The 113325-nt window shown below is 64.9% G+C and carries 104 protein-coding genes, 1 other RNA gene and 1 pseudogene (1 of these 106 only partly in view); 58 read left to right on the top strand and 48 right to left on the bottom strand.

From position 1 onward, the window contains the following. Positions 1 to 96: 96 nt before the first annotated feature. From XH79_RS13800 to XH79_RS13820, 5 genes are all read right to left on the bottom strand, one after another. Entirely contained in the window at positions 97 to 1224 is a 1128-nt protein-coding gene (locus XH79_RS13800) for a muconate cycloisomerase family protein (protein WP_271582020.1), read from the bottom strand. Then, positions 1221 to 1976: an SDR family NAD(P)-dependent oxidoreductase gene (locus XH79_RS13805; protein ID WP_271582021.1), complete on the bottom strand. Its 756-nt coding sequence runs from the start codon at positions 1974 to 1976 to the stop codon at positions 1221 to 1223. Before XH79_RS13805 ends, XH79_RS13800 begins: the two co-directional genes overlap by 4 nt. After that, positions 1976 to 2782, bottom strand: coding sequence for an amino acid ABC transporter ATP-binding protein (locus XH79_RS13810; RefSeq protein ID WP_271582022.1), 807 nt, complete (start codon positions 2780 to 2782; stop codon positions 1976 to 1978). The genes XH79_RS13805 and XH79_RS13810 overlap by 1 nt, the downstream gene beginning before the upstream one ends. After that, positions 2779 to 3441, bottom strand: a complete 663-nt coding sequence (locus XH79_RS13815; protein ID WP_271582023.1) for an amino acid ABC transporter permease — start codon at positions 3439 to 3441, stop codon at positions 2779 to 2781. The genes XH79_RS13810 and XH79_RS13815 overlap by 4 nt, the downstream gene beginning before the upstream one ends. Positions 3442 to 3560: 119 nt before the next feature. Next, on the bottom strand, positions 3561 to 4406 hold the full coding sequence (locus XH79_RS13820) for a transporter substrate-binding domain-containing protein (RefSeq protein WP_271582024.1): 846 nt from the start codon (positions 4404 to 4406) through the stop codon (positions 3561 to 3563). Positions 4407 to 4589: 183 nt separating this feature from the next. On the opposite strand from XH79_RS13820, the gene ffs reads away from it, so the two are divergent. From ffs to XH79_RS13845, 5 genes are all read left to right on the top strand, one after another. Beyond that, positions 4590 to 4686: signal recognition particle sRNA small type (gene ffs / locus XH79_RS13825), an RNA gene on the top strand. A gap of 94 nt (positions 4687 to 4780) precedes the next feature. Continuing rightward, positions 4781 to 6625 carry a DNA polymerase III subunit gamma/tau gene (locus XH79_RS13830; RefSeq protein ID WP_271582025.1) on the top strand — a complete coding sequence of 615 codons (1845 nt, stop codon included), beginning with the start codon at positions 4781 to 4783 and terminating at the stop codon, positions 6623 to 6625. Positions 6626 to 6651: 26 nt separating this feature from the next. Next, the gene (locus XH79_RS13835) at positions 6652 to 6972 is read left to right on the top strand and encodes a YbaB/EbfC family nucleoid-associated protein (protein ID WP_211412300.1); all 321 of its coding nucleotides are present in this window, start codon (positions 6652 to 6654) and stop codon (positions 6970 to 6972) included. Between the two features lies 1 nt (position 6973). Continuing rightward, positions 6974 to 7576 carry a recombination mediator RecR gene (gene recR, locus XH79_RS13840; RefSeq protein ID WP_018643446.1) on the top strand — a complete coding sequence of 201 codons (603 nt, stop codon included), beginning with the start codon at positions 6974 to 6976 and terminating at the stop codon, positions 7574 to 7576. A gap of 27 nt (positions 7577 to 7603) precedes the next feature. After that, positions 7604 to 8041, top strand: a complete 438-nt coding sequence (locus XH79_RS13845; protein WP_212342414.1) for a hypothetical protein — start codon at positions 7604 to 7606, stop codon at positions 8039 to 8041. 58 nt (positions 8042 to 8099) lie between these two features. On the opposite strand, the gene XH79_RS13850 is transcribed toward XH79_RS13845, so the two are convergent. From XH79_RS13850 to XH79_RS13860, 3 genes are all read right to left on the bottom strand, one after another. Further along, positions 8100 to 9464, bottom strand: coding sequence for an AmpG family muropeptide MFS transporter (locus XH79_RS13850; RefSeq protein WP_271582026.1), 1365 nt, complete (start codon positions 9462 to 9464; stop codon positions 8100 to 8102). Between the two features lie 85 nt (positions 9465 to 9549). After that, positions 9550 to 9852, bottom strand: a complete 303-nt coding sequence (locus XH79_RS13855; protein WP_271582027.1) for a GIY-YIG nuclease family protein — start codon at positions 9850 to 9852, stop codon at positions 9550 to 9552. An 88-nt stretch (positions 9853 to 9940) separates the two neighbouring features. Continuing rightward, positions 9941 to 11140, bottom strand: a complete 1200-nt coding sequence (locus XH79_RS13860; protein WP_271582028.1) for a DNA recombination protein RmuC — start codon at positions 11138 to 11140, stop codon at positions 9941 to 9943. A gap of 171 nt (positions 11141 to 11311) precedes the next feature. Between XH79_RS13860 and def the strand changes: the two genes are divergently transcribed. From def to truA, 3 genes are read left to right on the top strand one after another with little or no spacing between them, the layout of a single operon-like run. Continuing rightward, positions 11312 to 11839, top strand: a complete 528-nt coding sequence (gene def / locus XH79_RS13865) for a peptide deformylase (protein WP_080133421.1) — start codon at positions 11312 to 11314, stop codon at positions 11837 to 11839. A 12-nt stretch (positions 11840 to 11851) separates the two neighbouring features. Beyond that, positions 11852 to 12775, top strand: a complete 924-nt coding sequence (gene fmt / locus XH79_RS13870; RefSeq protein WP_271582029.1) for a methionyl-tRNA formyltransferase — start codon at positions 11852 to 11854, stop codon at positions 12773 to 12775. Beyond that, on the top strand, positions 12775 to 13515 hold the full coding sequence (gene truA, locus XH79_RS13875; protein WP_212342407.1) for a tRNA pseudouridine(38-40) synthase TruA: 741 nt from the start codon (positions 12775 to 12777) through the stop codon (positions 13513 to 13515). The genes fmt and truA overlap by 1 nt, the downstream gene beginning before the upstream one ends. Before the next feature lie 81 nt (positions 13516 to 13596). Here truA and gspM read toward each other — a convergent pair whose 3' ends face one another. From gspM to XH79_RS13900, 5 genes are all read right to left on the bottom strand, one after another. After that, complete coding sequence (gene gspM, locus XH79_RS13880; RefSeq protein ID WP_212342405.1) at positions 13597 to 14082, bottom strand: type II secretion system protein GspM; 486 nt, start codon at positions 14080 to 14082, stop codon at positions 13597 to 13599. Between the two features lie 5 nt (positions 14083 to 14087). Then, on the bottom strand, positions 14088 to 14654 hold the full coding sequence (locus XH79_RS13885) for a F0F1 ATP synthase subunit B family protein (protein ID WP_212342404.1): 567 nt from the start codon (positions 14652 to 14654) through the stop codon (positions 14088 to 14090). A 61-nt stretch (positions 14655 to 14715) separates the two neighbouring features. After that, positions 14716 to 14943: a F0F1 ATP synthase subunit C gene (locus XH79_RS13890; RefSeq protein ID WP_018643436.1), complete on the bottom strand. Its 228-nt coding sequence runs from the start codon at positions 14941 to 14943 to the stop codon at positions 14716 to 14718. Positions 14944 to 14996: 53 nt separating this feature from the next. Beyond that, entirely contained in the window at positions 14997 to 15746 is a 750-nt protein-coding gene (locus tag XH79_RS13895) for a F0F1 ATP synthase subunit A (RefSeq protein WP_212342403.1), read from the bottom strand. A gap of 112 nt (positions 15747 to 15858) precedes the next feature. After that, on the bottom strand, positions 15859 to 16233 hold the full coding sequence (locus XH79_RS13900) for an AtpZ/AtpI family protein (RefSeq protein WP_212342402.1): 375 nt from the start codon (positions 16231 to 16233) through the stop codon (positions 15859 to 15861). 75 nt (positions 16234 to 16308) lie between these two features. Here XH79_RS13900 and XH79_RS13905 point away from each other — a divergent pair, with 75 nt between their 5' ends. The 3 genes from XH79_RS13905 (at position 16309) to XH79_RS13915 (ending at position 17744) form a co-directional block, all read left to right on the top strand. Continuing rightward, positions 16309 to 16551 (top strand): hypothetical protein, encoded by a 243-nt coding sequence (locus XH79_RS13905; RefSeq protein ID WP_271582030.1) that lies wholly within the window; start codon positions 16309 to 16311, stop codon positions 16549 to 16551. A 41-nt stretch (positions 16552 to 16592) separates the two neighbouring features. After that, the gene (locus tag XH79_RS13910; RefSeq protein WP_271582031.1) at positions 16593 to 17111 is read left to right on the top strand and encodes a hypothetical protein; all 519 of its coding nucleotides are present in this window, start codon (positions 16593 to 16595) and stop codon (positions 17109 to 17111) included. A 159-nt stretch (positions 17112 to 17270) separates the two neighbouring features. Beyond that, the gene (locus XH79_RS13915) at positions 17271 to 17744 is read left to right on the top strand and encodes a secondary thiamine-phosphate synthase enzyme YjbQ (protein WP_271582032.1); all 474 of its coding nucleotides are present in this window, start codon (positions 17271 to 17273) and stop codon (positions 17742 to 17744) included. Positions 17745 to 17810: 66 nt separating this feature from the next. On the opposite strand, the gene XH79_RS13920 is transcribed toward XH79_RS13915, so the two are convergent. Next, entirely contained in the window at positions 17811 to 19436 is a 1626-nt protein-coding gene (locus XH79_RS13920) for an MFS transporter (protein ID WP_271582033.1), read from the bottom strand. 341 nt (positions 19437 to 19777) lie between these two features. Between XH79_RS13920 and XH79_RS13925 the strand changes: the two genes are divergently transcribed. After that, the gene (locus tag XH79_RS13925; RefSeq protein WP_018643430.1) at positions 19778 to 20449 is read left to right on the top strand and encodes a response regulator; all 672 of its coding nucleotides are present in this window, start codon (positions 19778 to 19780) and stop codon (positions 20447 to 20449) included. Between the two features lie 60 nt (positions 20450 to 20509). Here the strand turns inward: XH79_RS13925 and XH79_RS13930 are convergent, their stop codons facing one another. Continuing rightward, the gene (locus XH79_RS13930; protein WP_271582034.1) at positions 20510 to 23365 is read right to left on the bottom strand and encodes an ATP-binding protein; all 2856 of its coding nucleotides are present in this window, start codon (positions 23363 to 23365) and stop codon (positions 20510 to 20512) included. 197 nt (positions 23366 to 23562) lie between these two features. Here XH79_RS13930 and XH79_RS13935 point away from each other — a divergent pair, with 197 nt between their 5' ends. The 4 genes from XH79_RS13935 to XH79_RS13950 all read left to right on the top strand — a co-directional run bounded on the left by XH79_RS13935 (position 23563) and on the right by XH79_RS13950 (position 26512). Continuing rightward, entirely contained in the window at positions 23563 to 23982 is a 420-nt protein-coding gene (locus tag XH79_RS13935) for an organic hydroperoxide resistance protein (protein ID WP_271582035.1), read from the top strand. 33 nt (positions 23983 to 24015) lie between these two features. Then, positions 24016 to 25044 (top strand): alpha/beta fold hydrolase, encoded by a 1029-nt coding sequence (locus XH79_RS13940; RefSeq protein WP_271582036.1) that lies wholly within the window; start codon positions 24016 to 24018, stop codon positions 25042 to 25044. A gap of 73 nt (positions 25045 to 25117) precedes the next feature. After that, a complete protein-coding gene (locus tag XH79_RS13945) occupies positions 25118 to 25672 on the top strand; it encodes a cytochrome P460 family protein (RefSeq protein WP_271582037.1) in 555 nt (184 codons plus the stop codon). Between the two features lie 18 nt (positions 25673 to 25690). Then, complete coding sequence (locus XH79_RS13950) at positions 25691 to 26512, top strand: SDR family NAD(P)-dependent oxidoreductase (RefSeq protein ID WP_212342382.1); 822 nt, start codon at positions 25691 to 25693, stop codon at positions 26510 to 26512. Positions 26513 to 26525: 13 nt separating this feature from the next. Here XH79_RS13950 and XH79_RS13955 read toward each other — a convergent pair whose 3' ends face one another. The 3 genes from XH79_RS13955 to XH79_RS13965 all read right to left on the bottom strand — a co-directional run bounded on the left by XH79_RS13955 (position 26526) and on the right by XH79_RS13965 (position 32514). After that, positions 26526 to 30035, bottom strand: a complete 3510-nt coding sequence (locus XH79_RS13955; RefSeq protein WP_271582038.1) for a PAS domain-containing hybrid sensor histidine kinase/response regulator — start codon at positions 30033 to 30035, stop codon at positions 26526 to 26528. A 319-nt stretch (positions 30036 to 30354) separates the two neighbouring features. Next, positions 30355 to 31584 (bottom strand): 5-aminolevulinate synthase, encoded by a 1230-nt coding sequence (hemA, locus tag XH79_RS13960; RefSeq protein WP_271582039.1) that lies wholly within the window; start codon positions 31582 to 31584, stop codon positions 30355 to 30357. 198 nt (positions 31585 to 31782) lie between these two features. Further along, positions 31783 to 32514 carry a GntR family transcriptional regulator gene (locus XH79_RS13965; RefSeq protein WP_212342376.1) on the bottom strand — a complete coding sequence of 244 codons (732 nt, stop codon included), beginning with the start codon at positions 32512 to 32514 and terminating at the stop codon, positions 31783 to 31785. Positions 32515 to 32672: 158 nt separating this feature from the next. On the opposite strand from XH79_RS13965, the gene XH79_RS13970 reads away from it, so the two are divergent. The 4 genes and pseudogenes from XH79_RS13970 to aroQ all read left to right on the top strand — a co-directional run bounded on the left by XH79_RS13970 (position 32673) and on the right by aroQ (position 35995). Continuing rightward, positions 32673 to 33701, top strand: a complete 1029-nt coding sequence (locus tag XH79_RS13970; RefSeq protein ID WP_271582040.1) for a TRAP transporter substrate-binding protein — start codon at positions 32673 to 32675, stop codon at positions 33699 to 33701. Positions 33702 to 33720: 19 nt separating this feature from the next. Next, positions 33721 to 34269 (top strand): TRAP transporter small permease, encoded by a 549-nt coding sequence (locus XH79_RS13975; protein WP_442869952.1) that lies wholly within the window; start codon positions 33721 to 33723, stop codon positions 34267 to 34269. Continuing rightward, positions 34266 to 35545: pseudogene (locus XH79_RS13980) on the top strand (TRAP transporter large permease). The gene XH79_RS13975 and the pseudogene XH79_RS13980 overlap by 4 nt, the downstream one beginning before the upstream one ends. Before the next feature lie 18 nt (positions 35546 to 35563). Then, positions 35564 to 35995: a type II 3-dehydroquinate dehydratase gene (aroQ, locus tag XH79_RS13985; RefSeq protein WP_271582042.1), complete on the top strand. Its 432-nt coding sequence runs from the start codon at positions 35564 to 35566 to the stop codon at positions 35993 to 35995. 61 nt (positions 35996 to 36056) lie between these two features. Here the strand turns inward: aroQ and XH79_RS13990 are convergent, their stop codons facing one another. The 4 genes from XH79_RS13990 to XH79_RS14005 form a co-directional block, all read right to left on the bottom strand. Continuing rightward, complete coding sequence (locus tag XH79_RS13990; RefSeq protein ID WP_271582043.1) at positions 36057 to 37118, bottom strand: MBL fold metallo-hydrolase; 1062 nt, start codon at positions 37116 to 37118, stop codon at positions 36057 to 36059. 215 nt (positions 37119 to 37333) lie between these two features. After that, the gene (locus XH79_RS13995) at positions 37334 to 39487 is read right to left on the bottom strand and encodes a methyl-accepting chemotaxis protein (protein WP_271582044.1); all 2154 of its coding nucleotides are present in this window, start codon (positions 39485 to 39487) and stop codon (positions 37334 to 37336) included. 172 nt (positions 39488 to 39659) lie between these two features. Beyond that, complete coding sequence (locus XH79_RS14000; protein ID WP_212342364.1) at positions 39660 to 40385, bottom strand: outer membrane protein; 726 nt, start codon at positions 40383 to 40385, stop codon at positions 39660 to 39662. A gap of 223 nt (positions 40386 to 40608) precedes the next feature. After that, a complete protein-coding gene (locus tag XH79_RS14005; RefSeq protein ID WP_212342362.1) occupies positions 40609 to 40929 on the bottom strand; it encodes a hypothetical protein in 321 nt (106 codons plus the stop codon). Between the two features lie 183 nt (positions 40930 to 41112). Here XH79_RS14005 and XH79_RS14010 point away from each other — a divergent pair, with 183 nt between their 5' ends. Then, the gene (locus XH79_RS14010) at positions 41113 to 41397 is read left to right on the top strand and encodes a hypothetical protein (protein WP_271582045.1); all 285 of its coding nucleotides are present in this window, start codon (positions 41113 to 41115) and stop codon (positions 41395 to 41397) included. A gap of 15 nt (positions 41398 to 41412) precedes the next feature. Here the strand turns inward: XH79_RS14010 and XH79_RS14015 are convergent, their stop codons facing one another. The 7 genes from XH79_RS14015 to XH79_RS14045 form a co-directional block, all read right to left on the bottom strand. Next, the gene (locus XH79_RS14015; protein WP_271582046.1) at positions 41413 to 42351 is read right to left on the bottom strand and encodes an AEC family transporter; all 939 of its coding nucleotides are present in this window, start codon (positions 42349 to 42351) and stop codon (positions 41413 to 41415) included. A gap of 120 nt (positions 42352 to 42471) precedes the next feature. After that, positions 42472 to 42681: a hypothetical protein gene (locus XH79_RS14020; RefSeq protein WP_212342356.1), complete on the bottom strand. Its 210-nt coding sequence runs from the start codon at positions 42679 to 42681 to the stop codon at positions 42472 to 42474. Beyond that, complete coding sequence (locus XH79_RS14025; RefSeq protein WP_212342355.1) at positions 42678 to 42851, bottom strand: hypothetical protein; 174 nt, start codon at positions 42849 to 42851, stop codon at positions 42678 to 42680. The genes XH79_RS14020 and XH79_RS14025 overlap by 4 nt, the downstream gene beginning before the upstream one ends. A 172-nt stretch (positions 42852 to 43023) precedes the next feature. After that, positions 43024 to 44643 (bottom strand): ABC transporter ATP-binding protein, encoded by a 1620-nt coding sequence (locus XH79_RS14030; RefSeq protein ID WP_271582117.1) that lies wholly within the window; start codon positions 44641 to 44643, stop codon positions 43024 to 43026. 2 nt (positions 44644 to 44645) lie between these two features. Continuing rightward, complete coding sequence (locus XH79_RS14035; RefSeq protein ID WP_271582047.1) at positions 44646 to 45485, bottom strand: ABC transporter permease; 840 nt, start codon at positions 45483 to 45485, stop codon at positions 44646 to 44648. After that, positions 45482 to 46453 carry an ABC transporter permease gene (locus XH79_RS14040; RefSeq protein WP_271582048.1) on the bottom strand — a complete coding sequence of 324 codons (972 nt, stop codon included), beginning with the start codon at positions 46451 to 46453 and terminating at the stop codon, positions 45482 to 45484. The genes XH79_RS14035 and XH79_RS14040 overlap by 4 nt, the downstream gene beginning before the upstream one ends. A gap of 173 nt (positions 46454 to 46626) precedes the next feature. Further along, complete coding sequence (locus XH79_RS14045; protein ID WP_271582049.1) at positions 46627 to 48177, bottom strand: ABC transporter substrate-binding protein; 1551 nt, start codon at positions 48175 to 48177, stop codon at positions 46627 to 46629. 216 nt (positions 48178 to 48393) lie between these two features. Here XH79_RS14045 and XH79_RS14050 point away from each other — a divergent pair, with 216 nt between their 5' ends. From XH79_RS14050 to XH79_RS14060, 3 genes are all read left to right on the top strand, one after another. Then, positions 48394 to 49032 carry a TetR/AcrR family transcriptional regulator gene (locus XH79_RS14050; RefSeq protein ID WP_271582050.1) on the top strand — a complete coding sequence of 213 codons (639 nt, stop codon included), beginning with the start codon at positions 48394 to 48396 and terminating at the stop codon, positions 49030 to 49032. 269 nt (positions 49033 to 49301) lie between these two features. Continuing rightward, a complete protein-coding gene (locus XH79_RS14055) occupies positions 49302 to 49964 on the top strand; it encodes a DUF3313 domain-containing protein (protein ID WP_271582051.1) in 663 nt (220 codons plus the stop codon). Between the two features lie 31 nt (positions 49965 to 49995). Further along, on the top strand, positions 49996 to 50565 hold the full coding sequence (locus XH79_RS14060; RefSeq protein WP_271582052.1) for a DUF2147 domain-containing protein: 570 nt from the start codon (positions 49996 to 49998) through the stop codon (positions 50563 to 50565). A 3-nt stretch (positions 50566 to 50568) separates the two neighbouring features. Here the strand turns inward: XH79_RS14060 and XH79_RS14065 are convergent, their stop codons facing one another. Continuing rightward, positions 50569 to 50880: a hypothetical protein gene (locus tag XH79_RS14065; protein WP_212342346.1), complete on the bottom strand. Its 312-nt coding sequence runs from the start codon at positions 50878 to 50880 to the stop codon at positions 50569 to 50571. A gap of 275 nt (positions 50881 to 51155) precedes the next feature. Between XH79_RS14065 and irr the strand changes: the two genes are divergently transcribed. After that, positions 51156 to 51638 carry a Fur family transcriptional regulator Irr gene (gene irr / locus XH79_RS14070; RefSeq protein ID WP_245003740.1) on the top strand — a complete coding sequence of 161 codons (483 nt, stop codon included), beginning with the start codon at positions 51156 to 51158 and terminating at the stop codon, positions 51636 to 51638. Between the two features lie 50 nt (positions 51639 to 51688). On the opposite strand, the gene XH79_RS14075 is transcribed toward irr, so the two are convergent. After that, on the bottom strand, positions 51689 to 53233 hold the full coding sequence (locus XH79_RS14075) for a winged helix-turn-helix domain-containing tetratricopeptide repeat protein (RefSeq protein WP_271582053.1): 1545 nt from the start codon (positions 53231 to 53233) through the stop codon (positions 51689 to 51691). Positions 53234 to 53366: 133 nt separating this feature from the next. Between XH79_RS14075 and mddA the strand changes: the two genes are divergently transcribed. Together mddA and XH79_RS14085 are read left to right on the top strand one after the other, a co-directional pair. Then, positions 53367 to 54155, top strand: a complete 789-nt coding sequence (gene mddA / locus XH79_RS14080) for a methanethiol S-methyltransferase (protein WP_271582054.1) — start codon at positions 53367 to 53369, stop codon at positions 54153 to 54155. Between the two features lie 89 nt (positions 54156 to 54244). Beyond that, on the top strand, positions 54245 to 54667 hold the full coding sequence (locus XH79_RS14085) for a GFA family protein (protein WP_271582055.1): 423 nt from the start codon (positions 54245 to 54247) through the stop codon (positions 54665 to 54667). 177 nt (positions 54668 to 54844) lie between these two features. Here XH79_RS14085 and XH79_RS14090 read toward each other — a convergent pair whose 3' ends face one another. Beyond that, positions 54845 to 56404 (bottom strand): winged helix-turn-helix domain-containing tetratricopeptide repeat protein, encoded by a 1560-nt coding sequence (locus XH79_RS14090; protein ID WP_271582056.1) that lies wholly within the window; start codon positions 56402 to 56404, stop codon positions 54845 to 54847. Between the two features lie 211 nt (positions 56405 to 56615). Beyond that, entirely contained in the window at positions 56616 to 57023 is a 408-nt protein-coding gene (locus tag XH79_RS14095) for a BA14K family protein (RefSeq protein WP_271582057.1), read from the bottom strand. Positions 57024 to 57368: 345 nt separating this feature from the next. Between XH79_RS14095 and pcaB the strand changes: the two genes are divergently transcribed. After that, positions 57369 to 58730 (top strand): 3-carboxy-cis,cis-muconate cycloisomerase, encoded by a 1362-nt coding sequence (gene pcaB, locus XH79_RS14100; protein WP_271582058.1) that lies wholly within the window; start codon positions 57369 to 57371, stop codon positions 58728 to 58730. Positions 58731 to 58843: 113 nt separating this feature from the next. Beyond that, positions 58844 to 60100, top strand: a complete 1257-nt coding sequence (locus XH79_RS14105; RefSeq protein ID WP_212342335.1) for an aminopeptidase — start codon at positions 58844 to 58846, stop codon at positions 60098 to 60100. Positions 60101 to 60314: 214 nt separating this feature from the next. On the opposite strand, the gene XH79_RS14110 is transcribed toward XH79_RS14105, so the two are convergent. Next, positions 60315 to 60869, bottom strand: coding sequence for a hypothetical protein (locus tag XH79_RS14110; protein WP_271582059.1), 555 nt, complete (start codon positions 60867 to 60869; stop codon positions 60315 to 60317). A 237-nt stretch (positions 60870 to 61106) separates the two neighbouring features. On the opposite strand from XH79_RS14110, the gene XH79_RS14115 reads away from it, so the two are divergent. Continuing rightward, on the top strand, positions 61107 to 61562 hold the full coding sequence (locus XH79_RS14115) for a cupin domain-containing protein (RefSeq protein WP_212342333.1): 456 nt from the start codon (positions 61107 to 61109) through the stop codon (positions 61560 to 61562). 100 nt (positions 61563 to 61662) lie between these two features. Here the strand turns inward: XH79_RS14115 and XH79_RS14120 are convergent, their stop codons facing one another. The 5 genes from XH79_RS14120 to XH79_RS14140 form a co-directional block, all read right to left on the bottom strand. Continuing rightward, positions 61663 to 62715, bottom strand: coding sequence for an amidohydrolase family protein (locus XH79_RS14120; RefSeq protein WP_271582060.1), 1053 nt, complete (start codon positions 62713 to 62715; stop codon positions 61663 to 61665). A gap of 111 nt (positions 62716 to 62826) precedes the next feature. Continuing rightward, complete coding sequence (locus XH79_RS14125) at positions 62827 to 63348, bottom strand: hypothetical protein (protein WP_271582061.1); 522 nt, start codon at positions 63346 to 63348, stop codon at positions 62827 to 62829. Positions 63349 to 63412: 64 nt separating this feature from the next. Continuing rightward, positions 63413 to 64225, bottom strand: coding sequence for an MBL fold metallo-hydrolase (locus XH79_RS14130; RefSeq protein WP_271582062.1), 813 nt, complete (start codon positions 64223 to 64225; stop codon positions 63413 to 63415). 107 nt (positions 64226 to 64332) lie between these two features. Then, a complete protein-coding gene (locus tag XH79_RS14135) occupies positions 64333 to 65859 on the bottom strand; it encodes a permease (protein ID WP_271582063.1) in 1527 nt (508 codons plus the stop codon). After that, a complete protein-coding gene (locus tag XH79_RS14140; RefSeq protein WP_271582064.1) occupies positions 65856 to 66605 on the bottom strand; it encodes an ABC transporter ATP-binding protein in 750 nt (249 codons plus the stop codon). Before XH79_RS14140 ends, XH79_RS14135 begins: the two co-directional genes overlap by 4 nt. A gap of 262 nt (positions 66606 to 66867) precedes the next feature. On the opposite strand from XH79_RS14140, the gene XH79_RS14145 reads away from it, so the two are divergent. From XH79_RS14145 to XH79_RS14170, 6 genes are all read left to right on the top strand, one after another. Then, positions 66868 to 67743, top strand: a complete 876-nt coding sequence (locus XH79_RS14145; protein ID WP_260387773.1) for a branched-chain amino acid ABC transporter permease — start codon at positions 66868 to 66870, stop codon at positions 67741 to 67743. Positions 67744 to 67747: 4 nt separating this feature from the next. Further along, positions 67748 to 68899 (top strand): branched-chain amino acid ABC transporter permease, encoded by a 1152-nt coding sequence (locus XH79_RS14150; RefSeq protein WP_271582065.1) that lies wholly within the window; start codon positions 67748 to 67750, stop codon positions 68897 to 68899. Further along, positions 68896 to 69654, top strand: coding sequence for an ABC transporter ATP-binding protein (locus XH79_RS14155; protein ID WP_018643391.1), 759 nt, complete (start codon positions 68896 to 68898; stop codon positions 69652 to 69654). The genes XH79_RS14150 and XH79_RS14155 overlap by 4 nt, the downstream gene beginning before the upstream one ends. Before the next feature lie 4 nt (positions 69655 to 69658). Beyond that, complete coding sequence (locus XH79_RS14160) at positions 69659 to 70447, top strand: ABC transporter ATP-binding protein (protein WP_271582066.1); 789 nt, start codon at positions 69659 to 69661, stop codon at positions 70445 to 70447. Between the two features lie 76 nt (positions 70448 to 70523). After that, positions 70524 to 72362 carry an AMP-dependent synthetase/ligase gene (locus tag XH79_RS14165; RefSeq protein ID WP_271582067.1) on the top strand — a complete coding sequence of 613 codons (1839 nt, stop codon included), beginning with the start codon at positions 70524 to 70526 and terminating at the stop codon, positions 72360 to 72362. 81 nt (positions 72363 to 72443) lie between these two features. After that, positions 72444 to 73643, top strand: a complete 1200-nt coding sequence (locus XH79_RS14170; RefSeq protein WP_271582068.1) for an ABC transporter substrate-binding protein — start codon at positions 72444 to 72446, stop codon at positions 73641 to 73643. 199 nt (positions 73644 to 73842) lie between these two features. Here the strand turns inward: XH79_RS14170 and XH79_RS14175 are convergent, their stop codons facing one another. Continuing rightward, positions 73843 to 74958, bottom strand: a complete 1116-nt coding sequence (locus tag XH79_RS14175; RefSeq protein ID WP_271582069.1) for a hypothetical protein — start codon at positions 74956 to 74958, stop codon at positions 73843 to 73845. Between the two features lie 222 nt (positions 74959 to 75180). Then, positions 75181 to 75912 carry a transglutaminase-like cysteine peptidase gene (locus XH79_RS14180; protein WP_212342322.1) on the bottom strand — a complete coding sequence of 244 codons (732 nt, stop codon included), beginning with the start codon at positions 75910 to 75912 and terminating at the stop codon, positions 75181 to 75183. Positions 75913 to 76531: 619 nt separating this feature from the next. On the opposite strand from XH79_RS14180, the gene XH79_RS14185 reads away from it, so the two are divergent. Continuing rightward, the gene (locus XH79_RS14185) at positions 76532 to 84169 is read left to right on the top strand and encodes a FecR domain-containing protein (protein ID WP_271582070.1); all 7638 of its coding nucleotides are present in this window, start codon (positions 76532 to 76534) and stop codon (positions 84167 to 84169) included. 124 nt (positions 84170 to 84293) lie between these two features. Then, a complete protein-coding gene (locus XH79_RS14190) occupies positions 84294 to 86525 on the top strand; it encodes a CHASE2 domain-containing protein (protein ID WP_271582071.1) in 2232 nt (743 codons plus the stop codon). Between the two features lie 270 nt (positions 86526 to 86795). Here XH79_RS14190 and XH79_RS14195 read toward each other — a convergent pair whose 3' ends face one another. After that, entirely contained in the window at positions 86796 to 88391 is a 1596-nt protein-coding gene (locus XH79_RS14195; protein WP_212342319.1) for an ABC transporter substrate-binding protein, read from the bottom strand. A 199-nt stretch (positions 88392 to 88590) separates the two neighbouring features. Between XH79_RS14195 and XH79_RS14200 the strand changes: the two genes are divergently transcribed. The 14 genes from XH79_RS14200 (at position 88591) to XH79_RS14265 (ending at position 103783) form a co-directional block, all read left to right on the top strand. Further along, positions 88591 to 90252, top strand: coding sequence for an ABC transporter substrate-binding protein (locus tag XH79_RS14200; protein WP_271582072.1), 1662 nt, complete (start codon positions 88591 to 88593; stop codon positions 90250 to 90252). 190 nt (positions 90253 to 90442) lie between these two features. After that, positions 90443 to 91396 carry an ABC transporter permease gene (locus XH79_RS14205; protein WP_122405859.1) on the top strand — a complete coding sequence of 318 codons (954 nt, stop codon included), beginning with the start codon at positions 90443 to 90445 and terminating at the stop codon, positions 91394 to 91396. 2 nt (positions 91397 to 91398) lie between these two features. After that, complete coding sequence (locus tag XH79_RS14210; protein ID WP_212342317.1) at positions 91399 to 92301, top strand: ABC transporter permease; 903 nt, start codon at positions 91399 to 91401, stop codon at positions 92299 to 92301. Between the two features lie 3 nt (positions 92302 to 92304). Then, positions 92305 to 93366, top strand: a complete 1062-nt coding sequence (locus XH79_RS14215) for an ABC transporter ATP-binding protein (protein ID WP_271582073.1) — start codon at positions 92305 to 92307, stop codon at positions 93364 to 93366. Continuing rightward, the gene (locus XH79_RS14220; protein ID WP_212342315.1) at positions 93363 to 93560 is read left to right on the top strand and encodes a hypothetical protein; all 198 of its coding nucleotides are present in this window, start codon (positions 93363 to 93365) and stop codon (positions 93558 to 93560) included. Before XH79_RS14215 ends, XH79_RS14220 begins: the two co-directional genes overlap by 4 nt. Next, positions 93557 to 94972, top strand: a complete 1416-nt coding sequence (locus tag XH79_RS14225; RefSeq protein WP_271582074.1) for an amidase — start codon at positions 93557 to 93559, stop codon at positions 94970 to 94972. Before XH79_RS14220 ends, XH79_RS14225 begins: the two co-directional genes overlap by 4 nt. Beyond that, positions 94969 to 95943 (top strand): ABC transporter ATP-binding protein, encoded by a 975-nt coding sequence (locus XH79_RS14230; RefSeq protein WP_271582075.1) that lies wholly within the window; start codon positions 94969 to 94971, stop codon positions 95941 to 95943. The genes XH79_RS14225 and XH79_RS14230 overlap by 4 nt, the downstream gene beginning before the upstream one ends. Before the next feature lie 414 nt (positions 95944 to 96357). Continuing rightward, positions 96358 to 96627, top strand: coding sequence for a GlsB/YeaQ/YmgE family stress response membrane protein (locus tag XH79_RS14235; RefSeq protein WP_271582118.1), 270 nt, complete (start codon positions 96358 to 96360; stop codon positions 96625 to 96627). A 249-nt stretch (positions 96628 to 96876) separates the two neighbouring features. Further along, positions 96877 to 98625 carry a type I secretion system permease/ATPase gene (locus XH79_RS14240; RefSeq protein ID WP_271582076.1) on the top strand — a complete coding sequence of 583 codons (1749 nt, stop codon included), beginning with the start codon at positions 96877 to 96879 and terminating at the stop codon, positions 98623 to 98625. A gap of 10 nt (positions 98626 to 98635) precedes the next feature. Beyond that, entirely contained in the window at positions 98636 to 99970 is a 1335-nt protein-coding gene (locus tag XH79_RS14245; protein ID WP_271582077.1) for an HlyD family type I secretion periplasmic adaptor subunit, read from the top strand. A 213-nt stretch (positions 99971 to 100183) separates the two neighbouring features. Beyond that, complete coding sequence (locus XH79_RS14250) at positions 100184 to 101653, top strand: AMP nucleosidase (RefSeq protein WP_212342306.1); 1470 nt, start codon at positions 100184 to 100186, stop codon at positions 101651 to 101653. Between the two features lie 121 nt (positions 101654 to 101774). Next, the gene (locus tag XH79_RS14255) at positions 101775 to 102383 is read left to right on the top strand and encodes a tetratricopeptide repeat protein (protein ID WP_271582078.1); all 609 of its coding nucleotides are present in this window, start codon (positions 101775 to 101777) and stop codon (positions 102381 to 102383) included. Between the two features lie 233 nt (positions 102384 to 102616). Continuing rightward, positions 102617 to 102892 (top strand): DUF1488 family protein, encoded by a 276-nt coding sequence (locus XH79_RS14260; RefSeq protein WP_020607898.1) that lies wholly within the window; start codon positions 102617 to 102619, stop codon positions 102890 to 102892. A 144-nt stretch (positions 102893 to 103036) separates the two neighbouring features. After that, positions 103037 to 103783, top strand: a complete 747-nt coding sequence (locus XH79_RS14265) for a hypothetical protein (protein ID WP_271582079.1) — start codon at positions 103037 to 103039, stop codon at positions 103781 to 103783. Positions 103784 to 103860: 77 nt separating this feature from the next. Here XH79_RS14265 and XH79_RS14270 read toward each other — a convergent pair whose 3' ends face one another. Beyond that, the gene (locus tag XH79_RS14270) at positions 103861 to 104343 is read right to left on the bottom strand and encodes a CinA family protein (RefSeq protein WP_271582080.1); all 483 of its coding nucleotides are present in this window, start codon (positions 104341 to 104343) and stop codon (positions 103861 to 103863) included. 144 nt (positions 104344 to 104487) lie between these two features. Here XH79_RS14270 and XH79_RS14275 point away from each other — a divergent pair, with 144 nt between their 5' ends. From XH79_RS14275 to XH79_RS14285, 3 genes are read left to right on the top strand one after another with little or no spacing between them, the layout of a single operon-like run. Continuing rightward, on the top strand, positions 104488 to 105546 hold the full coding sequence (locus XH79_RS14275) for an amidohydrolase family protein (RefSeq protein WP_271582081.1): 1059 nt from the start codon (positions 104488 to 104490) through the stop codon (positions 105544 to 105546). A 25-nt stretch (positions 105547 to 105571) separates the two neighbouring features. Then, positions 105572 to 106681, top strand: coding sequence for an amidohydrolase family protein (locus XH79_RS14280; protein ID WP_271582082.1), 1110 nt, complete (start codon positions 105572 to 105574; stop codon positions 106679 to 106681). Further along, positions 106681 to 107094 carry a Rieske (2Fe-2S) protein gene (locus XH79_RS14285; protein WP_271582083.1) on the top strand — a complete coding sequence of 138 codons (414 nt, stop codon included), beginning with the start codon at positions 106681 to 106683 and terminating at the stop codon, positions 107092 to 107094. The genes XH79_RS14280 and XH79_RS14285 overlap by 1 nt, the downstream gene beginning before the upstream one ends. Before the next feature lie 198 nt (positions 107095 to 107292). Here XH79_RS14285 and XH79_RS14290 read toward each other — a convergent pair whose 3' ends face one another. Together XH79_RS14290 and XH79_RS14295 are read right to left on the bottom strand one after the other, a co-directional pair. Next, positions 107293 to 108624 carry an MFS transporter gene (locus tag XH79_RS14290; protein ID WP_271582084.1) on the bottom strand — a complete coding sequence of 444 codons (1332 nt, stop codon included), beginning with the start codon at positions 108622 to 108624 and terminating at the stop codon, positions 107293 to 107295. 144 nt (positions 108625 to 108768) lie between these two features. Continuing rightward, the gene (locus XH79_RS14295) at positions 108769 to 109662 is read right to left on the bottom strand and encodes a transcriptional regulator GcvA (protein WP_271582085.1); all 894 of its coding nucleotides are present in this window, start codon (positions 109660 to 109662) and stop codon (positions 108769 to 108771) included. 110 nt (positions 109663 to 109772) lie between these two features. On the opposite strand from XH79_RS14295, the gene XH79_RS14300 reads away from it, so the two are divergent. Together XH79_RS14300 and XH79_RS14305 are read left to right on the top strand one after the other, a co-directional pair. Next, complete coding sequence (locus tag XH79_RS14300; RefSeq protein WP_018643363.1) at positions 109773 to 109976, top strand: DUF1127 domain-containing protein; 204 nt, start codon at positions 109773 to 109775, stop codon at positions 109974 to 109976. A gap of 84 nt (positions 109977 to 110060) precedes the next feature. Then, a complete protein-coding gene (locus tag XH79_RS14305) occupies positions 110061 to 110684 on the top strand; it encodes a GNAT family N-acetyltransferase (protein WP_271582086.1) in 624 nt (207 codons plus the stop codon). 50 nt (positions 110685 to 110734) lie between these two features. Here the strand turns inward: XH79_RS14305 and XH79_RS14310 are convergent, their stop codons facing one another. Beyond that, the gene (locus XH79_RS14310) at positions 110735 to 111577 is read right to left on the bottom strand and encodes an oxidoreductase (protein WP_271582087.1); all 843 of its coding nucleotides are present in this window, start codon (positions 111575 to 111577) and stop codon (positions 110735 to 110737) included. 120 nt (positions 111578 to 111697) lie between these two features. Here XH79_RS14310 and XH79_RS14315 point away from each other — a divergent pair, with 120 nt between their 5' ends. Beyond that, complete coding sequence (locus XH79_RS14315) at positions 111698 to 112588, top strand: LysR family transcriptional regulator (RefSeq protein WP_271582088.1); 891 nt, start codon at positions 111698 to 111700, stop codon at positions 112586 to 112588. 50 nt (positions 112589 to 112638) lie between these two features. Here XH79_RS14315 and XH79_RS14320 read toward each other — a convergent pair whose 3' ends face one another. Both XH79_RS14320 and XH79_RS14325 read right to left on the bottom strand, forming a co-directional pair. Then, on the bottom strand, positions 112639 to 112809 hold the full coding sequence (locus tag XH79_RS14320) for an RNA polymerase sigma factor region1.1 domain-containing protein (RefSeq protein WP_271582089.1): 171 nt from the start codon (positions 112807 to 112809) through the stop codon (positions 112639 to 112641). A 308-nt stretch (positions 112810 to 113117) separates the two neighbouring features. Next, on the bottom strand, positions 113118 to 113325 hold the 3' portion of the coding sequence (locus XH79_RS14325; RefSeq protein WP_271582090.1) for an enoyl-CoA hydratase. It continues 623 nt past the right edge of the window; only the last 208 of its 831 coding nucleotides appear in the window; the start codon falls outside the window, past its right edge — the gene reads right to left on this strand; the stop codon is at positions 113118 to 113120.

Here is a 113325-nt window from a genome sequence, read left to right on the forward strand (position 1 = left end):
AGGACCCCGGCAGAGGCCTTCTCCCAAGTGTTGCACTTCGAGTGTGAATCCACCTCCCGGCCTTCGCCGGGACGACAGCGAATTTGCAGCGTCCTCTTACGCCTCCGCCAGCACCCGCGCATTGGCGCGGACGGAGGCTTCGCTCACGCGAATGCCGAGGCCGGGGCCATCGGGGACCACGACATGGCCCGCGCGGTTGGCGACGCGCTCTTCCAGGACGTCCTCGGTCAGCACATGATGCGGCATGTAGAATTCGCAGCCGAGCGAGATGCCCGGCGTGGCCGCGATCAGCTGCGTGCCGGCGGCAAGGCCAATGCCGCCCTCCCACAGCGTGCCGCCATAGCCGGGCAGGCCGGCGATGTCGGCGATCGCCATGATCGCCTGCGCTTCGAACAGGCCACCGGCTTTCATCAGCTTGATCGAGACCGCATCGGCCGCCTCGCGGCGCACCACCTCCATCATGTCGCGGCGGTCGAAGCAGCTTTCGTCGGCGAGCACGGGGGTCTCCAGCGCCGCGGTGAGCTGCGCCATCACGTCGAGATATTTCCGCGGCACCGGCTGCTCGATGAAGGTCGGCGCGAACTCTTCGACGTCGCGCAGGATCTTGATGGCGCCGAACGGCGCCAGCGCCTGGTTGTAGTCGACGCGCAGATCGACCTTGTCGCCGAATTCCTTTCGGATCGCCTCGAGATGGTCGAGGTCCTCGCGATGCGGTTTTACGCCGGTCTTGACCTTGTAGATGACGTTCCCTTCGGGAACCATCTTGCGCATGCGCTCGAGGTCGGCGGCGAAATCGGGATCGGCGATCGAGAAGGACAGCGGGATCGTGTCGCGCACGCGGCCGCCGAGCAGGTCGGCGACCGACAGTCCTGACGATTTGCCGACGATGTCGAGCAGCGCCATCTCGATGCCAACCTTAGCCTCGGCATGTCCGACCAGCGCGCGGTCGAGCTCGGCCATCAGCGCTCGGATGCGGCGCACGGATTTGCCGAGCACGATGGGACGCAGATAGATATCGAGCGCCGAGAACGCAGCTTCAGGCGTTCCCGTAAAGACCTCCCACGGAGCCGCCTCGCCCCAGCCAACCATGCCATCGCTGGAGGTGAGCTCGATCAGCACGCGCTTCACGGTACCCTTGACGTTGCCGACGCCCTGCAGGCGCGCCATCTTGATCGGGCTTTCGATCAGGAACAGCCTGATGCGCTCGACGGTTGCTTCGGTCATGTCAGGCCTCCATTGACGTGCCAGACCTGGCCGGTGACGTAGGACGCCTTCGGTGACGCCAGGAAGGCGATGATTTCGGCGACTTCCTCCGGCCGCCCGCGACGGCGCATCGGGATCAGTGCTTCGGTTGCGGCGATCTGCTCGGGCGAGAGCCGACTTTCGCTCGGCTTGTCCTTGACGATCAGGCCGGGTGAAACCGCGTTGACGGTGATGCCGTCTTTCGCAAGCTCCATCGCGGTGAGGCGTACCAGCGCTTCGAGCGCGGAGCGGCTCGCGGCGGTCGCTGCGAAGGGCGCGAATTCGGGCCGGATCGCATGCGCGACAAAGGACGACACTGCGACGATCCGGGCATCTTGCCCGGTCCGCAACAGTGGCAGCGCGGCGTTGACGAGGCGCGCAAAAGCCAGCGCGGATTCGTCCATCGCTTGTCGGAATTGATCGGCGGGCGTGCCGATGGCGCTACCGCGGCGGGCATGCCCGCCGACGAGGACCAGTCCATCGAGTCGGCCGAATGCGGCTTGCGTCGCGGCGATGGCGTCGGTGACCGCCGCTTCCTCGGCGAGATCGCCGAGACACTTTGCCACCACAGCGCCTTTTGCCTGGACTTCAGCGGCGGTGGCGTCGAGACCTTCGGCGTTGGAGCGGGTGTGCAGCAGCAGTGCGACGCCGGGGGCGGCGAGCAATTTTGCGGTGGCGCGGCCGATGCCGCTGGCGGCGCCGGTGACGAGATAGGCGCGATCGATATTGGACATCAGGGTGTTGCGTTGGCCGGCGGCAAGGCGCCGGTGCGGTGGAAATGGCTGAGGAAGGCGCGTGTGGCGGCTTCCTGGGGATTATCGATCACCTGCCGCGCCGGGCCTTCCTCGACCACCACGCCGTCGCGCATGAAGATCAGGCGATCGGCGACCTCGCGGGCAAAGGCGATCTCATGGGTCACGATCACCATGGTCATGCCTTCGGAGGCGAGGCGCTGCATCACGTTCAGCACCTCGCCGACGAGCTCCGGATCGAGCGCGGAGGTGGCCTCGTCGAACAGCATGACGTCAGGCTCCATGGCGAGCGCGCGCGCGATCGCGACGCGCTGCTTCTGGCCGCCGGAGAGCGTTGCCGGATACTGGTCGGCCTTCTCGGCAAGGCCCACTTTTGCAAGCTGTGCCCGCGCGAGTTTCTCGGCGTCGGCCTTGGCCATGCGCCGCACCGTGACCGGTCCCTCCATGACGTTCTGAAGCGTCGTCATGTGCGGGAACAGATTGAAATGCTGGAACACCATGCCGGTGGTCGCACGGAACTTTGCCAGCGTCTTCACATCGGGAAGCTTTGCGCCCTCGCCGAACACAAAGCTTGTGTCGCCGACGCGGACGCTGCCGCCGTCGGGCACGACCAGGAGATTGATGCAGCGGAGCAGCGTCGATTTGCCGGAGCCCGACGGCCCGATCAGCGCGACGACGCCGCCCTTGGCGACGTCGAGATTGATGTTCTTCAGGACCTCGTTGCTGCCAAAACTCTTGCGCAGGCCACGGATCTCGATCTTCGAGGTATTCTTTGACGTGTCGCTCATTCGCTCACCGCCAGTCGCTTCTCGCCGCGGCGGACGATGATGGTGAGCGGGATCAGGATCGCCGCATAGGCGAGGGCAACCGCAGTGTAGGTCTCCAGCGGCCGGTAGCTGTCATGGGCCGCGACCTGGCTCTGATAGACCAGGTCGGGCACGGCGAGCACCGAGACCAGCGAGGTGTTCTTGAACTGGATGATCGACTGATTCATCAGCGCCGGGATCATGCGCTTGATCGCCTGCGGCAGCACGATGCGCCGCATGGCCTGGCTCGGCGTCATGCCGAGCGCGGCGCCGGCTTCCGACTGGCCGCTGTCGATCGAGACGATGCCGCCGCGGATGATCTCGGAATAGAACGAGCCGCCATAGAGCGAGAGCGCCAGCGCGGATGCCGTGATCGGCGTCATCTCGACGCCGGCCAGGATCGGCAGGGCGTAATAGAACCAGATCAGCTGCACCAGGATCGGCGTGCAGCGGAACGCCTCGATGAAGGCCAGCGCGGTCAGCCGCAGCGCCCGCAAGCGCGACAGGCTGCCGAATGCGCCGAGCAGGCCGAACAGCAGCCCGCAAACGACGATGATCACGGTGAAGCCGACGGTGACGCCGAGCCCGTTGAGAAAGAGCCAGCGATAGCTCCAGAGGATGCCGAAGTCCCACTGATACATGCGCGTCTAAACTCGTCGTACGCCTCGTACTGTCATTCCGGGGCGCCCGAAGGGCGAACCCGGAATCTCGAGATTCCGGGTTCGATGCTGCGCATCGCCCCGGAATGACGGCGTTGCTCTTACAGCGACACACCCGGCGGAATGTCCGCCTCGGTCACGCCCACCAGCTCCATATTCGTGATGATGGCGTTGCGGATGAAGCCGAGGCCCTTGTTGAAGTCGATCCAGGTGTTGACGTAGTCGCGCCAGGTCTTGTCGGCCTCGCGGCGGAAGCCGGCGTTCGACGTCGTCGCGAAGATCGGCGTCGGCAGCACGAACTGGCCGAGCGACGGGTTCTTCTTCAGCACGGTGAGCGAAAGCATGGTGATGAGGCACTGCGCATCGACGCGGCCGGTCTGCAGCGCGGCGGTGGCATCGTCTGCGGTCTTCAGGCGCGTGATCTGCGCCTTCGGCGTCAGGCGGCTGACGACCTGGTCGTGCGAGGAGCCCTGGTCGACCGCGATCTTGATGTCGGGCGAGTTCAGTTCGGCCCAGCTCTTCGGCTTGAAGTCCTTCTTGCAGAGGATACCGAAGGCGTTGTTGAAGACCGGCACCGAGAAGTCGATCACCAGCGCGCGCTTCGGCGTCGGGTTGAGACCGAAGAAGATGTCGATCTTGTTGGACTGTAGGTCGAGCACCGAATTGCCCCAGGTGGTCTCGGTGATCTCGAGCTCGGCCTCCATGTCGTCGGCAAGCCCCTTGGCAATGTCGATGTAGAAGCCCTTCCACTGGCCGGTGGCGAGATCCTTCATGTAGTAGGGCGCGCCGCCGCCGACCGCGCCGATCCGCATCTTCTTGGTCCGACGGATGCGGGCGAAGGTCGATTCGTTCGGATCGGCGGTCTGGGCCACGGCCGGCGCGGCCAGCGAGGCCGCGGTCACAGCGCCAAGTCCGACAATCGATGCAACATCACGACGTGTAACCATTGGGATCAATCGCTTTTCTGGTTGGATGGAGTTCCGGCCGCGTTCTTACCAAGGCGGCGCCAGCAGTGAAAGCACAGCCTAACGGCTGGGCAGGCCCGGGATTGCCCGGATGCTGGGCAAACTCGATCCGTTCGCGCCGATACCCGCTTGCTTTCCGCTCCCTTTGGCCCCAAATAGGGACCGGGAGATTGGCGGTGGACGAGCCACTCGCCAACCGGGTCAGGTCCGGAAGGAAGCAGCCCTAACGAGGTCCGGATCGGGTCGCTCGTCAGTCTCCTACCTGTTTTTCCGAGCGAATTGCGCCGGCGGGCCCCCCGCCAGCGCGCTCCTTTCCGCAAAAGCCGGCCGAGAGAGATTTCATTGCGGATCGACCGATGACCGACGCTGGCGCCCCTCCCAATCCTGATAGCGCCGGCCCGGCCGGCAATGCGCCTTACCGGGTCCTGGCGCGGAAATACCGTCCCTCCAGCTTCGACGACCTGATCGGCCAGGAGGCCGTGGTCCGCACCGTCTCCAATGCGTTCGAGACCGGCCGCATTCCGCAGGCCTGGATCCTCACCGGCGTCCGCGGCGTCGGCAAGACCACCACTGCGCGCATCCTTGCCCGGGCGCTCAACTATGAGATGCCGGACGGCTCGGTGAAGGGGCCGACCATCCACATGCCGACCTTGGGCGTGCATTGCCAGGCGATCATGGAAAGCCGGCACATGGACGTGCTGGAGATGGACGCGGCCTCGCACACCGGCGTCGACGACGTCCGCCAGATCAATGACAGCGTGCGCTATGCGCCGGCCAGCGCCCGCTACAAGGTCTACATCATCGACGAAGTCCACATGCTGTCGACGGCGGCGTTCAACGCCTTCCTGAAGACGCTGGAGGAGCCGCCGGAGCACGCCAAGTTCGTGTTCGCGACGACCGAGATCCGCAAGGTTCCGGTCACCGTGCTGTCGCGCTGCCAGCGTTTTGATCTCCGCCGCGTCGAGGCCGATGTGCTGATGAAGCATCTCGCCAATATCGCGACCAAGGAAAGCGTCGAGATCGAGCCCGAAGCACTCGGCATCATCGCGCGCGCCGCGGAGGGCTCGGTGCGCGACTCTCTGTCGCTGCTCGACCAGGCGATCGCGCATGCGGCGGGGCAGGTGAAGGCGGACGCCGTCAGGCAGATGCTGGGCCTTGCCGACCGCACCCGCGTCATCGACCTCTTCGATTCGCTGGCGCGCGGCGATATCGCGAGCGCCTTCAAGGAGTTCCGCGACCAGTACGATGTCGGCGCCGATCCGATCGTCGTGCTCTCCGACCTCGCCGAATTCGTCAATTTCGTCACCCGCGTGAAGATCGTGCCGGCGACCGCCGACAATGTCGCCTATGGCGAGACCGAGCGTGTGCGCGCGAAGGACTTCGCCTCGAAGATCTCGATGCGCGTGCTGTCGCGGATGTGGCAGATGCTGCTCAAGGGCATCACCGAGGTGCAGGCCGCGACGCGCCCCGCCGCGGCCGCCGAGATGGTGCTGGTGCGCATCGCCTATGTCGCCGACCTGCCGACGCCGGACGAAGCGATCAGGATGCTGGAGCAGAACGGCGGCGGCGGCTCGCCGGTGGTGAACGGCGGCGGTGCTGCGCGCAGCAATGCGCCGGCCTCACCGATGGCCTCCGCGGCGCCGGTCGCGTCAGCCGCGCCCGTTCGTATGCCGACATCGTCGCCGACCGGGTTCGGCGGCGCTGCCCGTCCGCAGATGGCGGCGCCCGCGCCGGATCCGCAAGGCGCCGCGCCCCAGCTGCGCATCACGAGCTTCACCCAGCTCGTCGCGCTCGCCGGGCAGAAGCGCGACATCATGACCAAGAGCGCGCTCGAGGGCGACATGCGCCTCGTCCGTTTCGAGGAGGGCCGGCTCGAGGTCGCGCTCGAGCCGAACGCCTCCAAGACCATGATCTCGGAGCTTGCGAAAAAATTCGAGCTATGGACCGGCCGGCGCTGGACCGTGATCGTCTCGAACGAAGCGGGCCAGCCGACGCTGCGCTCGGTGAACCAGGCCGCCAAGCAGGAGCATGCGCGTACCGCCGAGGCCGATCCGCGCGTGCAGGAGGTGCTGTCGCGCTTCCCCGGATCGAAGGTCGTCGAGGTCCGCAGGCTTGCCCCCGAGGCGCCGGAATCCAATATTAATGCGGACTACGGCAGTGACGATCCGCCCGACGGTTCCGACGGCGACGACGATCTCTGAGCCGACCTTTCCAAGGATACACACCGATGGCTGATTTTCTCGGCATGATGAAGCAGGCGGCGCAACTGCAATCCAAGATGCAGGAGATGCAGGAGCAACTCGCCAATGTGGAGGTTGAAGGCATCTCCGGCGGTGGTCTCGTCGCCGTGCGCATGACCGCCAAGATGGACGTCAAGGGCATCAAGATCGATCCCTCGCTGATGAAGCCGGAGGAGCGCGAGGTGCTGGAAGACCTGCTCGTCACCGCGCTCGGCGATGCCCGCCGCAAGGCGGAGACGGCGGTGCAGGACAAGATGCAGTCGCTCACCGGCGGGCTTGGCCTGCCGCCGGGGCTGTTCGGCCAGTAACATGGGCGCGGTTGCAGGTCCCGAGATCGAGCGGCTGGTCCAGCTTCTCGCGCGGCTGCCGGGCCTCGGTCCGCGCTCCGCGCGGCGCGCGGCGCTGCACTTGATCAAGAAGCGCGAAGCGCTGATGATGCCGCTGTCGTCCGCGTTGCAGGTCGCACTGGACAAGGTCCAGGTCTGCAAGACCTGCGGCAACATCGACACGCAAAATCCCTGCACGGTCTGCACCGATCCGAAGCGTGATCCCGCCATCATCGTCGTTGTCGCCGACGTCGCAGATCTCTGGGCGCTGGAGCGGGCCAATGCGACGCAAGGCCGCTATCATGTGTTGGGCGCGACATTGTCGCCGCTCGACGGCGTGGGCCCGCAGGACCTCACCATCGACGCACTGGTGGCGCGTGCGCATGCACCGGAAGTGCACGAAATCATCCTGGCGCTGAATGCCACCGTCGACGGCCAGACCACGGCGCATTACATCACCGACCTGCTTCAGGACGCCAACGTAAAAGTAACCCGGTTAGCGCATGGTGTGCCGGTCGGTGGCGAGCTTGATTATCTCGACGAGGGGACGCTATCGGCCGCTATGCGGCAGCGGACTCTGTTCTAGCTATCCAGAACTTACGGAACGGACGATATGACGAAACTTTTCGCCACACGCTTGGCCTTGGCCGCGACGATGATGCTGCTGGTGACCCCGGCCATCTCCGCGCAGCAGGACGATACGGCGCCGCCGCCGTCCAAGCCCGGCAAGCCGATCAACACCGGCGACGTGCTCTCGGGCGAGCTGAACGCAATGAAGGTGCGCGACGTCAAGAACGCCGGGAAGCGGATCGCGACCTACCAGATCACCTCCGAGCCGCGTCGCCTGCCGCCGCCGAGCGGGCTGTGCAATCTCGAGACCGGCCCCGAGACGTTCCAGCTCGTCACCTCCAGCGACGCGCAGGCCGCGCAGCTGAAGTCGTTCGTCGGCAAGGAGATCTCGGTCAAGGTCGACGAGGTCGCCTGCGCCAGCGATCCCGGCCAGATGAGCGAGGCCGTGATCACGAAGTGGAGCCTGATCAAGAAGCAGTAAGGGCGCCCGAGGTGAGTAGGGTGGGTTAGCCGAAGGCGTAACCCACCCTACGGCAGCGTCACACCCTCACCGGCCCCAGCGCCTCAAAGTGCCCGCGCCTCTGCAGCCAGGCCAGCAGCACCAGGCTCGGGATCGCCACCAGCACGCAGATCACGAAGAACAGCGCCCAGCCCGTCGTTTCCGCGACGTATCCGGCGCCTGACGAGAGATACGTCCGCCCCACCGCCGCAAGCGCGGTGAGCAGCGCGTATTGCGTCGCCGTGTGCAGCGGATTCTGGCACAGCGCCGAGAGATAGGCGACGAAGATCACGGTGCCGATGGCGCTGGTGAAGTTCTCGGCGCAGATGGCGAGCGCCAGCGCCCATTGATTGGTGCCGACCACGGCGAGCCAGGAGAAGGACAGATTGGCGAGCGCCTGCACCACGCCGCCGATCCAGAGCGATGTCGCCAGCGAATAGCGCCGCGCGACGAACCCGCCGGCAAAGCCGCCGATCAGCGTTGCGGCAAGGCCCACGCCCTTCACGATCGCCGCATAGTCGTTGCGGGTGAAGCCGAGGTCGATCACGAACGGCGCCGTCATCGTGCCCGAGAAGGCGTCGGTGAACTTGAACAGCACCACGAAGGAAAGTGCGGCGAGTGCGTCCTTGCGCGACAGAAATTCCGAGAACGCGCCGATCGCCGCATGCAGCACGCGCGTGAACGCGCTCTCTTCTTGCGTCGCGGCCTCGGCCCGCATCGATTGTTCGGGCTCGGTCGCGACCAGCGCCGTGATCGTCCCGATCAGCACCATCGCCGCCATCACCACATAGCCCCACATCCAGGCTGATTGGCGCGGAATGCCGGTGCCCTCGAAACCGGAGACGATGAACAGCGCACCCGCGGTCGAGACCAGCATGCCGATGCGATAGGCTGCGACGTAGGCCGCCATGCCGGCGGCCTGCTCGCTCTCGGCCAGGCTCTCAACGCGGAAGGCATCGACCACGATGTCCTGCGTCGACGACGTCGTCGCCACCAGCAGCGCGCCGAGCGCAACGTAGAACGGCGAGCGTGCGGGGTCGGTCAGCGCCAGCAGCACGATCGAGACGATCAGCAGCAATTGCGAGAACACCAGCCAGCCGCGCCGCCGCCCGAAGGCGCGGGTGAACAGCGGCACATGCAGCGCATCCACCAGCGGCGCCCACAGGAACTTCAGCGTGTAGGGCGTGCCGACCAGCGCGAACAGACCGATGGTCTTGAGATCAACCCCGGCCTCGCGCATCCACACCAGCAGCGTCGAACCCGACAGCGCCAGCGGCAGCCCCGAGGAGAAGCCGAGGAACAGCACGATCAGCACCCGCGGCTGCAGGTAGACGGCAAGGCTCTCGCGCCAGGAGGTCGCGGGGGCGGCGGTCACGGCGGAGGAGGTCGCGTCGGGAGCGGTCATGGGGTGGTGTTAGCAGATTCTGGCACTACAAGTGAGCTGTCGTCGCCCGGCTTGACCGGGCGACCCAGTATTCCAGAGGCCGGAGTTATGGGGGGCCCGCGATCCCTGGATAGAGGTCGTTCCAATCAGGATTATCCTTCTCGATCAGCGCGATCTTCCAGCCGCGCTTCCATTTCTTGAGCCGCTTCTCCCGCTTGATTGCATTCTCGGGATCGTCGAACTGTTCGAAATAGACCAGCTTCACGACGCCGTATTCTTTCGTGAAGCTTTCGACCAACTGTAATTTGTGCTGTGCCACGCGGCGGATGAGATCGCTCGTCACCCCAACGTAGAGCGTGCCACCGATTTTGCTGGCGAGAATGTAGACGTAGTAGCTGCGTCCACCCATCTGCCGCCTCTGGGATACTGGGTCGCCCGGTCAAGCCGGGCGACGACAGCGAAATTGGGGCGGCAGCGTATCCGATCTGGGACGAGAATCACTCCCCCGCCTGGAGCTTCCGCGGAAACAGTTCCGGCGCGGCCGTCGCCACCAGCCTCGGCCCTTCCGGCGCGTCGGTCTTGCTGAAATCGAGCTCCTCGATCCGGCCTGCGCGCTTCTCGATCTTGTCGGCGGAGATCAGGATCTGGCGGACGTCCTCGTTCGCGTCCGAAAAATGCTTCTGCAGTTTGACCACGCGGTCGCGCAGGCGGCCGAGATCGTCGCCGAGCTTGATCACCTCGGTCTGGATCTGGTCGGCGGCATCGCGCATGCGCGCGTCCTTCATGATCTGCTGCATCACCTGGATCGCGAGCATCAAGAGCGAGGGCGACACCAGCACGACGCGGGCGCGATAGGCTTTCTGGATCACATCGTCGAAGCCGTCATGGATCTCCGCGTAGACCGATTCCGACGGCACGAACATCAGCGCCATCTCCTGGGTCTCGCCGGTGACGAGGTATTTTTCGGCGATGTCGCTGACATGCTTCATCACGTCGCCGCGCAGCCGCTGCGTGGCAATGCGCCGCTCCTCGTCGGTGTGGGCGTCGTGCAGCGCCGTCATCGCCTCCAGCGGGAATTTGGCATCGATGCAGAGCGGGCGTTGGTCGGGCAGGAACACGACGCAGTCGGGCCTTTTGCCCGTCGATAGCGTGAATTGGAACTCGTAGGAGCCTTTGGGAAGACCGTCCTGGACGATCGCCTCCATCCGCGCCTGGCCGAAGGCGCCGCGCGACTGCTTGTTGGCGAGCACGTCGCGCAGGGTCGTCACCTGCGTTGTGAGGTCGGTGAGGTTCTTGTGCGCGCTGTCGATGATGCCGAGCCGCTCGTGCAGGGCGCGCAGGCTCTCCATGGTGTTGCGGGTCGAATGTTCCATGGACTGGCCGACGCGGTGGGTGACCGAGTCCAGCCGCTCGTTGACGGCCCGGGCCATCTCGGCCTGCCGGCCGGCCAGCGCCTGGGTCATGGCGTCGACCCGCCCCGAGGCCTCGCTCTGGGCGCGCAGCACTTGGGCGAGGCGTTCCTCGAGCTCGTCGGCCCGGATCGCGTGCGCCATGGCGAGTTCCGCGCCGCGCTGCCCCGAGCGGGCGATGACGACGGCGATCACAACCAACAGGATGAGGACAACCGCGCCGAAGCCGATCAGCGCGTCGATGGTGCGCACCGGCCAGTCGCCGAGCATGAAAATGATCTCGTTCATGCAAGCCCTTCTAACCGATTCGCAGTCTGACGCGAACGAAGAGGGAACGTTGGCGGTTAACCGCCCCCTAATTTTTATGGTTAACAAAACCTGAAGTTTTATGGTTAGCGGAGGGTTAACGGGGTTCCTCACCGCATTGACCGCATCCGGCATGGGGCTTAAATCGCGGCCATGGCCCTACGAGAAATCATCATCCTGCCCGACAAGCAGCTGCGCCTGGTCTCCAAGCCGATCGAGAAGGTCACCTCGGAGATCCGCAAGCTTGCCGACGACATGTTCGAGACCATGTACGACGCGCCTGGCATTGGCCTCGCCGCGATCCAGGTCGCGCAGCCACTGCGGCTGATCACCATGGACCTCGCCAAGCGCGACGAGAGCGGCGAGACCAAGCACGAGCCGCGCGTGTTCATCAATCCCGAGATCCTGGCTTCCTCCGAAGAGCTCTCGGTCTACGAGGAAGGCTGCCTCTCGATCCCCGAATATTACGAGGAGGTCGAACGTCCCGCGAAGGTGCGCGTGCGCTTCACCGATCTCGACGGCAAGGTGCACGAAGAGGACGCCGAAGGCCTCTATGCCACCTGCATCCAGCATGAGATCGACCATCTCAATGGCGTGCTGTTCGTCGACTATCTGTCGAAGCTCAAGCGCGACCGCGTGATGAAGAAGTTCGAGAAAGCCGCCAAGCGCGCGGGCGAGTAGGGTTCTCCGTCGATGCCCCTCCGCCTCATCTTCATGGGCACGCCCGATTTCTCCGTGCCGACGCTCCTGGAGCTGGTCTCGCACGGCCACGAGATCGTGGCCGTCTACACCCGCGCGCCGAAGCCGGGCGGGCGGCGCGGCCTGCAGTTGCAGCCGACGCCGGTCGAGGAAGCCGCGCGAAAACTCGGCGTTCCCGTGCTGACACCAAAAACGCTGAAGACGCCGGAAGCGCTGGAAGAGTTTCGCGCATTCGATGCGGATGCAGCCGTGGTCGTCGCCTACGGCATGATCCTGCCGCAGGCGATCCTCGATGCGCCAAAACTCGGCTGCTACAATCTGCACGCTTCGCTGCTGCCGCGCTGGCGCGGCGCCGCGCCCATCAATCGCGCGATCATGGCGGGCGACGCCGAGAGCGGCGTCATGGTGATGAAGGTGGATGTCGGCCTCGACACCGGCGACGTCGCCATGGCCGAGCGCCTTCCGATCACGGACAATATGACCGCGGTCGATCTGCACGATCGCCTCTCGCGCCTTGGCGCGGATCTGATGGTGCGCGCCATGGCTGCGCTCGATCGCGGCGGGCTCCAGCTCAAAAAGCAGAGCGAGGACGGCGTCACCTATGCCGCCAAGATCGACAAGGCCGAGGCCCGGATCGACTGGAGCAAGCCCGCGCGCGCGGTGCTGCGCCACATTCACGGCCTGTCGCCGTTTCCCGGCGCCTGGGCCGAGCTTGAGAATGCGCGCGTCAAGATCCTGCGCTGCGAGCTGGCGAAAGGATCGGGCGAGCCCGGCGCGGTGCTGGATGAGCAGCTCACGATCGCCTGCGGCGAGGATGCCATTCGCATCATCGAGCTTCAGCGCGAGGGCAAGGGCCGGATGCAGGCCGCGGACTTCCTGCGCGGCGTGCCTGTGAAGCCGCCGATGCGGCTGGCCTGATGCCCCGCTACAAGCTCACCATCGAATATGACGGCGCGCCGTTCTTCGGCTGGCAGGTGCAGGACACGCTGCCGTCGGTGCAGGGTGCGCTGGAAGCGGCGGTGAAGGCGATGACCGGCGCGGATTTGCGGGTGCATGGCGCCGGCCGCACCGATGCCGGCGTGCATGCCCGCGGCCAGGTCGCGCATGTCGACGTCGAGAAGCAGTTTCCGCCCGGCCGCTTTCGCGACGGGCTCAATGCGCATCTGCGCCCGCATCCGATCGCGGTGCTCGAGGCCGAGATCGTGCCTGATACGTTCGAGGCGCGCTTCTCGGCGCTCAAGCGCCACTACCGCTACCGCGTCGTCAACACCCGCGCCAATCTCGCGCTCGACGTCGGCCATGCCTGGCGCGTGCCGCGCCGGCTCGATGCCGAGGCGATGCACGCGGCGGCGCAGCGCCTGCTCGGCAAGCACGATTTCACCACCTTCCGCGACACCGAGTGCCAGGCCAAATCGCCGGAGAAGACGCTCGACCAGCTCGACGTCATCCGCGACGGCCGCGAGATCACCGTCATCACCTCGGCGCGCTCGTTCCTGCACAGCCAGGTGCGCTCGATGGTGGGATCGCTGGTCTGGGTCGGCGAGGGCCGCTGGACCGCGGACGATCTCTCCGCAGCGCTTGCCGCTCGCAACCGCACCGCCTGCGGCATCGTCGCTCCGCCGGACGGGTTGTATCTGATGAAGGTGGACTACGAGTGAGGCGCGTTGCGGAAACGCTCTCGGACCAACAAAAAAGCCGGCGCTCGCGCGCCGGCTTTTTGATTGATGAAGGCAAGGCCCTCAGTTCAGCTTCTGCCGAACCTCGTTGATGCCCTTGGCGAGCAGGTCGTCGGCGACCTGGCCCTTGACCGACTGCGACAGGATCGTGGAGGCGGCCTGGACGGCGGCTTCCGCGGCTGCGGCGCGGACATCGGCCAGCGCCTGGGCCTCGGCGAGCGCGATCTTGCTCTCCGCGGTCTTGGTGCGGCGGGCGACGAAGTCTTCCATCTTCGCCTTGGCGTCGGCCGCGATGCGCTCGGCTTCGGCCTTGGCGTTGGCGATGATGTCGGCAGCCTCGCGCTCGGCGGTGGCACTGCGCGCTTTGTAGTCGGCGAGCACCTTGGCCGCCTCCTGCTTGAGGCGCGCGGCGTCGTCGAGCTCGGCCTTGATGCGCTCGGCGCGATGATCGAGCGCGGTCATCGCCGACTTGAAGACCCCGAGATAGCCGAACACGACCATCAGGATCACGAAGGCGACGGCGACCCAGGTTTCAGGATCGAAGAACATCTCGACTAACCCTTCAAGGACGCATCAACGGCGGCATTGACCGACGCCGCATCCGGAACGACGCCGGTGAGCTGCTGCACGATCTGGCCTGCTGCATCGGCCGCGATGCCGCGGACGTTGGTCATGGCGGTCGTGCGGGTCGAGGCGATGGTCTTCTCCGCCTCGGCGAGCTTGGCCGCCAGCTGCTCTTCCAGCGTCTTGCGCTCGGCTTCCGCCTGCGCATTCGCCTTGTCGCGGGATTCGTTGCCGATCGCCTGCGCGCGCGAACGCGCCGAAGCGAGCTCGCCTTCATAGGCCTTCAGCGCCGCCTCGGACTGGTCCTTCAGCGCCTGCGCCTCGGTGAGGTCGCCCTCGATCTTGTTCTGGCGCGCCTCGATCGCACCGCCGACCTTCGGCAGAGCGAGCTTGGACACGATCACATAAAGCAGGACGAAGAAGATCGCGAGCGACACCAGCTGTGAAGCGAAGGTGCTGCTCTCGAACGGCGGAAACCCGCCGCTGTGATGACCGCCATCGGCTTCGGTGTGGGCGCCCGCCGCCGGTCCTTTTGCCCCGCCATGACTCTCGGCCATGGAGTACTCCTGTTGCTGTCACGCGCCGCTTCGGATGAAGCGGCGCGAAAGAAGTCGTTCTTTAGAAAACGAACAGCAGAAGCAGCGCGATCAGCAGCGAGAAGATGCCGAGCGCTTCGGTCACGGCGAAGCCGAAGATCAGGTTGCCGAACTGGCCCTGAGCGGCCGACGGATTGCGGACGGCTGCGGCGAGGTAGTTGCCGAAGATCACGCCCACGCCGACGCCCGCACCGCCCATGCCGATGCACGCGATGCCCGCGCCGATAAGTTTTGCTGCTGCCGGATCCATTTTAGACTCCTTGGAAGAAAGATTGGGTTGTGGGTGGAAATTCCCCGGACCGCTCAGTGTCCCGGATGAATGGCGTCGTTGAGGTAGATGCAGGTCAGGATCGCAAACACATAGGCTTGCAGGAACGCGACCAGAATCTCGAGGGCGTACAGCGCGACCGTGAGCGCCAGCGGCAGCACGCCGCCGACCCAGCCGATGGCGCCGAGCGAGAAGCCGAGCATGGCGACGAAGCCCGCGAACACCTTCAGCGCGATGTGGCCGGCCAGCATGTTGGCGAACAGACGAATGCTGTGCGAGACCGGCCGCAGGAAGAACGACAGGATCTCGATGAACATGACCAGCGGCAGGATGTAGCCCGGGACGCCGTGAGGAACGAAAATCGAGAAGAATTTCAGGCCGTTCTTGGCGACGCCGTAGATCAGCACGGTGAAGAAGACCAGCAGCGCCAGTCCTACGGTGACGATCAGGTGGCTCGAGACCGTAAAGGTGTAGGGGATGATGCCGACCAGGTTCGAGACGCAGATGAACATGAACAGCGAGAAGATCAGCGGGAAGAACTTCATGCCTTCCGCACCGGCCGTCGAACGGATGGTCGAGGCAACGAACTCGTAGGAGATCTCGGCGACCGACTGCAGACGCCCGGGAATCAGCTGCGTGCCGCTGGCGAGCATCAGGAGCGAGATGATCGCAACTGCCACCAGCATGTAGAGCGATGAATTGGTGAAGGCGATCGTGTGATTGCCGATATGGCCGATCGTGAAGAGAGGCTCGATGTTGAACTGGTGGATCGGATCGATTTTCATCGGCGCGGCATCTCTTGGTCTGCCGGGCAATGCCGGCGGGTCTCGGTCTGCCGGCCGGGCCGGCCCGTACCGGCAAGGCCGGCACGATCATTCCTCTCCTGTGTGGATCGCCTTACGAACCACCGCGCCTGTTTTGACCCGCGCCCGCCGATCTCACCACATTCACCACGCCGGCCACGAAGCCCAGCAGCAGGAACACGATAAACCCGAAAGGCGACGTCGACAGCAAGCGGTCGAACCCCCAGCCAATCCCCGCCCCGACAGCGACACCGGCGACCAACTCGGAGGATAACCGAAAACCAAGCGCCATCGCCGAGGCTCTGGCCGCTCTGTCCTCACCGTTACCTGCGGGTTGCTCGGTCTTGGTGCGGCGGTCGCGAAGTTCGGACAACCGCTGATCAAGATTTCCGAGCCGATCGGAAAGCGCAGCTTCCTCGGGCGATCTATCGCGATCTCCATTCTCGCCGTGTCCCGTGCCCTGTGTCATGCAACGAAGACCCGAAACGCACCGGCTGAATGGAAATTACGCCCGCCACCCTCAAAAGCCGCGCGGACCATACTGATGGCCCATAATCAAGTCAAGCCAAGTCACGATTGCGTCGCTTTCTATTATGTATTTGATTTTCCTTATGATATTGCCGCGCGCGGCAGCGCTGCACACAGCGTGACGCCGCACCGCAGCAGCTGTCCTCAGGATCGGTGGATGCGGTCGCCATTTCGCCGCGCTGTCGGGATCAAACGGACTGGCGGGATCGTTGATTCCGAGCGGGTGTTTTTGGCGGCAGATCGCCGCGCCGCGGTGTAGAATTGCGGACGTGCCACCTGCCCGTGGTGGCGGAGAGCGCGATGAGACCAGTGACGTCATCCACAGCATCATGGCTCGCGGCGTCGTTCGTCGCTGCGATGGTCGTCAGTGGCAACCTGGTGGCCGCGCAATCGGCGCCGGACAGCGAAAACGGCCGCTACACCATGACGCCGATCCCCGAGGGGGTGCTGCGGCTCGACACCCGCACAGGAACGATGTCGACCTGCACCAGGAACGGCACCGGCTGGGCCTGCTATGCGGTGCCCGACGAGCGCGCCGCGTTCGACGCCGAGATCGGCCGGCTCCAGGCCGAGGTCGAGAAGCTGAAGGGACAGCTCGCGGCCGGGCCGACCGTGTCGGGCAAGATCGAGGAAGCGCTGCCGAAATCCGACCCGCTGAAGAAGGCGGAGCCGAAGGTCGCCGAAGGCGATCGCAAGATCGAGATCCCGCTGCCGAGCGATCAGGACCTCGATCGCGTGATGTCGTTCCTGGAAAAGGCCTGGCGGAGGCTGATCGACATGGCCAACCGGGTGCAAAAGGACGTGTCGGGCAAGATTTGAGGCCCTTCGCGCGATCCATGCGTTGAGGTGCCGTAGGGTGGGCAAAGGCGTTCTTACGCCGTGCCCACCATGTTTCTACAACGATGAAAAGAAGACGTGGGCACGGCGCTTTGCGCCTTTGCCTCCCTTACGGCAGTGTTCGATTAGTCGAGACCCTCTATGACATCAGCCAAATCCGTAACCCGCTCGGCGCCGTCGACGGTGCAAGCCGCCACCATCTCCTCGTCGCTGCTGACCGTGCAGACGCCGGGTCGCGGCTTCACCGACCTCACCAGCGAAGCCGCAAAATTCATCGCCGAGGCGCGCGCAGGCGAGGGCGCATTGACGCTGTTCGTTCGCCACACCTCGGCGTCGCTGACGATCCAGGAGAACGCCGATCCTTCCGTGCTCGTCGATCTCACCACCGCGCTGTCCCGGCTCGCGCCGGAGAATGCGGGGTGGACGCATGATACCGAGGGACCGGACGACATGCCCGCGCACGTCAAGACCATGCTGACGCAGACCTCGCTGCAGGTCCCGGTCCTGAACGGCAGGCTTGCGCTCGGCACCTGGCAGGCGATCTACCTGATCGAGCACCGCGCCCGCCCGCACCGGCGCGAGGTGGTGCTGCAATTCATCGGCAGCCATCAGTAGGGACAAAACAAAACCGGCCGCGGAGACCGCGGCCGATTCGTGTCGTTTGGGTTCGCTGGCTTCCGATCAGGTCGCCTTGATGTCGACGTCCTTGGTCTCGGGCAGGAAGAAGAAGCCGATCACAACGGTGATAGCCGCGAACGTAACCGGGTACCAAAGGCCCGCATAGATATCGCCCGTCGAAGCCACGATGGCGAAGGCGGTCGCCGGCAGCAGGCCGCCGAACCAGCCGTTGCCGATGTGGTAGGGCAGCGACATCGAGGTGTAGCGGATGCGGGTCGGGAACAGTTCGACCAGCATCGCGGCGATCGGGCCGTAGACCATGGTGACGAAGATCACCAGGATGAACAGCAGCCCGATGGTCGCGGCCACCTGCGGACGGAAGATGTCGAACGGATGGGCCATCTTCACGATGCCCGCATCGCCGACCTTGGGATAGCCGGCTGCCTGCACCGCGGCGAGGACGGCCGGGTTGCTGTCCTTGGCGTTCGCGTACGGAACTTCCTTGCCGTTGACGACCACCTTCACGCCGGAGCCGGCCGGGGCCGACGTGGTCGAGTACTTGACCGACGACTGCGACAGGTAGGCGCGCGCGGTGTCGCAAGGCGCGGTGAAGACGCGGGTGCCGACCGGGTTGAACAGGTCGCCGCAGCCCGCGGGATCCGCCACCACCTCGACCTTGGTCTGCTCGATGGCCTTTTCCAGCGCCGGGTTGGCGTTGGTGGTGATCATCTTGAAGATCGGGAAGAAGGTCAGTGCCGCGATCAGGCAGCCGCCGAGGATGATCGGCTTGCGGCCGATCTTGTCGGACAGCACACCGAACACGATGAAGAAGCCGGTGCCGAGCAGCAGCGACCAGGCGATCAGCAGGTTGGCGGTGTAGCCGTCGACCTTCAGGATCGATTGCAGGAAGAACAGCGCATAGAACTGGCCGGTGTACCAGACCACGCCCTGGCCCATCACGCCGCCGAGCAGCGCGAGCAGCACGAGCTTGCCGTTCTGCCAGTTGCCGAAGGCTTCCGTCAGCGGCGCCTTCGAGCTCTTTCCTTCGTCCTTCATCTTCTGGAAGATCGGCGATTCATTGAGGCGCAGCCGGATCCAGACCGAGATGCCGAGCAGCAGCACCGACACCAGGAACGGGATGCGCCAGCCCCACTTCGCGAAATCGGCTTCGCCGGTCGCGGTGCGGGTGAACAGGATCACCAGCAGCGACAGGAACAGGCCGAGCGTCGCCGTGGTCTGGATGAAGGAGGTGTAGTAGCCGCGCTTGCCGTTCGGCGCGTGCTCCGCGACATAGGTCGCCGCACCGCCATACTCGCCGCCGAGCGCCAGGCCCTGGGCGAGGCGCAGCGCGATCAGGATGATTGGGGCCGCGATACCGATGGTGGCCGCGTTGGGCAGCAGGCCGACGATGAAGGTCGACAGACCCATGATCAGGATGGTGACGAGGAAGGTGTACTTGCGGCCGACGATGTCGCCGATGCGGCCGAACACGATCGCGCCGAACGGACGCACCAGGAAGCCGGCGGCGAATGCCAGCAGCGCGAAGATGTCGCGTGTGGCCGGCGGATAATCCGAGAAGAACTGCACGCCGATGATCGAGGCGAGCGAACCGTAGAGGTAAAAATCGTACCACTCGAAGACGGTACCGAGCGAGGAGGCGAGAATGACGAAACGTTCGTCCTTCGTCATCCCTCCCGCGCCTGCTTGAGACACAGCCATTGTCGACATATTGGGTCGCTCCCCGAAATGCGTTTCCTCGCGCCCCGGGTGTCCGGATGTGCCGGATCGACCCAGGTCTTGCCCGCAAGGTAACATCGGCGTGAAACCCGCCCCAATACGACTTTCGGCCTTGCGCACTGACGCGCACCTGACTGCCCGGTATCGGGCGCCGGCACGGCAGCGAAGGCTTGTGGATTAACCCCTTTGCAGCAAAGGGATAATGGGCACTTGCATGCCACGGCCGGGCAGGGAAGAATTGACCTGCCGCGGCATCGACTCGCCGGCCGGTTGCGAACGATAGCAAGAGAACGATGAACGCTCCCTCGACCCATCTCGTCATTGCCGATGACCATCCCCTGTTCCGCGACGCGCTGCGGCAGGCTGTGGCGAGCGTCCTGACCTCGGCCAGGATCGACGAGGCCGGATCGTTCGAGGATCTGACCAAGCTCCTCGAACAGACCTCCGACGTCGACCTGATCCTGCTCGACCTCTCGATGCCCGGGATCTCCGGCTTCTCCGGCCTGATCTATCTGCGCGCGCAATATCCGGCGGTCCCGGTGGTGATCGTCTCGGCCTCTGACGACAGCGCCACGATCCGCCGCTCGCTTGATTTCGGCGCCTCCGGGTTCATCCCCAAGCGGTTCGGCGTCGAGACGCTGCGCGATGCCATTCTCAAGGTGATGGAAGGCGACGTCTGGGTTCCCGCCGACACCGACCTGTCCGCCGCCGCCGACCCCGACATGACGCGCCTGCGCGACCGCCTAGTGACGCTGACCCCGCAGCAGGTCCGGGTCCTGATGATGCTGTCCGAGGGCCTCCTCAACAAGCAGATCGCCTACGAGCTCGGCGTCTCCGAAGCCACCATCAAGGCGCATGTCTCGGCGATCCTGCAAAAGCTCGGGGTCGAGAGCCGTACCCAGGCGGTGATTGCGGCCGCGAAGATCGCCGGCGGCCAGTGGAAGCAGGGCACGCCGACGGGGTAGCCTCGCTCCGTCATCCTTCGAGGCTCTCGGCGCAATGCTTTGCATCGCGCCACTCGCACCTCAGGATAACGGAGTTGACAATGTCCGTAGCAGTTCGTTGGCGACCCTAAGATCCGCCGTATCGGAACCTTCAGCAAAGCCATCAAGAGCCGCTTGAAGCAATCGTGTCGCTTCCTCGCACCGATCGCGCTCCGCGAGAAATTCGGCAAGATCGATCGCGGCCCGCAGTTCCCAGGCTTTTGCGCTCTTGCGGCGGCTCAAATCCAGTGACTGCATGAAGTGGGCTTCTGCTTGCTCAGCCTTGGACTCCGGCAGCGACAACAGAACTCTGGCCTTCATCCGCAGCAACTCGGGCATGTAGAGATGATCGCCGCTTTGTTCGACGAGGCGGATCGCGTCGTCGATCAGGTGCGCGCTCTGCTCGATCTGCCCGAGCGCCAGAAGCCCCTGCACCAGCGCGATGTTGAACGTCGTGGTGAGCAGCTCGTAACCGGCATCGTGGAGCTCGCGCAGGCTGGCCATTATCGTCTCGACGCCGCCGGCGTCGTCGCCGCGCCGGATCGCCAGCTCGCCTTTGACGCCCCGGCCGACCGCGAGATAGGGCCCCATCGAGCGCGACTCGGCATGCGCGATGAAGCGGTCGATGTTCTCTTCCGCATCGTCGAGCTCTCCGCTCCAGAGATCGATCGAAACCGCCCAGATCAGCGCAATGCAGAGCGTGATCGGATGGTCCATCTGCGCGGCTTCGGTGACCGTCTGCCGCGCCAACTGCCGCGCATCCGCAGGCTGGCCCTGCAACCAGAGCTCCCGGGCCAGCGAGATGCCGGCCCGGTTGCGATGATCGAAACCGTTGACCGTGCTGATCCGCTCCGTGCCAGGCCCCTGCCAGGCAGCCTGCAGCATGTTCAGCGCGTCACGATGCTCACCGGCCAGATGCAGCGAGACGCCCAGGAGGGAATGGGCGAGGGCGATGGATGCGGCGTCGCCCAGCGTCTCGGCAACCGTGAGGCTCTGCCGCGCGTAACCAAGCGCGGCGTCGAACTGTCCCATCCGCTCGTGGAAGATGTGCATCCGGCCGAGCAGCTGAAGCTGGTTCGGCGCATCGCCGCGCGCCTCTGCGATCGCGAGGCCCCGGCTCAAGGCCGTGCGCGCTGCCTCACTGCCGCCGCGCGTGAACATCAAGGTCAGGCCGAGGGCGGCCTGGATGTGCATCTCCTCTGCGCTGCCGCGCGAGGATGCATCGATTGCAAGCAACGCCCGTTCCGACCAGCGCCGGCATTCGATCAGCAGCGACATCGCGAGAAAGATCGGAGCTGCCGCCGCGGCGAGTGCAATGCCGATGCCCGCATCGCCGTTTGCGCCGAAGCACCAATCCAGCGCGGCGCGCACATTGTGCAGCGCTGAAAAATGGATGGCACGTTCGTCGGCGCTCGGCACCGTCTCCCATATCGTGCCGGCCTGCTCCAGCCATCGCCGGTAGTAGGTCGCGTGGCGGGCCGAGAGCGCCGCGTCGCATGGCTCGCTCTCGAACAGATAGGCGCGCGTCGTGTCGAGCAGACGATAACGCATCATGGCGCCGACCGGTCGCGGCGCGACCATCGATTTGGCGACGAGGCTGTCGATGGCGTCGAACAGCCGGGCGCGGTCGACGTGTTCGTCCGGTACGACCTCGAGCGCGGCGTCGATGGTGAAATGCCCGGCGAAGACCGCGAGCCTGCGCAGCACGAGGCGCTCGATGCCGGACAGGAGCCCGTAGCTCCAGTCCAGCGTGGCCTGCAACGTCTTCTGCCGCGGCGGCGCGGTGCGCTGACCCTGCCAGAGCAGATTGAGGCGCTCGTCGAGCAGCGCCGCCGTCTGCTCCAGCCCGTAGGCCTCGACCCGGCCTGCGGCGAGCTCGATCGCCAGGGCCATGCCGTCGAGCTTGCGGCAGATACCGGCGACGATCGCGGCATTGCCGTCGTCGAGCGCGATCTGCGCGCCGCCGGCGGTCGCCCGTTCGATGAAGAGCTGAAGCGCGGGATAGGTCTGCGCGGCCGCCGCAGTCAACCCGGCACTGTCCGGCGGAACGGCGAGCGGCGCCAGTCGATAGACCTGCTCGCCCTCGACGCGCAGGGCTTCGCGGCTGGTTGCGAGGATATGGACATGTGGCGCGGCGTGGAAGATTTCCGCGGCCAGCGGCGCCGCCGCGGCGATGACGTGCTCGCAATTGTCGAGGATCAGCAGCATCCGCTTGTCCCTGAGGTGCGCGAGCAGCGCGGGCAGGGGATCGTCGGCCTCGGCCGGTAGACCCAGCATCAGCAGGATCGACGTGATCACGAGATCGGGATCGCTCAGCGCGGCAAGATCGACAAAGTGTGCGGCGTCGGAGAACGTCTCAAGCAGGTCGTGAGCGATCGCCACGGCAACGGCGGTCTTGCCGACGCCGCCCGGGCCGGCGATCGTGACGAAGCGGGCGGTGGTGAGCTTGTCCGAGATGGCGGCGACCGCATCGTCGCGTCCGACCATGCGTTGCAGCCGGTTCGGCAGCTTTACCGGCGGCAGCCCCATCCGTGGTACGGAACGCGGCTTCGCTGCAATCTCCGTTTGCGAGATCGGCGCCACGAAGCAATAGCCGCGGCCCGAGAGCGTGGTGATGTAGCGGGCGCCGTCCTTGCCGTCGCCGAGGACCTTGCGAAGCGCCGCGATGTGAAAGCGTAAGTTGGCCTCCTCGACGGCCATGCCGGGCCAGACCCGCGCCATCAGCTCCCACTTGCTGACGACCTCGTTCGGCCGCGCCATCAGTGCGATCAGCGTATCGAAGCTCTTGGCGCCCATCGGCAGCGCGATGCCGTCGCGCATCACGAGCCTCTCATGCGGCCTCACGGTGAATGGCCCGAACGACAGTGTCGTTGCCGCGGCCGCGTCCGGTTCAGTCATCGCGAAATCTTGCTCATTTGGAAGACCGGATAGCCAGCGGGCGCCGATCCGGCAAGACCGGCCTTGCATCGGCATCAGACCGCGTTTGCAGGCCTCCTGACCGGGTTCCCTGCCGGCCTCACAACATCTCACAAGTCCCAACGGGTATCCTGCCGAGGCGGCTGGTAGTCAGTTGCGCGACGGCAAGGAGACCTTTCATGACCCAAGCGGCAAAGTTGCTGTACACGGCCAGGACCCGCACCAGCGGCGGGCGACAGGACGGCATGTCCCGCAGCTCCGATGGTCGCCTGGATGTCAAATTGTCGTCGCCGGGCAGTGTCGGCATCGGCACCAATCCCGAGCAATTGTTCGCGGCCGGTTGGTCGGCCTGCTTCGAAGGCGCGATGGAGATCGCGGCGCGCAAGCGCAAGATCGTGCTTCCGAGAAAAAGCGCGATCGATGCGGAAATCGATCTTCTTCTCGATGAAGGCGCTTACGCCCTCCGGGCGCGACTCAATGTCAGCCTGCCGGGCCTCGATCGCGAGGTCGCGCGCGACATCGTCGATGAGGCGCACCAGACCTGCCCCTACTCCAAGGCCGTCCGCGGCAACATCGACGTCGCGGTCGCGCTGATCTGACGCCATTACCAACCATCAACGAGATAGCAACACATGAAGCAGCTCATCGACAAGCATCGCCGCACGTTTCTTGGCGCCGCCGCGGGAACCGTCGCCGTCGGTCTCGGCGTGATCGATCTCGCCCGCGCCGAGACGGAAGCGCCGCGCGCCTCCGCATCGAATGCGTCCTTCGGCGCGATCAAGCAGATCGAGGCCGGTGTCCTCAATGTCGGCTATGCGGAGGCAGGCCCATCGAATGGTCCGGTGGCGATCCTGCTGCACGGCTGGCCCTACGACATCCACGCTTTCGTCGATGTCGCACCGATCCTCGCCAAGGCCGGCTATCGCGTGATCATTCCTTATTTGCGCGGCTACGGCACGACGCAGTTCCTCTCCAGCGAAACGCCGCGCAACGGCGAGCCCGCCGCATTGGCGGTCGACATCATCGCGCTGATGGACAAGCTCGACATCAAGAAGGCGGTCATCGCCGGCTTCGATTGGGGCGCGCGCACCGCCGACATCATCGCGGCGCTGTGGCCGGATCGCTGCCGCGCACTGGTGTCGGTCAGCGGCTATCTGATCTCCAGCCAGGCCGCCGGCGGCGCCCCGTTGCCGCCATCGGCCGAGTTGCAATGGTGGTACCAGTTCTATTTCGCGACCGAGCGCGGCCGCGCCGGCTACGAGAAGTACACGCACGATTTCGCAAAACTGATCTGGAAGCTGGCCTCGCCGCAATGGAGATTCGACGACGCCACCTTCGCCCGTAGCGCGTCGGCGCTGGACAACAAGGATCACGTCGCGATCACGATCCACAATTACCGCTGGCGGCTCGGGCTTGCCCAGGGCGAGCCGAAGTATGAGGAGCTCGAAAAGAAGCTCGCGGCAGCTCCCGTCATCAGCGTGCCGACGATCACGATGGAAGGCGACGCCAACGGCGCGCCGCATCCCGAGCCCAGCGCCTATGCCAAGAAGTTCTCCGGCCGCTACGACTTTCGCCTGATCACCGGCGGCATCGGCCACAACTTGCCGCAGGAAGCCCCGCAGGCCTTCGCCAAGGCCGTCATCGACGCTGACGGCGCCTGAAGATTTCGTCAGCACCTCGGCCCGGTCAGGCTGGGCCGAGGTGCATAATTTGATTCCAGCTTGATGAAGCCTCATGACGCCGACCGAACCTGAAAAGAAGAAACTCTCATTCTCCACTGCCCTCGTGCTCGCCGTGGTCCTGCTGGTCGTTTTGCTGACTTGCGTGCCGTACCTGGTCACGATTGCGCTCGCTGAAGGTCCTGCGCCGGCCAATGCCTCGCCGATCTTCGGCGTCACGATTCCGCCGGGCTACAAGCAGTGGGAGCTGATCGCACCGGCCGAAGAGGCGGCGCCGCTCGACGAGCTTCGCGCTGTCCTCGGCAACCAGACGGCCGTCGACGCCTATCAGGCCGGCAAGCTTCCGTTTCCGGACGGCACCATTCTGGTCAAGCGCGCCTGGAAGCGGAAACAGTCACCGGAGTTTGCATCAGCGACGATTCCCGGCGCCGCCACCACGGTCCAGGTGATGGTCAAGGATTCCAAGAAATATGCCTCAACCGGCGGCTGGGGTTTTGGCCGGTTCATCGACGGCAAGCCGGTCGACGAGGCCCAGCACCGCACCTGCTGGGGCTGTCACGAAGCCCGCGCCAGGAGCCGCGATTATGTCTTCACGCGGCTGGCGCCGTGAGACCATGCGGAGGATAGTTTGAAGACCTGGTTCATCAGCGGCAGCTCTCGCGGGCTTGGGCGTGCTATCACGGAAGCGGCACTCGCCGCGGGCGACCAGGTGGTTGCCACTGCGCGGACGCTCGGACCGCTCGAATCGTTGCGGGAACGTTTCGGCGAAAGACTGCGGCTCGCAACGCTCGACGTCACGGATGAAGCTGCCGCGCAAGCAGCCATCGCGCTCGCTGTGACGACGTTCGGTGGCCTCGATGTGGTCGTGAACAACGCCGGCTATGGTGACCTCGGATCGGTCGAGGACACGAGCCTCGTTTCGTTCCGACGGCAGATCGAGGCCAACTTGATGGGTACCATCATCGTCACCAAGGCGGCGATTCCCGTACTGCGCCGGCAACGTCGCGGGCATATTGTGCAGGTCTCGTCCGTCGGCGGCCGGATCGGCGCTCCGGCGCGCGCAGCCTATTCGGCCGCGAAATGGGGAATCGAGGGCTTTTCGGAATCGCTTGCGCGCGAGATGGCCCTGATCGGCGTGCATGTGACGATTGTCGAGCCCGGCGGCTTCCGGACGGGCTTCGCCCAGGCCGCACATGAAACTGATGAAGGTCGTCCGGAGTATGACGCGGTCGTCGGCGCCGCCGTCAGGATGCAGCGTGATTACGATGGCCGCCAGCCGGGCGACCCGGGCAAGGCGGCTGACGTCGTGTTGAAGCTTGCGAATATGGATCGACCGCCTCTGCGCATCGCGCTCGGGAGCGACGCGGTCAACGCTATCGCAACGACGGACCGGCAACGTCTCGAAGAGTTGGAGAGGTGGCGCGCACTCAGCGTCTCCACGGACTTTTGAACGTCGGTGCGCTTCACTCCGCCGCCACCATCTGCTGCGTGCGCCACTGGCCGAGCAGGGCGCGGAGCGAGGCCGGCTTCACCGGCTTGTTGAGCACCGCGATCTTTTCCTCGCGCGCGGCCTGTTGCACGGCGGGGCTGCGGTCGGCGGTGATCAGGATCGCTGGAATGGCGTCGCCGAAGCGGCGGCGGACGTCGCGGATCGCGGCGATGCCGTTGCCGCGGTCGAGGTGATAGTCAACGAGCAGGCCGGTGACGCGCTTGCCGGCAGCCTCGATCGCCGCGATCGCGGCTTCGGGATCGGCGACCGCAATCACCTCGGCGTCCCAGGCCTTCAGGAGCGTGCGCATGCCGTCGAGGATCGCGGCATCGTTCTCGATGCAGACGATCAGCGCGCCCGCGATCGGCGTGCGCGCCAGCGGCGTGGCGCTGGTGACGGCGGCGGTGAGGGTGATCGCTTTCGCCGTCGGCACCGTCACCGAGAAGACCGAGCCGCCGCCGGTATTGGAGCCGATGGCGATGCTGTGGTTGAGCACGCGCGCCAGCCGTTCGACGATCGACAGCCCGAGGCCGAGGCCGCGCGCGATCCGCGCGCCCTGCTCCAGGCGGTGGAATTCCTTGAAGATCTCGCCGCGCTTGACCGGCGGGATGCCGACGCCGGTGTCGTAGACGCAGATCTTGAGCGAGGCGCCCTGGCGGCGACAGCCGACCAGCACGCGGCCGCGCGGGGTGTATTTGATCGCGTTGGAGATCAGGTTCTGGAGCAGGCGCCGCAGCAGCAGCCGATCCGACTGCACCGGCAGCGAGCAGGGCACGAAGGCGAGATCGAGGCCCTTGGCGCGCGCGATCGGCGCGAACTCGATCTCCAGCGAGCGCATCAGATCGGCCATCTTGAAGCTCGAGATCGAGGTCGCCATCGCGCCGGCATCCAGCCGGGAGATGTCGAGCAGTGCGCCGAGGATCTCCTCGATGGCCTGGAGCGACTCGTCGATGTTCTCGACCAGCCGGGTCTCCTCGCCGCTGTGCTGGCGCTCGACCAGGCTCGTGACATAGAGCCGGGCCGCGTTCAGCGGCTGGAGAATGTCGTGGCTGGCGGCGGCGAGGAAGCGCGTCTTGGAGATGCTGGCATCTTCCGCCGTGCTCTTGGCCAGCGCGAGTTCCGAGTTCAGCCGGGTCAATTCCTCGGTGCGGTCGCGCACGCGCTTTTCCAGCGTCGCGTTGGCGCGCTCCAGCGCTTCTGCCGCCTCGAAGGTCGGCGTGACGTCGGTGAAGGTGATGACGAAGCCGCCGCCGGGCATGCGGTTGGTGAGCACCTCGATCACCATGTGGCGTTCCGGCAGGCGCTCGAGATAGGGCTCGCTGTCGGTGGTGTAGGCCACGAGCCGCTGCTCGATCATCGCCTCGCGGTCGGCCTGGTTGTCCGGATCGCTCACGCCCATGAATTCCAGGATTTCGCGCAAGGGCGTGCCGAACTGGATGAAATGCGGGGGGACGTTGAGGAGATCGCCGAACTGGCGGTTGGAGCAGATCAGCTGCAGGTCGGCATCGAACACCGCGATGCCCTGGCGGACATGATTGAGCGCGGTCTGGAGGATCTCGCGGTTGAAATGCAGCGCCGCATGGGAATCGTCGAGCAGCTTCAGCGCGGCTTTCGCGGAGACGGTCCGTTTGCGCAGCAGCAGCGACATCACGAGGCGCGAGGAGGCCGCGCCGATCGACGAGGCGATCAGGTGCTCGGCGTGCTGCAACAGCTCGAAATCGGCGGGTGCCCCGGGCTCGAGCCGCACATTGCGCCGCGCCGAGAAGGCATCGAAGGAATGCCGGGCGCGGTCGGGCCCGAGATATTGCGCCACCGTGCTCTGGATGTCCTGCACCGTGACGGTGGTGCGCCAGCGGCGGAAACTCGGGGAGATCGGGGCGAGCGTGTTGGGCACGAACAGATCGGCCTGCACCAGCTCGATCGACGACGGCCGTCGCGCCAGCGAGAGCAGCACATAGGTGAGGATGTTGAGCGACAGCGACCAGATCACGCCGTGCATCAGCGGCGGCAGGTCGGCGCCGAACAGCGCCTGCGGCCGCAGCGCCTCGATGCCGAACGGACCGTGCTGGAGCCACAGGATGCCGGTCGTGGAGGAATCCATGAAGCTCGGCATGAACAGCGTGTAGAGCCACACCGCAAAGCCGACCAGCATGCCGCCGATCGCGCCGCGCGCGGTCGCGCGCCGCCACAACAGCCCGCCGAAGAAGCTCGGCGCGAGCTGGGCGATGGCGGCAAAGGACAGCAGGCCGATCGCGGCGAGCTGGGTGTTGCCGAGCGCGCGATAGTAGAAATAGGCCATCACCATGATGGTGAAGATCGCGAGCCGGCGCGAGCGCAGCAGGAAGTCGCTGAAATCAGCGCCGCCGGTGCGTCCCTCCGGCCGCCGCTGCAGCACCAGGGGCACCACGAGGTCGTTCGACACCATGATCGACAGCGCGACGCATTCGACGATGACCATCGCGGTCGCCGCCGACAGGCCGCCGACGAAGACGGCGACGCTGAGCAGATCCGCGCCGCCCTCCATCGGCAACGCCAGCACGTACATGTCAGGCTCGGCCGCGCCGAACGGGAAGGTGACGAGGCCGGCGAGCGCGATCGGGATCACGAACAGATTGATGGCGACGAGGTAGAGCGGGAACAGCCAGCGCGCGCGGCCGACCTCCGCATCGCTGGAATTCTCCACCACGCTGACGTGGAACTGGCGCGGCAGCAGCATGACCGCGCACAGCGACAGCAGCGTCATGGTCAGGAAGTTGCCGATCGACGGTGAATAGTTGATCGCGCGCACCGCCTCCGGCGTCTTCATCGCCCGTTCGATCAATTCATGCGGCGAGAACATCCAGAAGGTGACGAAGATGCCGGCGGCGAGGAAGGCGACCAGCTTCACGATGGATTCGGTCGCTACCGCCAGCATCAATCCGTGCTGGTGCTCGGTCGCATCGGTCTGCCGCGTGCCGAACAGCACGGCGAAGGCCGCCATCGCCAGCGTCACCATCAGCGCCATGTCGCCGAGGATCGGGATGTGGGAGAAGGCCTGGTCCTCGCTCAGGATCGTCTCCAGCGAGGAGGCGACCGCCTTGAGCTGGAGCGCGATGTAGGGCACCGAGCCGATGATCGCGATCAGCGCCACGGTCGCCGCCACCGCCTGGCTCTTGCCGTAGCGCGCGCCGATGAAGTCGGCGATCGAGGTGATGTTGTGGGCTTTCGCAAGCTGGATCACGCGGCGGAGCACGCCGGCGCCGAGCCCGATCATCAGGATCGGGCCGACATAGATCGCAAGGAAATCGGTCGAGGTGCGGGTGGCGAAGCCGACCGAGCCGAAGAAGGTCCAGGAGGTGCAGTAGATCGCCAGCGACAGCGGATAGATCAGCCCTGACGCACGGCCGGGTCCGGCGAGCGAGCGGCGGTCGCCATGGCTCGCCACCAGGAACAGGAAGCCGATATAGCCGAAGGCGGCGGCGATCACGCCCCAGTCGTGCAGCATGGCGAGCGCGCTTCTCCCTGGGCGCGGGTGCGCCCGGTCTCATTTTCCCTTTAAATCTAGCGCGTTGCAGGGACGCAAGCGACAGCGAAATGCCGTGCGGGGGGAGGAACTGGGGTTGTCGTTAAGGTGCCAGCGTTCTGCGCGGGCACTTACCCTCCCCTGGAGGGGGAGGGTCGATCGCGCGAAGCGCGAGCGGGGTGGGGTGATCCTTCAACACGGGCAGCGTTCGAGGTGGAGGGACCGTCACCCCACCCCGTCTCACATTTCGCTGCGCTCAATGTGAGTCGACCCTCCCCCTCCAGGGGAGGGTAAGAAAAGCCTACTCCGCGGCCAGCGACTTCTGCTGCAGCGGCAGGCCGAGGCGGTCCCACACCTGCAACAGGGCCTCGGCGAGCTGATCGATCAGGCCGTCATCGTGATAGGGCGAGGGCGTGATGCGCAAGCGTTCGGTGCCCTTGGGCACGGTCGGGTAGTTGATCGGCTGGATGTAGATGCCGTGCTCTTCGAGCAGGAGGTCGGAGGCCTGCTTGCACTTCTCGGGATCGCCGACGAACAGCGGCACGATGTGGGTGTCGGTCGACATCACCGGCAGGCCGGCGGCGCTGAGGATCGCCTTGACGCGGGCGGCGCGGTCCTGGTGGCGCTCGCGCTCCCAGTTCGAGGTCTTCAGATGCTTGATTGCGGCGGTCGCGGCCGAGCAGATTGCCGGCGGCAGCGCGGTGGTGAAGATGAAGCCCGGCGCGTAGGAGCGCACGGCGTCGATGATCTGGCCGTTGGCGGCGATGTAGCCGCCGAGGCAGCCGAATGCCTTGGCGAGCGTGCCTTCGAGGATGTCGATGCGATGCATGACGCCGTCACGCTCGGCGATACCGCCGCCGCGCGGGCCGTACATGCCGACCGCGTGAACCTCGTCGACATAGGTCATCGCGCCGTATTTCTCGGCGAGATCGCAGATCTTGGCGAGCGGCGCGACGTCGCCGTCCATGGAATAGAGGCTCTCGCAGGCGATCAGCTTCGGCCGGGTCGGGCCCGCAGCCTTCAACTGCGCTTCGAGGTCGGCGAGGTCGTTGTGGCGGAACACGACGCGCTCGCAGCCGGACTGGCGGATGCCCTCGATCATCGAATTGTGGTTGAGCTCGTCCGACAGGATCAGGCAGTTCGGAATGAGCTTGGCGATGGTCGCGATGCCGGTCTGGTTCGAGACATAGCCCGAGGTGAACAGCAGCGCGGCTTCCTTGCCGTGGAGGTCGGCGAGTTCGGCCTCGAGCTGCACCAGCGGATGATGCGTACCGGCGATGTTGCGGGTGCCGCCGGCGCCGGTGCCGACGCGGGTCGCGGTCTCGACCATGGCGCCGACCACCTTCGGGTGCTGGCCCATGCCGAGATAGTCGTTGGAGCACCAGATCACGACGTCGCGCTTGCCCTTCGGCGAATGCCAGACCGCGTGCGGGAACCGGCCCGCCGTGCGCTCCAGATCGGCAAACACGCGATAGCGCCGCTCGGAGTGGAGACGATCGAGGGCGGAATTGAAGAACTGGCTGTAATCCATCGGCAAAACCTGAGACGGAACTGACCAAAAGGGCCGCATCTTCTTAGAGCTTTTCCAGCTCCAATGTCTATGCGCTATCCCACATTTGGCCGTGTGGGGCATTTGGGCAAAATGCCCTATCGTGCGATTTCAAACTTGATCCCGATCAAGCTCGCGCGAGAGGTAATGTTGCTTTGCACCATGCGCCGAGGCGCCGGTCTATCCGGCCTTGGCCTTCTTGCGCGGCTCGCTGCGCACGTCCTTGGCCGTAACGGGCTTCAACCAATCCGAATTGCGCAAGGCGTGCGTCACGCAATCGTGGATGTGGGTGTGCAGCACCTTGTTCGCGCCCATGGCATCGCGCTTCAGCGCCAGCTCCTTGAGCTCGCGATGTTCGGCGGCCGCCATCTCACCGCGAAACACCACGGCGATCATCTGGTAGCGCAGATAGCGGTCGTAGACCGCGGCGTGCGCATCGAGCAGCACCCTGGAGCCGCAGGCCGCGACGAGCGCGCGGTGAAACTGGAAATCGCACTGTTTCCAGCTCTCGGCGTCGGACCGCTCGCCTGACAGCAGCATCCGCTCCATCGCGGCAAGCTTGTGATGCGCCGAGACGATGTGCGCCTCCCAATCGAGATCGCCGGCCGCAAATGACTTCTCGATCATGTGGCCTTCGAGCAGCTCGCGCAGCTCGGCGATCTCCTGGAATTCCGCCGCCGAGATCGGCGCCACCTCGAAGCCGCGCTGGCCTTCGGCGACGACGAATCCTTCCGAGCACAGCCGGTTCAGTGTCTCGCGCAGCGTCGAGATGCTGGTGCCGTAGGCGCTGCTCATCCGCTCGAGCTTGAGCTTCTGACCCGGCGTCAGCTTGCCGAAGATCAGGTCGGTGCGGATCCGGCGATAGGCGCTGTCGCCCACGGTCTCGGCGGTCGTGTCGGGAAGGGTGTCCATGCCTCATCCTAGCGCTTTGGTCCCGCGTTCTGACAAATTTCCAAGCTTTATCAAGCGTTTCTTTTAATATCATACAAAATAAGAAATATCGGTTGATTTATATTTCGTCATATAACAATTTCCCACTCCTAAGAACGAGATCAAACAGGGAGGGGGCGATGCCCGTTCGGTTCAAAGGTCTGGCTTTCGTGGCGGCGATCGGTGCGGTCGCCCTGGGCGTAAAGGCGCCGGCGTCTGGGCAGGCCATTCAGGAGCGCACCATCCGCTGGGGGCACCTCAACAACACCGACCATCCCGTCAGCAAAGGCGTGCAGAAATTCGCCGAGATCGTCGCGGCCAGGAGCGGCGGCAAGATCAAGGTGCGCGAATATCCCGCCAACCAGCTCGGCAGCGAGATGCAGCAGCAATCGGCGCTGCGCGCCGGCACCCAGGAGATGCAGTCGCCGGCGACGACTTCGCTGGTCGGCATCGTCAAGGATTACGGGCTGATCGATTTCCCCTTCATCGTCTCGACCCCGCAGCAGGCCGATGCGCTGCTCGACGGTCCGCTCGGTGCGGCGCTGCTGGCAAAACTGCCGGAGAAGGGGCTGGTCGGTCTCGCCTATTGGGATCTCGGTTTCCGCAACGTCACCAACAGCCGGCGTCCGATCGCCAAGGGCGAGGACCTCGACGGCATCAAGATCCGCGTGATCCCGAACCCGGTCTATCTGGAGACCTTCAAGGCGTTCAACGCCAACCCGGTGCCGATGAGCTTTTCCGAGCTCTACAGCGCGCTGGAGACCCGCACCGTCGACGGCCAGGAGAATCCATTCTCGGTGATCCTGTCGAACAAGTTCTACGAGGTGCAGAAGTATCTCAGCGTCACCAACCACACCTATTCGACCAACATCATCCTGATCTCCAAGAAGTTCTGGGACGGGCTCTCGCCCGACGAGCAGAAGATCCTGCAGGACGCCGCGATCGAGGCCCGTGATTACCAGCGCAAGGTCAGCCGCGAGCAGGCCAAGGCTGCGATCGACGAGCTCAAGGCCAAGGGCATGGAGATCAACGAGATCGCGCCGGCCGAGCTCGAGCGCATGCGCGTGAAGACGAAGCCGATCGCCGAGAAATTCTCCGCCGACTACGATCCCGCGCTCGTCAAGCTGTTCAACAGCGAGCTCGACCGCGTGCATGCGCTCAAACATTGAACGCAGCGGGCCGGGCGTGATGAAGACGATCGTCGATGCCTATTTCTGGCTGCTCCGTGCCGTCATTGCCGTACTGCTCGCCATCATGGTCGTGCTGGTGTTCGGCAACGTGGTGCTGCGCTACGGCTTCAACTCCGGCATCGCCGTCTCGGAGGAGCTGTCGCGCTGGCTGTTCGTCTGGATGGTGTTCCTGGGCGCGATCATCGGCATGAAGGAGCATGCCCATCTCGGGGTCGACAGCCTCGTCAAGGTGCTGCCGCCCATCGGCCGCAAGCTCTGCTATGGCCTCAGCCATGCGCTGATGCTCTACGCTTCCATCCTGCTGACGGAGGGCTCGTGGAAGCAGACGGTGCTGAACTGGGACACGGTGGCGCCGGCCTCGGGTCTCTCGGTCGGCCTGTTCTATGCCGCGGGCATCGTGTTCGGCGCCTCCTCCTGCGTGATCATCGTGTACGAGCTGTACCGGCTCCTGACCGGGCAGATCGCCGATGCCGATCTCATCGCCATCAGCGAGTCCGAGGAGCTCGCGCATTCTCCCGACGCCGCCGGCGGAAAGCTCCAGGGATGACCGTCGCCGTCTTCACCTTCTCGCTGCTCGGCGCCATGGCGATCGGCATGCCGATCGCGTTCGCGCTGATCGTCTGCGGTATCGCGCTGATGACGTATCTGGCGATGTTCGATTCCCAGATCATCGCGCAGAACGTCGTCAACGGCGTCGATTCCTTCCCGCTGATGGCGGTGCCGTTCTTCATCCTCGCCGGCGAGGTGATGAACACTGGCGGTCTCGCGCGCCGGATCCTCAATTTCGCCATCGCGCTGGTCGGGCATTTCCGCGGCGGCCTCGGCTATGTCGCGATCCTCACCTCCTGCATCCTGGCCTCGCTGTCGGGGTCGGCGGTCGCGGACGCCGCGGCGCTCGGCGCGCTGCTGGTGCCGATGATGGCCGCGGCCGGCCACAACCGCGCCAGTGCGGCCGGGCTCGTCGCGGCTGGCGGGATCATCGCTCCCGTGATTCCGCCCTCGATCGGCTTCGTCATCTTCGGCGTCGCCGCCAACGTCTCGATCTCGAAACTGTTTCTGGCCGGCATCGTGCCCGGCCTGCTGCTAGGCGTCGGCCTGTGCGTCGCCTGGTGGTGGGTGGTGCGCAAGGAGAACCCGGTGCGCCTGCCACGCAAGAGCGTCGCCGAGGTCTGGCGCACGCTGATCGACGGCTTCTGGGCCTTGATGCTGCCAATGATCATCATCTTCGGCCTGCGTTTCGGCATCTTCACGCCGACGGAAGCCGCCGTCGTCGTTGCCGTCTATTCGCTCGTCGTGGCGATGGGCGTCTATCGCGAGCTCAAGCCGTCGCAGCTCCCGGCGCTGCTGGTCTCGACCGCGCAGACCACGGCAGTGGTGATGTTCCTGGTCGCGGCCGCGCTGGTATCGTCCTGGCTGATCACGGTGGCCGAAATCTCCGACCAGATCGTTACGCTGGTCAAGCCGTTCGCGGGCAACCAGACGCTCCTCACCATCGTCCTGATGATCATCGTGGTCATCGTCGGCACCGCGCTCGACATGACGCCGACGATTCTGATCCTGACGCCGATTTTGATGCCGATCGTCAAGCAGGCCGGTATCGACCCGTCTATTTCGGCGTGCTCTTCATCATCAACAACGCAATCGGCCTGATCACGCCGCCGGTCGGCGTCGTGCTCAACGTGGTCGCCGGTGTCTCCCGCGTCTCGATGGACGATCTGATTCGCGGCGTCTGGCCCTTCATGATCGCGCAGCTGGCTGTGCTAGCCTTGCTGACGCTGTTTCCCGTTCTCGTCACCGGCCCGGCCAAGTGGTTCGGCGGCTAACCCTCAAAAGGACCTTCCATGAAGCGCGTGATGATCCTCAACGGTCCCAACCTCAACATGCTCGGCATCCGCGAGCCGCACATCTACGGCACGACGACGCTCGCAGAGATCAACGCGAGTTGCGAAGAGGCTGCCGGCAAGCTCGGGCTCAAGCTCGCCTTCCACCAGTCGAACCACGAAGGCGTGCTCGTCGATCTGATCCAGTCGGCGCGGCAGGATGCCGATGCGATCGTCATCAATCCGGCCGGCCTGTCCTTCACCTCGGTCTCGATCATGGACGCGATCAAGATATTCGAGGGGCCGGTGCTGGAAGTGCACATCTCCAACATCCACGCGCGCGACGAATATCATCGCCACTCGAAGATTTCGTTCGTGGCAACGGGCGTGATCTGCGGGCTCGGGCCGTTCGGCTACATCGCGGCGCTGCACGCGATTGCGAATATGAAGTGAGGTGCCTGCCCCGAAGACGGTGTGCCCCCTCGCCCCGTTCTTACGGGGAGAGGCGAAGAGCTCACGTCGTCCGGAACTGCAGCACGCCGTCCTTCGTCTCGGCCGTCAGCCGGCCCTCGACGATCATGTAGTTGACATGGGCGACCAGCTCGCCGGCGGCAAAACCCATCTGGTGTTCGTCAAGCACGTGCTTGTTGAACACGACGGGCACCAGCTCTCGCGAGGTCTTCGGCACCTCGCGGCAGGCATCCGCGATCAGGCGGCAGCGCTCCTCGTGGTGGTCGGCGAGCTGCTTGATGCGGGTCTTGAGGCCGTAAAACGGTACGCCATGGCCGGGCAGCACTAGCAGATCATAGGGCAGGGTGGTGGTGAGGCTCGCGAGCGAGGCCAGATATTCGCCGAGCGAGTTCTGGTCGGGCTCGACCGCCCAGACGCTGACGTTCGGCGAGATCTTGCTCAGCACCTGGTCGGCGGAGAGGAACAGCTTGTCGTCGGCGCAATACAGCATCACCTGGTCGAGCGCGTGGCCGCCGCCGGTGATCACCTTGAAGCGGCGCGGGCCGATCACGATCTCGTCGCCATGCGAGATGCGGCGGTAGGACGGCGGCAGCACCGACACCTGCTTGAGATAATCCTGGCCGCGGCCGAGCAGCTTTTCGGTGAGCGACTCATCCATGCCGTGACGGCGGAAGAACAGGCGCTGCGCGTTGCGGCGCTCCTCGGTGCCGCGGTTCTGGTGATAGACCGATTGCAGATATTCGACCTGCGACATCACCAGCGGGCAGTTGAAGCGCTCCACGATCCAGCCCGCGAGCCCGACATGATCGGGGTGCGAGTGGGTGACGATCAGACGTGTGACGTTGACGCCCTTCAGGGGGCCGTCGAACAGTTTCGTCCAGGCCTCGATCGTCTCCTCGTTGCCGAAACCGGCATCGACCATCGCGTAGCCGTCACCATCGGCGAGCAGGTAGATGTTCACGTGGTTGAGGCGGAACGGCAGTTTCAGCCGCGCCCACAACACGCCGGGCCGGATCTCCACGACCTCTTCGGGGCCGGGATGCTGTTCCCAGGGATAGCGCAGGGCTTCGGCCGAGGACTGCACGGTGTCGGTTTTTGAATGCATGCACTATCGGTACCCGCACATGGGGCGGGACGCCAGCCGAAAAAAGGCGGGCCGTGGTCTCCGCATGGCGGTCATACCGGGCGGATTTTTCCGCGTGCCGGTTGAAGCCAGCAAAAACGCAGTCATTCCGGGGCGCGCGTTAGCGCGAACCCGGAATCCGGAGATTGTCGCGCGAGATTCCGGGTTCGACGCTACGCGCCGCCCCGGAATGACGATCAGGCCGCCCGCATGTTGTTGAGGAACGCGTCGATCTCTCCGCGCAGCATGTCGGCTTCGCGGCGGAGTGCGTCGGAGGCGCCCAGCACTTCGCTTGCCGCCGCGCCGGCTTCGGCGGAGGCGGTGGAGACGCCGACGATGTTGCTGGAGACCTCGCTGGTGCCGCCGGCCGCATGCTGGATGTTGCGGGCGATCTCGCGGGTGGCCGCGCCCTGTTCCTCGACCGCGGCCGCGATCGTGGTGGTGACGTCGTTGATCTCGCCGATGATCCGGCCGATGCCCTGGATGGCGCCGACCGCAGAGGTCGTGACCTGCTGCATGCTGGCGATCTGGGTGCGGATTTCTTCCGTCGCCTTGGCGGTCTGGCTCGCGAGGCTCTTCACCTCGGAGGCGACGACCGCGAAGCCGCGGCCGGCCTCGCCCGCGCGGGCCGCCTCGATGGTGGCGTTCAGCGCGAGCAAATTGGTCTGCGAGGCAATGGTCTGGATCAGGTCGACGACGACGCTGATGCGGCTGGCGCTGTCGGCGAGGCTCTGCACGGTGGTGTCGGTGGCGCCGGCCTCGTCGACCGCCTTCTTGGCGATCGCGGCCGACGTGACGACCTGCTTGCTGATCTCCTCGATCGAGGACGAGAGCTGCTCGGTGCCCGACGACACGGTCTGCACGTTGACCGAGGTCTCCTCAGCGGCGGAGGCGACCGCGTTCACCAGCGCGTTGGACTGGTCGGCGGTGGTCGACATGCTCTGCGCGGTCGACTGCATCGAATTGGCCGACTGCGCCAGATTGTCGAGCGCGGTGCGCACCGTGCCCTCGAAGTCGGCGATCCTGGATTCCATGCGGGCGGCACGCTCGGCCTTGGCCGCGCGGTCCTTGTCCTGCTCGCTGGCGAGCGCGCGGGCTTCGACCATGCTGTCGCGGAACACGGTCAGCGTGTCGGTCATCGCGCCGATCTCGTCATTGTGCTTCGAGCGCGCGATCTCCGTGCCGAGGTCGCCGGCCGAGAGCTGCTGCATGGCGCGCTGCAGACCGGTGATACGGCGCAGGATGTTGCGGCCGACATAGAGCCAGACGAACAGGGCCGAGCCGACCAGCATCAGCGCGCCCAGCGCCAGCATGACCGTTGTGGCGAGCGAAATCTCCTGCCGCGCCTGGGAGGTCGAGGCGTTGGTTTCCTTCTGCACGCCGTCGACGAGCTGCTGCACGCTGATGCCGAGGCCGACATTGAGCTTGCGCGTCTCGTCCAGGATGGTCTGGCCGTAGTCGATGGAGTCGAGCTCCTTCTCACGCAGATTGAACACGCCGGTCTTGCCGTTGCCGAGCGCGAGCAGCTTTTCCGCCGTCGCGCGCAGCATCTTGTTGCCCTCATTGTCCGGCAACAGATCGAGGTTCGAGCGCAGGCGTCCCTGTGCTGTCTTGAACTCCTTCTGGATGTCGTCGAGCTTGTCGCTGGTGTTCGCCGACAGCGCCGCGCTCATGTTGGCGGCTGCGAGATTGCCGCTGGCAACGACGTTGCCGAGCTGGCCGACGGTCTGCGCGGCTTCGGTGGCATCTTCGGCCGACAGGTTGGCCGAGCCGAGAATGGCGTTGACCCGGGTCTGCGCCTCCAGCATCGCCGGACTGGCCGCGCCGACGAACGCGCCCTGCGCGCTGCGCAGCGCGTCATATTGCTTGTCATGAAGGGCAGCGACGTCCAGCCGTTCGCGGGCGGCCTTGGCCAGGCTCTGGGCCGCCTCGTTGATGCTCTTCATGGTCTCGCTGAGTCCGGCGACGACCGCCTTGTCGCCGCCGAGCTCGATGATCTCGTTGAGCTTCTGCTGCGTCTGCTCCTGCAATTCCCTGAGCTTCTTGGTGCGCTCGTTCAGGGCTTCCTCACTCTGAGCCGCGAGCAGGGCCGGTCCCTGCGCCGCAAGGCTCGCGCTCAAGGCCGACAATTGCAGGCTGGCGGCGAGGCGCGGAATGTCCCGCCCGCTCAGCTCAATCATGCGTCCGCCGAGATTCTGCAGCGCGAGGCCCGCGCCGGCCGCGATCACGAGGCCCATGCCCGCGATCACCGCGAAGGCGGTGAACAGGCTGCCGCGCACGCCCCATTGTGGCTTTTTGAAACCAGGCTTGAATCGACCAAGCAAACGGCCAGCGCCCAGACGGATCGCCATCGAAATTCCCCCACGCTCTTGCTTCTGTTTTGTGGCGGGCAGTATCGGCAGGGCCGGTTAAAAAATCGCAATTGGCGCAATTGCTTGCATTGGTTGCGCGGTTCCGCACAGCGAAAAAGGAAGGGCCGGCGAGATCGCCGGCCCTTGGTCGGATTGAGGTTCTGCCAGCCGATCAGTAGCGCGCGACGGCCGGGCTCGCCCAGTTGAAGCGGTAGTTGAGGCCGGCCTTGACCGTGTGGTCGTCGGTGGTGAAGTTGCCGGTCCCCGCCAGCGGGCCGCCGGTGAAGTGCGCGTCGCCGAAATTGTAATACTGGTATTCGGCCTTGGCCGACCAGTTCGGGGCGAACATGTATTCGAGGCCGGCGCCGATGGTGTAGCCGTTGCGATGATCGCCATCGATGACGAAGGCGGTCGGCACGCCGCCGACGGTCACCTTCTCGTTGTTGTCGGAATAGGCGTAGCCGCCCTTCACGTAGACGAGGCCCGGGCCCCAGGTGTAGCCGACGCGGCCGGTGATCGAGCCGAGGCCACGCTGATCGTTGGTGTAGGCGACGCCGCCCGGGAACACCGCACCGACGCTGCCGGACAGCCAGGAATACTGGCCTTCGACGCCGACCACGAAGTTCGGGTTGAGCTGCCAGTCCGCACCGACCTGCACGCCGCCGAGGAAACGGCCATTGCCGTTGTTGCCGGTGGAGAGGCCGTTGAAATTGTTGTCGCTGGAGAAGGCGCCGCCGAGGTGGCCACCGATGTAGAAGCCGGTCCAGTTGTAGATCGGCGCGGCGTAGGCCGGCGCGGGCGTCTTGTAATAGTTGCGGTTACCGAGATCGGCACCGATCGCCGGCGCGGCAGCGCCCGCCACCAGCAGCGCCACGGTCGCAAACAGAATCTTCTTCATCGTCTTGAACTCCAACACGTAAGGTCCCCGGCTGGCGCGTTCAGCGCCGTCGTTGGTTTTGCAGATAGCTCGCTTTTGACGAAAATGCTGTCACATCCGTGGCACTGCGGCAGCCAACCTAACTTATTGGGTTGCAATTGATTTTTGTGCTTAATGCCAGCTTAAGAAATGCTGAAGGAAGGCTTAATTTTGCGCAAGCCGGTGAGCTTGCGTGCGCCTTTCGTTAACCAAGGCGCCGCAGCACTTCGTCGCGCATTTGCGCGCGGAACGCTGCGCGCTTGGCCGGCCGGTCCTGCTCGCGCACGTCGTGGCGATCGAAGATGTCGAACTTCTCCAGGATCGGATAGCGCTCGCTCGCCATCGCGAGCACGCGCAGCACCTTGGTCGCCGACGGCGTCGGGCCGCTCACCTCCCAGCGCCGGATGGTGTCGGCCCCGCCCTTCTCCGGCAACCCGCAGAGCTTGGCCATATCGGCCGCCGTCAGCTTGCGCTCGATGACGTCGGAAAGGTCGCTACGAAGCTGCTTCAGTTCGGGGCCGGTCATGTCACTCGCGTCCAGGAAGTCATCCAGGCAATGCACTAGCGCTGATTCGGGTCCATCCGAAGGCCGCGCGCCCGGCTGCGGCACCTTCGCGCGCGCACGGAGTTATGAACGGGAGGCCTATGGAAATCGTCCGACGTATGGTCAGATGAGCAAAGGGGCATCCCAACGACGGAGGGATCAGCCATGACCAGTATCAGGCTCGCCATCACCGCATTCATCACCGCCGGACTGCTTGCCGCGCCTTTCGCGGCTGAAGCGAAGAAGGCCCGCTCGAGCAGACATTACAGCACAACCGTGGTGGGTCCGACCTATAGCGGTGCCGGGGCGCCAATTGCGCAGCCCAGGGCGGCTTACGGCTCATCTGGACAGACGGTCGGCACGGTCACGGCGCCATCGATCGGAACGTATAATTGGCCGTCGGTCGGCGTGACCAACGCGGTTCCGACCTGGAACAACACCACGAGATAAGCGCGCCCATGCGGGTCAACGTGTCCCGGTCGCCAGACCGGAGAGCAGGTACAGCGCGACCAGCAAGGTGACGACAGACAGCATCGTCGTCACCGAAACCGTCGCCGCGACCAGTTTCTCCTCGACCTTGTGCTCGTGCGCCAGGACGTACACGGTCTTCGCCGTCGGCACGGCGGCGCATATCACGGCGGCGACGGTGTAGAGCGCGTTGAGGCCGGTGATCACACAAAGTCCGTAGACGATCAGCGGCATAACCGCGAGCTTCACGGCCGCGAGCGCGAACGATGCCTTCAGGCTGGACCGCAGGCCTTCGATCGACAGGCCGAGCCCGATGGCAAACAGTGCGCAGGGCGTCAGCGCGGCCGCGATCATGTTGAGATAGGCCGCGACCGGCGCCGGAATCGGCATGCCGGTGATCGCCCAGACGAGACCGATAAGCGTCGACAGCACCATCGGATTGAGCAGGATCTGCCTCGCAAGGCCCGCGGACTGCGCGGACGAGCCGCGCGCGTCCCTTTCCAGCAGGATGACCGTGATCGGAAACATCACGGCCGCGACGAACACCGTCGCCACCGCAGCCGGCAGCACGGCGGGCTGGCCGTAGATCGCGTGCAGGATCGGCAGCGCCACGAAGCCGGTATTGGTCATCGCCGCCGCCATGCCATGGATCGTGCTGCTGGCGAGATCGTGCTTTCCGCCGGCGCGGACCGCCAGGAAGACCAGCGCGAAGCAGACGAGGGAGCCGCCGCCGAAGGCGAGCAGGAAACGCCATTCCAGCAGATTGCGCGCCGGCTCCTGCGCGATCGTGACGACCAGCAGCGCCGGCATCGCCACGTTGTAGGCGAAGTGCACCAGCGCGTCCGCCAGCGATCGTGAGAGATAGCCGAGCTCGCCCGCAAGCCAGCCGGTGACGATGATTGCGAATACGGGAAGAACGAGGCTCGCGACTTCCATCCGGCTCCCCCTTGCTGCCAATGGCTGCAACGAGAGGTTACCCCGGCGATGGAGTGCCGTCACTGCCTTGCGGGAGCCGCTTCCGGTACGGAAGTGCTTGGGGGTAGCGGGCCGCCGGCCCTAGATGCCCCTGCCGCCCTGCTGACCGATCACGCAGCGCCATCCCGCCAGGCGCTCGGCCGGATGCTGGTTCATCCATTCGGCGAGCTGCGGCGCACCCATCAGACAAGACTGCATCGACACATTGGCGAAGTCCGACGTTGTGACGATCTGCTCGTGGCAGTTTCCGGGAGCGGCGAGGCTACACAGAACCGCGATGATCTTGATCACGCCAGGTTTCCCGCATCGCCGCTGGCGGTCGCTCGGCTGATCGTCGCCTTGTCGTGCCGCTCGCCGGCCGGATCAGCCGGGAAGATGCTGTCATAGATCGCGCGTGCCTCCTGGATGAGGCGAACGCGTTCGCGCTCGGATCGCGAGACAAACTGAATAACCTGGCCCATGTCGGCTCCAAATAGATCGGCAAATCCATCATCAGATGATGGAAATCATTCCATGCGGATATGGGGTGCAGGCTTCAGGTTTGCAGCTGTGCGGGCGGTCACGAGGGATAAAAAGCCCGTGACTGCTTCGTTGCGGGAGCGGAACGGGATACCGGAGCGAAGCACCCCGCTCTCACGCCGCCGGCGCGCGCTCCTTCCGCCCGGGCACTGCCGCGAGCAGCTCGCGCGTATAGGCATGCTCGGGCGCGGCGAAGAGCTGCGCAGTCGGCTTCAACTCGACGATGGCACCGCGCTGCATCACCGCGATGCGGTCGCAGATCTGCGCTGCAACCCGCAGATCGTGGGTGATGAACAGCATCGACAGACCGAGGCGCGCCTTGAGATCTTCGAGCAGCTTCAACACCTGCGCCTGCACGGAGACGTCGAGCGCGGAGACGGCTTCGTCGGCGACGATGATCTCGGGCTCGAGCGCGAGTGCGCGGGCGATGCCGATGCGCTGGCGCTGGCCGCCGGAGAATTCATGCGGATAGCGTTCGAGTGCGCCGGCATCGAGGCCCACCATCTTCAGCAGATCGCGGGCGCGGTCGAACGCCACCTTCGGATCGGTGCCGGCCGCGATCGGGCCATCGGCGATGATATGGCCGACCTTGCGCCGCGGATTGAGCGAGGCGAACGGATCCTGGAAGATCATCTGGATGCGATGACGCTCGGCGCGCAGCGCCTTGCCCGAAAGCTGCGTGAGATCGGTCTCGCCGATCCGCACCGTGCCGCGGTCGGCCTCGATCAGCCGCATCACGAGACGCGCCACCGACGACTTGCCGGAGCCGGATTCGCCGACGAGGCCGAGCGTCTCGCCCTTGAGGATGTTGAAGTTGACCGCGCGCGCGGCATCGACGCGGCGGTCCTCGCGAAACCAGCCGCCGGAGGTGACATAGGTCTTGTCCAGCCCGATCACTTCGACCGCTCTGGCTTGGTCGTCCAGCGGCGCGCGCGCCGGCGGGTCCATCGACGGCACGGCGGCGAGCAGCGCCTTGGTGTAGTCGTGCTGCGGCTCGCTGAAGACAGTCGCGGCGGGGCCCTCCTCGACGACCTTGCCGTGGCGGAGCACCACGACCTGATCGGCGATGTCGGCGACGACGCCGAAGTCATGGGTGATGAACATCACCGCCATGTTGCGGTTGCGCTGCAGGTTGCGGATCAGTTTCAGGATCTGCGCCTGCGTGGTGACGTCGAGTGCGGTGGTCGGCTCATCCGCGACCAGCACCGCGGGCTCGAGTGCGAGCGCCATCGCGATCATGGCGCGCTGGCGCTGGCCGCCGGAGAGCTGATGCGGATAGGCGCGCACGATTCTTTCAGGGTCGGGCAGGCCCACCTCGCGCGCCAGCGACAGCGCCTTGGCGCGCCGCTCCTTCGGCGTCAGCAGGCCGTGGGCCTCGAACATCTCCGCCATCTGGTCGCCGATCCGCATCAACGGATTGAGTGCGGTCATCGGCTCCTGGAAGATCATCGCCAGACGGCGGCCGCGCAAATCGCGCCAGCCGTCGTCGTCGAGCTTGAGCAGGTCGCGTCCCTCGAACTGGATCTCGCCGGAGGCGACCGATACCGTGTCCGGCAACAGCCCCATCAGCGCATGGGCGCACATCGACTTGCCGGAGCCGGACTCGCCGACGACGCAGACGATCTTGCCGGGCCGCAGATCCAGCGAGACGCCGTCGACGGCGAACGGACGCTCGGCGCCTTTCGGCAGCGCGATCCGCAGATTCTTGATGGAGACGGCGGGCGGGGCGGTCATCATCAGCGGCCCTCCCGCGACAGGCGCGGATTGAGCGCGTCGTTGAGGCCTTCGCCGATCAGGTTCAGCCCGAGCACGGAGATCAGGATGGCGACGCCGGGGAATACGGTGATCCACCAGGCCTGCCGGATCACGGTGCGGCCGGCGCCGACCATGTAGCCCCATGAGATCAGGTTGGGATCGCCGAGGCCGAGGAAGGCCAGCGAGGATTCCAGGAGGATCGCGGTCGCCACCATCAGCGAGGCCAGCACGATCACCGGTGACAACGCGTTGGGCAGGATCTCGCGCAGGATGATCCAGGTGTTGCTCTGGCCGGTGACGACAGCGGCCTGGACATATTCGCGCGTACGCAACGACAGCACCTCGCCGCGCACGAGACGAGCGACCGGCGGCCAGCTCACCACCGCGATCGAGGCCACGATCGAATAGATCGAGGGCTGCAGGATCGCGACCAGCACGATGGCGAGCGCGAAACTCGGAATGGTCTGGAAGAACTCGGTGAAGCGCATCAGGGCGTCGTCGACCTTGCCGCCGAAATAACCGGCCATGGCGCCGATGGGGACGCCGACCACCAGCGCGACCAGCGTCGAGACGAGGCCAACGAGGAGTGACACGCGGGCGCCAAAAATCATGCCGGCGAACACGTCGCGGCCGAGCGCGTCGGTGCCGAGCGGCACGGTCGAAAGCGTGAACGGCGGCAGGAACGGCCGCTGCACCATGCGCCAGGGCGAGTTCGGGAACAGCATCGGTCCGAATACCGCGACCGAGATCGCGAGGAGGAGGATGACGAGCCCGGTGACGCCGCTGGGGCTCTTCAGCATCGATTTCCAGAACTGTTTCATGTGGCGTATTCGATGCGCGGATCGACCAGTCGATAGACGAGGTCGGTGATGAGGTTGAAGATCAGGACCATGGCCGAGCAGATCACGAACACGCCGAGCAGCAGATTGTAGTCGCGCTGCAGCAGTGCGTCGTACATCAGCCGCCCGATGCCCGGCCAGGCGAACACGGTCTCGGTGATGACTGCGCCGCCGATCAGCGTGCCGGAATGCACGCCGGCAAGCGTCACGACCGGCAGCAGCGCGTTGCGCAGCACGTGGCGACGCTGGATCACGGCATCGGAGAGGCCCTTCGCGCGCGCCGTCTTGACGAAGTCGAGCCGCTTCACCTCGAGCATCGAGGCGCGGGTCATGCGGGTGTAGGTCGCCATGAAGAACAGGCCGAGCGTCATCGCCGGCATGATCAGGTGCTTTGCGACGTCCACGGCGTGAGCGAGGCCGGTGAGGTTGGCGCCGACCGTCTCGTAACCGAAGCTCGGCAGCCAATCCATGGTGACCGAGAACAGGAGGATGCCCATCAGCGCCACCCAGAAGATCGGCATGGCGTAGAAGATCAGCGCGAACACGGTGATGCCGGTGTCGAGGAACGTTCCGGCGAAGCGCGCGGCGAATGTGCCGAACAGGATGCCGAGCATCAGCGAGATCGCGAAGGCGGTCAGCGTCAGCAGCAGCGTCGCCGGCAGCCGTTCGCCGATCAGCTTGGCGACCGGCGCCTGCTGGCGGAAGGAGAAGCCGAGGTCGAGGGTGGCGACGCCCTTGACGTAGATGAAGAGCTGCTCGGGCAGCGGCTTGTCGAGGCCGAACTTCTCCCGGAGCTGCTTGACGAAGACCTGGTCGCTGGCGCCGGCCTCGCCCGCCATCACGATCGCGGGGTCGCCGGGCGCCAGCCGGATCAGGAAGAAATTGAGGACGACGATCGCGAGCAGGACGATCACGCCCTTCACGACACGCTGAGCGACGAAGGAGAGCATCTAGTGAGTCATATTGGTGATGTGACCTGGAGCCACGGAGAGGGTTGAGGTGAGGGGGACTCTCCGCGAGCGTATCAGCAGTTGGACTCGTGGAGACTCCCCCTCACCCGAATGTGCGCTATGCGCACATTCGACCTCTCCCCGCAGGCGGGGAGAGGTGAAGAAGGAAGGGCTCACTTGTCGAGCCATGCGTCCTTGAAGCCGTCGTTGACCCCGATCCCCGTGGTGATCAGGTTCTTGACCTTGCAGCGCGTGATGGTCGGGAATTGCAGCTCCAGCATCCAGGCCACCGGCACGTCTTCGACCAGGATCTTCTGCGCCTTGTCGTAGATCTCCTTGCGCTTGGAATCCGGGGTCGCGGTCGCGCCGTCGGCGAACAGCTTGTCGATCTCCGGGTTGGAGTAGCCCTCGACGTTGTTGAAGACCTGTCCCTTCGCGATGTTGCTGGAGATATAATTGCGGCCGACGCCGAGCGCGGGATCGCCATACTGGTAGAGATAGGTGAAGGCGATGTCGTAGTCCCAGTCGCCGATCTTCTGATTGCCGCCGGCAACGTCGGTGGCGATCGTCTCGATGTTCATGCCGACGTCCTGGAGGTTCTGCTTCACCGCTTCACCCCAGCGCTGCCAGGTCTCGCCATAGGCGAGCGGCAGCAGGCGGATCTTCTCGCCCTTGTAGCCGGCTTCCTTCAGCAGCGCCTTGGCCTTGGCCGGATCGTAAGGGTATTTTTTCACGTCATCGGTGTAGAACTTGATGGTCGAGGCGGACGGGCCGGTCGCAACCTTGCCGAGTCCGTTCCAGATCACGTCCTTGGCGAAATCGCGGTCGATCGCGTACATGACCGCCTGCCGCACCCGCTTGTCGGCGAGCGGACCCTGGCGGTTGTTCAGCCATAGCCAGGACAGCGGCGAGAAGAACTCCCAGCCGGCGCCGGTGACGCAGGTGTCCTTCAGCTTGGACAGCCGCGGCACGTCGAAATTCTCGACCGAGCCGCCGGGCAGCACGTCGACCTTGCCGGTCTCATACGCCACCGAGCGCGCGGCCGCGTCGGGGATGATCTGCCAGTAGATCTCGTCGAGATAGGGCTTGCCTTTTTCGTGGTAGTTCGGGTTCTTGACCAGGCGGATGAACGAGCCCTTCTGCCACTCCTTGAACATGAAGGGGCCGGTTCCGACGGGCGCGTTGTTGTAGGGGTTGGTCTTCCAGTCGGTGCCTTCATAGAGATGCTTCGGCACCATCGGCATCGAGCCGACCTCGAAGATGCCGAGGAACGGGCCGAACGGCTGCTTCAGCGTGAAGACCACCGTATAGTCGTCCGGTGTCTCGATCTTGTCGACCTGCGCCAAATTGGTGCGGGCACGCGCATGCGTCTGCTTCAGCATCTCCATCGAGAACAGGACGTCGGCGGCGGTGAAGGGTTTGCCGTCATGCCAGGTCACGCCCTTCTTGAGCTTGAAGGTGTAGGTCTTGGCGTCCTCGCTGACGCTCCAGCTTTCGGCAAGCTCCGGCAGCGGCTCGAGCTTGGGGCTGTAGCGCAAGAGGCCCTCGAAGATGTTGCCCGACACCATCTGGGTCGGGCCGTTCTGGACCTGCGCAAGCATCAGGCCGGGCGGCTCGGGCTGGATCACGGCATTGATCACGCCCCCCGTCTTCGGCTCTTGCGCCAGCGCCGGGGCCGTGAGGCCGCAAGCGAGGAGGAGACCAAGCAACACGCGTTTTGGCATATCGTATCTTTCTCAAGCGCGGTCAGCCGTAAACGCTTCGCGACGTCCTCGCGCGCAAAGCGACGGCCGGCCCATCCCAGTCCCCATCCACGAACGAGGCTCACACAGTCTCATTCGGCGCCGCAAGATGAAAGTCTCGACAGGGTTCGCACAAAAAATGTACAGCGCGTCCTGTTTTCACTTGATTCATCCTCCTGTCACGGAGACAAGTCCGCCATGGACAACGCCACGCGCTCCGAACGGTCCCGCAACGCTGCGCTCGAAGCGGCCATCGCCATCATCGCGCGCGACGGGCCTGGCCGACTGACGCTCGATGCGATCGCGCGCGAGAGCGGCCTCAGCAAGGGCGGGGTGATGCACCAGTTCCGCACCAAGGAGGCTGTGCTCAAGGCATTGCTCGAGCGGCAGATGGCGCATTTCGAGGAGTTCTCGACTCATTATATGGCGAAGGTGCGCGCGACCTCGGCCAATCCCAATCTGGCGACCCAGCTTGCCACGATCAGGGAAGCGGCGACTACGCCGAATTCCGCCGCGCTGGCCCTGGTTGCGGCCATGGTCGAAAATCCCAGCCTGATGGCGCTGCCGCGCGAACTCGAGATGAAGAGGATGGCGGCGATCAAGGAAGAAGCCGCCGACCCGGATCTCGCGATGTTGCGCTGGGCCGGCGCGCTCGGACTGCTGCTGAGCTCGTTGTTCGGCATGTCACCGCTCAGCAAGGACGAGCACCAGCGGCTGTTCGCGCGCCTGCTCGACGACGGGCAGTGGACCGGCCTCGAACAGCCGGCCACGAAGCGTGCCGCAAAATCCGGAGCGGCATCGGCGGCAAAGGCTGCAACCCCGCGCAAGCGCGCCTGATTCACCGTTAACGAATTCCAACCGGAGGCTGCCCAAAACCGCGCCTGCGGCCAAATGTGTCAGGTCGCCGTTTTGCGACTTTACAAACCAACCGGTCGGTTTTATAACTGGAAACACTGAGACGGCCCGAGGGATCCGAAAAGGCCCCGGACGATGCCTTGGGCCGGCAATGGTGAGCGCCGCAGCCGTGTCTGGTCCCAAGCGCGGCTGCGGTCGTCATTGCAATTTCAAAGGTTGGCCTTCCAAAGAAGCCGCAAGAGGAGTCTGGAATGGATCGCTCGATCGCCCTGCGCGGTCTGGGAACGCTGGTGCTTTGCGTCGCCTCGGCCGGCTGCGCCACGGTCGCGCCCGTGCCCTATTCGGAGATGGCGTCCTCGGCCTACATGGCGCCGGACAAGTCGGACAGCTCCGGCCGCGTGCCCTACCGCTATTCCACGCCGGTCGACTGGCACTCATATAATAAAGTGATCCTCGATCCCGTCGTGGTCTATCGCGGCAGGGATCACCAGTTCGGCGACATGTCCGACAAGGACAAGGCCACGCTCGCCGCCTACATGCAGAACTGTTTCGCCGAGCGGCTGCGCGGCCGCTTCGCCCTGGTGCGCGAGCGCGGGCCAAACACGTTGCGCATCCGGCTGACGCTGACCGGCGCCGTCACCAACACGCCGGTGCTCGGCACGCTCTCCCGCTTCGACATGGCCGGCGCGGTCTACAACGGCGTGCAGGCGGCGCGCGACGGCGAGGGCATGCTGACCGGCTCGGTCATCTACGGCGTCGAGATCTTCGATGCTTCGACCTCACGCCTGATCAGCGCCTACGTCACCAAGCAATACCCCGGCGCCTACGACATCAAGGCCAGCGTCGGCGCGCTCGCGGCTGCCACCGCAGGCCTCGACAAGGGCGCCGACGCGCTGATGGCGCAACTGAACTGACCCGCCCCCCTGCTCAACGAAAGGCATGCAGATGAACCTTCTCCTTCGCTTCGTGCTGCGCGTCGCGATCACCGTCGTGATGATGATCATCGGTGGGCGCGCCGGCGCGGCCGCCCCGACGGACCCCAGCGGCACATGGCTCGTCGAGGACGGCCGCGCCCGCATCCGGCTCGAGCGCTGCGGCCCGGCGCGCGACCGCATCTGCGGCTTCATCGTCTGGATGAAGGAGCCGGCCGACAAGCGCGGCCAGCCCTATCGCGACAAGGAAAACCCTGACGCCGACAAGCGCGCCCGCACGCTGCTCGGCCACCAGCTCATCATGGGACTGCAGGCGACGCCCGAGGGACGGTTTGCCGGCGACATCTACAATGCCGAGGACGGCAAGTTTTATTCGGTCTCGCTTTGGCGCGAATCCGCCGATCGCTTGAAGCTGAAGGGCTGCCTCATAAAATTCCTGTGCCAGACCCAGACCTGGCAGCAGACCCTCGACGTGCTGCCCGGCCAGCTCGTCGGGCTGACCGGCGATCTCAACGGCCCGCGTGCCGACAAGGAATGGGCGGCCGCGCCGGCCCCGAAGCCGATCCAGGTGAAAGCGAAATAGCTTTCAGGGCGTCCGCAGCGCCTTTCGCAATTCGTCGAGCGCGTCAGCGAGCTGCTCGCGGTGCGCGATGTCGTCCTTGGGGATGGCGGCGACGCTGCCGGCTAGCTCCCGCAGGATGCCGGCCAGCAGTCCGAAGTTGATATGCAGATGCACCGATTTGCGTTCATCGGCCGCGCCCGGATGCTGCAGCACGAGCGCAACGCCGCTGCCGTCGAGCCGCGCCTCGAAGCGCGATGAATGCTCGAAGGTGCCGACATAGAACTTGTCGGGATATTCGAGCGCGACCTCTGCCTTGTCGGGAACCGGCCTGGACATGTGAGCCTCATCGATGCCTGGAGCATGATCCGGAAAAGTGTGAAGCGGTTTTCCGAAAGATCATGCTCCAACAAAGAGATAAAGCGCGATGATGGTTCATCATCGCGCTTTAGCCATTCTGGCCGGGAATAAATCCGTCCGCCTTGCGATAGGTCAGAGGCGGGTCGGCGCCAAATTTGATCCGGATCAAAGCCGGGCCGCCGCTTCTGCGATCCAATAGCAACTGGCGGGATGTCGTGTTGCGCGTCCTGGTTCTTGCAGACGTGAGACGATCGATGGACATGCACGCCGCGAATATCCATGCGGGCGACGACAACGAGCCTGACGTCGTGGGACCCGAGGTCGATGAGGGCCTGCAGCACTGCCTGCAATTGCTCGTCGATGCCGGCCTGCGGCCGACACGCCAGCGCCTCGCGCTCGGCCAGTTGCTGTTCCTGCGCGGCCACCGTCACGTCACCGCGGAGAGCCTTTATGAAGAGGCGATGGCCGCGAACGCCTATCTGTCGCTCGCGACCGTCTACAACACCCTGAACCAGTTCACGGAAGCCGGCCTGTTGCGCCGGATCGCCGCCGACGGCATCAAGTCGTTCTTCGATACCGACACATCGGTGCATCCGCACTTCTACCTCGAAGGCGAGGATGTGCTGGTCGATGTCGCCGATGGCCTCGCCTTCACCAGGATGCCCGAGGCGCTTCCCGGCCACGAGATCGCGCGGCTCGACGTCATCGTCCATCTGCGCCGGAAGCGCGTGGCGTAGCATCGCCGCGCTCTTACCCCTCCAGGGGAGGGTAAGAGCAGCGTCGCGCCTCACCGCAATCCCGCCCGCCGGAATCCCTCCAGATAGTGCTCGCGATCGGCGTCGCTGGCCCACGGCAGCCGCGTCGCAATCCACTGCAGCGAGATGTTCGGCTGGGTGCGGCGGAGCTCGCCGAGCGCCATCTCCGCCAGCGCGCCATCGCCGATCATGCCGGCCGAAACGGCGAGAACGCGGTAGGCGCCGGTGAGGTCGCCGCGGTGGCGGATCGCCTCGCGCGCGAGCGCGATGGCTTCGTCATATTGCCGCTCGGTGAAGCGCGCATAGCCGGCGATGCCGTGATAGATCGCCAGCGACGGATCGCGCGGTGAGAGCCGGATCGCCTTCTGCGCCGCCGCAAACGCCTGCTTCGACCGTCCGGCATAGGACAGCGCCAGCGCGTGGTAGCCTTGCGCCAGCGAGAAGTTCGGATTCAGCGCGAGCGCCTGCTCGAACTCGGACAACGCGTCCGCAAGCCTGCGGGTCGAGAAGTAGACGCTGCCGAGCGCGGCATGCGCCCAGGCATCCTCGTGGTCGCAGCGCACCGCTTTGAGCGCGGCGGCTTCCGCGACCGGGGCAACCGCGGCGAGCTCGGCCCAGCCGAGATGCACGCCGAACATGTCATTCACGGCCAGCACCGACAGCGCCTGGCCGTAATTCGGATCGATTGCGATCGCGCGCTCGAGCAGCGCCTTGGCGGCCGCGTGGTCCTGCCGGGTCACGCGCCAGTAATGCGACAGCGCGCGCATCAAGAGGTCCCAGGCGTCCAGGCTCGCGGGCGGCTTGCGATGGCTGCGAAAATTCTCCGCCGCGTGGATATGCGGCTCGATCGCCGCGACGATCGCGTTGGTGATCTCGTCCTGCACGGCGAAGACATCGACGAGCTCGCGGTCGTAGCGCTCGGCCCAGAGATGGCTGCCTGACGTGGCGTCGTTAAGCTGCGCGGTGATGCGCACCCGGTTGTCCGCCTTGCGCACGCTGCCTTCGACGATGTAGCGGACGCCGAGCTCCTCGGCGATCTGCCTGATGTGGACCGCGCGACCCTTGTAGGTGAAGGACGAGTTGCGTGCGATCACCATGAACCAGCGCTGCTTCGACAGCGCGGTGAGGATGTCCTCGCTGATGCCGTCGCCAAAATAATCCTGTGCGGGATCGCCGCTCATGTTCTCGAAGGCGAGCACCGCGATCGCCGGACGGTCGGTCACTGCGCGCGCCGTTGCGGGTTCAGCGGGCGCCGGCGCGGCGGCCGCGTCCTCCCGAACATCGCCGACGAAACGAAAGCCCTTGCGCGGAATGGTCTTGATCAGCCGCTGGGTCGCGCCGTCGTCGCCCAGCGCCTTGCGCACGGCGTTGATGCGGCTGTTCAGGGCGGAATCCGAGACGATGCGGTCGCTCCAGATCTGGCTGATCAGGTCATCCTTGCTGACCACCCGGGCGCGTTCCGCGACCAGGTAAAGCAGCAGATCGAACACCTGCGGCTGCAACGGCACGGCCACTCCGGAGCAAGTGAGCTCCCGCAGATCGCCGTCCAGCACGTTGTTTTCAAAGAAAAATCGCACGTTTCCGTCGTCTCAAGCAAAAATCAAAGTCGTCTCAGGCGAAAATCAACCCTCCGCGAAAGTCGGAGGACCTCCGATCCGGCATGGTGCGAAGACCAAACAGTGCCGATGCCTCGGCACAACGGAGCGTTCTATGACCCAACTTGATCACCAGGTTCATTCCATCGGCCCGGAGGTTGCGGGCTCGCGCATTTTCAGGTTCATCGCCTTTCTGTACGGAATTGCGGCATATCTCGTCTTTTTCGTCACCGTTCTCTACGCCATCGGCTTCGTCATGGGGGTGATGGTGCCGAAGACCATCGACACCGGAGCCGAAGCGCCCGTCGTCCGCGCGGTCATCGTCAATCTGCTGCTGATGTCGCTGTTCGCGGTTCAACATAGCGTGATGGCGCGCCAACAGTTCAAGGCGTGGTGGACGCAGTTCGTCCCCAAGCCGGTCGAGCGCTCGACCTACGTGTTGTTCGCGAGCCTGTCATTGCTCCTCCTGTTCTGGCAGTGGCGTCCGCTGCCCACGGTCATATGGGAGGTCGAGAACCCCGATCTTGCCGTGACGGTGGTCACGCTGTCCTTCGCGGGCTGGGTGCTGGTGTTCACCTCGACCTTCATCATCAATCACTTCGAGTTGTTCGGCCTGTCTCAGGTGACCGATCATCTCGTCGGCCGGGAAGCCGCGCCACCGCGTTTCAAGACGCCGCTGCTCTACAAGTTCGTCCGTCATCCGATCTATCTCGGCTTCATCATCGCGTTCTGGGCGGCGCCGGTCATGACTGTGGGCCATCTGCTGTTCGCGGCCGTGACCACGCTCTACATCTTCGTCGGCATCGCGCTGGAGGAGCACGACCTCGTCGAGCTCTTCGGCGACGAGTACCGGCAGTACAAACAACGGGTGTCGATGCTTATTCCCTGGCGCAGATCAGTATAGTCTTCGCCTCGCGCCGCGCGTCCACCGAAAGGAGGGACACGCGGCGCGCCGACACGCGATATCGATCCTTCATCATGGAGACGACCCAAATGAAACATGTCGGAAACTGCTTCTGCGGCGCTGTCACGGTCGAGGTCACGGGCGCGCCGGAGGCGATGGGCTATTGCCATTGCCGTTCCTGCCGGTCCTGGTCCGGCGGACCGGTGAACGCCTTCAGCCTGTGGAAGCCCGAAGCCGTGCGCATCACCGAGGGCGCCCAGCATGTCGAGACCTTCGCCAAGACGCCGCTCAGCCAGCGCAAATATTGCGGGAAGTGCGGCGGCCATCTCATGACCAATCACCCCCCGCTCGGCCTCGTCGACGTCTTCACCGCCACCATCCCCACGCTCGCATTCACGCCCGGCGTCCACGTCAATTACGCCGAGACCGTGCTGCCGATGCGCGACGGTCTGCCCAAGCTGAAGGATTTCCCGGCCGAGTTCGGCGGCAGCGGCGAGATGATGCAGGAGTAGCTTTTCTCTGACCCTCCCCTGGAGGGGGAGGGTCGATCGCGCGCAGCGCGAGCGGGGTGGGGTGATCTCTCCGCACGGGCAGTGTCCGTCGTGGAGAGACCGTCACCCCACCCCGTCTCTCATCTTCGCTACGCTCAGATGCGAGCCGACCCTCCCCCTCCAGGGGAGGGTGAACGGCTACCTCATCCCCGCGCGCCGAAATCCTTCCAGATAATGTTCGCGGTCCTCTTCCCGCAGCATCGGCAACTCGCGCGTGATCCAGGCGAGCGAGATCCCGGGCTGGGCGCGGCGCAGGCCTTCCAGCGCGGACGCCGCGAATGCGGGATCCCCCGACATGCCGGCGGCGGCGGTCAGCACGCGATGGGCGCCGACGAAATCGGCGCGCTGCCGCATCGATTCCCGCGCCATCTGCATGGACTGCTCGTAGTTGCGGCCGATGAACTGGGCATAGGCGGAAACGCCGCAATAGATCGCCGCGAGCGGATCGCGCGGGCTCAGCCGCAGCGCGCGGCGCGCGGCGGCATCGCCGTCCTGCCATCGACCCGCGTAGCACAGCGTCACGCCGTGGAACGCGTGCGCCATCGCGAAGTTCGGATTGAGCATCAAGGCCTGCTCGAACTCCGCCAGCGCATCGTCGAAACGGCGGCGGAACAGATAGGTATAGGCGAGGCCGTGATGGGCGAAGGCGTCCTCGCGATCGGCCTCCACCGCGGCAAGCGCCGCGCGTTCGGCGACCGGCACGGTCGCGGCCATGTCGGCCCAGCCCATATGCGCGCCGAAGATGTGACTGGTCGCGAGCAGGCCCAGCGCCTTGCCATAGGCCGGGTCGATCGCGACGGCCTTCTCGAGCAGCCCTTGCGCCGTCGCATTGTCCTCGCGGGTGATGCGCCAGTAATGCGACAGCCCTCGCATCAACAGGCCCCAGGCATCGAGGCTGCCCGGCGGCTTCTGCTGGGCGCGAAAGCTCTCGGCGGCATAGAGCTGCGGCTCGATCGCGGCGACGATCGCGTCGGTGATCTCGTCCTGCACCGCGAAGATGTCGGCAAGCTCGCGGTCGTAGCGCTCGGCCCACAGATGGCTGCCGGTCGAGACGTCGTTGAGCTGGGCCGAGACGCGCAGGCGGTCGCCGCTCCGTCGCACGCTGCCTTCGACCACGTAGCGCACGCCGAGCTCGCGCGCGACCTCGTGGATGTGCACGGCGCGGCCCTTGTAGACGAAGGAGGAATTGCGCGCGATGACGAAGAACCAGCGCAGCTTCGACAGCGCCGTGATGATGTCTTCGCTGATGCCGTCGGAGAAATAATCCTGTTCGCGGTCGCCGCTCATGTTGGTGAAGGGCAGCACGGCGATCGCGGGCCGATCGGGCAGCGCGAGCACGGCCTGCGGCGCCGGGGTGAGGCGACCGAGCTCCGGCGGAACCGTGCCAAGCTGTGTCTGCACGTCGCCGACGAAGCGAAATCCCTTGCGCGCGATGGTACGGATCAGCGCCTGGTTCGCGCCATTGTCGCCGATCGCCTTGCGGGCCGCGTTGATCCGGCTGGTCAGGGTGGATTCCGAGACGCTGCGCCCATGCCAGATCTTGTCGATCAGCTCGTCCTTGCTGACCACCCGGTCGCGGTTCTCCATGAGATGGACGACGAGATCGAAAACCTGCGGTTCCACGGCAACGGGAACCTGCTCGCGGCTCAGCTCGCGCAGGTCAGTGTCGAGAAGATGATCCCGGAATAGAAACTGCACGTCGAGACTCAGATCTCACAGCGGTATCAGCAATAAAAAAATCAAAATGGATTTCGACTTGAAGTCTGTGAGTCCGCCGAACGGTCTCTCCGGTTCACCACGATCGCGTGATGGCAGCCATGCGATTTTTGAGGACGAATACGACCTGAAATGACAATCTGGCCGTTCCGGCCAGATTGTCGCGGGCATTCATGGGGCGAGCGCTGAATCCCTACGGGCAGGGATGGCGCCTGCCGTCATTGCCGAGATAGGTGCCGGTGTTCGGATTGTAGGACTTGTAGCGCTGCATGCAGTACTGCACGTCGCCTTCCGGCGGCGGTCCATAGGCGGCGGGCGGGGGCGGATAGGCCGGTCCATAATAATAAGGTGAGCCGTAATAATAGGGCGCGGCCACCGCGCCGCCGATGATCGCGCCGGCCGCGAGGCCGCCGACGAACGCGCCGCCGCCCCAGCCCCAGCCGCGACGTCCATACCAGCGCACCTGTTCGAGCTGGCCCTGATCCGCGTGCGTCATCGCCAGCGGTTGTCCGATCGGCGCCGCCGACGCATTCGTCAGTGTTGCCGCCGACAGGCTCGCAAGCAGACAAGCTCCGGCAACGAAGCGAAGCGATTTCAACATTGTGGTCTCCTCGTCATGCGGCATCTCGCGCGCCGCGCGTCAGTGATAGTGCAGCTGGCGAAGTGCGCTGAATTACAGTTTGGATAGGAACATGACTCCCGCCGCCGTCATTGCGAGCGCAGCGAAGCAATCCAGAATCTCTCCACGGAGGCAGCCTGGATTGCTTCGTCGCAAGAGCTCCTCGCAATGACGGCGCTCGGACAGCGCGAGACATAAGTCCAGCACCGTACTGGCTTCCGCTCGGGCGAAGCTGAGAACATGTGACGAACTGCGAATGTCCATTGCCGAACATTGCGACGTCGTTAAGCTGCCCGCAGACAGAACAACAGCCACGAAGAAACGCCCATGCCCGCCTTTCACGCTTCGACCACCGTGCTCGATTCCATGCTGTTCCGCGACGCGTTCGGCACGCCGGAGATGCGCGAGGTGTTTTCCGACCTCGCGCTGGTCGGCCGTTATGCCGAGGTCGAGGTGGCACTCGCGAAGGCGGAAGCGGCATGCGGCGTGATCCCTCCGGACGCTGCCGATCAGATCGCTGCGCGGACCGATGTCGCCGCGCTCGATTTCGATTTGCTCAGGCAAGAGACCGACATCGTCGGCTATCCCATCCTTCCTTTGGTGCACCAGATGGTGAAGCAGTGCGGCGAGGCCGGCCGCTACGTGCATTGGGGCGCGACCACGCAGGACATCATGGACACCGCCGTGGTGCTGCAATTGCGCGCCGCGCTCGGGATCGTCGAACGGGACATCGCCGAGCTGCGCAAGATCCTTGCCGATCTCTCGCAGCGATACCGCGACACGCCGATGGCAGGCCGCACCCATCTGCAGCAGGCGCTGCCGGTCACCTTCGGCTACAAGACCGCGATCTGGCTCGCGATGTTCGACCGCCATGCCGAGCGCCTGGCGCAATTGAAGCCGCGCGTCCTGGTCGGACAGTTCGCCGGCGCGGCCGGTACGCTGGCCTCGCTCGGCGACAAGGGGTTCGAGGTGCAGGAGGCGCTCTGCGCCGAGCTGAAGCTCGGCGTTCCCGCCTCGACCTGGCACGTCGCGCGCGACGGCTTTGCCGAGGCGGTGAACTTCCTCGCGCTCGTCACCGGCTCGCTCGGCAAGATTGCGCTCGACATCATGATCATGGCCTCGACCGAGTTCGCCGAGGTCTACGAGCCCTTCGTCAAGGGCCGCGGCGCCTCCTCGACCATGCCGCAGAAGCGCAACCCGATCTCTTCGGAGCTGATGCTTGCGGCGTCCAAGGCGGTGCGCCAGCACGCCGGCCTGATGCTGGACGCGATGGTGCAGGATTTCGAGCGCGCCACCGGTCCCTGGCACGCCGAATGGATGGCGATCCCGGAAAGCTTCGTGCTGACGGCCGGCGCGCTGCACCAGGCGAAGTTCGCGCTCGCAGGCCTGATCGTGGACGAAAGGAAGATGAACGACAATCTCGCCGTCAGCCGCGGCCTGATTGTGGCCGAAGCGGTCATGATGGGGCTCGCGCCGCAGATCGGGCGGCAGGAGGCGCATGACGTGGTCTATGACGCCTGCCGCGAGGCCAACGACAAGGGGATCAGCCTTGCCGACGCGCTCTCCGCAGATTCACGGATATCGAGCCGCATCGACCGTGCCACAATCGAGGCGCTCACCTCACCGAAAAATTACCTGGGGCTTGCGCCTGCCATGGTCGATCGGGTGCTGAAATCTTCAACACGTTGAAAACCAAGATGCGTGAAACTGCGTATCTTTCATGTGTCGCAAGGCGCTCGCATACTTGTGTCCGGCGATGCTAGACTTAGATTGAACGAGAGACTTTCGGCAGAGGACCCGGCATGACCGATCAACGCATCACCGCCACTCCCATCGATCCCGCGAAACTCGACCGGCTTGCCGAGGTGGCGGTGAAGGTGGGCCTGGGTTTGCGGCCGGGACAGGATCTGCTGCTGACGGCGCCGGCGATCGCGCTGCCGCTGGTGCGGCGGATCGCGGTGCATGCCTACAAGGCCGGCGCCGGGATCGTCACGCCGATCCTGTCGGACGAGGAGATGACGCTGGCGCGCTACCGCCACGGTCACGACAACAGCTTCGATCGTGCCGCCGGCTGGCTGTATGAGGGCATGGCCAAGGCATTCTCCGACAACACCGCGCGGCTCGCCATCGTCGGCGACAATCCGATGCTGCTGTCGGGCGAGGACCCGTCCAAGGTCGCACGCGCCAGCAAGGCCAATTCCATGGCCTATCAGCCGGCGCTGGAAAAGATCGTCAATTTCGACACCAACTGGAACATCATCGCCTATCCGAGCCCGTCCTGGGCCAAGCAGGTATTCCCTGGGGATCCCGAGGACGTCGCCGTCGGCAAGCTCGCGGATGCGATCTTCGCCGCGTCCCGCGTCGATCGCGAGGACGCGATGGGCAACTGGGCGAGCCACAATGCGGTGCTGCGCGAGCGCACCAACTGGCTCAACGGCCAGCGTTTTCGCGCGTTGCAGTACTCGGGACCAGGGACGGACCTCACCATCGGGCTGGCCGACGGCCATGAATGGGAAGGCGGCGCCTCGCTGTCCAAGAACGGCATCAGCTGCAACGCCAACATTCCGACCGAAGAGGTCTTCACCACGCCGCATTGCCGGCGCGTCTATGGCCATGTCGTGAGCTCGAAGCCGCTGTCCTACCAGGGCACGCTGATCGACAACATCGCGGTGCGCTTCGAGGACGGCAAGATCGTCGACGCCAAGGCCTCGCGCGGCGCGGAGGTACTCAACAAGGTGCTCGACACCGACGAGGGCGCCCGCCGGCTCGGCGAGGTGGCGCTGGTGCCGCATTCCTCGCCGATCTCGCAGAGTGGATTGTTGTTCTACAACACGCTGTTCGACGAGAACGCCGCCTCGCACATCGCGCTCGGCCAGTGCTATTCCAAGTGCTTCGTCAACGGCGCGCAGCTCACCCCGCAACAGATCTCCGCGCAAGGCGGCAACCAGAGCCTGATCCATATCGACTGGATGATCGGCTCGGCCGAGACCGACATCGACGGCATTCTGGCCGATGGCAGCAAGGTCCCGGTGTTCCGCAAGGGCGAGTGGGCGAAGTAACGCGCTTCATCTCTGCCGTAGAGGCAGGGCCATCGCATGTGGAAGCGGCTTTCCTGCGGCCATCCTTCGAGACGCCCGCCGCTGGCGGGCTCCTCAGGATGAGGACGGAGTGCGCGGCAATCGCTTCAGCGGGCACCGATGTCGGTGAGCCTCATCCTGAGGAGACCGCTGGAAGCGGTCGTCTCGAAGGACGAGGCGTGCGCACAGGCCGTCCTCACGCCGCGGCGTTTCGCAGCATCGGATTGTTGTCGATGCTGAAACGGTTGAACAGCGTCGTGAACGGGCTGCCGTCGGTGGCTCGCACGATGGCGTCTGAAGCAGCGACCGCCTCGTAGAGCGCGCCGACCGGATCGTCCGCCTCTGGCAGGTCGAGACCCCTGCGGATGTCCTCGCGGGCCTCGTTGATCCCGTCCTCGTCGTCCAGTGTCGCCTCCAGCGCATCTGCCGCGCGCCGCATCTCCGAGAGGTCGCCGCCGCCGGAAAATTTGAGGATGTCGAGCCAGTAGGGGCGGGCGACGACGAGCTGGATGAATGCCTCGAAGCTCTCCGCGATGATTCCCGCGCGGCCCTCGGATGACACGTAGAGCACATTCTGTGACGGCAGCAGCACGAACGCGCCGCCGGAGCCGTCACTGCCGATCTGCCGCGGGCTTTCGATGCCGTCGATGGTGAACCAGGGCTCTTCGTCCGGCGCGAGGGAGATATCGAAGCCGCCGAGACGGGCGACCATTTCGCCTTTGGCTGTCAGAACCTCTGGGCTGAGGGGCATCGGCGTGGCTCCTTCCTGATACTTCGCGCACTTTGTCGCACCCCGGAAAAGATGGGTTCATCTGCGCGGATTCGCAGGGAAATCCTGACGTTAACCGCTTCGCACCTGCAACTTGCAGCTGATTGTCGGGGCCTGCGTAAGGAAGAATTAAAAACCGGCTACTAGCGTTCCCAACATCTTTCGAAACAATCCGGGCCGAGACCCGGCCATACATATTAATATTCCCTGGGGAAGTAGATGTCGCGCGCATTGATTGAAATCGGTAGTAGCAATGTGGAGCTCGAGCTGCGGCCGATCGAGCCGTCCTGGATCATCGAAGGCAATCCGGTGTCGCGCTCGCGCGTCCTGTCGACCAGCGCCGACGGCACCGCCCAGACAATCATCTGGCATTGCACCGAAGGGCGCTTCAACTGGTACTACGACATCGACGAGACGATCATGATCATGGAAGGATCGATCGTGCTCGAGAGCGAAGGCATGCCGCCGAAGCGCTATGGCCCCGGCGACGTCATCTTCTTCCGCGACGGCGCGCATGCCAAATGGCATGTCGAAGGCCACGTCAAGAAGATCGCCTTCTGCCGCAAGACCAATCCGGTGATGATTGGTTTCCTGGTCCGCGTCGTCAACAAGCTCAAGCGGATGTTCGTCTCCACCGGCGAGCGCCGTCCCGCCTCGCTGATGGGCGCCGGCTAGTCATCTCATAACGCTTTCAAGGACGCTTCCCAGCGGCCACGACGAAGAGGGGTCGGGATCAACATCCCGGCCCCTCTTCTCATCAGGGCCGCAGATCCTGTCACGACGGCAAATCGAGCCGATAGAATTCGGTCGCGGTCTGTGAGAACAGAGCCGTCTTCTCGGCCTCGCTCAAGGGCGCGGCGATACGCTTGAAGGCATTGAAGATCACCTGGTAGCTGCACTGGCCCTTGTCCGGCGGAAAATTGCTCTCGAACATCGCGCGCCTCACGCCGAACGCCTCGATGCAGGTCTCGACATAGGGCCGCCAGGCCGCGGCAAGCTCCTCGGATGACGGCGGCCTCTCGCGCAGATGGAAATCGTAACCGAGCAGGCACATCGCAAGGCCTCCGAGCTTCACCACCACGTTCTCGCATGTTGCGATCTCCCGGATCGAGGCGCGCCACTGCGGGAACACCTCCTCGCGCCGTCCCGCAAAGCGGCCGACGCCCGCCGGTCCGCCGCAATGGTCGAGCACGATCCTGGTGTCGGGGAAGGCGCGCGCCAGCTCGGTCAGCTCGCCGATCTGCGGATGAAACAGCCAGGCATCGAAGCTGAGGTTCAGCGGGGCGAGATGGGCAAACCCTTTGCGGAAGGCCGGGTCCTGCAACAGGCCTTTCGGCCGGTTGGCATACATGCCGGCGACGACGGGGTCTTCGTCCCAGGCGGAGGAATGCCGGATGCCGCGGAAGCGGCCGTTGCCTGCGGCGATCTCGGCCTCCAGCACCGGCTTTGCCGCGTCACCTAGCAGCAGATTGGCATGGCTGACGATGCCGGCGCAGATCGCGGCCTTGCCGTAACCGCCGCTCGCACTCATCGCCGCAACGCCGTTGGCGAACTCGACCTCGCCGACCGGCCGGAACGCCTCGGGCCCATGCGCGCGATACATCGAGCGGCAATCGACATAGACGGTGGCGATGATGTTGTGGCCGGAGGCGATGTCGGCCGCCATCTCCTCGATCAGATAGCGGTGCCCGCGATTCCAGAGATGGTGGTGAGGATCGACGATCGGCCGCAAGGGATCGATGATCTCTTCCTGATGCAGCGCGAGCCAGTCCTCGCGCGGCTCGACGAATAGCCCGCTCGTGTTGGCGGGCAGACCGCTTGCAGCCATCGGCGTTCGCTCCCTTTATATTTTGTGGCGGGAGCCTAGCAGCTCGTCCTTGCATGCAGCAGCGCGCGGCGCGCAACCGCGCCCTTCGTCTCGAGCACAACGGCGCTGTCGTCAGGCCTTGCGCCGTGTCGCCTCCACGTCGACCACAAGCCGCCAATCGGCTGCGGTCGCAGGCTTGACCTCGCCGAGCCAGTGGAAGGAATCGTCGGTGATCTCGGTAAAGCTCCAGCGCGTCCTCTCGCTTGCGTCGGTCGTGCCTTCCTGCACGATGTCATCGCCGCGCGGACGGCCGATCTGCTGGCGAAACACGCAGCGCGCGGGATCGAACCAGGAAATCCGCCACGCATCGATGGAGGGGTCATAGACCCGCAGCGTCGTGCCGTACCAATTGCCGGCGATCGGCAAGGCCGGCGCGCCCGCAGGGCGGGGAATGATCCAGACGTCCTGCACCGCGCGGCCCTCCAGAATCCAGCCGAAATGGATTTCGCCGGGCGCTGTGTGCTTCGTTCCATCGGGTCCGTGAGCGGTAATCGCGGCCTCCCAATCGCCGACGAAGCGGCCGTAAAGCTGGAGCGCCGCCGCGTGCTCGGGATTCGGTCCGTCCGCGTGCAACAATCGCGCAAAGTCGGTCATGTCGATCTCCTCTTGCAGGAGATCAGCACCAAAGGGCGGCAGCCGGCTTGGAGAAAATTGCGCCTTAGACCCCGTCGAGGATGATCACCGTCGGCTTGGTCGGCAGCGCATCTCGCGACATCCGGAACGAGCGATCGATGCGATGGTCGATCTCGAACTGCTGGCCGATCCGGCGCATGAAGTCGTCGAGCGGGGTGGCGAAGCGGTGCATCGGCAGCACCACGGAAGCACGCAGCCGCCTGGTGATCTCGGAGATGCCGTCGAGCGACATGGTGTAGGTACCGTCGATCGGCACCATCACGATGTCGAGCCGTCCGATCTGGGCGAAATGGCTGTCGTCGAGCTTGTGGTGGAGGTGGCCGAGATGGCCGATGCAGAGGCCTGCGACCTCGAAGATGAAGATCGAATTGCCGTCGCGGATCATGTCGGTGCCGGCATCGTCGCCGAAATAGCGGCGGATGTCGGTGGTGACGTTGCGGATGAAGGTGTCCCCGATGCGCTCGGAGACAATGGCGGGCTTGCCGTCCTCGCCCCAGCCATGCAGCACATGGGGAATGCGCTTGTCCGGATATAAAGAATAGTGCGTGCTGTGCGCCCGGTTCATGGTGACGACGTCGGGCAGCCGCCCCACCTGATAGGCGCCGCTATAATCGGTGGCGATGCGCAGGCCGCCGGGCGTGTCGATGAAATAGGTGGAGTGGCCGGCATAGGTGATCTCGATTTCCGCGGCCGCCGCCACCTGTTTGAAGGCGACCGGCATGACCCGCGGCGCGGCATTGGCCATCGCCAGGCATTCGCTGCGCTGGGGCTGCTGGGCGAGGGCAGGGGTGATGAATGCGCCGAACAGCGCCAGAGCCGCCGAAACCAGTCGCCGCATGAATCCGTCCCCGATGACTTCATGGGAAAGTCTAGCGTGCAATGCAGCGCGCCGCCAACAGCTGGCGATCAACAGCGCGTCAGTGTCGCACCTGTCATTCCCGCCATCTAGTCGCGCTTTGGGCTGAACTTCCAGGTGATGGCGACGAGGCCTGCGGTGATCAGACCGCTGATCAGGCCTGCCAGCGGCAGGGCGAGCAGCAGCGCGGCGCTGGCGGCCCAGCCGATCGAGGAGAAGGCTTCGGCAAAGGTTGCGAGCCGCGACGAGGTCTGGCGGCGGCGGAATTGGCTGCGCCGGGCCTGGACGCGGAACCAGAGCTGGATCGCGGTCGCGGACGCCGCGCTGACGATGATGGCTCCGGCACTCACCGCGGCCTGGAATGGCGAGGCGAAGGCGAGCGCAGCGACCAGCGGGCAGAAGATGGCGGCGATTGCGATCAGCACCACCTCGATCTTGGCGCGGATGACGCTCGACGGCATCAACGGCGCGGTTGCGACCAGGTCGGGGGCGTCCTCGCCGGAGATCGTCAGCCAGGCGAGCCCGCCGGCGAGCTGTCCCGCCGCCATCACGATCACGGGCGTGATCAGCGTCAGGGCCGCGGAGCTTTCGGCGAAATTGCGCCAGAGCAGCAGCGCCGGCGGCACCAGATAGAGCAGCTGCATCAGGGTCTGCGAGATCAGCCAGGGATCGCGCCAGAGCAGGGAGAATTCCTTGCGCCGCAGCGCCTGCTGCCGCGATCCGCCGCGGAACGCGCGCTGCCTCGCGCTACTGCGGCCGGACCTGCCGTAAGCGGCGGCATCGATCGCGGTGTCGGCAAAGCGGCCTGAGAAGATCGCCATGACGCTTCCGAGCAGCACGAGAGCGAGCGCCAGAAGCAGCAGCAGCGCCTCGTTGTCGCCCATGGTGGCGCGTGCCGGCCACCACCAGATGCTGTCGATCTCGGGGGCGTGGGCGGCCATGCTGCCGGAGGTCAGGATGGTGAAGCGCGACAGCGTGCCGTAGGACATGATCGCGGCGACCTGCAGTGCGATCACGAAGCCGGCGCCGATGATGGCGGCGAGGATCTGCGCCACGAGGCGCGTCCGCGCCGGGCCGATCAGGCGGAACAGGAGGATGGTGACGGCGATCGCGATCGCCGCGGCCGACAGGCCCATCGCGATCACGATGCCGTACGCGGCGAGCCAGCGCGGCCCGCCGCCGATCACGAGAACGTCGATGAAGGGCGTCGAGAACAGCAGCGCCATCGCGGTGACGGTGAGCGCGATCGCGGCGATGCGGACCGAGAACAGATTGGCCAGCGTCGCGGGCGAGGACATGATCAGGTCGAGATCGGCGCGGGCGTAGAACACCCGCGTCACCGATTCGATCGCCTGCGACAGCATCAAGGTCCAAGCGAGAAAGATGGTCGCCGTGATCACGATCAGCGAGGATTTGTCGAGCGGCAGCTGCAGATCGGCGAAGCGGCCGATCACGGCCCATGCCGGCACGTGCAGCAGTGCCGCAAAGAACAGCAGGCCGATGACGGCGGCGCGCGCCCGCGTGCGCCTTCCGCCAGTCATCATGGCGAACCATTCGCGCCAGGCGAGCCTGAGCTCGTGCCGGGCGAACCAGGACAGCGCGGTCGCCGAGCTCATGCGGCTTCCTGCAGCGTCACCAGCGCGATGAAGAGATCTTCCAGGCTGGTGTCGGCATGGCCGTTTTGCTGGCGTAGCTCGGTGAGCGTGCCCTCGGCGACGAGGCGGCCCGAGGCGATCACGCCGATGCGGTCGGCCATGCGCTCGGCGACCTCGAGGATGTGCGTGGTCATGATGACGGTGCAGCCGGCGCGGACGCGCTCGCTGAGCAGGCCCTTCACGTGGCGGGCGGAGACGGCATCCAGTCCCGTCAGCGGCTCATCGAGAATGATGAGACGGGGATCGTGCACCAGCGCGCCGGCCAGCGCCACCTTCTGGCGCATGCCCTTGGAAAAGCCCTCGCAGCGCTCGTGCCGGTGCGGCTCGAGCCCCAGCGAGCTCAGCAGTTCCTCCGCGACCGGTTCCGAGATCGACGGCGCGATGCCCCAGAGCCCGGCGACGAATTCGAGATATTCGAGCGGGGTCAGCTTGTCGTAGATCATCGGCTCGTCGGAGACCCACGCCATCACCTGCTTGGCGGCGACGGGGTTGGCCAGTGCATCGATGCCGAAGATCGAGACCGCACCGGCATCGGGCCGCAAGAGGCCGGCAACCATGCGCAAAGTGGTGGTCTTGCCGGCCCCGTTGGGCCCGACCAGGGCGTAGAATTCGCCGGCGTGAATGGTGAGATCGAGGCTGTCGACCGCCAGACGGTCAAAACGCTTCGTTAACCCTCGGACTTCCAGTGCCGAGTTGTCCGGCTTCATGACGGCCCTACCATCCGGTTTTGCATCGCCCGCGACCTTGACTTGAAGATGTTTCGGCACCGTGAATCTACGGCCGACAAATTCCGCCATCCGCCTTGGACTAAAGGCAAGTCACCGTTTGTTGACAGTGCGCGGGCGTTCAGGCTGAATTGGCGCCGGGACAAATGGAGCTAACGCAGCGAAACGACTGCGTAGCGACTGGACACAAGATGCGGCGAGGCGGCCAAAAGATCCGCCGGTTGCGTCGGGAGGAAGCGCGGCGATGCTGGATTTCGTTCAGCAGCTGGTCAGCGGTGTTGCGCTCGGCTGCGTCTACGGCCTGATCGCGCTCGGCTTCGTGCTCGTCTACAAGGCCACCGAGGTCGTCAATTTCGCCCAGGGCGATCTGATGATGCTGGGCGGCTTCTTCGCCTTCACCTTCATCGGCATGATGGGCCTGAACTACTGGATCGGCTTTGCCGGTGCGGTGGCGGCCATGGCGCTGTTCGGCATGCTGGCCGAGCGGGTGGTGGTGCGGCCGATCCTCGGCTATCCGCAATTCTCCATCATCATGGCCACGATCGGCCTCGGCTATTTCCTGCGTTCGATCGCGGGCATGATCTGGGGCACCGACGATCTGAAGATCGAGACGCCGTTCAGCCAGGGCGTGCTGCGGATCGGCTCTCTGGTGCTCGCCTACGACAAGCTCTCGGTGATCGCGGCGACGATGATCCTGTGCACGCTGCTCTATCTGTTCTTCAACAAGACCACGCTCGGCACCGCAATGCGCGCCAGCTCCGAGAACATGCTCGCAGCCTATTACATGGGCATTCCGGTCAAGCGCGTGGTGTCGATCGTGTGGGCGATCAGCGCGGCGGTGGCGACCTGCGCCGGCGTGCTGCTGGCGCCGATCACCTTCATCCATTCCAATGTCGGCCTCGTGCTAGGCCTCAAGGCCTTTCCGGCCGCCGTGCTCGGCGGCTTCGGCTCGATCCCGGGCGCCGTGGTCGGCGGCGTGCTGATCGGCGTGATCGAGAGCATGGCCGGCTTCTACCTGGCCGAGGGGTGGAAGGACGTCGCGCCCTATATCGTGCTGCTCACCGTGCTGCTCTTGAAGCCCGAAGGCCTGTTCGGCCTTCACGTCCGCAAGAAGGTCTGAACGCATGCGCTTCCTGTTCAAGACCGACTACGAGGACGACATCAAGCTGTTTCCGCATTCGGGCTATTACGTCTCCTACGGCATCCTGATCGCACTGCTGCTGATCGCGCCCTACGTGCTCTCCAGCTATCTGATGAGCCAGCTCGTCTTCGTCTGCATCTATGCAACCGTCGGCGTGGCGCTGCTGATCCTGACCGGCTTCACCGGGCAAGCTTCGCTCGGCCATGCCGCGTTCCTCGCGATCGGGGCCTACACGGCGGCTTACTTGCAGAAATACAACGTGCCGTTCCCGGTCTATTTTCTCGCCGCCGGTGCCCTGACCGGGTTGATCGGCGCGCTGGTCGGTTTTCCCGCGCTGCGCCTGACCGGCATCTACCTCGTCATCGCCACCATCTCCTTTGCCCTGATCGTGGAGGAGATCCTCGCGCGGTGGGAGAGCGTGACCCACGGGAACGAGGGCATGCGGGTCAAGACGCTGTCGCTGCTCGGCGTCACCGTGCCGCGCGACAGTCCGACCTTCTATTACCTGTGCCTTGCCGTGCTGGTGCTGACCATCGTCGGCACGCTCAATTTGCTGCGCTCGCCGACGGGCCGCGCCTTCGTCGCGATCCGCGACTCTGAGACCGCGGCGCGCAGCATGGGCGTCAATGTCGCGCTGTACAAGGTGAAGTCGTTTGCGATCTCGGCCGCGATCACCGGCTTCGCCGGCGTGCTGTTCGCGCACAAGCTCTCCTTCATCTCGCCGGAGATGTTCACGCTCCAGCTCTCGATCGAGTTCATCATCGTGATCCTGATCGGCGGCACCTTCTCTCTGCACGGCGCGGTGCTGGGGGCGATCTTCATCGTGATGATCGATCCGTTCCTCACATACTTGAAGGACGACATGCCCGGCATCATCGCCGGCGTCGCCGCGACATTCGGGGCGAGCTCGGCGACGGCAGGCAATATTCAGTCGAAAGTCGCAGCCTTCGCCTCGCTCAACGGCCTGAAGGGCGCGATCTACGGCATCATCATCGTGCTGTTCGTGCTGTTCGAGCCGCTCGGGCTCTACGGCCGCTGGCTCAAGATAAAGCTCTTCTTCCAGCTGTTCCCGCTCTACAAGCGCGCCACCTTCAAGCGGCAGAAGATCTACGTGAAGTCGGAGCGCAACCGATGAGCTATTTCCGCGCCGAGAACCTGTCGCTGCATTTCGGAGGGCTGAAGGCGGTCGATGCGGTGTCGTTCGCGGTGGAGAAGGGCGAAATCCTCTCGATCATCGGGCCGAACGGCGCCGGCAAGAGCTCGATCTTCAACCTGATCTCGCGCATCTACCGGCCGACCTCGGGCCGCATCTTCTTCGAGGACCAGGACATCACCGAGCAGCCGCCCTACGATATCGCAAAGCTCGGCATCGCCCGCACCTTCCAGAACATCGAGCTGTTCGAGAACGCGACCGTGCTGTCGAATTTGCTGGTCGGGCGCCACCGCCATTCCACCACGCAGCTCTGGCAGGAGCTGCTGTTCCTGCCCAGCGTGCGCGCCAGCGAGAAGGTGCACCGCCGCCGGGTCGAGCAGGTCATCGAGCTCCTCGATCTCGAACCCTATCGCGACAAGCTGATCTCGGGCCTGCCCTACGGCGTCCGCAAGGTGATCGAGCTGGCGCGGGCGCTGTGCTCTGAGCCGAAGCTGATCCTGCTCGACGAGCCGTCCTCCGGCCTCAATGTCGAGGAGACCGACGACATGTCGTTCTGGATCCGCGACATGAAGAGCGAGCTCGGCGTCACCGTGCTGATGGTCGAGCACGACATGTCGCTGGTGAACCGCGTCTCCGACCGCGTCATTGCGCTGAACTATGGCCGCGTGCTCGCCATGGGCTCGCCCGCCGAGGTGCAGCAGCACCCCGACGTCGTCGCCGCGTATCTCGGAGCCTGACCCGATGGACGCAGCCGCTTCGCCCGACATCATCTTAAAACTCTCCAACATCGAGAGCTATTACGGGCCGATCATGGCGATCCGCGGCATCTCGCTGGAGGTGCCGCGCGGCCACATCGTCACGCTGCTGGGAGCCAACGGCGCCGGCAAGACCACGGTGCTGAAGACCATCTCCGGCATCCTCGATCCGCAGAAGGGCGCGATCGAGTTCATGGGCAAGTCGATCCAGCGCATGGAAGCCGACCGGATCGTCCGGCTGGGCCTCAGCCACGTGCCTGAAGGACGTGAGGTGTTCCCGTTCCTCTCGGTGCGGGAGAACCTGATGATGGGCGCCTATCCGCGCCGTGACCGCGACGGCGTCGCGGAGGATCTGGAGCGCGTCTACGGCTATTTCCCGCGCCTGAAGGAGCGCATCAACCAACCGGCCGGCCAGCTTTCCGGCGGCGAGCAGCAGATGCTCGCGATCGGGCGCGCGCTGATGAACCGGCCGACGCTGCTCCTGCTGGACGAGCCCTCGCTCGGCCTGTCGCCGCTGCTGGTGAAGGAGATCTTCACCATCATCCGCCGCGTCAACGAGGAGCAGGGCATGTCGATCCTGCTGGTCGAGCAGAACGCCAAGGTGGCGCTGGAGACCGCGCATTACGGCTATGTGCTCGAGATCGGCCGCATCGTCATGAACGACAGCTGCGACCGCTTGATGCATTCCCAGGACATCCAGGAGTTTTACCTTGGCGCCAAGGAAGCCGGCGCGCGAGGCGAACGGCGCTGGAAAAAGAAGAAAACGTGGCGTTAGATGGGTAACCCCTCCAGCGCATAGACCGCCGGCAAGGCAGGCAGCGGAGGGAGAAGGCGACAAGGAGGAGACGTGCATGGCCCGACCGGCGGTGCTGACGGTCGCTGATACGATCGCAAAGAGCTTTTTGCGAGCTGCGGAGACGCGGGGCGAGCGGGCGGCGATCCGTGAGAAGAAGTTCGGCATCTGGCAGCCGACCAGCTGGCGCCAATGGCAGGAGATCTCGAAGGAGATCGCCTACGCGCTTCGCGCCATTGGTTTCATGCCCGGCGACGTCGCCTCCATCATCGCCAATGCCGTGCCGGAATGGGTCTATACCGACATGGGCATCCTCTGCGCCGGCGGCGTCTCTAGCGGAATCTATCCGACCGATTCCTCGTCCCAGGTCGAGTATCTCGTCAACGATTCCGCGACCCGGGTGATCTTCGCCGAGGACGAGGAGCAGCTCGACAAGATCCTCACATGCCGCGCGCGCTGCCCGTCCCTGCAGAAGATCATCGTGTTCGACATGGAGGGCCTCGGCGGCTTCTCCGACGACATGGTGATGTCGTTCGACGAGTTCCGCGCGCTCGGGCGCAACCACATGGTCGGCCGCGAGGCGCTGTGGCAGGAGATGATCGACAGCCGCAGCGCCGGCGATCTCGCTGTTCTCGTCTATACCTCGGGCACCACAGGCCCGCCCAAGGGCGCGATGCACGCCAACCGCAGCGTCACGCACCAGATGCGGCACGCCAACGACTTCATCCCGGCGCGGGAGGACGAGGACCGGCTGATCTTCCTGCCGCTCTGCCATGTCGCCGAGCGCATCGGCGGCTATTACATCTCGGTCGCGCTCGGCTCGGTGATGAATTTCGCCGAAAGCCCGGAGACCGTGCCGGACAATCTGCGCGAGGTGCAGCCGACCGTCTTCCTCGCAGTCCCCCGCATTTGGGAGAAATTCTATTCCGCCATCACCATCGCGCTGAAGGATGCGACCCCGCTGCAGCAATGGGTCTACCGCCGCGCCATCGAGGTCGGCTACCGCATGGTCGATTGCCGCATCGAGGGCAGGGCGCCGCCGCTGTCGCTGCGCATCGCCAACCGATTTGCCTACCAGTTCGCCTTCCGCAACATTCGCCGCATGATCGGGCTCGACCGCTGCCGCATCGCCTTTACGGGCGCAGCGCCGATCGCGCCGGAATTGATCCGCTGGTATCTCGCGCTCGGCATCGACATGCACGAGGTCTACGGCCAGACCGAGAATTGCGGCGTCGCCACCATGATGCCGGCGGAGCGGATCAAGCTGGGCTCGGTCGGCACCGCCGTGCCCTGGGGCGAGGTCACGCTGTCGCCCGACGGCGAAATCCTGATCAAGGGCGACTTCCTGTTCATGGGTTACCTGAACCAGCCGGAGAAGACCGCGGAGACGATCGATCCGCGCGGCTGGCTGCACACCGGTGACGTCGGCACCATCGACAATGAAGGCTTCGTCCGCATCACCGACCGGATGAAGGACATCATCATCACCTCCGGCGGAAAGAACGTCACGCCGTCCGAGATCGAGAACCAGCTCAAATTCTCGCCCTACATCTCCGATGCCGTCGTGATCGGAGACAAGCGGCCTTATCTCACCTGCCTCGTGATGATCGACCAGGAGAATGTCGAGAAGTTCGCCCAGGACCACGACATCCCCTTCACCAATTACGCCAGCCTGTGCCGCGCGACGGAGATCCAGGACTTGATCTGGCGCGAGATCGAACAGGTCAACGGCAACTTCGCCCGTGTCGAGACCGTCAAGAGATTTTACCTGATCGAGCGCCAGCTCACCCCGGAAGACGAGGAGCTGACGCCGACCATGAAGTTGAAGCGCAGCTTCGTGAACAAGCGCTACGCCGCCGAGATCGACGCGATGTATCGCGAGCGCGCGGTGGCGTGAGGCGCATGCCGATTTGAGAAAGCGAAGGAGCGACGGCCCCCGCCCTTCGCACAATACGGGCCCAAAGGAGAGGAGACGTCAATGTCGAGATCGTTCGGAACGTTCGGCCTTGCTGTGAGCACTCTTGCGCTCACCTGTCTGCCGGCCGTCGCGCAAACCAAGGTCACCAATGAAGGCATCTCGGCAACCGAGATCGTCATCGGCACCCATCAGGATCTGTCGGGTCCGATCAAGGGCTGGGGCGTGCCCGTCTCCAACGGCATGAAGATGGCCGTCGAGGAGGTCAACGCCAGCGGCGGTGTCCAGGGCCGCAAGATCCGCCTGGTGGTCGAGGACAGCGGCTACGATCCGAAGAAGGCCGTGCTGGCCTCGCAGAAATTGATTGAGCGCGACAAGATCTTCGCGATGGTGGGGCCGATGGGATCGCCCACCGTGCTCGCCGCGCAGGATATCCTGCTCGATGCCGGCGTGCTGCAGCTGTTTCCGCTGACGGCGGCCGAGTTCACCTTCAAGTTCGATCCGGCCAAGCCGCAGGAGCGGCTGAAGTTCAACAACCTGCTGCCCTATGTCGAGAGCACGCGCGCAGCGCTGAAATACATGATCGAGGCAAAGAATTTCAAGAAGCCGTGCATCATGCATCAGGACGACGAGTACGGAAAGAACGTGCTCGACGGCTTCAACCAGCAGCTCGCCGCCATGAAGGTGCAGCCGGCCTCGATCACGAGCTACAAGCGCGGCGCCTCCGACTTCTCGGCGCAGGTCGCCAAGATGAAGTCCGACGGCTGTGACCTCGTCGTGCTCGGCGCGGTCCTCCGTGAGCCGATCGGCACGATGACCGAAGCGAAGAAGCTCGGATGGGACGTCACCTTCCTCGGCGCCACGCCCGTCAACGTGCTCGAAGTGCCGGCGCTCGGCAAGGACGTGGTGGAAGGCTTGTATGCCGCTTCGAACTTCGAAATTCCCTACGAAGACACCGCGAAAGGAAAGGTGAAGGACTGGCTCGTCAACTACAAGAAGATGTTCAATGCCGACGCCAACACCCAGGCGATCATCGGCTACAATGCGGTGATGACGTTCGCGCATTATGCCAACAAGGCTGGCAAGGATCTCACTGGCCAGAAGATGCTCGACGCGCTGGAGTCCGGTGACAAGTTCCAGGACATCTTCAATTCGCCGCCGACGGTGTTCTCGAAGACCAATCATCTCGCCACCACCATCACACAGGTGCAGCAGGTCAAGAACGGCCGCTGGGTGCTGGTGAAGGACAATCTGATGTTTTGATGCTTCGCTTTCACCCTCCCCTGGAGGGGGAGGGTCGATCGCGCGCAGCGCGAGCGGGGTGGGGTGATCTCTCGACACGGGCACTGTCCGTTGTGGAGAGACTGTCACCCCACCCCGTCTCACATTTCGCTGCGCTCAGTGTGAGCCGACCCACGGGCGAGCTACGCTCGTCCCGGACCCCTCCAGGGGAGGGTAAGAGCTACGATCCCCCGCCCGCGTTGCCCGAATTCACCGGGGCCAGCTCGTCTTCCCGGCAGCGCCAGCCGTCGGCGGCTTTGACGAAGGCGAAGGTTCGCTGGATTCTCAGCCGGCGCGTGACGTTGAAGGCGTCTGCGGAGCGCTCCTTGTTGCCGGCGCCCGGTTGCGGACGGCCTGTCCTGGCGTCCCAGCAGGTGCCGGTGCAGCCGGAGGCGACCTTGCTGCAGGTGGTGAAGGGGGCCAGCACCACCATCTCGATCTCGCCCGTGACTTGCGCCTCCTGGTCGGTCACCTGGCTGTCGACGGCGTAGACGCGGTTGATGCGCAGGAAATTGCCGCAGGAGTTGGCGGCGTGAATCCGCGCGGCGCAGAAATCGACGGCGTCGGTATCGGGGATGCGGGCCGCGACCTGACGGCCGAACACCTTTTTCGGATCGCCCTTGGCCGTGCGGATCTCGTCGGTCTTGCGCGTGAGGTAGTCGGCGAGACAATCCTCCGCGGACTCGAGCTCTTGCAGCGGCACATTCTCCTTGCCCACGAGATTGCACTTGCGATCGCGCTCTCGCGTCCACCTGCCGTATTCGGCGAAGGCAAAGCGCGCCGCGGTCGGGTCGAGCTTGCCGATCAGGCCGAGCACCTGGCCGTTGAGCTCGGTTTCCGCAAGCGCCAGCGACGGATCCGCGCAGATCACCGCGCCCGCCGCCGTATTCGCGGCGAGACAGTCGAAATCGGGATCGCGCAGGATCGCGGCGCGCTCCTCGGTCACCTTGAGCAGGCACGCCTTCACCCGGTCGAAATCGTCGGCGCGGATCGCAGCCTGGCCGACGATGCCGCAACTGAGATTGCGCTGGCGGCCCCAGATCGCGTTCTCCTCGATCGCCGGCAGGCGATCGGGCAGGCGCGCGAGCCGCGCTTCGACCGCCGTGCTCAGCTTCGCGGCGGCGGCGGCAAGCTCGGTGTCACCGCAGAACAATTGATTGCCGGGATCGCGGATCTGCTGGCAGTTGTTCTTTGCGAACAGCGGCAGCCTGTCGGCGATGGCGCGGTCGGATTGCGCGGACGCGGGCGCCGCCGCAAACGCCAGCAGCGCAAGCACGGACAGCACGATGAACCGCATTCCAGTCGCCCCCGCAAAGCCCGGGGCCATGCTAGCGTCCCGGATCGCGCGGTGGAATGGGTTTTTGGTGGGGACGGACCTGCGTGACTCGCTTCGTAGCCCGGATGGAGCGCAAGCGTAATCCGGGGCCGGTGCCAGTGGTCAGAGTCCCGGATTTCGCGGAGCCTGTCATCGGGCGGCGCTTTGCGCCGACCCGTTGGCTCCATCCGGGCTACAAAAGGATCAATGCGCCTCGGCGGGCGCCATCGACAGCCGCACCGGCTCGTCGACATATTTCATCACGGCCGACTGGTAGAGCACGAACAACGGCTGGTAGCCGCGCACAACGTCGTCCTCGACCATCGCCATGCGGCGGTTGTCGAGCATCAGCCAGTGGCCGTCCAGCTTTGCGGCCACGACCGCATGCTCTTCGCCGACGCGGGTGTCGCGCACCACGACGATGCGGAGGTCTTCGGTGGCGACGCCCGCAAGCCGCAGCGCGGCCAGCTTGGCGATGGCATAGTCCTCGCAATCGCCGGCGCCGCGCGCGAAGGTCGCAAGCGGCGAGCTCCAGACGTCGTCGGCGCCGTCATTGGCGGCGTGGATGGCGAGATTGATGGCGCGGTTGGTCTCGCCCAGTCGGGCGCGGCCGTCGCGGGCACGGGCCTGGTCGACGATGGCGAGCAGCTTGAGGGCCGCGGGCGACGCGCAATTGTCGCGGTCGCCGTCGCACAGCGCGAGCTGCACCATGTCGTCGTCGAGCCTGGACTTCAGCGCGGACCATTTCTGCTGGAGGCCGCCCGACGAGATGGCGAAAGCGAACACGCCGAACGGCTCGGCGGATTTGCGCACGAGCATGCCGGCACCCGGCGACAGCAGTGTGCCGGCGCGAAGCTCGGCGGCCGACCCGAACAGGACCAGTCCGCACAGGACTAGGATTGCGCGCCAGGCGCGCGAGCGAGCAGCGGTCTCCATCTGACATCCCCTTCCGGCTTCGCCCAGGTCTCTCTCGACCTCGACGTGCCGGCTTTGTTGCTTTCGCGGAGATAGTGCGAGAGGGGCCGTTTTGTTCTGCTTAACGCGCCCGGCAGGGGTCCCAAAACCGTGGGACAGGCTGAAACAAGCCCGCCCAAATTGCGTAAAATTTTACGAATCGGCAGCTAGGAAATGTCCGGCGACGGCGAAATGCAGCCGATTGCAAGTTAGGGTTGTGGGGCTGGCGATTCTGCGTCCTATGGCTAACGAGCCCGCGATTTCACGGGGTCTGTTAGTTAGGTCACAGATTTAGACCCGTATTTGCCGCAGGATGCCGCGGGGAACCCCGAAGAAAAGATGACATGAGTATCTGCTGTCCAATCTATACAGCGGGTTACTTTGGATGCTTGGAAATGTCCGCAAAAAAGCCGAATTCGACTTCAGAATACTGCCAGTATTACCTCGGTTCCTTGCTGGAACCGTAGTTTCCCAAGCGTTCGCAGGGCCAAGTGATGCGAAATCACACAAGCAATAGATGGTTTCGCTAAGGACTTGGTAATGCTAAGCAAGCTTAGGCGGTCGATACTTTCATAATTATTAACCCTTTTATGGTGCCCCGTTGAATTACGCTGGCAAATTTGACGCCGCGATTCCCTTCCACGGCGAGGGTTCCCACTCGCCCGCCTATGTCCACGTCGATTCCTTTACCGCCAAGGCGCACGGTCATGTGCCCGCCGGGGCTGTCGTTGTTCCCGACCCGAACCTGATCTTCAACGGCGACTTCAAGCGCTCAGGTCTCGACCTCGTGCTGTCCCATGAGGGGCGGGACTTCGTCGTTCACGATTATTTTAGGGGTGAGAAGCGTGCCGCACTCGCCTCGTCCGATGGCGCCCACCTCACCGGCGACGTCGTCAACGCGCTGACGGGGCACGTCCAGGTTGCCCAGGCCGCGCCGGGCACTGCTGCGGCCCAGGTCATCGGCCACGTCACAAAGCTCTCCGGCAGCGCGACCGCGATCCGCAACGGCGTTTCGGTCATCCTCAACAACGGCGACAATGTCGAAAAGGGCGACGTGGTGTCGACCGGCGCGGATTCGACGCTCGGCATCACCTTCATCGACGGCACCGTGTTCGGTCTGTCCTCCAATGCGCGGATGGTGCTGAACGAGATGGTCTACGACCCCAACGGGTCGAACAACTCCTCGCTGCTGAGCCTGGTCGCAGGCACCATCACCTTCGTCGCCGGCGAAACCGCCAAGCACGGCGACATGAAGGTCGACACGCCGGTCGCGACCATGGGCATCCGCGGCACCGCGGTGCTGACCCAGATCAACTTCGTCGTTCCCGCCGGCGGCGGCGACCCGCAGCCGCAGGCGAGCTTCCAGGTGCTGGTCGAGCCGAACGGCGCCACGGGCTCCTACATCCTGTTCGACAAGATCACGCTGCTGCCGATCGCGACGGTCAACCAGGCCGGCCAGATGATCCAGATCAGCGGCGGCAACGTCTCGATCAGCAACGCGCTGATGTCGCCGGACGTGCAGAAGCTGATCACGGACGTGTTCACGCTGAAGTTCACCGACAACAACAGCAACACCAAGCTGACGAACTTCACCGACACGATCACGCCGACCACTCAGGATGTCGTGTTCAAGTCGGGGTCGGGCGACGTCGCGATCGCGACCTTCACGAACCTCAATCGCGCGGGATCGGAGGAGTCGGGCGGATCCACGTCGACCGCGACCCGTATTCCCGGCCAGCCACTGGCGCGGAGCCTCGATCTCAGCGGCAATGTGAACACGGCGTTCTCGCTGAGCGAGCGTGCGGGCACGACCGGCGACACCACGCATTCCGACACGATCTCCGGCCGGATCACCTTCGTCGATCAGAATCTCGGCGACCGGCCGACGGTGAGCATAAGCCTCGCCGAGGCGCCGAACTACGTCTACAAGAACGCCGGCCAGCAGGACGTCACCGGCTCGCTCAGCGCTCTCCAGAAGCAGGACATCGCGGCAACGCTGATCGATATCAGCGTGGTCCCCGCCGGCGGCAACAACAACAACGGCTCGGCGGTCTGGACCTACACGATCCCCGACAACGTCTTCGATTTCCTCGCGGCCGGCGAAACGCTGACGCTGACCTACATGGTCCGCGTCGACACCAATTTCCTGGTCAACCCAGAATCCGCGTTCATCCCGATCACCATCACGATCACGGGCACCAACGACAAGCCGGTGATCACCAGCAGCGTTCCGACCATCACTTTCGAAGGCGGCACCAGCGTGCCGGGCGGCCCGCTTATCAGCGATGAGGCGACCTCGGGCACGCTGAACTTCAACGACGTCGATCTGACCGACACGCATACCGTGTCGGTGGCGCTGACCAGTGCGACGCTGCCTGATGGCAGCACCGTTCCGCCGGGCCCGCTCGCGGCATTCCAGAGCGCGATGTCGGTTGCGATCGTGTCGGGGGCCGACAGCACCGGCGATGGCACCGGCACCATCAACTGGTCGCTGGCCGACCTTCCGGTCTACCTCGCCGATTTCATTCCGAAGGGCGAGGTGCTGACGCTGGTCTACACCGTGACGGTCACGGACGCGCAAGGCGCGACCGCGCAACAGACCATCACCGTCACGATCACCGGCACCGATGCGCCCGCCGTGGTGTGGATCGCGACCGAGAAGCCCGGCGCTCCCTCCGGCGGCTTCTGGAAAGACGCCGCGAACTGGGCGACCGGCACCGTCCCGACCATCGACGACGACGTCATCGTCATCACCGACCAATTGCACGGCCTGACGCCGTCTTTCCCGGCCACGATCGACGCGCCGGCCTATGCCAAGTCGATCACGATGAATGATTTCGGCGGTCCGCCGCCGCAGCTGATCAACCAGAGCTCGCTGACCATCGCGGGCTCGCTCGACATGCGCGCGGACTCGATCTTCACCAACGCCGCGACCGGCACGGCGTCGGTCGGCGGCCTGGCCGAGATCCTGGACACCAGCGTATTGACCAATGCCGGGCACCTGACGCTCAAGGCCGGCGGCGATTTCGCCGTCGGCACCACGATCACCAATTCCGGCACGCTCGAAGTATTCGGCGGCACGCTGAAGACGTTGGCCGAGATCCACAATGCCGGCGGCACGCTGAAGACCGATGCCGGCGCGACGCTGATCGTCGATGGCACGACGGTCGACGGCGGCACCGTCACCATTCTCGGCACGCTGGAGCTCGACGGCGTCAGCCTGATCGAGAACGGCACGCTGAACAATTCCGGCACGGTCAACGTCAAGGGCTTCGCCGAGTTCGCCGGCGAGACCGTGGACAACACGTCGAGCGGTGTGATCGAGGTGCTGGCAAATGGCTGGCTGACGATCCATCAGGGGTCCGGCGTCACCAATGCCGGCCAGATCACCATCGACTCCTCCGGCAGGCTGGTCGTCAACAACGCAACGATCGGCGGAGCCGGTGAGGTGATCGGCACCCTGAACGGCGAGGACGAGGGTGGCCCGATCTTCAACGCCGGTCTCCAGGGCGCCGGCACGATCACCAACAATGGTGAGATCGATCTCACCGGCGACGCCGTCCTGAGCTGCGGCATCCTGAACAACAACGCCCTCTTCAACGTCAGCGGCACCGGCAATGCGCTGAGCGACGAGACCGTCACCAATGCCGGCCTCATCGAGGTGCTGGCTGGCGGTGCGCTGGTGATCGATCAGGGCTCGACGGTCGACAATTCGAGCGGCAACGTCGTCGTCGACGGCAATGCTGCGCTGACGCTCGACGACGCCACGATCAGCGGCGGCGCGATCAAGGGTGCGGGCACGATCGACGTCACCGGCGCCAGCCGCATCGACGGCGGGGCGATGCTCAGCATCAGCACGGTCACCGTTGACGCCGGGCTGACGCTGGACGGCATCACGGTATCCGGCACCGATATCACCGACAATTCCGGCGTCGCGCTCGGCGGCACCGTCAAGCTCAAGGACGGCGCCAGGATCCAGGGCGGCGCGGTCACCAACCTCGGCACGCTGGAAATCGCCGGCGCCGCGACGCTGCTCAACGATGTCGTGACCAACACCGGCACGATCGCAGTCGACGGCGGCCAGACGCTGACGCTGTCCGGGACGGAGATTTCCGGCGGCGCCGTCAGCGGCAGCGGCACGATCGACGTCACCGTTGCCAGCAAGATCGACGGCGGCGCCACGCTGAGCACGAGCGCCGTCATTGCCCACGCCAAGCTGACGCTGGACGGCGTCACGGTGTCAGGGACTGATATCACCGACATTGCCGGCGTTGAGCTCGACAATCTCGTCAAGCTCAAGGGTGGAGCCCGCATCCAGGGCGGCGCGGTCACCAACACCGGCACGCTGGAGATCGCCGGCACCGCGACGCTGCTCAACGACGTCGTGACCAACACCGGCACGGTGAAGATCGACGGCGGCCAGACGCTCGATCTCGTCGGTACGGTCATCGACGGCGGCACGGTGACGATTGCGGGAACGCTGGACTCGACCGGCACCAGCGCGATCGACAATGCCGATATCACCAACACCGGTACGATCACCGTCACCGGCGGCACGCTGACGATCGATCCGGCCACGATCCACGCCATCACCAATCAGGGCCTGATCGAGGCGGTGACCGGCGGCACGCTGAAGCTGACGGCCGCCACCATCACCAATACCGGTGGCACGATCTCGGTTGACGGCGCATCGAAGCTCTATCTGACCGGTGTGTCGATCAACGGCGGCAACCTAAGCAATGCCGGCAATCTCTACAGCGTCTCGGGTGCCAACACGATCACGGCCGGCGTCACCAACACCGGCGGCACCATCGAAGTTCAGGCCGGCACGCTCAACCTTGCCGGCGGCATCACCGGCGCCGGCGCCCTGATCATCGCCGACGGCGCGACGCTCGAGCTCGGCGGCGCTGATGCGCAAACTGTCACCTTCGCCGGCGGCACCGGCACGCTGCAGCTCGACAAGGTCGCCGGCCAGAGTTTCACCGGGACCATCACGGGCGAGGCGGCGGCCGACGGCACAATCACCGTCACCGGCGATGCCGACATCGCGGCGTCGATTGGCGACGCGCTCGACGTCTCGGTGTCGAAGGGGACGCATGCCGGCGTCGCGCTCACGCTGAGCGGCACGCTCACGGGCGCGAGCAACGGCATTGACGTCACCCAGAACGGTGCCGGCGACGTCTCGCTGACCGCGACCGGCGACATCACCGGCTCCGCCGGCCACGGCATCTGGCTGAGCGACGGGTCGACCGGTACCGGCAACATCACGGTCAACGATCTCGCCGGAAAGGCGACCGGCACCGGGGCCGATTCGGCCGGCGTCCGCGTCGAGAACTCGAATGCCGCCAATGGCGGCGACATCTCGATCACCCAGCTTGGCGGCGCCGTCGGCGGTGCCTACGGCATCGATGCCCTCACCTGGGGCAGCGGCGACATCACCATCGACGCCGGCGGGACCATCACCGGTAGCTCGATCTACGGCATCCGGTCGCGCAGCTACGGCACCGGCAGCCAGACCGTCACGACCGAGGCCGGCAGCGTTCTCACCTCGGGCAGCTCCGGCATCGTGGCGGTCAATTTCGCGGCCGCGATCGACGACGATGTCGGCAGCACGATCTCGGTCGAAGCGCACGGCACGATCCATTCCGGCTCGGCGCTGAACAACGACCTGACCACGCCGGGCGCGATCATCGCCGGCTACAAGCCCGGCGGCAACGGGACCTTCTCGAACGCGGTCTACGGCGACGTCCTCGTCACGAGCGATGCGACGATCACCGCGGATGCCGGCTACGGCATCGAGGCGTTCACCTGGGGCGTCGGCGACATCACCGTCACGACCGGCGCGACCTCGCAGATCACCGCCGCAGGTACCGCGATCGCCGCTTTCGATCACGGCGGCGGCGACGTGACCGTTACCAACAATGGCTCCGCCAGCGGCGCCGTCGGTCTGTCGGCGTTGGCGGCGGGCGCGGGCGATGTCACCATCGTCAATCACGGCAGCATCACCGGCACGAGCTCTGCCGGCATCAGGGTCACGCAGAACGACGCGGATGAGCTGGGCGATCCGGTCGCGTCCGGCTCGACGCATATCACCAACACCGGCTCGATCGTGGGCGCGACAGGCCATGCCGCGATCTTCATCCAGGAAAACGCCACCGGCTCGGCGACGATCGACAATTCCGGCACGATCGGGCCGGCCGCCGCCTCGAGCGTGACCGCGGCGACCTACGCGATCGTCGAGACCGGCGGCGCCGTCACCATCAACAATAGCGGCCATATCAACGGCAACATCTCGGTCGCGAGCGCGACCTTCAACAACCTGGCGACTGGCATCTGGACGGTGTCCGGAACGAGCGTCTTCGGCAACGTGTCCTCGATCGTCAACGGCGGCGAGATCGATCTGCTCAACGGCGCCTCGATTTCCGTGGCCGGCCTCGGCATCACCAATACGAACGAGATCGAAAGCTGGGGCACGGCGTCGATCACGGGCACCATCACCAACAACCACTCCATCGAGGTCCACACCGGCACGCTGACGCTGTTCGGCTCGCTGTCCGGCTCCGGCTCGGTCACGATCGATGCCGGCGCGACGCTCGAGATCAAGAACGCGGTGGCGCAAACCATCAGCTTCGCGGGTGACGGTGCCGAACTCGAGATCGACACCGCGACCTTCGGCGGCTCGATCGCCGGCTTCGCCGCCAACGAGAAGATCGACCTGTCGACCATCACCTGGGACAGCGGGACCGCGGCCGTCTACGACTCCGCGACCGGCAATCTCGTCGTGAGCGATGCGTACGGCCACAGCATCTCGCTGAAGCTGATCGGCGACTACAGCGACACGCATTTCATCACCAGCAGCGACGGCGCCGGCGGCACCATCGTCGAGATCGCTCCGGTCGATGAATGGACCAATCCGGCCGGCGGCGACTGGAACACGGCGTCGAACTGGAGCCTGGGCGTGCCGGCGGCCAGCTACGACGTGAAGCTGCTCGCCGGGGGCGAACCTATCACCGTCGACAGCGCGACCAACGTCACGATCCATGACCTGACCGTCGCTTCCGGCGTGACGCTGCTGACCGAGCCCGGCACCGTGTTCACCGTGAATGGCGCGGTCGTCCTCGACGGCCTGGTCGAGGCCGGCCCGTTCTCCGGCAACGACGTGTCGACGATCGATATCAAGGGCAACGTCACCGGCACCGGCGCGATCGAGATCTCCAACAAGGCCGTCGTGGAGATCGAGGGCTCGGTTGCGGGCACGCTGGTCAACGGAGAGTTCTCGGGCATAACCGTCTACTACGACAACGGGCTCGGCACCCTGATCCTGGACGATTCCAAGGATTTCCACGGGCTGATCTCGGGGTCTCCGGCCGGAGCCCCGCTCTCGTCCAACAATCTGATCGACCTGAAGGACCTCGCCTGGACGTCCACGATGTCGGCGCAGGCCGACTACAACGCGGATACGAACATCACCACGGTCGGCTTCTACAACGGCACGACCACCGTCACGCTGTTGTTCCTCGGCAGGGACGTGAACTGGCACCTTCAGAGCGACGGTCAAGGCGGTACCACCGTCTATGATCCGCTCGCCGACACGCCCATGACGATCGAGAGCGGCACGGTGCTGAACCTCAGCGAGGCTTCGTCGCAGGACGTGACCTTCGCCAACGACAGCGGGACCACCGGCACGCTCGCGATCGAGCACGCCGCCGATTTCACCGGCACCATCAACGGCTTTGCCGGCGACGGCACCGTCGCCAATTCGGATCTGATCGACCTCAAGGACATTGACTTCGCGCACCTGACCGGGGTGGCCTACACCGAAAACGCCGACCATCTCGGCGGCGTGCTGACGCTGAGCGACGGCGCCGAAACCGCGAACATCAAGTTCGCCGGCAGCTACAGCATCGACAGCTTCGAGTTCGTCAGCGACGGCAACGGCGGCACGCTGGTCGTCGATCCGCCCACGGGACCGACCCTCGTCGGGACTAGCGGACAGGACCAGTTCGCCTTCACGAATTCGACGCTTCCGGTCCAGAGCACGATCGTCGATTTCGAGCTGGGCCAGGACAAGATCGACCTGCGCGAGTTCGCCGGCATCAAGTCCTTCAGCGACATCGTCATCACGCAGCAGGCGGGTGGCGCGCTGGTCACGCTCGACGATCACCAGTCGATCCTGCTGAAGAATCTGGCCGCGGGCAGCCTGCACGCCAGCGATTTCATCGTTGCGAACCACGCCTGACGGGCATTCGCCGGGATCGGCGGCGGCACCCCGTCCGCGGCGGATTCCAGTACCAAAGGCATAGCTGATTGCGTATTGTCGGCCCTGTTACGGCCGAAGGCGGGCTCCGGGAAACTCGACCAGCATGAGACGTCTCAGGATCTTGCGGCGGTGGTTTGCGCAGAAGTTAGGCTTCGCGCGGCTGATGTGCCTTGCGCTGCTGGTCATATTCGCCGGCGCCCGCATCTGGGACCCGCCGCCGATCCAGGAATTGCGGCTGCGCACCTTCGATATGTTTCAATTGATCGATCCGCGCCACAAGACGGTGCGGCCGGTCGCCATCGTCGACATCGACGACAAGAGCCTCGCCAAGCTCGGCCAGTGGCCGTGGCCGCGGACGCGGATCGCCGACCTGATCCAGAACCTCACCAGCAATGGTGCGGTCGCGATCGGCTTCGACGTGGTGTTCTCGGAGCCCGACCGGCTCAACCCGGACCTGGTCGCGGGACAGATGCGCTATCTGGACGATGCCACGCGTGCCAGGCTGCGCGAGCTGCCGACCAACGACCAGATCCTCTCCGACGCGATCAGGCGCTCGCGCGTGGTGCTGGGCGAGACCGGACAGAGCGCGATCTCGTCGGAGCTCGACAAGTCGCTTCCGTTCACCGGTGTCGCCACGGTCGGCGAGGAAAACGCTGAACGCTTCCTGTTCGAATTCCCGGGTCTCCTGCGCAACGTGCCCGTGATCGAGAAGGTCGCGGCCGGCCGCGGCCTGTTCACGATCAGGACCGAGCGCGACGGCCTGATCCGCCGCGTGCCGATGATCATGCGCGCCCAGGGCAACATCATGCCCTCGCTCAGCCTGGAGATCCTGCGGGTCATCACCAGCACGCCGACGCTGCTGGTCCGGACCGACAAATCCGGCGTGCGCGCCATCCGCCTCAAGGGCATGGAGATTCCGACCGACCGGAACGGCCAGCTCTGGGTGCACTATGCCCCTCATGACCCCTCGATCTACGTCTCCGCGGCCGACGTGCTCGACAACACGGTGTCGCCGAGCAAAATCGCCGGCAAGCTCGTGCTCGTCGGCACCTCCGCGGTCGGCCTGAACGACATCAAGACCACGCCGGTCTCCCGGGCCATGCCGGGTGTCGAGATCCACGCCCAGGTGCTGGAGAGCGTGCTGAGCCGCGCGGTGATCTCCCAGCCGAACTATGCGCTCGGTATCGAGCTGCTCGCCGCGCTGTTCATCGGCCTGCTCGTCATCATCTTCACGCCGAATCTCGGTCCTGTCCGCCTCGTGCTGGCAGGGGCGATGTTCGCCGCGATCCTGGTCGGCACGTCCTGGTTCTACTATTCGCAGCACCGCCAACTCATCGATTTCACCTATCCGCTGCTCTCGACCACCGCGATCTACCTGACCCTGATCTTCGGAAGCTTCGTGCGCGAGCAGCGCCAGCGCGTGCAGATCCGCGGCATGTTCGCGCAATACATGTCGCCGGTGCTGGTCGAGCAACTGGCGCAGTCGCCGGAAAAGCTCGTGCTCGGCGGCGAGGAGCGCGAGATGACGATCATGTTCTCCGACGTGCGCGGCTTCACCACGATCTCGGAGAGCTACAAGCACGATCCGCAGGGGCTGATCGCGCTGATGAACCGCTTCCTGACGCCGCTGACCGACGTCATCATCGAGCGGAAGGGCTACATCGACAAATACATGGGCGACGCCATCATGGCGTTCTGGAACGCGCCGCTCGACGATGCCGAGCACGAGGTCAACGCCTGCGAAGCCGCGATCCAGATGCTCGAGAAGATCGACGAGGTGAACAAGGAGCGCGAGGAGGACGCCGCCGACGGCGGCCACGTCTACATCCCGCTCAATGTCGGCATCGGCCTCAACACCGGCATCGGCGTGGTCGGCAACATGGGCTCCGACCTCAAGAAGAACTATTCGGTGCTCGGCGACAGCGTGAACCTGGCCTCGCGCCTGGAAGGGCAGACCAAGGAATACGGCTTCCCGATCATCGTCGGCTCCAGGACGGCGCTCGCCGCCAAGGACAAGTTCGCGATCCTCGAGCTCGATTTCATCATGGTCAAGGGCAAGACCGAGCCGGAGGTGATCTACGCCATCGCCGGCCGCGAGGACGTGATGCATTCGGCCGCCTTCCAGCGCCTGCGCAACATCACCATCGAGATGCTCGGCTGCTACCGCAACCGCGACTGGCAGGGCGCAATGAATGCGATCGAGCGTGGCCGCCGCAGCGAAGACGCCGACACGCTGGAAAAGCTGTTCAAGCTCTACGAAGCGAGGATCAAGGAATTCCAGCTCAATCCGCCGCCGGAGGACTGGACCGGGGCGTATGCGCTGCTGACGAAGTAGCGGATGTGTGATTTGTAGGGTGGGTTAGCCAAGCGATCGCGCGAAGCGCAATCGATTGGCGTAACCCACCACTTCCGTTTCTGCGGACGCGAACAGTGGTGGGTTACGCCTTCGGCTAACCCACCCTACGATTACTGCTGACGAAGTGGCGTGCCACAGCTCCCGCAGGGTGGGCAAAGGCGCGAAGCGCCGTGCCCACGTCTTTCTCTCATCGCATCATGGTGGGCACGCTTCGCTTTGCCCACCCTACGACAGCGCGTTCGCCGCCCTTCACTCCACCCCGATCGTCGTCAGGTCCTGGAACCAGTGTTGCGCCTGTACGAATTGCTTGATCTTCGGCGACAGCGCATGCGGGTTGGTGTCGTGGACGACCCAGACCAGCACGGCATCGTCGACGATCAGCGCATGCGCCTGCGCCAGCAGCTCGTCCTGCTTGGCGCTGTCGAAGGTCTGCTTGGCCTCGTCGATCAGCGCGTCGACTTTCGGGTTCTTGTAGCCGCCCCAATTGACGCCGACAGGCGCGATCTGGCCGGAGTGGAAGAAGCGGACGATGGCGTAGAGCGGGTCTGAGGTGACATAGGCGATGTTGTTGGCGGTGATGCCGGCGTTCATCTCGTCGGCGGCACCCTTGCGCCAATGCGTGTAGAGCGTCTCGAGCTCGACCACCTTGAAGTCGATGTCGATGCCGATCTCTTTGAAACTCTGTTGCAGGAATTCGTTCATCGGCAGCGACAGCATCTGGCCGGTGCCGCCCTGTGCGATGATGAACGTGGTCTTCAGCGGCTTTGCTTTCGAATAGCCCGCTTCCTCCACCAGCTTCTTGGCGGCGGCGAGGTCATATTTCAGCTCGAAGCTGGGCTTGCCGAACCACGGGCTCGACGGGTCGACCTGGCCCTTGGCGGGCTTGGCGAGGCCGTTCATCAGCCCGACGACTTCGTCGCGGTTGATCGCGAGGTTCAGCGCCTTGCGCAGGCGGATGTCGGTCCAGGGCGAGCCGGGCAGCACGCTCAGGTGATAATTCCAGACATGCGGGGTGACGTTGTCGACCAGCTTCATGCCGGCCGCTTTCAGCTGCGGCACGGCATCCGGCGCCGGCGTCTCGATCAGGTCCACTTGGCCGGCGAGCAGCGCGTTGGTGCGCGTGAGCGCTTCCGGCATCGGCACCAGCACGATCTTGTCGACCTTGGGAATGCGCTTCTTGTTCCAGTAGTCCGGATTCTTGCTGAGCTCGGCGAGCTCGCGCGGCACCAGCTTTGTCAGCTTGAACGGGCCGGTACCGGAGGGCTGGCTCGCGAACTTGTCCCAGTCCTTGCCGAGCTTTTCATATTGCGCCGGGCTCGACACCAGGAACCACAGCATTTGATAAGGGAAGAAGGAATCGACGGTCTTGGTCGTGATCTCCACCGTGAAGTCGTCGATCCTGGCATAGCTGGCGACGGAGGGAAGGCGCGTCTTCACCTGCGCGCTCTGCCGCTTGTCGAATTGCGGCGCCTTGTCGTTGAGCACCTTGTCCAGATTCCAGATCACCGCATCGGCGTTGAACTCGCTGCCATCGTGAAACTTGACGCCCTTGCGAAGCGTGAAGCGCCATTTGGTCTTGTCGGCATCGTCCACTTTCCATTCGGTGGCGAGACCCGGCACCAGCTTGCCGGGGCGATCGGCGACGTCCATCTCCCAGGCCACCAGCGGATCGTAGATTGTGTAGGCCGTGAACTGATAGGCGCCGGCGCCGCGATCGGGCTGGCCCGTCGTCAGCGGAATGTCCGCCATCGAGATGCCGTAGCGCACCACCGTTTCGGCGCGCGCCGAGATTACGGAAGCTGCCAGCGCGAGCACGGCAAGACAGGTCGATAGACGAATACGCATGGCCCAAAACTCCCAGGAGATTTCGAGGCCAAACTTGCAATCTTGATGCCAGAATAGGCAGCGCGCCGGTTTCGTCCGTGCGTTATCACAAGGACTTGTCGTCGCAGGGGCAATTTGCAGAATAAGTTTCTCCTTGGCATAGCCATTGCATACGATTGCATCAAAATTAATCATCGAAAGCCGAAGAAGGATCGAGGCGATGCTTATCAAGAACAAGAAGACACGGGCGGCGCTGATCGCGCTCTTGGCGCTTGGCAGCGCGGCCGCATGGCCGCGCGTGGTCGCTGCGGAAACTGTGCTGCGCATCGGCATGACCGCTGCCGATATTCCGCGCACCCTCGGCCAGCCCGATCAGGGTTTTGAAGGCAATCGCTTCACCGGCCTCACCATGTATGACGCGCTGACCGGCTGGGATCTGTCCTCTGCCGACAAGCCGAGCGTGGTGATCCCCGGCCTTGCCACCGAGTGGAAGGTCGACGATGCCGACAAGACCAAATGGACCTTCAAGCTGCGTCCCGGCGTCACCTTCCATGACGGCTCGCCGTTCAATGCCGACGCCGTGGTGTGGAATGTCGAGAAGGTGCTGAAGCAGGACGCGCCGCAATTCGACGCCAGCCAGGTCGGCGTCACGGCCTCGCGCATGCCGACGCTGGCCTCCGCGAAGAAGATCGACGACATGATGGTCGAGCTCACCACCAAGGAGCCCGACAGCTTCCTGCCGATCAATCTCACCAATTTGTTCATGGCGAGCCCGGCGAAGTGGCAGGCCTTCTACGACAAGGCGGAAGGCGCCGACGCCAAGGCGAAGTCGCAGGCCGCCTGGACCGCGTTCGCCAAGGACGCTTCGGGCACCGGCCCGTGGAAGATGGCGAGCTTCACCCCGCGCGAGCGGCTCGAGCTGGTGAAGAACGCGAGCTACTGGAACAAGGATCGCGTACCCAAGGTCGACAAGATGGTGCTCTTGCCGATGCCGGAAGCCAATGCACGCACCGCGGCGCTGCTGTCCGGTCAGGTCGATTGGGTCGAAGCACCGGCGCCGGACGCGCTGCCCGAGCTCAAGCAGCGCGGCTTCAAGCTCTACGCCAACGAGCAGCCGCATGTCTGGCCGTGGCAGTTCTCGCGCGTCGAGGGTTCGCCCTGGAACGACATCCGCGTGCGCAAGGCGGCGAACCTCTGCGTCGATCGCGAAGGCCTCAAGGACGGCCTGCTTGCGGGGCTGATGGTGCCGGCGTCCGGCACTTTCGAGCCCGGCCATCCCTGGCGCGGCAAGCCCACCTTCGAGATCAAATACGACAAGACTGCTGCGCAAAAACTGATGCAGGAAGCGGGCTTTGGTCCGAACAAGAAGCTGGCGGTGAAGATCCAGACCTCGGCGTCCGGCTCGGGACAGATGCAGCCGCTGCCGATGAACGAATATCTCCAGCAGGCGCTCGCCGAATGCTATTTCGACGTGAAGCTCGACGTCATCGAGTGGAACACGCTGTTCACCAACTGGCGTCGCGGTGCCAAGGATCCCAGCGCCAACGGCTCGAACGCGACCAACGTCACCTACGCGGCGATGGACCCGTTCTTCGCCCTGGTGCGCTTCCTGCAATCGAGCATGGCGCCGCCGGTCTCGAACAATTGGGGCTTCATCAACGATTCCAAGTTCGACGAGCTGGTGAAGAAGGCGCGCCAGACCTTCGATCCCGCCGCGCGCGACGCCGCGCTCGCCGAGCTGCACGCGGCCTCCGTCGATGACGCCGCCTTCCTCTACGTCGCACACGACGTCGGCCCGCGTGCGATGAGCCCGAAGGTCACAGGCGTCGTGCAGCCGAAGAGCTGGTTCATCGACTTCTCGCCGGTGTCGATCGCGCAGTGAGGTGAGCACGCTGGTAGGGCTCCCCCTCCCCCTTGCGGGGAGGGGTTGGGGAAGGGGGTCCACACGGGCAGTCCCTGTCTGGCCACCCCTCTCCCTAACCCTCCCCCGCAAGGGGGGAGGGAACCCTCGCATCGTGCGTCCCTCACTGTCGCCGCGCACTCGATCATGCGGCATCATGTTAGGTAATTAAGTGCTCGCCTATACCGCCAGACGCATTGTCTATGTCGTCCCGATCGTCATCAGCGTGGCGCTGGTGTGCTTCCTGCTCGTGCACATCACGCCAGGCGATCCGCTCGTTGCTGTGCTGCCGGCCGATGCGTCGCAGGAGCTCGCGGCGCAGCTGCGCGCCGCCTATGGCTTCGACCGGCCGCTGCCGGTGCAGTTCGGGCTTTGGCTGCTCCGTGCCCTGCATGGCGACCTCGGCAATTCCATCGCCACGGGACGCCCGGTGCTGGCCGAGGTCATGCGCGCGGTCGGCAACACCGTCACGCTCGCGATCGCCGCCGCCGTCATCGGCTTCACCATGGGCATCCTGCTCGGTCTGATCGCCGGTTATTTCCGCGAGACCTGGATCGACAAGGTCGCGACCTCCTTTGCCATCGCCGGCGTGTCGGTGCCGCATTACTGGCTCGGCATGCTGCTCGTCATCATCTTCTCGGTGCAGCTGAACTGGCTGCCCGCGGTCGGCGCCGGTCCCAGCGGCTCCAATTCCTGGGCGTGGGATTGGGCGCACCTGAAATACCTCGTGCTGCCGGCGATCACGACCTCGGTGATTCCCATGGGCATCGTCACCCGCACCGTGCGCGCGCTCACCGGCGATATCCTCAGCCAGGATTTCGTCGAAGCACTGCGCGCAAAAGGCCTGCGCGAAACAGGCGTGTTCCGCCACGTTATCAAGAACGCCGCGCCCACCGCGCTCGCGGTGATGGGGCTTCAGCTCGGCTACATGCTCGGCGGCTCGATCCTGATCGAGACCGTGTTCTCCTGGCCGGGCTCGGGCTTCCTGCTCAACTCGGCGATCTTCCAGCGCGACCTGCCGCTGCTGCAGGGCACGATCCTGATCCTGGCGCTGTTCTTCGTCTTCCTCAATCTGCTGGTCGACATCGCGCAAGCCGCGATCGATCCGCGCATCAAGCGGGGCTAGCGATGAGCGAGCTTCCGTTGTCAGCCACCGCCGACGCCGCGCTGCAGGCTGCGCCCGCCACCAAGGCACGCGGCTATTGGGCGACTGTCGGCCGCCGCATCATGCGGGACAAGGTCAGCATGGCCTGCGCGCTGGTGCTGCTGCTGATCTTCCTGTCCGCGATCCTCGCGCCGTGGCTCGGTCTCGAAGACCCCTACAAGGGCTCGATGATCCGCCGCCTCCGTCACATCGGCACGGCAGGCTATCCGCTCGGCACCGACGAGCTCGGCCGCGACATGCTGGCGCGGCTGATCTATGGCGGCCGGCTGTCGCTGGTGATCGGCATCCTGCCGGTCATCCTCGCCTTCTGCATCGGCACCTCGCTCGGCATCGTCGCCGGCTATGTCGGCGGCAAGCTCAACACCGCGATCATGCGCACGGTGGACGTGTTCTACGCCTTCCCGTCCGTGCTGCTGGCGATCGCGATCTCCGGTGCGCTCGGCGCCGGCATCCTCAACTCCATCGTGGCGCTGACGATCGTGTTCGTACCGCAGATCACCCGCGTCGCCGAAAGCGTCACCACAGGCGTGCGCAACATGGACTTCGTCGAAGCCGCGCGCGCCTCCGGCGCCGGCGCCTTCACCATCATGCGCGTCCATATCCTCGGCAACGTGCTGGGTGCGATCTTCGTCTATGCCACGAGCCTGATCTCGGTCTCGATGATCCTGGCGGCCGGTCTGTCCTTCCTCGGCCTCGGTACAAAACCGCCGGAGCCGGAATGGGGCCTGATGCTGAACACGCTGCGCACCGCGATCTACGTCAACCCTTGGGTCGCGGCACTTCCCGGAGCGATGATCTTCGCGGTCTCCATCTGCTTCAATCTGCTCTCGGACGGCCTGCGCAGCGCCATGGACATCAGGAACTAGGCCATGAGCGAAACCAACACTTCCGTCGCCATGCTGGAGCAGGTCGAGGACCGCGGCGGCGTTGCGCAGCCGCTGCTCCAGGTCAACGGCCTGACCAAGCATTTCCCGGTTCGCGGTGGGCTGTTCGCCGCCAAGCGGACCGTACGTGCCGTCGACAATGTCTCCTTCTCCGTCGCCAAGGGCGAGACGGTCGGCATCGTCGGCGAGTCCGGTTGCGGCAAGTCCACCACCGCGCGGCTCCTGATGCATCTGATGCCGCGCGATGACGGCGACATCATCTATGACGGCATGACCGTCGGCCAATCCTTGTCGCTGCGCGAGCTGCGCCGCGGCATGCAGATGGTGTTCCAGGATTCCTACGCCTCGCTCAATCCACGTCTCACTATCGAAGAGTCGATCGCCTTTGGTCCAAAAGTCCACGGCATGGCCGATGGTACGGCCCGCGCGCTGGCGCGCGAGCTGCTCGGCAAGGTGGGCCTGCGCCCCGAAAACTTCGCCAACCGCTATCCGCACGAGATCTCCGGCGGCCAGCGCCAGCGCGTCAACATCGCCCGGGCGCTGGCGCTGTCGCCGCGGCTGGTGATCCTGGACGAAGCCGTCTCCGCGCTCGACAAGTCGGTCGAGGCGCAGGTGCTCAATCTGCTCGCCGATCTCAAGCGCGAGTTCGGCCTGACTTATCTGTTCATCAGCCACGACCTCAACGTGGTCCGCTACATCTCGGACCGCGTGCTGGTGATGTATCTCGGCGAGGTCGTCGAGCTCGGCCCGGTCGACCAGGTCTGGGATAGTCCTGCGCATCCCTACACGCGCGCGCTGCTCGCCGCGATGCCGTCCTCAGATCCTGACAGGCGCACCGAGAAGCCGCCGATCACGGGCGATCCGCCCAACCCGATCGATCCGCCCCCGGGTTGCCGCTTCCACACCCGCTGCGCGTTTGCGGAGCCGCTCTGCGCAAATGCCGCACCAAAGCTCACGGCCGTCGATACAATGGGCCACGAGGCCGCGTGCTACATGGCGATTCCGGGTTCGGGCCATAGCCGCGCGCCCGCAGGGGAAACAGCATGACAAGACCGACACCAAAAGAGATCAAGCCCATCGCGCAAGTCTCGGGCATTCCCGTCGACGATGAGATCGCAACGCGCATCTCCAACGCCATCGGGCCCGCCTTCGAGGGTTTTGCCGCGATCGCCGGCACGCTGCCTTTCGACCTCGAGCCCGCGTCCTACGTGGTTGCGCAGTCGCAGAAGGTGTCGAAATGAGCCTCGAACCTGCCTTGATGACGCTCACCGAGGTCGCGCGCGCGATCGCGATGAAGCAGCTGTCTTCGCATGAGGTGACGCGTGCACTGCTGCACCGCATCGCGCAATGGCAGCCGCATCTCAACGCCTTCATGTCGATCGAGGCGGAAGCTGCGCTGAAGGCGGCCGAAGCTGCGGATGCCGAGCTTGCCAAGGGCAATGTGCGAGGACCGCTGCATGGCGTGCCGCTCGCGCACAAGGACATGTATTACGACGCCGGCCACGTCGCGACCTGCGGCTCGCTGATTCGCCGCGACTTCGTCGCGACCACGACGTCCACCGCCTTACAGCGGCTGAAGGATGCCGGCCAAATCCGGCTCGGCACGCTGCATCTTGCCGAGTTCGCCTATGGTGCGACCGGGCACAACAGCCATTATGGTCCGGTGCGCAATCCCTGGAACGTGGCGCACATCACCGGCGGCTCGTCTTCGGGCTCCGGCTCGGCGGTCGCAGCGCGCCTGACCTATGCCGCGCTCGGCTCCGACACCGGCGGCTCGATCCGCATGCCCTCGCATTTCTGTGGTGTCACGGGGCTCAAGACCACCTGGAGCCGCGTCAGCCGCGCCGGCGCGATGCCGCTGTCGCAATCGCTCGACACGGTCGGCCCGCTCGCGCGTACCGCGGAGGATTGCGCGCTGCTGCTGGCATTGACGGCCGGCCCGGATCCGGAGGATCCGACCGCGAGCCGCGAGCCTCTCTCGGACTACGTCGCCGCGACCAAGGGCTCCCTGAACGGCCTCAAGATCGGTGTGCCCGCGACCTACTATGTCGACGATCTCGACAGCGAGGTCGCGCGCGTGCTCGACGAGACCATTACGGTGCTCAAGCGCGAGGGCGCCGACATCGTCAAGGTCGAGCTGCCGGACCAGCGGCAATTGCAGGCGGCGAGCCAGCTCGTGCTGGCCGCTGAAGCCGCCGCCTTCCACAAGCGCTGGCTGATCGAGCGTTCGCAGGATTACGGCGCGCAGACATTGATGCGCCTCCAGAACGGCCTGGCCGTTCCCGCCGTCACCTATCTCGAAGCGATGCGCTGGCGTGGCCCGGCGCTAGCTGCGCACAATGCGGCGACTGCGGGCGTCGATGCGGTGATCGCACCGGCGTCCCCGGTGCCGGCGCCGTCGATCGAGGAGAGCGATGTCGGTGGCGGCCCGAACGCGCCGGCGCTGTTGCAGCGGTTGACGCTGTTCACCCGCCCGGTGAACTTTTTGGGCCTGCCGTCGCTGACCATTCCCTCGGGCTTCACCAAGAGCGGTCTGCCTGTCGGCATGCAGCTGATCGGCCGCTCCTTCGATGAAGCGACCCTGCTCACCATCGGCGCCGCCTTCCAGCGCGCCACCGACTACCACGACCGGATCCCCAAACTGCCGTCATGACAAAACTCGTCGAGATCTCAGGCCTCAACATCCGCTTCACCGGCGAGCGCACGGTCTATGCCGTGAACGACCTCAATCTCTCGCTCGGCAACAGTGAGGTGCTCGGCCTGCTCGGCGAATCCGGTTCGGGCAAGAGCGTGACCCTGCGTGCCTTAATGCGGCTGTTGCCGAAGAAGCGCACGCAGATTTCGGGCACGGTCAACGTGATGGGACAGGACGTGCTCGCCATGAACGACGAGCAGCTGTCGTCGTTCCGCGGCCAGACTGTCTCGATGATCTTCCAGGAGCCCGCGCTCGCGCTCGACCCGGTCTACACCATCGGTGCGCAAATCGCCGAAAGCGTCGTGCGCCACGAAGGCAAGTCTTATGCGGAGGGTCGCGCGAGAGCGCTGGAGATGCTCGAGGTCGTGCGCATTCCCTCGGCAAAGCGCCGGCTCGACGCCTATCCGCACGAAATGTCCGGCGGCATGCGCCAGCGCGCGATGATCGCGCTTGCGCTGGCCTGCCGTCCCAAGATCTTGCTGGCTGACGAGCCGACCACGGCGCTCGATGCCACCGTGCAGATCCAGATCCTGTTGCTGCTGCGCGAGCTGCAGCGCGAGTTCGGCATGTCCGTCATCTTCGTCACCCACGATATCGGCGTCGCCATCGAGATCTGTGACCGCGTCGCGGTGATGTATGCCGGCCAGATCGTGGAGCAGGGGACCTTGCGCGACATCGTCCGCACCCCCGTGCACCCCTACGCCAAGGGCCTGCTTGCCTCGACCATTCATGGCGCGAGGCGGGGGCAGCGGCTCGAGACCATCCCCGGCACCCCGCCCTCGCTGGCCGAGAAACCCCACAACTGCTCCTTCGCCCCCCGCTGCCCCGTGGCGCAGCCGCGCTGCCTGGAGCAACTGCCGCCGAACGTAGAAGTGGGGCCGGGCCGGGCGGCCAGGTGCGTGCTGGCGGAGCCGGTGGTCGCGACGTAACGCTTTAGGCGGGGGGCGGCCACGTGCGCCGCTGCGCTCCCTCGCCCCGTTCTTACGGGGAGAGGGTTGGGGTGAGGGGCCTCTCTCCACACCTGAGATCGTCGAGAGACCTGTACCCCCTCACCCGGATCGCGCCGGACGATGCTTCGCATCGCCGGGGGCGATCCGACCTCTCCCCGCAAGCGGGGAGAGGTGAAGAGCGGTGTGCGCGCTTCTTCAAAATTCCTCCACGACAACACCGACTTGTCACAGTTCGCCGCCCGCATTCCGGCCAAGCGCGCTCTACTGTGCATGGGGTTGTTTTCGCCTTTTTTGTTGGCGCCGCCTTTCGGCGCGAGCCTGCGGAACCCATTCAGACCTCATTCATCCCGGTTCCGGTTCCATGCGCCCGTTCACGGAGAGGGACTTCAACTTATGTACATTTCTGGCCAAAGCCTCATCGTCATCCTGTTCGTCGGCCTGGTCGCCGGCTGGCTTGCGGGCAAGGTGGTCCGCGGCGCCGGGTTCGGCATCGTCGGCGACATCGTGATCGGCATCGCCGGCGCGTTCGTCGCCAGCTTCCTGTTCCCGAAGCTCGGCATCCATCTTGGCGTGGGGCTGGTCTCGGAGATCATCTATTCCGCGATCGGCGCCATCATCCTGCTGCTGGTGGTCCGCCTGGTGCGCGGCGGCGGGCGGCTCTAGCGCCGCAATCCAACCTGGCGCCTCCCCGTCTTGGGAAAGGCGTCAGGTCCGCAAGAAAAAGCCGCAAGCCTGTGAGATTCCGGGCTTGCGCGCGGGGCCATCAAGGGTAGAGATGTGGCAACCAGGGGTTCGGATTGAATCAACCGCGTTGACGAAGGGGCGAGAACGCGATGTTAATCCGGGTCAATTACTCCTGAAATTGCCTTTGAAATCAGGGGCCTTGCCCCATACCCGAAAGAGATCAGACTGATGGCAGCCGTACCCGGCGTTCGCCGTTCAGAGCTCGCTGACGCGCTGCGCGCCTGTCGCACGGCGTTCGTCGGCGTCGGCCTGATGAGCTGCGTGATCAACCTGCTCTACCTGACCGGGTCGATCTTCATGCTGGAGGTCTACGACCGGGTGCTGCCGAGCCGCAGTGTTCCAACCCTGGTCGGCCTCATCATCCTCGCCAGCTTCCTCTACATGGCGCAGGGCGTGCTCGACATGATCCGCAACCGGATCCTGGGGCGGATCGGAACCTCGCTCGACGATGCCCTCAACAAGCGCGTGTTCGACACCATCGTGCGCCTGCCGCTCTTGGTCGGGAGCCGCAACGAAGGTCTGCAGCCCCTGCGCGACCTCGACAATGTCCGCTCCTTCCTCGGCGGCATGGGCCCGAGCGCGTTCTTCGACCTGCCCTGGCTGCCGCTCTACCTCGCCATCTGCTTCGCCTTCCACGTCCTGATCGGGGTGACCGCTCTGGTCGGCGCCATCATCCTGGTGGGCCTGACGCTGGTTACCGAATTCATGTCCCGCCAGCCGGCGAAGGAGGCGATGGGCCTTGCCGCGCAGCGCAACGATCTCGCCCAGTCCAGCCGCCGCAACGCCGAGGTGATGGTGGCGATGGGCATGACGGGCCGGATGAACCAGCGCTGGAGCGAGGCCAACGAAAAATATCTCGCCGGCAATCAGCGTGCGAGCGACGTCGCCGGCGGCCTGGGGGCGGTCGCAAAGGTGCTGCGCATGATGCTGCAATCGGCGGTGCTCGCCGTCGGCGCCTATCTCGTCATCCACCAGGAGGCGACCGCGGGCATCATCATCGCCGGCTCGATCCTCTCGGCCCGTGCGCTGGCGCCGGTCGATCTCGCCATCGCGCATTGGAAATCCTTCGTCGCGGCCCGTCAGAGCTGGCAGCGCCTCACGCGCCTTCTGGAACAGATGCCGGCGCAGGCCATGCCGACCCAGCTGCAGGCGCCGACCAGCCGCCTCTCGGTCGAGGGCGTCGCCATGGTGCCGCCGGGCGACCAGCGTCTCATCGTGCAGGACGTCAGCTTCGCGCTCGCCGCCGGCAACGGTCTCGGCGTGATCGGGCCGAGCGGTTCCGGCAAATCCTCGCTGATCCGCGCGCTCGTCGGCGTCTGGCAGCCGGTGCGCGGCAAGGTGCGGCTCGACGGCGCGGCGCTCGATCAATGGTCAAGCGACGTGCTCGGCCGCCATATCGGCTATCTGCCGCAGGACGTCGAGCTGTTCGGCGGCACCATCGCGCAGAACATCAGCCGGTTCGATCCCGAAGCGACGTCTGACGGCATCATCGCCGCCGCCAAGGAGGCCGGCGTGCACGAGATGATCATCAAGATGCGCGAAGGCTACAACACGCAGGTCGGCGAGCAGGGCACCGCGCTGTCCGCAGGCCAGGCGCAGCGCGTGGCGCTGGCGCGCGCGCTCTACGGCAGTCCGTTCCTGATCGTGCTCGACGAGCCCAATTCCAACCTCGATACCGAAGGCGACGAGGCGCTGACCCGCGCGATCCGCTCGGCGCGCGAGCGCGGCGCCATCGTCATCGTGGTGGCGCATCGCCCCATCGGCGTCGAGGCGGTCGACCAGATTCTGGTGCTGCGCGATGGTCGCATGCAGGCCTTCGGCCCGAAGGAGCAGGTGCTCGCCCAGGTGCTCCAGCCGCGGGTGACGCCGCCGGCCCCGATCAAGGTCGTCAGTGAAGGCGGAGTGGCCAAGTCATGAGCACAAAGTCATGAGCACGATGGCGATCGGCGGCGCGAAGCCCGCCGCCAAGAAGACCGTGCGTGATTCCATCAAGTTTCACCTGATGCTCGGCCTTGGCATCGTGCTGGTTCTCGTCGTCGGCCTCGGCGGCTGGGCATCGACGGTGCTGATCTCGGGCGCGTTGATCGCGCCGGGCCAGGTCGTGGTCGAATCCAACGTCAAGAAGGTGCAGCATCCGACCGGCGGCGTGGTCGGCGAGCTGCGCGCCCGCGACGGCGATCTGGTCAAGGCCGGCGACATTGTGGTGCGGCTCGACGACACCGTCACCAGGGCGAACCTCTCCATCGTCGTCAAGAATCTCGACGCCGCGCAGGCGCGCACGGCGCGGCTGCAGGCCGAGCAGCGCGGTCTCGACAAGATCGAGTTTCCGCAATCCCTGCTCGATCGCGCCAGCGATCCCGACGTCAAGGCGCTGCTCTCCGCCGAGACCAAGCTGTTCGAGGTCCGCGTCAACGGCCGCGCCGGCCAGAAGGCGCAGCTCCGCGAGCGCGTCCTGCAGCTCAACGAGGAAATCGAGGGCCTGTCCGCGCAGGAGACGGCCAAGGACAAGGAGATCGCGCTAGTCCAGAACGAGCTCACCGGCGTCCGCGATCTCTACGACAAGCGTCTGGTGCAGATCTCGCGACTGACCCAGCTCGAGCGCGACTCGGCCCGCCTCAACGGCGAGCGCGCGCAATACATCGCCTCGCGCGCACAGGCCAAGGGCAAGATCACCGAGACCGAGCTCCAGATCATCCAGGTCGACAAGGATATGGTCAGCGAGGTCTCCAAGGATCTGCGCGAGACCAATGACAAGATCGGCGAGCTGATCGAGCGCAAGGTCGCGGCCGAGGACCAGCTTCGCCGCGTCGACATCCGCGCGCCGCAGGACGGCATGGTGCTGCAATCGACGGTGCACACCGTCGGCGGCGTCGTCACCGCCGGCGACACATTGATGCTGATCGTGCCGCAGGCCGACGATCTCCAGGTCGAGGCCAAGGTCAATCCGGTCGACATCGACAAGCTCCAGATCGGACAGAAGACGCTGCTGCGCCTGTCCGCCTTCAACCAGCGCACCACGCCGGAGCTCAATGGCGTCGTCAGCCGCGTCTCGCCCGACGTCACCACCGAGCAGCGCACCGGCCAGAGCTACTACACCATCCGCGTCTCGATGCCGCCGGAGGAGATTGCCCGCCTCGGTGACGTCAAGATCATCCCCGGCATGCCCGTGGAAGCCTTCGTCCAGACCGGCGACCGCACCATGCTGTCCTACCTGATGAAGCCGCTGCACGACCAGCTGATGCGGGCCTTCCGCGAGAAGTGAGCGCGAAAGCGCGTCATCCCGGAGCGCGCTTAGCGCGCATCCGGGATCTCGAGCGGCACACTCGATCTCGTAGGGTGGGTTAGGCGAAGCCGTAACCCACCGCTTCTCTATCCGCAGCAGCGGAAGTGGTGGGTTACGCTGCGCTAACCCACCCTACGACACCTTCTTCTTTGCTATAGTTCGACTCAATCGCAAATAACCCGGCGGTCGAACATGCAGTCCCCTCCGTCCATCGCCACCAAATCCTTCTCCGATGCGTCTCTTGCCGTCGCCCGGCTCGAAGAGATCTACGAGCGCAACACAAAGTTCCTGCGCGATCGGTTCGAAGCCTATGTTGGCGGCGAAGCCGTCACCACGCGGGTGCGGGCCTACTATCCCTTCGTCCGCCTCACCACCGCGACCCATGCGCGGCTGGATTCCCGGCTGTCCTACGGCTTCGTCGCCGGACCCGGTGTGCACGAGACCAGCGTCACGCGGCCGGATCTGTTCCGCGCCTATCTCACCGAGCAGATCGGTCTGTTGATCCAGAACCATGGCGTGCCTGTGGAAATCGGCGAGTCCGCCGAGCCGATCCCGATCCACTTCGCCTATCGCCGCGACATCAACATCGAGGCCGCCATCACCACCAGCGAGAACTCGCCCGTCACGCGCTCGCTGCGCGATGCGTTCGATGTGCCTGACCTCGCCACCATGGACGATGCCATCGCCGACGGCACCTTCGAGCTGCAGCCGGGCGCGCCCGAGCCGCTGTCCTTGTTTCGCGCCGCCCGCGTCGACTACTCGCTGCGCCGGCTCTACCACTACACCGGCACCGATCCCGAGCATTTCCAGAACTTCGTGATCTTCACCAACTACCAGTTCTATATCGACGCCTTCGCGCAGCTCTGCCAGCAGCGGCTCCAGGCTGGCGAAGCCGGCCTCGAAGCCTTTGTCGCGCCCGGCAACGTCATCACGCACGCAGGTGGCGCGACGACCGGCGTCGCGCCCGTGCGCACGCCGCAGATGCCGGCCTACCACCTGGTCGAACCCGATTACCGCGGCATCAGCCTCATCAATATCGGCACCGGCCCGTCGAATGCGCGCAATGTCACCGACCACGTCGCGGTGCTGCGGCCGCACGCCTGGCTGATGCTCGGCCATTGCGCGGGCCTGCGCAACACGCAGCGGCTCGGCGACTACGTGCTCGCGCACGGCTATGTGCGCGAGGACCACGTGCTCGATCGCGAGCTGCCGCTCTGGGTCCCTATCCCGGCGCTGGCCGAGATGCAGGTCGCGCTCGAGGAGGCGGTCGAGGACGTCACCGGCCTCGAAGGCTTCGAGCTCAAGCGCCTGATGCGCACGGGGACCGTCGCGAGCGTCGACAACCGCAATTGGGAGATCTCCGGCCCAGAGGTGATCCGCCGCATGTCGCAGTCGCGCGCGGTGGCGCTCGACATGGAATCGGCCGCGATCGCCGCCAACGGTTACCGCTTCCGCGTTCCCTACGGCACGCTGCTGTGCGTCTCCGACAAGCCGCTGCATGGCGAGATCAAGCTTGCCGGCATGGCGAGCGAGTTCTACCGCCGCCGCGTCGGCCAGCATCTCGAGATCGGCCTGAAAGCGCTGGAGCGGATCAAGCAGCAGGAATCCGAACGCCTGCATTCGCGAAAGCTGAGAAGCTTTGCCGAAGTGGCATTCCAGTAAAGGACAACAGAACTGTCGTACGAACGTTGACGTCTCCGTGAGCGCAGCACCCCGGAATATCCTTGTCGAGGCAGGGTTATCGATTCGTCCGGGGCTTCTTGAAGCAGGACAGGAGACGAAGATGCTCACAGGGATGATCAGGCTCGTCGCGCTCGGTGCATTTGCGGCGGCCCAGTTGAGCTCGCTGGCGTTCGCGGCGGGCGGTGGTGGAGGAGGCGGTGGCGGTTCCGGTTCTACCGATCCTTATGGCGGGGCCTATTCGGATCAGAAGCCGCAGCCAACCTATCCGAAGCGGCCGGGCACAAAGGCAACCCAGAAGGGCAAGAAGCAAGGCAACCAGTCCAGCATCGGCGATCCCGCTTTCGCCGCCGGCTACCGCGTCGCCTATGACACCATCTACGAGCGCAACGACTATGCAGCCGCGATCGCGCAGTTGAAGTCGCTCGGCCAGGACGACCATCCGAACGTCGCCAATCTCATCGGCTATGCGTACCGCAAGCTCGGCGACTACGAACAGTCGCAGGTCTGGTACGAGCGCGCCTTGCAGGCAGATCCGAACCACGTGCTGACGTGGCAATATTATGGACTGTGGCAGCTCGAGCGGGGCAACCGCGAGCAAGCGCTCTATCATCTCGGTCGGATCGCATCCATCTGCGGGACCGACTGCGAGGAATATCGATCGCTGGCCGCGGCACTGGACAAGCCGGCCGGAACAGCGCTCGTCTATTGAGGTCGGAGCGCGGCGGGCTGACGCGAGTGCTGTTGACGCGCGTCGTATGACCGCCATGTCCCCTAAAGCATGATCCGGAAAAGTGCGAAGCGGCTTTCCGGAAAGATCATGCGTAAACAACAACCTAAAGCGCGATGACGATTCATCCAAATCTCATCGCGCTTCAGTGCGGGTGGTGACAATGCGTCAGATTTTCAGCATTGTCCGGCGCGGGGCTCGACCGGGACGACTTGATGCCACTTTTGCGCGACAAGATCATTGGCCATGATCTGGAACGGCTGGCCTTTCGCTTCACCATGCTGGACGATGGCGAGGTCGTGCAGTGCCAGATCTCCGACGCCGCGATGGACGAACTCGCGGGCATGCAGGGCACCGAAAGCAGCGCGCGACAGGCGCAGTTCCTGTCCCTGCGCGAGACCATCGAGCGCATCGCGTCGGACCTCTACGACGAGGCGCCGAGGGTGCAGGGCTATGTAGTGCGGATCTTCATGCGGCATTTGGGGCGGTAGCGAGGACCTGCCCAGCCTGTCATGGCCGCGAAAGGATTCATTAAGAGCATCCTGTAGTTGCATTGGATGAGGGCGGCTCGGCGTGAGATGATGGCGCCACGGTAACTCAGCCATATTTCTCGCGTGACCAAAAGATCCATCCTGTTGCTCCTGGCCGTCGCCCTGCTGGCCGGAAACCTGGTGTATGCGTACCTCGCCGGGCCGAGCGCGTTTGCGCGCGATTTCGATCAGAACATCGCGCGGTTTCCTTTGGCGGCTTCGATCGCCCGCAGCGATCGAAGTCTCAGGGACGTCTTCCTCCGGGAGACCGAAGAGGCGTTCAACAGAGGCGGATGGCCCGCCGCCAATGGTACGCTCAACATGATCCTGGCTTCCGAGATGGAAGCCTATGCCGACGACGAGCACATCAATGCCCTGGATCGTGCGGTGCTCGCGGTCCTTTTGAAGCTCGCGAGCGACCCATTGGCATGCAAATCCTACCTTTTGGCTGGTTTCCAACGTGGCGAGTTTCCGGACGCAGCGCAAGAGTTTGCAGATCTTGGGTCGGCAACTGGGGCGGCGATCGCAAACGGCTTCGAGCGCAAGACGAATGGCGTTGTCCGGCCGCAGGCCAGCGACGCGGAGATTGCAGCGATCGAATCGCAGTTGCGTCTGGGGCCATTCGCGGAGCTCACCCGACAAGAGCTTGGAGCCCAGGCGAGATATCTCGATGGCAACCCTGGTCTGATGTGCAGTGCGGCCATCAAGAAGCAGCTCAATCTTCTTGCAGCAGATCGTGCCGACGCGGCTTACGTCTCGCGCGTGTGGAGAGCCAGGGACTGCAAGATCGATATTGTCGAGGTCCGCGCGAAGCTATGCCGCGAGCCCGGCAACGGCTTGTCCTGCCCTTAGCCGGGCACGGCGACGCGGCGGGCCAAGGGCGGCCTCAGGTCGACGGCTTATCGCGCAGCATCCCCATGTGTGGGCATTCATCTCTCCAAATTCCGTAACAACAACCTCAGCGCCGTCGCAGCAAACACCTGCATGTTCGCGAACCGGTCATTGCTATCCGTCTCCAGCGTCATCACCTCTGCCGCGGGGCCTGCGACGGCCATGCAGCTATGGCCGGCGGCATCACCGTAGCGGTTGCCGGTGGGACCGGCGGCGCCGGTCTCGGACAGGCCCCAGTCGCAGCCAAAGCGGCTGCGCATCTGTTCGGCCAGCAGTTTCGCATAGGGCTCCGATGAGGATCGAAAGCCCTTCATTCCTTCATCCGAAATATCCATCAGCACGCGCCGGGCATCGCGGGTGTAGACCACGGCGCCGCCGAGGTAATAGGCGGAGGCGCCGGGCACCGCGAGCAGGCTGGCCGAGATCAGTCCGCCGCCAGACGATTCCGCCACCGCAATGGTCTGTTTGCGCGCGATCAGTTTCGCCGCGACCTGTTCCGCAATGCCGACGAGCTCTTTCATCCTGTACCCCTTATCCCTTCGCAACCGAGCTCAGCCTTCCTAGCATATGACAGCAGGCTTGGCCGAGTTGCGGGCGACGGGCAGGCCTGCTTGAATGGTGGGTAGAAGAAGAGACATGCGAGGAAACGTGAGAAGGGAGACGTCATGGCGTCCCTGATCGCCGGCGGCGTCGATTGCGACGTGCATCCGGCCGTGCCGCATCTGACCAGCCTGCTGCCGTACCTGAACGATTATTGGCGCGATCAGGTGACGACGCGCGGCATGGTCGACCTCGTCTCGCAATCCTATCCGCAGAACTCGCCGATCACGGCGCGCCCCGACTGGCGTCCTGAAAGCGGCAAGCCAGGCGAGAACCTTGCGGACATGCAGCGCCATGTGCTCGATCCTTTCCAGCTTGAATACGCCATCTGCAATCCGCTCTATGGCGTGCAGATGGTGTTTTCCGAGGACATGCAGGCCGCCTTCTGCCGCGCGCTGAACGACTGGCTGGTGAAGGAATGGCTCGATCGCGACAAGCGACTGCGCGGCTCGATCGTGATCCCCACGCAAAGCATCGAGAAGGCCGTCGCCGAGATCGAGCGCTGCGCGCCTGATCGTCGCTTCGTGCAGGTCTTGATGCTTGTCATGGGCGACACGCCGCTCGGCAAGCGCGCACTGTGGCCGATCTATGAAGCCGCGGAGCGGCTCGGCCTGCCGATCGGCGTCCACGCAGGTTCCGCCTATCACAATCCGCCGACTGCGGTGGGATGGGGCTCCTATCACATCGAGGATTATGTCGGTCAGGCCCAGGCGTTCCAGACCCAGCTCACCAGCCTGATCGTCGAAGGCGTGTTCGCCAAATATCCGCGGCTGAAAATGGTGATGCTCGAGTCAGGCGTCTCCTGGATCGCGCCGTATCTTTGGCGACTGCACAAGTTCTGGCGCGGGGTGCGGATGGAGACGCCGTGGGTCGATCGCGCGCCGCTGGAACTTGTGCGCAGCAACATCCGCTTCTCGTTACAGCCATTTGATGCGCCGCCGGAACCCGAGACATTAATTCGCCTGTTTGAGCATATGCAGTCGGACGAATTGGTCTTATTCTCTACCGACTATCCGCACTGGCAGTTCGACGACCAGGACGCGCTGCCCAAAGGTCTGTCCCCCGATCTCGTGCGCAAGATCATGATCGACAATCCGCATGCAACCTATCCCCGCCTGACGTGAGCCCGCTGCCAAAGGAGGCAAGGCGATGAATATCCAGTTCCGCGAGAACCAAGAAGCCGCTTCCCCACTGACCGTCAAAACCGCGATCGCGGACTGCGACATCCATCCGGCACGCGCCACCCGCACCGAGCTCTATCCCTACCTTGCCAAGCGCTGGCAGCATCATCTCGAGATCTACGGCGTCCATGCCTATCAGGGCATGATGGAAGGCCCGCCCTATCCGAAGGCCCAGCCCAATGCCTCGCGCCGCGATGCCTATCCGCCGGAGGGCGGCCCGCAGGGCTCCTCGCTCGCCTTCATGCAGAAGCAATTGCTCGATCCCAACAATGTGCAGCTTGGCGTGCTCAATCCGCTCAACACCGGGCAGGGCCTCCGCAATCACGAGCTCTCGGCCGCGCTGTGCTCGGCGATCAACGATTGGCAGATCGACAAATGGACCAGCAAGGACAAGCGGCTGAAGGCCTCGATCGTCGTGGGCAATGAGGACGGCCTGTCGGCCGCCGCAGAGATCCGCGAGCGCGCCGGCGACAAGAATTTCGTGCAGGTGCTCTTACTCAGTCGTAACGTCGAGCCGCTCGGCCAGCGCCGCTACTGGCCGATCTATCAGGCCGCGGAAGAGGCCGGCCTTCCCGTCGGCGTCCACGCCTTCGGCTTCGGCGGCAACCCGATTACGCCGTCGGGCTGGCCGAGTTACTACATCGAGGAGATGGTGGGGCATTCGCAATGCCAGCAATCGGCGCTGGCGAGCCTCGTGCTGGAGGGCGTGTTCGAGCGCTTCCCGAAACTGAAGATGGTGATGATCGAGGCCGGCTTCGGCTGGGCGCCGTCATTGGCGTGGCGACTGGACAGGGCCTGGCAGCGGCTCCGAAGCGAGGTGCCGCACGTGAAGCGGCCGCCGTCGGAATATATCCGCGAGCAGGTGTGGTGGACGACGCAGCCGATGGAGGATCCTGAAAGGCGTGAGGATCTGTTCGACGTGATCAAATGGATCGGCTGGGACCGCTTGCTGTTCGCGACCGACTACCCGCATTGGGACTATGACGAGCCGTCGCGCGTGCTGCCGGCGGGCGTCAGCGAAGCCAATCGCGAGGCGTTCTATCTGGGCAATGCGAAGAAGCTGTACGGCATTTCCTGATGGCAAGACACGTCATTGCGCCAGTGGATGAGCTTCCGCCGGGCACGCGAAAATTTCTGGAGATCGACGGACGGCCGATTGCGATCTTCAACATCAAGGGCGAGTATTTCGGCCTGATGAACCGCTGCCCGCATCAGGGCGCGGCGCTGTGCGAGGGGCCGCTGATCGGTCTCGCACAGTCGAGCAGTCCCGGCGAGATCGAATACACGAAACTCGGCGAGATCATCCGCTGCCCCTGGCACGGCTGGGAGTTCGACATCCGCACCGGCCAGTCCTACTGCGATCCCCGTCGCTTCCGCGTGAAGGCCTATCCGGCCCATGTCGAGCCGGGCGCGAGCGTGGTGAAGGGCCCGTATGTCGCGGAGACGATACCCGTGAAGGTCGAGAGCGACTACGTGGTGGTGGAGCTGTAGGCTCCGCTCTTACCCTCCCCTGGAGGGGGAGGGTCGATCGCGCGAAGCGCGAGCGGGGTGGGGTGATCTCTCCCCACGGGCAGCGCTCGATGCGGAGAGACCGTCACCCCACCCCGCTTCGCATTTCGCTTCGCTGCATGCGAAGCGACCCTCCCCCTCAAGGGGAGGGTTAAGAGGCAGCGATGATTGACGTGACCCTCAATGCCCCGCAACCGGTTCCGCCGCCGCATCATACGTCGGCACCGCCTTGCCGCCGTCGCGATAGACGATCGACGCCGCGATGATGCCGAGCAGTGCGGCAAACATCAGCCAGGCGCCGGGCGCGGCCTTGTTGCCGGTGTAGTCGATCAGCCAGGTCGAGGCGAACGGCGTGAACGTGCCGAACAGCGCGGCGGCGAGCGCGAAGGCGAGCGAGAAGCAGGTGGTGCGCACATGTGCAGGCACGATCTCGACGAGGGCGCCGAGCATGGTGCCGCTGTACATGCCGAAATAGAACGAGAACATCATCTCGACCGCGAGCAGCTTGCCGAAGGTCGGCGCGGCCACCAGCCATGACAGCGCCGGATAGGCGGTGACAAGCGAAAGACCCGCGATCCCGATCAGCACGGGCTTGCGCCCGATCCGGTCGGACAGCGCGCCGCCGACCGGATTCCAGATGAAGTTGGTGACCGCCACCAGCAACGTCACGAGCAGCGCATCCTGCGTCGACAGCTTCAGCACCGTCTTGCCGAAGGTCGGCGTGTAGACGGTGACGAAGTAGAACGTCGTCGTGGTCAGGATCGCGATCATCATGCCGAGGATGACGATGCGCCAGTTGGCGAGCGCGGAGGCGAACACTTCGCTCGCGGTCGGGTGCTTCTTCATCGCGAGGAACGCCGGCGTCTCTTCCAGCGTGCGCCGCAGGAAGAAGATCAAGGGAATGATCAGGCAGCCGACGAAGAACGGAATGCGCCAGCCCCACGCGGCCACCGTGTCGGCCGGCAGCACCTCGGACAGGAGATAGCCGAGGATCGAGGCGACGAAGATCGCGACCTGCTGGCTCGATGACTGGAACGAGGTGTAGAAGCCGCGATTGCCGGGCGTTGCGATCTCAGCGAGATACACCGACACGCCGCCGAGCTCGACGCCGGCGGAGAAGCCCTGCAGCAGGCGGCCGATCAGCACGATGACCGGCGCCGCGATGCCGATGGTCGCGTAGCTCGGGCAGAACGCGATCACGACGGTGCCGATTGCCATGATGCCGAGCGTGACGATCAGGCCCTGGCGGCGGCCGATGCGGTCGATATAGGCCCCGAGCACAATCGCGCCGACGGGGCGCATCAAGGCGCCGAGCCAGAACACGCCGAACGTGTTGAGCAGCGAGGCGGTCTCGTTGGTCGAGGGGAAGAACGCCTTGCCGATCGCGGCGGCGTAGAAGCCGAACAGGAAGAAATCGAACTGCTCGAGGAAATTGCCGCTGGTTGCGCGCAGGATCGCGCCGATGCGCGACTTGATCACGGGCGGATTGGTTGAAGTGGCTGGTCCAGCCATGGCGTTGCTCCCCTTGGAAAGACGTGGCCGGACCGGAACTCATTTCACGGCAAGGCGACAGATTGAAGCTGCGACAATCTGTCATCCCCTTCCCGCGCGGAGACGGGGGAGTCAACCGGTTTTCCGGAGGAAGCTGATGATTTTTCAGGCCTTATTTTGCGTTGCAGCGAGGATCCATTGGCGGAACGCGGTGAGCTTCGGCGCCTCCCGACGGCCGTCGGGAGAGACCAGGTAAAACCCTGCATCCGCCGGCAGCGCGATCTTGAACGGGACCACCAGCCGTCCCTTGGCGATGTCGTCCTGGACGTAAGAGGTCCGTCCCATCGCCACGCCCATGCCGTCGATCGCCGCCTGCACCGTCATCAGGGTCATGTCGAAGGTGATGCCGGGCTGCCGGGAGATGCCGGCCGAAAGGCCCGCCGCCGTCAGCCACAGCCGCCAGTCGTCACTGACGTTGGTGTGCAGCAGCACGTGGTCCTTCAGATCCTCCGGACGACGTAGCGGCTTGTCACCGCGCAGCAGCGAGGGGCTGCACACCGGGAACAACTCGTCCGCCATCAGCCAGTCGGCGCGCAGGCCCGCCCATTGGCCGCGCCCGTAGCGGATCGCGACATCGACATTGTCGCGCTGGAAATCGACCAGGCTGGTCGAGGTGGTGATGCGGACGTCGATGCCGGGATGGCTCTCCTGGAAATCGGTCAGTCGCGGCAGCAGCCACTTTGCGGCAAGCGAGGCGATCGTCGACACCGTCAGCACCTTGTCGTCGTCCTTGCGCAAGAGGCGATCGGTGGCAAGGCGCAGGTCGTTGAAGGCGGCGCGCACGCCCGGCAAATAGTCCCGCGCCTCCGGCGTCAACGCCAGCGCGCGGTTCTGCCGGATGAACAGGCGGATGCCGAGCTCCTCCTCGAGCCTGCGGATCTGATGGCTGATCGCGGTCTGGGTCACGTTCAGCTCGCTGGCCGCCAGCGTGAAACTGAGATGGCGCGCGGCGGCCTCGAACGCCCGCAATCCGTTCAGGGAGGGCAATCTGGCAGTCATCTGGCAGCAGGATGCATGACGTTATTTCATGCGAAAGAGTACAAATTGTCGTTTGTCGCAGCGCACTTGGAAGCAGATATTAGCGGCCAACTTAGCTCCAGGAGCTGAAAATGTCTACTTTGACCGACAATTCGATGACAAATCATCATGCGCACGGCCTGCTCTACCAGATCGGTGAGACCCTGCACGTCTGGCACGAGCGCTACCGGACCCGGCGCGAGCTGACCCACTGGACCGCCCGCGATCTCCATGACGTCGGGCTGTCCTGGTCCGACATCGCCTACGAGGCCGACAAACCCTTCTGGCGGGCCTGATTGGCCGCCAGGCCGGCGCCGCCTGAGCACAGGGGCGCCGGCGGTCCCTTTTTGTGAAGGGCAAATTTCTTAAAGGCTCGTGTCATGAGCACTCTCCGCCTCGAAGACCTGAAGCAATATTCGGATACGCTGCGCACCCGCGATGGCACGACGCTCAACGTTCGCTTCGTCGAGCCGCGCGACACCGACGAACTGCAGCACTATTTCCGCTCGCTCTCGACCCGCTCCCGCTACAACCGCTTCTTCGGCGCTATCAGCGAATTGCCGAAGGCCCTGCTGCACGATTTCCTCGAGGTCGGCGCGCGCGAACGTTTCACTGTCGTCGCGACCATGATGGTCGACGGCTTCGAGACCATCGTTGCCGAGGCGCGCTATGCGTTGCATGCGGAAACCGCGACGCTCGAGTTCGGCCTCTCGGTCGGTGACCGCTGGCACGGCCACGGCATCGCCACCGCGCTGATGAAGAATCTCGAATGCCGCGCGGCCGCGCTTGGAGCCGAGCACATGTTCGGCGACACGCTGCGCTCCAACGAGACCATGATCTCGCTGGCGCGCAAATCCGGCTTCGCTTTCGTCAACCATCCCGATGACTGGAAGCTGGTGCGCTTCGACAAGGAGATCAGCGTCGCGCCGAAAGACATTCCCTGCGCGAGCTGGCGCCTCGCCGCCCTTTCCCGTCAGGCCGACAGCCCCTCAGCCTCGGCCTGACACCACTGCAAGCCCGGCCTGGTCATCCAGCGCCGGGCATTTTTTTGCCCTCATTTGGCATCGTCATCGATGAAGTCGGTCGAGGTCGCGACCGTCCGCCAGCCCGCCAGTTCGCGCGCGACGAGGATGTTCTTCGCCTCGATCCGTTCCACGGTGTCGCTGCCGAGCGGCAGCCGTAGCGGCGGGTTTTTCGCATCGACCAGTTTCAGGAAGGCCTGCGCCAGCTTGCGCGGATCGCCGCGCTGGCCGCCATTGACGTCGGCCGCGTGCGCGCGGGTCTTGCCGACGCTCTCGTGGTAATCGTCGATCACCTGAGCGGTGCGCGACAGCGAGCTCTCGTCGAGGAAGTCGGTGCGGAAGAAGCCCGGCTCGACCACGGTGACCCTGATGCCGAGCGGCGCGACTTCGCCGGCCAGCGCTTCGCTGATTCCCTCGACCGCGAATTTGGTCGCGCCATAGACGCCCCAGCCGGGAAAACCTGCGTAGCCGCCGACCGACGAGATGTTGATGACGTGGCCGGAACGCTGGCGGCGCATATGGGGCAGCACCGCGCGGGTGACACTGAGCAGGCCGAACACGTTCGTGCCGAACAGCTTTTGCGTTTCCGCATCGCTGGCTTCCTCGATCGCGCCCAGCAGGCCGTAGCCGGCATTGTTGACGAGGATGTCGATGCGGCCGAACTTTTTCACGGCCTGCCCGGCGGCTTCGTGCGCTTCTGCTTCGCTGGTGACGTCGAGCCGGGTGGCCAGCAGCCGCTCGTGCGCGCCGAGGCGTGCGGTGACGGTCGAGGGATCGCGTGCGGTTGCGACCACGGCATCTCCCGCCTTCAATGCCGCTTCAGCGATCAGCGCACCAAATCCGCGGGACGCTCCTGTGATGAACCAGACACGCATGGTGTTGCCCTTTCAATTTGGGCCCGGCGATGTGCCGAAGCCGATGGGCAAGGTGTAGCGGCTCGCCATAGCTGAGATAATCCGTTATATGTTCCACAAACTACTGAGAATAGTTCATCAATGCGGATCGACCCGTCCGACCTCGCGACCTTCCTCGCCATCGCCCGCCACCGCAGTTTTCGCGCGGCCGCGACGGAGCTTGGCGTCACGCCCTCGGCGCTGTCCCATGGCCTGCGCACCATCGAGGAGCGGCTCGGCCTGCGGCTCGTCAACCGCACCACCCGCAGCGTGGCGCTCACCGAAGCGGGCGAGCTTCTGTTCGCCCGCATCACGCCGGCCTTCCGCGACATCGACGACGCGCTCGAGGATCTCAACAATTTCCGCGGCAAGCCCGCCGGCACGCTGCGTTTCACCGCCGCGCGCCAGTCCGCCCAGCTGGTGCTGCTGCCGGTCGTGACGCGCTTCCTGAAAGAGTTTCCTGATGTCAGCGTCGAGATCGTCATCAACGATTCCCTGATCGACATGGTCGCGGCCGGCTTCGACGCCGGCGTCCGCTTCGGTGAGACCATTGCCGCCGACATGATCGCCGTGCCGATCGGCCCGCGGCACCGTTTTGCCGTGGTGGCCGCGCCCACCTTCTTCAAATCGCACAAGCAGCCAGCCAGGCCGCACGACCTGAAGGGCCTGCCCTGCATCCGCTACCGCTTCACCTCGGGCGCGCTCTATCACTGGGAGTTCGAGCGCGGCGGCATCGAGCTCGCGATCGATGTCACGGGGCCACTGACCATGAACGACCAGGATTTGATGGTCGATGCCGCGTTGGATGGTGTCGGCCTTGCCTACGTCTTCGAGCAGCAGGTCGAGGCGCTGCTTGCCAAACGCAAGCTGGTGCGCGTGCTCGCCGACTGGTGCCCGGCCTATCCCGGCTTCTTCCTGTACTACCCCAGCCGGAGGCAACTGCCGGCCGCGCTAAGGGCGTTCGTGGATTTTGCGCGGGCGCCAGCCAAGTAGCGAGCTGCGTAGCCCGATGGAGCGCAGCGCAATCTGGGCTACGATAAGGCCTATTCTTCCTCGATCCAGATACCCCGCTCGCTTAAAGCGGTGAGTATGGCCTCGATGTCCTCCGGTTCCGCCTCAGTCGACGGCATCAACTCGTTGAGTTGATCGAACGTAATATAGCCCGTCTTCTCCGCCAGGATGGCGGCCTTCCGGACCACCTCAGACCAATCCATTCAGCACTCCCAAAAATAGGGTCCCTACTATATGGAATGATCGAATGGTTCGGCCCGCGCAGTGCGTGGAGCGCAGCGTAATCTGGGATTCTTTCTGCACTCGCATCCCGTGATCCCCGCGCGACCGCGAAGCGGTCGTCGCTGGAGGTGCGAGGCATGGGACGCAACGCGTCCCATGGGGAGCCTCGAAGGATGCACGGCCCCGCTGCTCGTGAAACGCGACTCGCAGCGACAGCCGGGCTGTCGCCCTTCGAGGGCCGCGAAGGGGCGGCCACCTCAGGGTGACGGTCAGAGATTGCCGAATCTTGCTACTTCCCCGCAAACACCGCCTTCCGCTTCTCGATAAACGCCTGCACCGCCTCCTTGTGGTCCGCCGTCGTGGTCAGGCGCACCAGTCGCTCGGCTTCATGGTCCCTGGCGGTTTCGAAGTCGAACAGCAGGGCCTCGTCGAGATTGTCCTTCATGTAGCGCAATGCCAGGCGCGGGCCTTCGGCGAGTGACTTTGCCAGCGCGAAC

Source organism: Bradyrhizobium sp. CCBAU 45389 (assembly GCF_028128625.1).
In the GTDB taxonomy this organism is placed as follows: Bacteria; Pseudomonadota; Alphaproteobacteria; order Rhizobiales; family Xanthobacteraceae; genus Bradyrhizobium; species Bradyrhizobium liaoningense_B.

Excerpts from the sequence above, each read along its gene's own strand:
- XH79_RS13800 (WP_271582020.1), bottom strand. The coding sequence starts at position 1,224 with ATGACCGAAGCAACCGTCGAGCGCATCAGGCTGTTCCTGATCGAAAGC.
- XH79_RS13805 (WP_271582021.1), bottom strand. The coding sequence starts at position 1,976 with ATGTCCAATATCGATCGCGCCTATCTCGTCACCGGCGCCGCCAGCGGC.
- XH79_RS13810 (WP_271582022.1), bottom strand. The coding sequence starts at position 2,782 with ATGAGCGACACGTCAAAGAATACCTCGAAGATCGAGATCCGTGGCCTG.
- XH79_RS13815 (WP_271582023.1), bottom strand. The coding sequence starts at position 3,441 with ATGTATCAGTGGGACTTCGGCATCCTCTGGAGCTATCGCTGGCTCTTT.
- XH79_RS13820 (WP_271582024.1), bottom strand. The coding sequence starts at position 4,406 with ATGGTTACACGTCGTGATGTTGCATCGATTGTCGGACTTGGCGCTGTG.
- XH79_RS13830 (WP_271582025.1), top strand. The coding sequence starts at position 4,781 with ATGACCGACGCTGGCGCCCCTCCCAATCCTGATAGCGCCGGCCCGGCC.
- XH79_RS13835 (WP_211412300.1), top strand. The coding sequence starts at position 6,652 with ATGGCTGATTTTCTCGGCATGATGAAGCAGGCGGCGCAACTGCAATCC.
- recR (WP_018643446.1), top strand. The coding sequence starts at position 6,974 with ATGGGCGCGGTTGCAGGTCCCGAGATCGAGCGGCTGGTCCAGCTTCTC.
- XH79_RS13845 (WP_212342414.1), top strand. The coding sequence starts at position 7,604 with ATGACGAAACTTTTCGCCACACGCTTGGCCTTGGCCGCGACGATGATG.
- XH79_RS13850 (WP_271582026.1), bottom strand. The coding sequence starts at position 9,464 with ATGACCGCTCCCGACGCGACCTCCTCCGCCGTGACCGCCGCCCCCGCG.
- XH79_RS13855 (WP_271582027.1), bottom strand. The coding sequence starts at position 9,852 with ATGGGTGGACGCAGCTACTACGTCTACATTCTCGCCAGCAAAATCGGT.
- XH79_RS13860 (WP_271582028.1), bottom strand. The coding sequence starts at position 11,140 with ATGAACGAGATCATTTTCATGCTCGGCGACTGGCCGGTGCGCACCATC.
- def (WP_080133421.1), top strand. The coding sequence starts at position 11,312 with ATGGCCCTACGAGAAATCATCATCCTGCCCGACAAGCAGCTGCGCCTG.
- fmt (WP_271582029.1), top strand. The coding sequence starts at position 11,852 with ATGCCCCTCCGCCTCATCTTCATGGGCACGCCCGATTTCTCCGTGCCG.
- truA (WP_212342407.1), top strand. The coding sequence starts at position 12,775 with ATGCCCCGCTACAAGCTCACCATCGAATATGACGGCGCGCCGTTCTTC.
- gspM (WP_212342405.1), bottom strand. The coding sequence starts at position 14,082 with ATGTTCTTCGATCCTGAAACCTGGGTCGCCGTCGCCTTCGTGATCCTG.
- XH79_RS13885 (WP_212342404.1), bottom strand. The coding sequence starts at position 14,654 with ATGGCCGAGAGTCATGGCGGGGCAAAAGGACCGGCGGCGGGCGCCCAC.
- XH79_RS13890 (WP_018643436.1), bottom strand. The coding sequence starts at position 14,943 with ATGGATCCGGCAGCAGCAAAACTTATCGGCGCGGGCATCGCGTGCATC.
- XH79_RS13895 (WP_212342403.1), bottom strand. The coding sequence starts at position 15,746 with ATGAAAATCGATCCGATCCACCAGTTCAACATCGAGCCTCTCTTCACG.
- XH79_RS13900 (WP_212342402.1), bottom strand. The coding sequence starts at position 16,233 with ATGACACAGGGCACGGGACACGGCGAGAATGGAGATCGCGATAGATCG.
- XH79_RS13905 (WP_271582030.1), top strand. The coding sequence starts at position 16,309 with ATGGCCCATAATCAAGTCAAGCCAAGTCACGATTGCGTCGCTTTCTAT.
- XH79_RS13910 (WP_271582031.1), top strand. The coding sequence starts at position 16,593 with ATGAGACCAGTGACGTCATCCACAGCATCATGGCTCGCGGCGTCGTTC.
- XH79_RS13915 (WP_271582032.1), top strand. The coding sequence starts at position 17,271 with ATGACATCAGCCAAATCCGTAACCCGCTCGGCGCCGTCGACGGTGCAA.
- XH79_RS13920 (WP_271582033.1), bottom strand. The coding sequence starts at position 19,436 with ATGACGAAGGACGAACGTTTCGTCATTCTCGCCTCCTCGCTCGGTACC.
- XH79_RS13925 (WP_018643430.1), top strand. The coding sequence starts at position 19,778 with ATGAACGCTCCCTCGACCCATCTCGTCATTGCCGATGACCATCCCCTG.
- XH79_RS13930 (WP_271582034.1), bottom strand. The coding sequence starts at position 23,365 with ATGACTGAACCGGACGCGGCCGCGGCAACGACACTGTCGTTCGGGCCA.
- XH79_RS13935 (WP_271582035.1), top strand. The coding sequence starts at position 23,563 with ATGACCCAAGCGGCAAAGTTGCTGTACACGGCCAGGACCCGCACCAGC.
- XH79_RS13940 (WP_271582036.1), top strand. The coding sequence starts at position 24,016 with ATGAAGCAGCTCATCGACAAGCATCGCCGCACGTTTCTTGGCGCCGCC.
- XH79_RS13945 (WP_271582037.1), top strand. The coding sequence starts at position 25,118 with ATGACGCCGACCGAACCTGAAAAGAAGAAACTCTCATTCTCCACTGCC.
- XH79_RS13955 (WP_271582038.1), bottom strand. The coding sequence starts at position 30,035 with ATGCTGCACGACTGGGGCGTGATCGCCGCCGCCTTCGGCTATATCGGC.
- hemA (WP_271582039.1), bottom strand. The coding sequence starts at position 31,584 with ATGGATTACAGCCAGTTCTTCAATTCCGCCCTCGATCGTCTCCACTCC.
- XH79_RS13965 (WP_212342376.1), bottom strand. The coding sequence starts at position 32,514 with ATGGACACCCTTCCCGACACGACCGCCGAGACCGTGGGCGACAGCGCC.
- XH79_RS13970 (WP_271582040.1), top strand. The coding sequence starts at position 32,673 with ATGCCCGTTCGGTTCAAAGGTCTGGCTTTCGTGGCGGCGATCGGTGCG.
- XH79_RS13975 (WP_442869952.1), top strand. The coding sequence starts at position 33,721 with ATGAAGACGATCGTCGATGCCTATTTCTGGCTGCTCCGTGCCGTCATT.
- aroQ (WP_271582042.1), top strand. The coding sequence starts at position 35,564 with ATGAAGCGCGTGATGATCCTCAACGGTCCCAACCTCAACATGCTCGGC.
- XH79_RS13990 (WP_271582043.1), bottom strand. The coding sequence starts at position 37,118 with ATGCATTCAAAAACCGACACCGTGCAGTCCTCGGCCGAAGCCCTGCGC.
- XH79_RS13995 (WP_271582044.1), bottom strand. The coding sequence starts at position 39,487 with ATGGCGATCCGTCTGGGCGCTGGCCGTTTGCTTGGTCGATTCAAGCCT.
- XH79_RS14000 (WP_212342364.1), bottom strand. The coding sequence starts at position 40,385 with ATGAAGAAGATTCTGTTTGCGACCGTGGCGCTGCTGGTGGCGGGCGCT.
- XH79_RS14005 (WP_212342362.1), bottom strand. The coding sequence starts at position 40,929 with ATGACCGGCCCCGAACTGAAGCAGCTTCGTAGCGACCTTTCCGACGTC.
- XH79_RS14010 (WP_271582045.1), top strand. The coding sequence starts at position 41,113 with ATGACCAGTATCAGGCTCGCCATCACCGCATTCATCACCGCCGGACTG.
- XH79_RS14015 (WP_271582046.1), bottom strand. The coding sequence starts at position 42,351 with ATGGAAGTCGCGAGCCTCGTTCTTCCCGTATTCGCAATCATCGTCACC.
- XH79_RS14025 (WP_212342355.1), bottom strand. The coding sequence starts at position 42,851 with ATGGGCCAGGTTATTCAGTTTGTCTCGCGATCCGAGCGCGAACGCGTT.
- XH79_RS14030 (WP_271582117.1), bottom strand. The coding sequence starts at position 44,643 with ATGACCGCCCCGCCCGCCGTCTCCATCAAGAATCTGCGGATCGCGCTG.
- XH79_RS14035 (WP_271582047.1), bottom strand. The coding sequence starts at position 45,485 with ATGAAACAGTTCTGGAAATCGATGCTGAAGAGCCCCAGCGGCGTCACC.
- XH79_RS14040 (WP_271582048.1), bottom strand. The coding sequence starts at position 46,453 with ATGCTCTCCTTCGTCGCTCAGCGTGTCGTGAAGGGCGTGATCGTCCTG.
- XH79_RS14045 (WP_271582049.1), bottom strand. The coding sequence starts at position 48,177 with ATGCCAAAACGCGTGTTGCTTGGTCTCCTCCTCGCTTGCGGCCTCACG.
- XH79_RS14050 (WP_271582050.1), top strand. The coding sequence starts at position 48,394 with ATGGACAACGCCACGCGCTCCGAACGGTCCCGCAACGCTGCGCTCGAA.
- XH79_RS14055 (WP_271582051.1), top strand. The coding sequence starts at position 49,302 with ATGGATCGCTCGATCGCCCTGCGCGGTCTGGGAACGCTGGTGCTTTGC.
- XH79_RS14060 (WP_271582052.1), top strand. The coding sequence starts at position 49,996 with ATGAACCTTCTCCTTCGCTTCGTGCTGCGCGTCGCGATCACCGTCGTG.
- XH79_RS14065 (WP_212342346.1), bottom strand. The coding sequence starts at position 50,880 with ATGTCCAGGCCGGTTCCCGACAAGGCAGAGGTCGCGCTCGAATATCCC.
- irr (WP_245003740.1), top strand. The coding sequence starts at position 51,156 with ATGGACATGCACGCCGCGAATATCCATGCGGGCGACGACAACGAGCCT.
- mddA (WP_271582054.1), top strand. The coding sequence starts at position 53,367 with ATGACCCAACTTGATCACCAGGTTCATTCCATCGGCCCGGAGGTTGCG.
- XH79_RS14085 (WP_271582055.1), top strand. The coding sequence starts at position 54,245 with ATGAAACATGTCGGAAACTGCTTCTGCGGCGCTGTCACGGTCGAGGTC.
- XH79_RS14095 (WP_271582057.1), bottom strand. The coding sequence starts at position 57,023 with ATGTTGAAATCGCTTCGCTTCGTTGCCGGAGCTTGTCTGCTTGCGAGC.
- pcaB (WP_271582058.1), top strand. The coding sequence starts at position 57,369 with ATGCCCGCCTTTCACGCTTCGACCACCGTGCTCGATTCCATGCTGTTC.
- XH79_RS14105 (WP_212342335.1), top strand. The coding sequence starts at position 58,844 with ATGACCGATCAACGCATCACCGCCACTCCCATCGATCCCGCGAAACTC.
- XH79_RS14110 (WP_271582059.1), bottom strand. The coding sequence starts at position 60,869 with ATGCCCCTCAGCCCAGAGGTTCTGACAGCCAAAGGCGAAATGGTCGCC.
- XH79_RS14115 (WP_212342333.1), top strand. The coding sequence starts at position 61,107 with ATGTCGCGCGCATTGATTGAAATCGGTAGTAGCAATGTGGAGCTCGAG.
- XH79_RS14120 (WP_271582060.1), bottom strand. The coding sequence starts at position 62,715 with ATGGCTGCAAGCGGTCTGCCCGCCAACACGAGCGGGCTATTCGTCGAG.
- XH79_RS14125 (WP_271582061.1), bottom strand. The coding sequence starts at position 63,348 with ATGACCGACTTTGCGCGATTGTTGCACGCGGACGGACCGAATCCCGAG.
- XH79_RS14130 (WP_271582062.1), bottom strand. The coding sequence starts at position 64,225 with ATGCGGCGACTGGTTTCGGCGGCTCTGGCGCTGTTCGGCGCATTCATC.
- XH79_RS14135 (WP_271582063.1), bottom strand. The coding sequence starts at position 65,859 with ATGAGCTCGGCGACCGCGCTGTCCTGGTTCGCCCGGCACGAGCTCAGG.
- XH79_RS14140 (WP_271582064.1), bottom strand. The coding sequence starts at position 66,605 with ATGAAGCCGGACAACTCGGCACTGGAAGTCCGAGGGTTAACGAAGCGT.
- XH79_RS14145 (WP_260387773.1), top strand. The coding sequence starts at position 66,868 with ATGCTGGATTTCGTTCAGCAGCTGGTCAGCGGTGTTGCGCTCGGCTGC.
- XH79_RS14150 (WP_271582065.1), top strand. The coding sequence starts at position 67,748 with ATGCGCTTCCTGTTCAAGACCGACTACGAGGACGACATCAAGCTGTTT.
- XH79_RS14155 (WP_018643391.1), top strand. The coding sequence starts at position 68,896 with ATGAGCTATTTCCGCGCCGAGAACCTGTCGCTGCATTTCGGAGGGCTG.
- XH79_RS14160 (WP_271582066.1), top strand. The coding sequence starts at position 69,659 with ATGGACGCAGCCGCTTCGCCCGACATCATCTTAAAACTCTCCAACATC.
- XH79_RS14165 (WP_271582067.1), top strand. The coding sequence starts at position 70,524 with ATGGCCCGACCGGCGGTGCTGACGGTCGCTGATACGATCGCAAAGAGC.
- XH79_RS14170 (WP_271582068.1), top strand. The coding sequence starts at position 72,444 with ATGTCGAGATCGTTCGGAACGTTCGGCCTTGCTGTGAGCACTCTTGCG.
- XH79_RS14175 (WP_271582069.1), bottom strand. The coding sequence starts at position 74,958 with ATGCGGTTCATCGTGCTGTCCGTGCTTGCGCTGCTGGCGTTTGCGGCG.
- XH79_RS14180 (WP_212342322.1), bottom strand. The coding sequence starts at position 75,912 with ATGGAGACCGCTGCTCGCTCGCGCGCCTGGCGCGCAATCCTAGTCCTG.
- XH79_RS14190 (WP_271582071.1), top strand. The coding sequence starts at position 84,294 with ATGAGACGTCTCAGGATCTTGCGGCGGTGGTTTGCGCAGAAGTTAGGC.
- XH79_RS14195 (WP_212342319.1), bottom strand. The coding sequence starts at position 88,391 with ATGCGTATTCGTCTATCGACCTGTCTTGCCGTGCTCGCGCTGGCAGCT.
- XH79_RS14200 (WP_271582072.1), top strand. The coding sequence starts at position 88,591 with ATGCTTATCAAGAACAAGAAGACACGGGCGGCGCTGATCGCGCTCTTG.
- XH79_RS14210 (WP_212342317.1), top strand. The coding sequence starts at position 91,399 with ATGAGCGAGCTTCCGTTGTCAGCCACCGCCGACGCCGCGCTGCAGGCT.
- XH79_RS14215 (WP_271582073.1), top strand. The coding sequence starts at position 92,305 with ATGAGCGAAACCAACACTTCCGTCGCCATGCTGGAGCAGGTCGAGGAC.
- XH79_RS14220 (WP_212342315.1), top strand. The coding sequence starts at position 93,363 with ATGACAAGACCGACACCAAAAGAGATCAAGCCCATCGCGCAAGTCTCG.
- XH79_RS14225 (WP_271582074.1), top strand. The coding sequence starts at position 93,557 with ATGAGCCTCGAACCTGCCTTGATGACGCTCACCGAGGTCGCGCGCGCG.
- XH79_RS14230 (WP_271582075.1), top strand. The coding sequence starts at position 94,969 with ATGACAAAACTCGTCGAGATCTCAGGCCTCAACATCCGCTTCACCGGC.
- XH79_RS14235 (WP_271582118.1), top strand. The coding sequence starts at position 96,358 with ATGTACATTTCTGGCCAAAGCCTCATCGTCATCCTGTTCGTCGGCCTG.
- XH79_RS14240 (WP_271582076.1), top strand. The coding sequence starts at position 96,877 with ATGGCAGCCGTACCCGGCGTTCGCCGTTCAGAGCTCGCTGACGCGCTG.
- XH79_RS14245 (WP_271582077.1), top strand. The coding sequence starts at position 98,636 with ATGAGCACGATGGCGATCGGCGGCGCGAAGCCCGCCGCCAAGAAGACC.
- XH79_RS14250 (WP_212342306.1), top strand. The coding sequence starts at position 100,184 with ATGCAGTCCCCTCCGTCCATCGCCACCAAATCCTTCTCCGATGCGTCT.
- XH79_RS14255 (WP_271582078.1), top strand. The coding sequence starts at position 101,775 with ATGCTCACAGGGATGATCAGGCTCGTCGCGCTCGGTGCATTTGCGGCG.
- XH79_RS14260 (WP_020607898.1), top strand. The coding sequence starts at position 102,617 with ATGCCACTTTTGCGCGACAAGATCATTGGCCATGATCTGGAACGGCTG.
- XH79_RS14270 (WP_271582080.1), bottom strand. The coding sequence starts at position 104,343 with ATGAAAGAGCTCGTCGGCATTGCGGAACAGGTCGCGGCGAAACTGATC.
- XH79_RS14275 (WP_271582081.1), top strand. The coding sequence starts at position 104,488 with ATGGCGTCCCTGATCGCCGGCGGCGTCGATTGCGACGTGCATCCGGCC.
- XH79_RS14280 (WP_271582082.1), top strand. The coding sequence starts at position 105,572 with ATGAATATCCAGTTCCGCGAGAACCAAGAAGCCGCTTCCCCACTGACC.
- XH79_RS14285 (WP_271582083.1), top strand. The coding sequence starts at position 106,681 with ATGGCAAGACACGTCATTGCGCCAGTGGATGAGCTTCCGCCGGGCACG.
- XH79_RS14290 (WP_271582084.1), bottom strand. The coding sequence starts at position 108,624 with ATGGCTGGACCAGCCACTTCAACCAATCCGCCCGTGATCAAGTCGCGC.
- XH79_RS14295 (WP_271582085.1), bottom strand. The coding sequence starts at position 109,662 with ATGACTGCCAGATTGCCCTCCCTGAACGGATTGCGGGCGTTCGAGGCC.
- XH79_RS14300 (WP_018643363.1), top strand. The coding sequence starts at position 109,773 with ATGTCTACTTTGACCGACAATTCGATGACAAATCATCATGCGCACGGC.
- XH79_RS14305 (WP_271582086.1), top strand. The coding sequence starts at position 110,061 with ATGAGCACTCTCCGCCTCGAAGACCTGAAGCAATATTCGGATACGCTG.
- XH79_RS14310 (WP_271582087.1), bottom strand. The coding sequence starts at position 111,577 with ATGCGTGTCTGGTTCATCACAGGAGCGTCCCGCGGATTTGGTGCGCTG.
- XH79_RS14315 (WP_271582088.1), top strand. The coding sequence starts at position 111,698 with ATGCGGATCGACCCGTCCGACCTCGCGACCTTCCTCGCCATCGCCCGC.
- XH79_RS14320 (WP_271582089.1), bottom strand. The coding sequence starts at position 112,809 with ATGGATTGGTCTGAGGTGGTCCGGAAGGCCGCCATCCTGGCGGAGAAG.